We start from the raw sequence: 110,889 nt of genomic DNA, 5'->3' as shown, positions 1-110,889 counted from the left end.
CCCGCCGGCACCCAGGTCGATTTCCAGACCGCACGCCAGTCACTCATCGAAGGATATTCTGCATGACCGCCCGCACCGCACGCCGCAAACGTATCATTCGCGTGCGCACCGTCGAACATCAGATGGCGGAGGCCAATCTGGCGCGCGCCAATGGCGAGCTTGCAAGCCTCGTCGAGCTGTCGCGCCGCCTCGAGGCGCTGCGCGCCGACCTCGCGGTCGCCCGCGGCGTCGTCGCGGGCCGCGCGCTCAATACGGTCGGCGAACTTGGCATGCGGCTCGACATGGCGAAGGAAAATCTTGCAACCCCGCTGGTCAACGCCAGCGCGCGCCGCGACGAAATGGGCGTGCTTGCGCAGAGCGCGCTGATGAAGGAAGAATCGGCGGTGCGCCTCTATGAACGCAGCCGCAAGTCGGCCGAAGTCGAGATGGAACGCCGCGCCGACGCTAACCGCCCGCACCGCCGCCGCACGATGAGCCTGCGCCTGGTCGAAGGCGGCCCGCAATGATGCCCGGCCTGCCCCAGAGCGCGAGCCAGCCCGGCTTCGCGGCCTTTCTGTCCAATATCGGCCAGGCGCCCGCCAGCGGCGCCGGCGAGGACGGCGGCTTCAGCCAGCTCCTCGCCGCGCTTCCCGGAGCCGCGACGATTGGCAAGACCGGCACGCCCGGCGCTGCGCCGACCGGCGATACTCAGGCGACGGCGACGGCCGCGAGCGTGATCGCGCTCGCAGGCGCCGAAGCGGCGGGCGCGGTAGCGCCGACAGCGGATGCCCTGCCGCCTACGGCCACCAACCCCGACGGCACCACCGCGGCCGGGACGCCGCACGTCGTGACACCCGATTTCGCCGCCATCGTCGGCGGCAAAAAGCCCGCTACCGAGGCCAAGACGGCACCCGCCGCCGATACCGAAGCCGCGCCCGCGATCCCGGCCGACGACACGTCGCCCAAGGCCGCGCCCAAGCGCGGTGGCCCGGAGGTCCCGCAACCCGATGCGCAGGATGCCGCGGCACATGCCGCCAGCCTGCTCGCCGCCCTGACCGGCAAGCCCGCCAAGCCAGCCGTCGATCCGGCGAAGACCGGCACCGACGACGCCGATGCCGAAGCGACCGACGCCGCGCCTACGGCCGACGCTGCCGCGACGGCGAGAACGACGCCTCCCGCCGTGACCCTGCCTCTCAATCCGGCGCCTGCCGCCGCGAATGGCGTGGTGCCCGAAGCCTCCGCGCCGGTTGCCGACAAGCCCGCGAAGGCTGCCAAGCCTGTGCTGGCCCCGGCCGCGCCGCAAGGCCGCGACGCCCCCACCGCACCCGCGGTAACGCCTGCGAAGGCCGAGAGCGCCACCGCTACGCCGGCGCCCGCCGCCGAACCCGCGGCCAAGCCGATCCGTGCCGAAGGCGGCGCTTCCATGACCGTGCTGTTCAATCAGCCCGCCACGCCCGGCGCCACAAGCAACGGCGCCCCGGCACAAGCGGCGCCGCTCGCCGAACGCACGCTCGACTTGACGAGCGATGATCGCTGGATCGCGCAGCTCGCCGCCGATATCGCCGCGACCAAATCGGACAAGGGCGACCTCAGCTTCCGCCTGATGCCGCGCCACCTCGGCCGGCTCGACGTCGCGATGAAACTCGACGGCGACAGCGTGTCGATGAAGCTCGACACCCAGCATGAAAGCACCGCCGCGATCGTCGCCGCCGCACAGCCGCGACTGGTCGAGGATCTCCGCCAGCAGGGCGTCCGCGTTGCCGGCGCCGAAGTGACCTGCACCCCCGATCAGGCCGGGCGCCCGTCGCTTGCCCAGGGTCAGGGACAGGGCCAGAACCAGGGACGCGGCGCTGCGCCCGACGCGAGCCATTTGATCGAAACCGCCAATGATCGCGCCGACGCGCGCGACGACGACAGCGCCGCGAACCGCCGCGGCCGCTTTGCCTGATATCGAAAGGAACCGACGAGATGAGCAAGGACAAGGCCCCCGAAGCAGCGCCCAAGAAGGGCGGCAAGATGAAGAAGCTGCTGGTGGTCGGCGTCGGCGGAACCGCGCTGATCGGCGCCGGCGCGGGCGCGGGCATCTATCTGGGTGGCGGCCTCGGCGAGCATAAGGCGACGCCGCAGGACAATTACCCCAAGTTGGTCGAGCGCAGCGAAAAGGAAGAAGCGGCCTCGGGCGAGGGCGGCGAAGGCGGCGGCGCGCCGCCGCTGAAGGTCGGCACCGTCTCCGTTCCCAACGATCATTACAAGGTCGATCCCCGCAAATATGAGATCACCTATTATCCGATCGAACAGCCCTTCACGACCAATCTGGCCGACGGATCGGGCTTTCTTCAGGTCGGGATCAGCCTGTCGACCTATTATGACGGCAAGCTGATCACCAACATCAAGCGGCAGGAGGTGCCGATCCGGTCGGCCGTCCTGATGACGCTTGCCGAACAGGATCCGGCGCTGCTTTCGACGTCGCAGGGCAAACAGCGGCTTCAACGCCAGTTGACCAATGCGATTAACCAAGTACTGCGCGACAAGGAGGGGTTCGGGGGCATCGACAATGTCTATTTCACAAGCTTGGTGATTCAGTGACGCTAAACGCCAAACCCGTAGCGGCCGCAGACGCCGCGGCGCGGCAGGAGGCCGACGCGCAGGCGTCGCTGCTGCTCCGCCGGTCGGAGGGCAGCTATGCCTTTCCGCTGCTCGACGCCGTGAGCAACCAGTTCGCGCGCAGCCTGCGCGATCTGGTGCGCGCTCTCGGCGCGCCGCTCGTGCAGATCGAGCGCGCGCCCGCCGAAGCGATGCGCTTTGCCGACTGGTGCGCCGTCGTCGAACCGGCGATTTTCTGGCGCTATCACGCGCCGCCGCTCAAGGGGCCGGTGCTGATCACCGGCGGCCGCGCGCTTGTCCTCCAGCTCGTCGACATCTTTTACGGCGGCAAGGGTCAGCCCGCGGGCGAGCGCGAGGATCTGACCGACGCCGAAGAACGCTTTGCCGCGCGCCTCGGCCGCGACATGGGGTTGCAGCTCGCCGCCGCGTGGCGCGACAAGCACCCGATCGATCCCGAACTCGATTTCGTCACCACCGAAAGCGCCAAGCTCGCCGCGGTGCGCGCCGACGACGAACTGCTCGTCCAGCGCTTCACGCTGCGCGGCGCGCCTTTCGATGGCAAGACCGTAATGTGCGCTTATCCGCAGGCGGCGCTGCGCGGAATCGCGGGGGCCGAACCGGTGCCCGAAATGCGCGACCTGCCGCAGACCGATCCCGTCTGGTCGAACGCGCTCAACAAGGCACTCAAGGACGTCCGCCTGCCCGTGCGTTCGGTCCTCGCGCGTCCCGAGATCAGCCTTGTCAAACTTCTGTCGCTCGAAGTCGGCGACATCATCCCCATCACCATGCCGCGCCAGGTGCCGGTGACCGTCGCCGGACGCAAATTCGCGCTCGGCAGCATCGGCGAAGCCAATGGCAACGCCGCCATCATGATCGATCAAATCGAAAAAGGACCGGACAATGACTGACCTCAGCGACGCGCCCGCAGCGCCGCAGCGCGACCGCCGCGAAGGCAAGACGATTGCCGCCGCCCCCAATTTCGACCTGCTCGCCGGCGTTTCGCTGCGTGTCTCGGTCGAGGTCGGATCGACTTCGATGACGCTCGCCGAGCTGCTCACGATGACCGAAGGCAGCGTGATCGAACTCGACCGCGCGGCGACCGACCTGCTGGACATCTATGCCAATGGCACGCTGATCGCGAAGGGCGAGATCGTCAGCGTCGAGGGCCGCTACGGTATCCAGGTCGCCGAAGTCGTCGCGCCCGACCGCGGCATCGCCGGCTTCGACCGGAGGGCCTGATGCTCGAATATATCCTGCGCCTGCTGATCCTGCTGCCGATCGTCGGCGGCATGGCCTGGGGCAGCCTGTGGCTGTGGAAGCGCGTCCAGATGGGCGTGCCGCTGGGCGGCGGCGCGAAACAGGATCGGCCGGTCGACCTTGTCGGCGTGCTCCCCCTCGGTCCGGGGTCGAAGCTCGCGGTGGTCGAATTTGCCGGGCAACAGATTTTGATCGCGGTATCGCGCAACGGCATCACGCGCCTTGCCGACAACAGCCAGGGCGATTTTCATGTCGACTGACGCCGCCCCGGCGCGCAGCCGCTGGCTGCGCCGCGCGGCGGTTGCCGGCGGCATCGCGCTGTTCGTCGCCGCGGCGCCCGCGGCGCATGCGCAGGCGGCGGACGGACTGACCCGCGCGGTCGGCGAAATCGGCGGCGACGGCCGCCCATTGAGCCTGTCGCTGCAGATCCTCCTGCTGATGAGCCTGCTGACGGTGCTGCCGTCGCTGCTCCTGATGATGACCAGCTTCACCCGCATCATCATCGTGCTGTCGATCCTGCGCCACGCACTCGGCCTGCAACAGACGCCGCCCAACCAGGTACTCGTCGGGCTCAGCCTCTTCCTGTCGCTATTCGTGATGCAGCCGGTGCTCAGCGAGGTGAACCGCGTCGCGATCACCCCTTATGGTCAGGAACAGATCGACATCGGCGAGGCGGTCGTCCGGTCGGGCGACGCGCTCCACGGCTTCATGATGAAGCAGACGCGCAAGACCGACCTGATGATGTTCGCCAAGATCGCCAAGGCGCCCGAATATGCGAGCCCGAAGGACGTCCCCTTTTCGATCCTGCTGCCCGCCTTCGTCACCAGCGAACTCAAGACCGCCTTCCAGATCGGCTTCCTGATCTTTCTGCCCTTTCTCGTCATCGACCTGATCGTCGCCTCGGCGCTCATGTCGCTCGGCATGATGATGCTGTCGCCGACGGTCATATCGATGCCGTTCAAGCTGCTGCTCTTCGTCCTCGTCGACGGCTGGGCGCTGACGATGGGGTCGCTCGCCTCATCGTTCGGGACATAGGGCGATGGAGGCCGATTATTTCATCGGTGTCGCACAGCAGGCGCTTTGGATTCTCGCGCTCGCCTCGGCGCCCATCCTGATTCCGGTGCTCGTCATCGGCGTGCTGCTTGGCATGGTCCAGGCGGCGACCTCGATCAACGAACAGACGCTCAGCTTCGTACCAAAGCTCATCATCACCGCCATCTGTCTGGCGATCTTCGGCAGCAGTATCCTGGTCCTGCTTACCGATTTCACCCGCGACCTGTTCGCCCAGATACCCAATCTGGTCCGATAGGGCCGCGATGAACCCGGCCGATATCCCGAATATCGAGGCGATGCTCCAGCTCTGGATGCTGGGGATGATCCGCCCCGGCGCCGCCTTTTTGGCCGCGCCGGTGTTCGGGGCGACCAACGTGCCGGTGCAGCTGCGCCTCGTTATCGCGCTCGCGGTCGGCGTTCCCGCGGTCGCGGCGTCGGGGCTCCATCTGCCGCCCGAAGGGCTCGTGTCCTTCACCGGCCTGCTTCTCGTCGCGGGCGAGGTCGTGATCGGCCTCGCGATCGGCTTCGTGCTCCAAATGGGTCTCGCCGCGGCACTGCTCGCGGGCGAGGCGATCAGCAACGCGATGGGCCTCGGCTTTGCGGCGATGGTCGATCCGATGAGCGGACAGATGAGCTCGGCGGTCGGCCAGTTCCTCTCGATGCTGGCCACCGCGCTGTTTTTGGCGGCGAACGGCCATCTGCTGCTCATCGAGATCATCGTGCAGAGCTATAATGCGCTGCCGCCGGGCAACGCCTTTCCCTCCTATGGCGCGATCGAAGGCATCTTGCGCTTCGGCAGCCTGATGTTCGCGGCGGGGCTGACCATCGCCCTGCCTGTCGGCTTCGTGCTGATCATGGTCCAGATGGTGATGGGCGTCATCGGGCGCTCGGCTCCGGCGATGAACCTGTTCGCCGTCGGCCTGCCGGCGACGCTGCTTGCCGGGGTCATCCTGCTCGGCATCGCGACCCCCGCAATGGCCGAGGCGATCGCCCGCTTCCTCTCCGACGCGCTCGACATGGCGCGCCTGCTCGCGGGGGGCTGACGATGGCCGAACAGTCGGACAAGGACCAGAAAACCGAACAGCCAACCCCGAAAAAGCGCGCCGATGCCGCACGCGAGGGCGATGTGCTGATGTCGCGCGAACTTGCGACCGCGCTGATGATGCTCGCGGGTGCCGGCTGGCTTTTTGCTGCGGGCGGCTGGCTCGTTCAGTCAGCGGGCGACCTCATGAAACGCGGCCTGACGCTCAACGCCGACGATGTCGCGCATTTTGCGCCGGGCGAAGCAGTGATGCGCAACGGGGTCGAGATTCTGCTGCCGCTCGGCAGCCTGTTCGCGCTCGCCTTCGTCGCCGCGATCGCCGCGCCCGCGATGCTCGGTTCGCTCGGCTGGCGCGGCAAGGCGCTCAATTTCAAGGGTAACCGCATCAATCCGCTGAACGGCCTCAAGCGCATCTTCGGGCCGCAGGGGTTGATCGAACTGGTCAAGTCGATCGCCAAGGTTCTGCTGCTGGGAACGATCGGCTATTGGCTGATCGCGGTCAATCTGCCCGCGATCATGACCATGGCGTCGACCGACCTCAATGCGGCGATCGGGCTCGCAGGCAGCGCCATCGGCCATTCGATGCTCGCTATGGCGGGCGGGCTGGTGGTGATCGCGCTGATCGACGTTCCCGCCCAATGGTATCAGCGCAACCGGCGGCTGATGATGACCAAGCAGGAAGTCAAAGAGGAGATGCGCCAGTCGGACGGCGCTCCCGAGCTCAAGCAGGCGCAGCGCCAGCGGGCGCATGAAATATTGAGCGGGTCGGCACGCAAGGCGGTGACCGACGCGACGGTCGTGCTCACCAACCCGACGCATTTCTCGGTCGCGCTGCGCTATCGCCCGGGCGTCGATGCGGCGCCGGTCGTCGTCGCCCGCGGGCGGGGCGATGTCGCGCTGGCAATCCGCGAGCTTGCCCGCGGCGCCGACATCCCGATCCTGGAATATCCGCAACTCGCCCGCGCCATCTATTTCACCGTGCGCGCCGGGCGGACGATCCCCGAAGAATTGTTCATCGCGGTCGCCACGATCCTGGCCTTCGTGTTCCAGCTCGAACGCGCGGTTGCCGAAGGACGCAGCCAGCCCGATGTCGAGATTCCGGTATCGCACCAATTCGATCCCGACGGGCGCCGGCAGGGCTGATTTCGCGCTTAATGTCGCGCGCGTGCGGCCGTTAAGAAGAGCGAAGGATATTTGCCATGGCTCTCACTTCCATTGCCAGTTCGCTCGGCGCCGGGTCGGGGATCGACATTCCCAAGCTTGTCGATGATCTTGCGGCTGCCTCGCGCGAGCCCAAGGTTACGCGGCTCTCGACGCTGGCGCAGCAGAATCAGGCGCGGATCAGCGCCGTATCGCAGGCGCGATCGAACCTTGAAGGCTTTGCCGATTCGCTGGCGCAGATGGTGTCCGACGGCACCTTGCGCAGTACGCCGACGGTTTCGGACGAAAGCGTGATTTCGGCAACGACGCGCGCCGGTATCAACGCCGACAGCTTCTCGGCGACGGTGGTCGTCGACCAGCTTGCCCGGGCGCAGACCGCCTATTCGGCGGTGGTCGCCGACAAGACGGCGGCGATCGGGACCGGCACGATGACGCTCAGCGTCGGCGGCACCGACCATGTGATTACAATCGACGGCACGAACAACAGCCTCGAAGGGCTGGCAAAAGCGATCAACGCCAGCGGCAGCGGCGTATCGGCCTCGATCGTGTCCGACACTGGCGGCAGCCGGATCGTGCTCAAGGGCGCGACGGGAGCGGCGAACAGCTTCACGCTGACTGCCGACGCGGGCGCCGATCCGGCGCTCGCGGCGTTCGGCTATGGTGCGGGCGGCGGCATGACGCTGGGCCAATCGGCGACCGATGCCCAATTCACGATCGACGGCGTGGCCTATAGCCGCAGTTCCAATATCGTCGACGACGTGATTCCCGGCATGTCGCTCACGCTTAAAAAGGCATCGCCAGGCCAGGAGGTGGATGTAGGGGCAAGTCGCCCGCTCGATATGATCCGGCAGACGGTGAAGGATTTTGTCGACGTCTACAACCAGCTCAAGAAGAGCATCACCGATGCCGCCGCGATGTCGGGTGACACGCGCGGCCTGCGCGAGCTCGAGGGCCAGCTGCGCGGCATGATGTCGCAAACACTGACCAGCAGCGGCACCTATACGACGCTCGCCGACATCGGCATCTACACGAACAAGGACGGCCTGCTTGCCGTCGATCAAACCCGGCTGGAAACCGCCCTGACGACCGACGCCGGCGCGGTCGAAGCATTGTTCAATCCGCCGCGCGATGGCGCGCATACCGACGTCAGCGATCCGGGCATCGCCGGTGTGCTTGACGCTCTGCGCGACAAGGCCGTGGGGACAGGCGGTGTGATCGATCGCGTCACCAGGACGCTCGATGCCAAGAGCAAGGATCTTGCCGACGAGCTCGACAAGGTCAACGAGCGCGAAGACGCCTATCGCGCGCGGCTGGAGAAAAAATACAGCACGCTCGACGCAAAGCTGGCAGCCTTCAAGGCGACCCAGGCCTATCTGGAACAGCAGATCCAGATGTGGAACAACCAGAACAGCAATAACTAAGGGTTTTCGCCGTGCCTGCCACCGCCTCGATCGTCCGCGCCACCGGCACCTACCGCCGGCTGCAGCAGGAAAGCCGTGCCGAGGGCGCCGACCCGGTCGAGCTCGTCGCCATGCTCTATGACGAGCTCGAAACGGCCGTTGGCGTGCTCGGATCGATGGCGCGGCAGGGACAGCGCGTCTCCGCCACCGACCCCGCGCACCGCGCGCGCGCGATCCTGATCGGACTCGACGCCAATCTCGATCATAGCGCGGGCGGCGATGTCGCCGCGGCGCTGTCGCGCGTCTATCGCAGTATGCGCCGCAAGCTCGATGAGGCGATCGCCGCCAATCGCGAAGACGGTTTTGCCGAGGTACTCGACGGCATCCGTACGATTGCCGAGGCTTGGCGCCAGCTTCGCTGACGCGCCCGCGTCGTCTCTTCATTATCGATCGGTAAAAAAGGGTTCGGCACCGGCCGCGGCCCGCGCCGTCGCTATAAGTGGGGACAAGCGACGACTGGGGTGGGGTGCGACCGGTGCCGAATTCAGCGGCGCCGAAACTGGTGGGGTAGTTTTCAGGCGGCCTGCTGCTGAACTCCATATTTGCGCATCTTTTCGATCAGCGTCGTGCGCTTGAGCGACAGGAGGCGGGCAGCCTCCGAAATGATGCCGTCGGCAAGGTCGAGCGCGACGTGAATCTGTTCCAGTTCGATCGTCTCGATCTCGCGCTTGAGGTCGATCGGCTGACCCGGCGCGGGCTTTTTCGCCTGCGCGCCGGCGGCCGCCGGGATGTCCAGCCCGCCGGCTGGTACCGCGACCGTACCCGTGGGGAGGATCGGCCGCGGTGCCAGCGCTGCGGTGGGGTTCAAAAGCATCGCGACATCGTCGCAGCCGAGCGTTTCTCCGCCGAACAGGACGCTGGCACGCTCGACGAAGTTACGCAGTTCGCGGACATTGCCCGGCCAGCGATGCTGCATCAGCATCGCGATCGCAGCGTCATCATAGCGGCACTTGGCGTCGGCCGGCATCTTGCGCTGGAAATGGCGGATCAGCGCGGGAATATCCTCGACGCGGCTTGCGAGACTCGGCACCTGCAGGACGACGACGCCCAGGCGGAAGAAAAGATCTTCGCGGAATTTGCCCTCGGCGATCGCCGCGCCCAGATCCTGGTGCGTGGCCGAAATGACGCGGACATCGACCGGGCGGACCTCGCTGCTGCCGACGCGAACGATGGTGCGTTCCTCGAGCACGCGGAGCAGCTTGACCTGCATGTCGAAGCGCATGTCGCCGATTTCGTCGAGGAAGAGCGTACCGCCGCTGGCGACTTCGAAATGACCGATACGGCGCGCCGTGGCGCCAGTGAACGAGCCCTTTTCGTGACCGAAAAGTTCGGATTCGATGAGTTCGCTGGGGATAGCACCGCAGTTGATTGCGGCGAAGGCCTTGCCAGCGCGGACGCCTTCGTCGTGGATGGCGCGGGCAACCAGTTCCTTGCCCGATCCCGATGGACCGCACAGCATGACCGAGGCGTTCGATCGCGCCACCCGGCGGATCATCTCGCGCAGCTGGCTGACCGCCGGGCTGTTGCCGATGATCAGCGCTTCGAGCGCTGCGTTATTGCCCTTGTTCTGCCCCACCTCAGTCATTTTCGTCTCCATGGCGCCCCCCATGGCGCCTTTCCGATGAGCCGAGAGATTGAGGAAAATGGTAAACGAAAGATTATCCAGACTATTACAACCCATTGAAAATAAAGCGTTATTGCCAATATGGTAGCAATGGTGGCGCAATTGCGCTGTTAAGGATTTATCTTACTGCCAATCTGGCACTAATATTTGGCCGCGCTGCCCCAGCCGAGCGTGATCGAAATGCGCCGGTTGCGCGGGTCGAAGCGATTCGACGGGACATAGGGTTCGCGATCGGCGACCCCTTCAATGCGCGAGAAGCGGTTTGAATCGATCCCGCGGAACTGGAGATAGTTGCGCACCACCTCCGCCCGGTCGACCGACAGCCGCCAGTTGTTGGTGCCCGCGCCTGCCGACCAGGGTGCCGCATCAGTGTGACCGCGGATCATCAGCTGGTTCGGCACGCCCCCGATCGCCTCGGCCACTTCCTGGAACAGCCGCACGCCTTCAGGGGTGAGCTGGCTCGTTCCCATCGTGAACATCGAGAAGTCGGCATCGTCGACGACGTCGATGCGCATGCCGTCGATGGTCTGGGTAAAGCGCAGGTTGCGCGCGAGGCGGCGCAGATCACCCTTGCGCTGGACGCGCTCGGCGAGCGATTTCGCGACCTGCTGGAACTTCTTGGTTTCCTGTTCGCGGCCCGAAGCCTCTTTGGGTCCGCCGACAACGTCGCGCGGGATCGTGATCGACCGCGTTCCCGTCTGCCCGGCGCGATGCGGATAATTGTCGGCCGAAACGATCGAATCGCCGCCGAACATGCCGTTGGACCCGGCGCTTTCCTGCTTGGTCTGGACGATCGTCGGCGCGAAATAGTCGGCAAGCGCCTTGCGCTGCTTTTCGGTGGTGGCGCCGAGCAGCCACATGAGCAGGAAGAAGGCCATCATCGCGGTCACGAAGTCGGCATAGGCGACCTTCCACGCACCGCCATGGTGGCCGCCATGGCCCCCCTCGATCACCTTTTTGACGATGATCGGCCGCGGCGGCGTGTTGGGACGCGCGGCCATCAGCGGCCCCGCATTCCGTCAAAGACCTCGGCGAAGCTCGGCTGGTTCGAATGTTCGACACCCGAACGCGCTGCTTCGATGACGAGCGGCTGCGGGTGGCCGTGGAGCGATGCGATGATGAGCTGCTTCACCGTGTGATAGATGGCGCCGTCGCTTTCGATCACGCTTTTCGCGCGCGTCGCGAACGGGCCGACGAGCCCGTAGGCGAGCAACACGCCGAGGAAGGTGCCGACGAGCGCCGAACCGATCATTCCGCCCAGAATTTCCGGCGGCTTGTCGATCGAGCCCATCGTCTTCACCACGCCAAGCACCGCCGCGACGATGCCGAGCGCGGGGAGCGCGTCGGCGAGATTCTGCAAGCCGTCGGCCGGCTTCATCGCGTGGTGGTGGTGGTTCTTCACCGCATTGTCCATCACGTCCTCGACCGCGTGCGGATCGAGCGTTCCCGACGACACGACGACCAGGCGCAACGTATCGCAGATCAGGTGGACGAGCGTGCTGTCCTTGAGCAGCCTGGGATATTGCTGGAAGATGGGGGAGCTTTTGGGGTCTTCGATATGCGGTTCGACCGCGACCGGGCCTTCGGTGCGCATCATCTTCATCAGCGAGGACACGAGCAGGATGACGTCGAGATAATCCTGCTTCTTGTACTGCGGCCCCTTGAACACCTTGCCGAGCCCGCCGGCGAGCGCCTTCAGGTCGGCGCCCGAATTGCCGATGATCAGCGATCCGACTGCGGCGCCGCCGATGATGAGCATTTCGTGCGGCAGCGCGTGCATGACGGGACCAAGATTGCCGCCCGTCAGCGCAAAACCCCCGAACACCAGCAGGATCAGTACGACGATGCCGATTACGGGAAACATGCGCGCTCAACTCCATCCGGACCCGCCCGGGGTCCGCCTAAACAGGGACGTCTCTTATGCTTAACGGCAGCGGCGCCGGAAACTTGAGGCCGCTCAGCTCAAAAGATCGAACAAACTCTGCCGGTTGATCTTGGCAAAGGCCGCCTGCGCGGCGCCGAGCGTCAAATCGGCAGCGTTGAGCTGCGCGATCGCAACCGAAAGATCGGTATCCTCGACCGACGAGCGTTCATCGGCCAGCGTCACGCCGCGCGCCGCAAGACTGTCGCCGATCCGCTCGAGGCGGCCGGCGCCGAGGCCTATGGCCGCGTTCTGGTCTGCGGTGTGGTTGATTGCGGTGTCGAGAGCGGTCATCGCCCCACCCATCGCCGTCTTGTCGCCTGCCGCCACCGCGGCCGCGGCATCGCGGACGAAAGTCGACAGGCTCGTCCCGCTGACGGCCAGGGCATCGGCCGCAGATGGCACCGGGACGAATACCGTGTCCGAATCGAACCGCATTGCGCGCGCATTGCCGGTTGCGAAAAGCGGTTCGCCGTTCGCATCGCGCGTCGCGGCCAGCCCGTCGATCTGGTCGGCAATCGCGCTCAATTCCGCGGCGATCGTCGCGCGATCCGCCGGACTCGCGGTGCCGCTCGCCGCATTGAGCGTGAGTTCCCGAGCGCGGGTGAGCAGATCGCTCGTCGATTGCAGAACACCGTCGGCCTGCGCAGCGAGCGCCTTGCCGGTGTTGATGTTGGTCGCCCAGGTGTCCATCGCCGCCTGGGTCTTGCCGATCGTCGCGATCCGTTTCGACGCCACGACATCGTCGGACATGCGCTGGAGCCGCTTGCCGGTCGAAACCTGGATCTGCAGCTTTTCGATCTGTTCGGCGAGCTTTGACTGGCGCGCGATCTCGCGCGTCATGCGGTTGCCGGTGGCGTTAATCATCGTTCTGCCCCTTGTGGCTCATGGCCCCAAATCCTTCGCCTACACCGCGTTCAGCAGCGCCTGCATCGTGTCGCGCGCGACCTGGATCGTGCGCGCCGCCGCCGAATAGGCTTGCTGGAAACGCAGCAGATCGGCCGCCTCGCGGTCGAGATCGATTTCGCTGACCGCGCTGCGTGCCGCCGAGGCGGCGTCGCGGCGGGTCGTCGCAGCGGCGTCCTGCGCGCGCGCCGATGCGGTCGCCTGCGCCTGCGTCGCCATATGCGCCGCCCAGGCGCTTTCGGGATCGTTCGACCCGCGCATCCCGCCGATCGCAAGCATATTGCCGTTGCTGCTCGTCGCATCGGCCGCCGCGACCTGTGCGGTCGTCAACGGCGCCGCGGCCAGTGTCGCAGCGCTGCCGACGCCAGCGAACAGCGGCTGGCCCGGATTGCCATTGGCATCGACGCCCGCCTGGTGCGCGGCATTGACCTGGTTCGCGAACTGCGCCGACATGGTGTCGAGCCCTGCGCGCTGGTCAGCGACATGGTTCGCCGCCTCAGCCAGTCCGGCGAGCGAGCCCGTCGCGGTCGTGAACGGCGATCCGCCGATACTGTAGGACAGCCGGCCGTCGGCCGCAGCGCTGACCGAAATCGGCGTCACGACGCCGCCGCCGACCAGCGTATCGCCGGTCGCCGTTGCGGTCAGCGTCACCGCGCCATGGCTGTCGAAACTCGCGGTGACGCCGGCCTGCGTCGAAAGCTCGTCGAGCAACCGGTCGCGCTCGTCGAGCAGCGATGCCTCGTTGGTCGATCCCGGGCGCGCCTTGCGCAGCCCGATGTTGATCTGTTCGAGGGCGTTCAAATTGGTGTTGAAGCTATCGACTTCGCCCGCCGCGGCGCTCGAAATCCCGTCGGCCATGCTCGAAAGCTGGCCCGCCGCGGTGCGGAAGCCCGACGCGACATCGTCGACCGATTGCAGAAACTGCGCCCGCAGCGTCGGGTTCGACGGATCGGCGGTGAGCAGATCGGCAGTGTTGAACAGCTTGCCCAGCCCGGTCGCGATCCCGTTCGAATCGTCGCTCATTGCGGCCTCGACCTTGTTCATCCAGTCGAGTTTGGTCGCCGAGCGCTCGGCGTCGCCCGACGAAATGCGCGAATCCTGAATGAGCCACTGGTCGACCGAGCGCGTCACGCCCTGGATCGCCACGCCGCCCGGCTTGATCGAACTGCGATAGAGCGGCATGTTGCTCGCCGCCTGATTCTCGACCAGTTCAAGTGTACGCCGCGCATAGCCGGGCGTCTGCGCGTTGGCGATATTGTCGCCGATCGTCGACAGCGCGCGCGAATAGGCGCGCAGGCCGCTGGCGCCGATATTGAGAAGGTCGCTCACTGCGCGCCTCCGACCCGGGCGCGGAACTGCGCCTCGACCATGTCGGCGATGCCGAACTGGCGCATTGAGGCAATGCTGTCCGCGGTCTTGGCGTCGGCCATTTCGCGGAAATTGTCAGTCGCACTCGATCCGAAGATGTCGTCGCCCAGCTTGGCCTGCCGCATCGACGAGAGGAGTTGACGCAGGATGACTGCCTCGAAGGATTCGGCCGCCTTGCGCAGTCCGCCGTCGCCGCTGCCGGGGGCGGCGCTGGCGGCGGGGGCGCCGATCGAAGAAAGAGGTGTCGTCATATGATCACCAGTTCCGCAGTGAGCGCGCCGGCCTGGCTCAGCGCCTCGAGGATGGCGACAAGGTCGCCGGGAGGAACGCCCATGCGATTGATCGCATCGACGAGCTCGGAAAGCGATGCGGTGGGCTTCACCATCATCACCGGACGATATTCCTGGTCGACGCCGATCTCGCTCGACTGTTCGACCGTCGTTTCCCCGCGGCTGAACGGTGCAGGCTGCACCACCGTGGGCGATTCCTTGACCGAGACGGAGAGCTTGCCCTGCGTCACCGCCGCGGTGCCGACCCGAACCGCACCGTTGATAACGACCGTTCCGGTGCGCGCATTAACAATGACTCTGGCGGGCGGTTCGGCGCGGATAACCTCGAGATTCTCGATTCGGGACATCAGGCGCATGCGATCGTCGCCGCTGCCGCCGGCGCGAATCGAGATGCTCGCACCATCGAGCATCGTCGCCGCACCCGGCCCGACCGCACGGTTGATCGCATCGGTTACGCGCTGCGCGTTGGTCGCATCGAACTGGTGGAGGTTGAAGGTCAGCTGGTCGCCATAGGCAAATCCCGTATCGACCGCGCGCTCGACTGTCGCGCCGCCGGCGATCCGTCCGCTCGACGGCACATTGACCGTCAGCTTGGAACCGTCGGCGGCGTCGACCCCCAGACCGCCGATGACGAGGTTGCCCTGCGCCATCGCGTAAATCTGTCCGTCCGCGCCATAGAGCGGCGCAAGCACCAGCGTGCCGCCGCGCAGGCTCTTGGCCTTGCCGATCGCCGACACGGTGATGTCGAGCCGTTGACCAGGCTTGGAAAAGGGCGGAAGTTCGGCGGTGACCATCACCGCAGCCGCATTTTTGAGCGCCGGGTTAACCCCTGCAGGAAGCGTCATGCCAAAGCGCGACATTGCGCCCTTCATCCCTAGCGTCGAATAATCGAGGCTGTCGTCGCCCGTTCCGGCGAGGCCCACGACGATGCCATAGCCGGTAAGCTGGTTGGCGCGCAGGCCCTGGAACTGGCCCATGTCCTTGATCCGCTCGGCCGACGCCGGCGCCGCGAAGGCGAAGCCCGCGATCAGCAGGAGGAAGAGGGCGAGAAGGGTGGGACGCTTGGTCACGGCACTATCCTTTAAAAAGGCGTTCAGAAGGGGCTGATGATCGAGAAGAAACGCTGCAGCCAGCCCTGCTTGCTGGCGCGGGCGATCTCGCCCTTGCCGACGTAGCGGATCGTCGCGTTGGCGACGCGGGTCGACAGGACGCGGTTGTCGGGGCCGATGTCGATCGGCCGCACGAGGCCAGAGATCTGGACGCGCTCGTCGCCGCGATTGAGCGTCAGCAGCTTTTCGCCGCGCACCAGCATCATCCCGTTGGGATAGACTTCGGCGACGGTGACGCTGATCTCGCCCGACAGCGCGTTCGACTGGGCGGCATCGCCCTTGCCCTTGAACTGCTGGTCGCCGCTCGCGCCGATGTCGCTGGGCGAAAAGAGCGACAGGGGACCGGTCGATGGCGGGGTCAGGCCGATGCTGCCGCCGCGCTGCGTCGTCGCGCTGTTGCTCTTGGTCGCCGCGGTGCGTTCGACGAGCTGGATCGTGACGATGTCGCCGACCCGGCCGGCGCGGCCACCCGAGGTGAGCGGCGTATAGCCCCCTTGGAAGATTGCACCGTTGGGCGTCGGCGGCGGCGCGGGATCGACGGGCATCGCGACGGCAAAGGCGTCGGGTGCAAGCTTGTCCTTCGCCTGCGCAGCGCCCGGTGCCAGCGTGCCGAAGGGCAGCAGCAGCGCCGATGCGAGGAGCAGGGCCTTAGAGCGTTTGCGTGGCATTTTTCATCATCTCGTCGGTGGCCTGGATCATCTTCGAATTGACTTCGTAGGCGCGCTGCGTCTCGATCATGTCGACCAGTTCCTCGACGACATTGACGTTCGATCCTTCGAGCATGCCCGACCGCAGGATGCCGCGGCCCTCCTCGCCTGCAGCGCCGACCTGCGGTGCGCCCGAAGCGGCGGTTTCGACGAGCATATTGTCGCCGATCGCCTGCAGGCCCGACGGATTGACGAAGCGCGCGATTTCGATGCGGCCGAGCTCGGTTGCCTCGGCCTGGCCGGGAACGGTCGCCGAGACGGTGCCGTCGGCTCCGACCGACACGCCGGTCGCGCCTTCAGGAACCTGGATGTTGGGCTGCAGCGGCTTGCCGTCGGGCGTGACGATCGTGCCATCGGCCGACATGGTGAAATTGCCGGCGCGGGTATAGCCGGTGCGGCCGTCGGGCAGCAGCACCTGAAAGAAGCCGGCGCCTTCGATCGCCATGTCGAGCCCGTTGCCCGTGGCGTTGAGCGAACCCTGCGTATCGATGCGCGCGGTGCCACCCAGTTCGACGCCGGTGCCGAGGTTGAGGCCGGTCGCGTAGCGGTTTTCCGACGACGACGGCGCACCCGGCTGGGTCATCATCTGATAGCCCAGCGTTTCGAAATTGGCGCGGTCGCGCTTGAAGCCCGTGGTGTTCACGTTGGCGAGGTTGTTCGCGATCACCTGCATCCGGAAGCCCTGGGCATCCAGACCGGTCCGCGCGACGTGCAAGGCACCGAAGCTCATTGTCTATTCTCCTTAACGGGGGAGCTGCATCAGGTTCGCGGTCGCGCTGTCCATGTCGCGCGCGTCGCTGATGAGCTTGAGTTGCGAATCCCAGCTGCGGCTCGCCTCGATCATCTCGACGAGAGCGCTGGTGGCGGCGACGTTCGATCCCTCGAGCGACCGCGTGACGACGCGCGCTTCGGGATCGTCGGGCAGGATGCCGCCGCCCTTGACGCGGAAAAGATTGTCGAGCCCCTTGACGATGTCCGATCCCGCGGGGGTCGTCAGACGCAGTCGGTCGACTTCCTGCGGGTTCTGCGGATCGCCGCCCGTGGGCACGACCCAGATGCGCCCTTCGCTGTCGATGCTGACCTTGTCGGCGGGCGGAATGGTCACCGGGCCCTGCGCCCCCTGGACGGGGTGGCCGTCGCCGGTGGTGAGCAGCCCGCTCGCCGAAACCTGCAGATCGCCGCGGCGCGTATAGGCTTCTTCGCCATTTTCGGCCTGCACGACGAGAAGCGCGTCGCCGGTCACCGCGACGTCGAGGTCGCGGCCGGTGGCGAATACCGCACCGGCGCGCATGTCGGCGCCGATCACTTCCTCCGACGACATGGCACGGGCATTGACGCCGCTGCCCTGAAGCCAGAGCGACTGCGCCTCCGCCATGTCGCCGCGAAAGCCGGGCGTCTGAGCATTGGCAAGATTGTTGGCGATCGCCGTCTGCCGGGCCTGGCTGCCCCGCATCGCGGTGAGGCTGGTGTAGATGAGACGGTCCATCTTCTGGCTCCCGGCAGACGGCTAATCGGAAATTACGAACGCATGTTGATCAGGGTCTGCGTCAGCGTCGACGCGCCCTCGATCGCTTTCGCGTTCGCCTGGAAGTTGCGCTGGGCGGCGATCAGCAGCACCAGCTCTTCGGTGATGTCGACGTTCGAGCGTTCGAGCGCGCCCGAGCGGATCGTACCCATCGGGCCGTTGGTCGCGGCGTCGATCGTCGGCTGGCCGCTTTCGCCCGTCGACTGGTAATGCGCGTCGCCGACGGGGCGCAGCCCTTCCATCGAGGGGAAGCTCGCCATCGCGACCTTGCCGAGCACCTGGCCCTCGCCATTGGCGAAGGTCGCGGTCACAAGGCCGTCGAGGCCGACCGACACATTGACCAGCGCCGAGGTCGGATCCGACGGCGCGCCCGCGGGGAGCACGAAGTCGGTCATGCCGGCAAGCGTGCGGTCGGTGACATTGCCCGACGCATCTACCGGGAGCAGCTGCAGCTTCTGGCCGGTGGTGTCCACGATATGGCCGTCATCAGTCGGGGTGAAGGCGCCGTTGCGGGTGTAGGTCACCTGCTCGCGCGGCGGCTCGCCCTTGACGACGAACATGCCTTCGCCCGCGATCGCGAGATCGAGCGTCTTTTCGCTCGCCTCGAGCGTACCCTGCGTGAACTGCTGGATGATGCCGTTCAGGCGCTGGCCCTGACCTGCGACCATGCGCGTCGACTGGGTCGGCGACGAGGCGAACAGATCGCCGAACTGGGCGCGGCTGCGCTTGAAGCCCGTCGAGCTGGCGTTGGCGATATTGTTCGAGATGACCGACATGTCGGTCTGGGCACCCTTGAGGCCCGAAAGCGAAGTATAGAATGACATGGACTTATCCTTCCTGCGTGGTCGATTGAGTGGCTGCGGCGGCCGCCGCGGCGGCGTCCTGAGCGGTCTTGATGTCCTGAAGCAGCGCGGTCTGCGCCGTGAGCTGGTCCGAGATCGTCTTCAGCGTCGTGTTGGTTTCGGTGACGCCGGCCAGGCTCGAGAATTGCGCCATCTGCGCAACCATCTGCTGGTTGTCGACGGGGTTGAACGGGTCCTGCTGCGACAGCTGAGCGGTCATCAGCCGCAGGAAATCCTGCTGGCCGAGCTGGGTGCCGCTGTTCTTCGGCACCACCGTGATATTGCTTCCGTTAACGGCAGAGGTGGTCGTCATGGCTTATTGTCCCAACCGCAGCGTTTCGTTGATCAGGCCCTTTGCGGTTTCGAGGACCTGGACGTTGTTCTGATACTGGCGAGCCGTCTCGACCATCTCGACCAGTTCGGCGGCGCTATCGACCGCGGCCTCCCAGACGTTGCCGTCCTTGTCGGCGAGCGGGTTCGACGGGTCGTGCCGTTTCGACGGGGCCATTTTGCTGACCGTCACCTGGTCGACCGCGACGGTCGCGCGCCCCGCGCCGTCCATGACGGTGCGGAACACGGGCTTCAGCGAACGGAAGGCTTCCTTTTCGCTGCCCGCGACCGTGCCGGCGTTGGCCAGGTTCGATGCCGTTGTGTTGAGGCGGACTAGCTGCGCCGACATGGCGCGGCCGCTGATGTCGAAGATCGAGAGCGCGCTCATCGTCATTCGCCCTTCAGCGCGCGCGTCAACGTGCCGATCCGGCCCTGCAGAAAGGACAGGCTCGAGCGGTAGGCGAGCGCGTTTTCGGCAAAGGCGGTCTGTTCAGTCGCCATTTCGACGGTGTTTCCGTCGAGCGAGGCCTGCACCGGCACGCGGTAGGCGATGGCGCCTTCGATCGCGCCGTCGGTCGATGCGCCCTGCTGGGCCAGATCGAGCGCCTTGGTAAAATCAAGGTCGCGCGCCTTGTAATTGGGGGTCGCGGCGTTGGCGATGTTCGACGCGAGCATCATCATGCGCTGGCTGCGCAGCTGGAGCGCTGTCGCATGCAGGCCAAAGAGCTTCTCGGATGCCATCATCACTTTCCTTCGCAAGCCACCTTTCGGTAGCGGGCCTTCGCTTGCCGCCATCAAGTGGCGGGCTTCGATCCGTCGCCCCGCCTCGCTGCCGGCGGTCCGGCGCAGGGGCGCGATGAATCACCAAGGCATGATGCAATCGCCGTGCCAAATTGCATTATCGCTTGTTTTTCAGTGCTCTGGGGCAACGTGGCGGCGGGAGCAGGCCAGGCCCGCCAGGCGCTCGTCAAAAGATTGACGGCAATGGGTGCGCAGGCCGCAAATTCGGCGGTTGCCCGCGATTGGCACGCATCCTGCACCGTGACCGGCGACAAAGGACCAGCAAAGGAGATTGGGTCATGTATCGCAGGACGATCGCTGCCCTCGCCGCCGGCATCGCGATGGCGCCCGCCGCAACCGCGCAGCAGGCGACCGAGGATTGGCAGACCATCGACACGCTGACCGCGATGGTCGCAAATGCGATGGGGCGTACCGCGACACCGATCGACCGGCGCATCAAGCTGGCGCGCTGCCCCGAACAGGCATCGATCACCGCGATCGACAGCCAGACGCTCGCTGTGCGCTGCGAATCGCTTGGCTGGCGCTTGCGGGTGCCGATGGCGGCGCAGGCGGGCGCGGCGACCTCCGCCGTCTTCGCCCGCTCCGCCCCGGCCGCCGCGCCGGTCATCCGCCGCGGCGACAATGTCCGCGTCTCGATCGACACCGACAGCTTTTCGGTAAGCTACAACGCCATCGCGACCGAAGACGGCCGCGTCGGCGAAACGATTGCCCTGCGCGGCAATGACGCGAAAAACATGATCAGCGCCACCGTCACCGGTCCGGGCCGCGCGAGCCTTCAGGACTGATTTTCAATCAGTTAAGCCCCACTGGCCCGGTGGTTGTCGATTTTTCGACGCCGCCGGGCCTCTTTTTTTAATTTTTTGGCAACCCGCCCCTTAAAGCGCCGCCCCACCCGCCGTTAAAGGCTCTGAAGCAGTGCCGTCGATTTTCCGACGGTGCATGATGGAGGCTAAGATGGCAGGTGACGACAAACTCGTCCTGCAGGTCGGCGGTGTCACGCGAGCGACACCCGTGCGCAGGACGGCAAGCGGTTCCATCGCTTCGGCGAATCCGCGCACGACGGCCCAGCCCGCTCCGACGGCGGTGCCCGTCGCGCGGCTGATCAGCCTTGCCAACGAAATGGCCGCGCAGGAGCCGCCGGTGGACTATGCCCGTATCGCATCGCTGCGCGCCGCCATTGCGAGCGGCGAATATAGCGTCGATCCCGTCGCGATCGCCAAGTCGATGGCGCTTTTCCACAGCACGGGCGGCAATTCGTGATGATCGAACAGATGCACGAAGTTCAGGCCAAGCTCGATTTGCTCGTCGGCGCGCTCGACGGGCATGATGCCGGGGCGATCGTGTCGGCGACCGAGGATCTGGCGACGGCGGTCATCCTGTTTCGCGGCGCCGGCGTTCCGGCGGGCAGCGAAATGCAGGCACGGGCGCTGATCGGCAAGACGCTGGGCCAGCTCGAAGCGGCCGCGATCCGTATCAATGTCCTGAAGAACTGGACGCGTCAGAGGATTGACATGAACCATGCAATCCGCGGCACGCAACCCAGAGGCCCCGCTTTAACCTATTGATAAGCAAGATTTTCGGGGGCTTTCCCGGAAATGGCACGATGATTGCTTCTCTCCTGCTGAAACAGCGGAACAGAGGCAATGAACGCAATCAACAACCCCCAGGCAGCGAACCGGATCGCCGCACCCGTCATGGATGCGGTGCAGACGGCGTCGGCGCGCACGGGGGTCGATTTCGACTATCTGGTCGATGTCGCCCGCGTCGAAAGCCGCTTCAATCCCGGCGCCAAGGCCGCAACCTCGTCGGCGCGCGGCCTCTATCAGTTCACCAATCAGACCTGGCTCGCAACGCTCGAACGCCACGGCGCCAATCACGGGCTCGCCTGGGCGGCCGACGCGATCCGCCGCGATGGCGCGGGCCGCCTGTCGGTCAGCGATCCGGCGCTGCGCAACCAGATCATGGCGCTGCGCGACGATCCCTTTGCCGCATCGAACATGGCGGCGGCGCTGACCGCCGATAATCGCGAGTTCCTCGAAAGCCGGATGGGCCGCACCGCCGAACCGGTCGATCTCTACCTCGCGCATTTCCTTGGCAGCGCGGGGGCCGCGCGCTTTCTGACCGCGCTCGACGCGAACCCCGACCAGCCGGGCGCCACGCTGTTGCCCGAAGCCGCTGCGGCAAACCGTCCGATCTTTTATGCGCCCGACGGCAGCATGCGCAGCGTCGGCGAGATCCGCCATCTGTTCCGCGCCAAGCTCGACGCCGGCGGCGGGGCACCGCTGCCCGCCGCGGCAGCGCCCGTTTCGACATGGCGCAGCGCCGCAACCAGTTTTTCGGGCGAAGCCGCCGGACGGCCGCCGCTACCGATGATGGATATTCAACCCATGCCCAGGAAATTGTCGATGGACTTTGCCGCCAGTGCCTATCAGCGGCTCGCTTCGCTGTCGGGAGACACCGCATGACCGGGCTCGACGTCCGCAATGCGGCGCGCTTCGCGACTGCCGCGGCACTGCCCGCGGCGATGCTGATTCTCGTCGCGTTGATGGTGATCCCGGTCACGCCGATCATCCTCGACATCAGCTTCATCGGCAATATCATGATCAGCCTCGCGATCCTGATGGTCGCGCTGTCTGCGTCGAAGCCGCTCGATTTTTCCGCCTTTCCGACCGTCTTGCTGCTCGCGACGCTGTTCCGTCTCGCCCTCAACGTCGCCTCGACGCGCGTCGTGCTGGTCCACGGCCACGAAGGCACGTCAGCGGCGGGCCATGTGATCGAAGCGTTCGGCCAGGTGCTGATCGGCGGCGACTATGTCGTCGGCCTGTTCGTCTTCGGCGTGCTGATGATCATCAACCTTGTCGTCATCACCAAGGGCGCAGGGCGCGTGTCCGAAGTGTCGGCGCGCTTCACCCTCGACGCCCTGCCTGGCAAGCAGATGGCGATCGACGCCGATCTCAACGCCGGCCTGCTGACCCCCGACGAAGCCAAGGCGCGGCGTCAGGAAGTCGCTACCGAGGCCGATTTCTACGGCTCGATGGACGGTGCGTCGAAATTCGTGAAGGGCGACGCGGTCGCCGGCCTGCTCATCCTGTTCGTCAATATCGTCGGCGGCCTGATCCTGGGCATGTTCAGCCACGGCCTGTCCTTCTCGCAGGCGGGCAGCACCTATGTCACGCTGGCGATCGGCGACGCGCTCGTCGCCCAGATTCCGGCGTTGCTGCTCTCGATCGCGGCCGCCGCCATCGTCACGCGCGTGTCGTCGCCCCACAACCTGTCGGGCCAGATCGGCAGCCAGTTCGCTTCCCCCCATGTATGGATGGCGGTCGGCGGTATCCTGTTCATCCTCGGCCTTGTCCCCGCAATGCCGCAGATGCTGATCCTGCCTGCTGCGGCGCTGGCCTTCACCATCGGCTGGCAACTCCGGCGCGCAGCGGCCGAAGTCGCTGCCCAGTCCGAACCCGCGGCCCCGGCGCCCGACCCTCATCATATCGAGTGGGCGGATGTCAGCGACATCGGCCCGTGCCAGCTCGAAATCGGCTATGCACTCGTCAGCTTGGTCGACGAACGCAAGGGCGCGCCGCTGATGACGCGGATCACCGGTATCCGGCGCCAGTTGTCGAAGGAACTCGGCTTCGTCGTGCCGCCGGTTAAGGTCGCCGACGACCTGTCGCTGCCCGGCAACGTCTATCGCATCTCGATCGCCGGGGTGATCGTCGGCGAGGACGAGGTCTTCCCGAACGAAATGCTCGCGCTCGATTCGGGCGAACTGGTGACCAAGGTGACGGGCCGCCCCTGCAAGGATCCGACCTTCGGCCTCGACGCGCTGTGGATTCCCAAAAGCGCGCAGAATGACGCGATCGCGGCGGGCTATACCGTCGTCGATCCCGCCACGGTCGTCGCGACGCACCTCAACAACAGCATCATCGCTTCGGCCGCCGAACTGTTCGGCATCGACGATGCCCAGTCGCTGATCGACAATCTCAAGACCCATTATCCGCAGCTTGCGGCGAACCTCAGCCCCCAGGGCTATGCGCTGCCGCGCGTCGCCGCGCTGTGCAAGGCGCTGCTCATCGAGCGCGTGCCGCTGCGCGACTTCCGCAAGATTGCGGAGGCTATGGTCGCGCTCGTCGGCCAGCAGCTCGGCGATGGCGACCTGATCGAAGCGGTGCGCCAGCGCATCGGCGCGCTGATCGTCCAGACGATCGTGCCGAGCCGCATGCCGCTGCCTGTCGTGACCTTCACCCCCGATATCGAAGTGCTGCTCAATCAGGCGGTGCGCGCAAATCCGGGCGCCGAATGGCCGTTCGAACATGGCATGGCGATGAAGATCGTCGAACAGATCGGCCAGGCGGTCGAGCCGCTGCTGCTCCAGACGCGTAGCTTCGCGCTCGTCGCCTCCCCCATCTGTCGCCCGGCGCTGTCGCGGCTGGTGCGCGCGACATTCCCCGATGTTGCGGTGATCTCCTACCTCGAAATCCCGGCGACCAAGGCAACCGAAATCGTCGCGACGATCGGTGCCGATCAACCGCGGCTGACCAGCGGCGAAGAAGCCTATCAGAAGGACGAGCCCCATGAAAATTGAGCCCGCCGAGCAATTTGCGGGAAAGACCGCGCACGCCCTGCGGCCGCAAGGCTATGGCGAGAATGTCGAGGCGCTGATCGCCGAACATGCGCCGCTCGTGCGCAAGATCGCCTGGCAGGTTCATTCGCGCGTGTCGCGGACGAGCGATCTTGAGGATCTGATCCAAGTCGGGCTGATCGCGCTGATCGAAGCGAGCCGTACCTATGAAGAGCGCGGCTTCGCCTTCACCACCTATGCATCCACGCGGATTCGCGGCGCAATGATCGACCAGCAGCGGCGCGAGGCCGATGTCGGGCGCGCCGCGATGGCGGCCGCCAAGCGGCTCGCGGCGACGCGCGCCGCGCTCGAACAACAGCTGATGCGGGCGCCGGGCGCCGCCGAAATGGCCAAAGCGATGGGGATGGGTGCCGAGGAATATTTCGAGTTCGAACGCAGCGCGACGCACGGCCGCTCGACCTCGCTCGACGAAATGATGAACGAAGGCGATTTCCTGTTCGCCGACGACCGGCTCGGCGCCGGCGAGCTGCTCGAACAGGAAGGAATGCTCGACGCGCTGCGCGCCTGCATCGGGCGCCTGTCGGACCGCGAACAGATGGTCCTGCAGCTCTATTTCTTCGAAGAGCTCAATCTGCAGGAAATCGGGCTGACGCTCGACGTCAGCGCGGCGCGGGTCTGCCAGATCAAGCGCGACGCGATGGCCAGGATCGACCGCATGATGCGCGAAATGACCGAATGACGCGAACGGCCGGATGCGGCGGCGACCAGCAGAAGCCGCATCCGGCCGCGCCGGTCAACCTGCGCGATTGCTCCGCAACGCCAGGCCGACTTTCTCGAAATAGCTGGCCATCCGCTCGGTCCCCGCATCGGTCAGGCGGACGATGGTCCGGCGGCGGTCGCGTTCGTCGATCGACCGTTTGACGAGCCCCATCGCCTCGAGCGAGGCGATCATCCGCAGCCCCGACGACAACGGCACGCCGGCCCCCGTCGCGAGGTCACTCGCGCTCAGGATACGGCCATTGGCATTGGCCAGCATCAGGTCGAGCATCATGTCCCACGTCGGGCCCGACATCTGCGCGCTGCCGAAATGATGGCGCCGCATACGGCGGGCCTGGATACTGAACGACAATTGGTCGACCAGCCGCGGCGCCGCCACGTCGCTGCGCGGTTCGAGCTCGACGCGGACCGGCGCCGCCGACTCGTCGCCGCCGCGCGCGGCGAGCAGCTCGTGAATTTCGTCGATACGCGATTTCAGATCGGCAATTTCTTGGTTGGAAAATTGCTGCATGTGATGGGACCCCTGGTGCGCCTTCAGGCGCTACACTCCGACACCACCCCTCCGCCTGGTCGAACCCGATGCGTACAGAATGACGAACAAGATCGGGTAAGAGATATACATTGAAAGCAGCGCGTAGGGACGCGCCAATATCTCCGAAAACATCAGCTTCTGGACATGGCCGAAAATGGCGATCAACTGCCATCCCGTGATCCAATAGGGCCAGAAACGCTGCGTTTTCAATGCGATGAACCAAAAGCTCGCGAGCGCGACCAGGTCTATCGCAAAGATATTATATTCAATATGCGACCAATCCGGATTGGGTGCGAGGAGGGTGGTGCACACCGACGCGAGCAGGGCCGTATAGGCGGCCCAGCGCTCGAGGGGACCGCCGCGCCACATCGCGACGGCCACCGTGGTCAGCAGAACCGCATAATAGCCCGCTACGGTCCACATGTGGTTCGTCCACCCCCGCTCTTGAACTTACGACGCTTTGGCGAGCGGCAGATGCGCCACCGCGGGATCGCCGTGATCGTTGCTGCCATCCTCGACCAGCGTTGCCGCCGGCGGCTTGACGCCTGCACCGAACATGCGCGTGCCGAGACCGACCTGCTTTTGCGTGACGCTGAGCGCGAGATGCGCGTCGGTCAGCAGCTGACGGACTTCGCCGGCCGCGGCAAGCGCCTGCGCAACCTTGGCCATCGCTTCCTGGCCGACGATCGCCGACATATTGGTATCGCGCCGTGCGGTGGGCAGCGTCGCGGCGAGACGCGCGATGCTGATCATCGTATCGTCGATCGCATCTTCGGCCTGATGGAGGTCCGAGGCGATCTTCTTGGCGGCAGACATGCGTTCATTCAGCATAATCCTGGTCCTTGTATACGAATGCCGACGGAATCCCCCCCGCAGCATTCAGGTCAACACACGACCAAGACCGACAAGGATCGAATAGAGGGCGGAAAAAGCCAAAATGGTCGCAAATGCGATCAGGATTGGCCAGATAATCCTTTCCATCAACCCGTGCCGGTTGGCCGGCTGGGACGCGGTAGGAAATGGCGAACCGATATCGAAAAGCCGCCGGATCGAACTGCGCCCCACACCGGCTTCATCGGCGGGCGCCTCGTCGCCTAGGCTGATCAATTGATATCTCAATGGCTGATAGGGAGTAACTTGGTCGAATACACCGTTACGTGCCAAAATCGTCGCAGCCTCTATCCTGTTGGATGCATTGAGTTTTTTCAAAGCGCGCCGCACACGCTCATCAACCGTGTGCGGGGATACATCCATAATGCGAGCAATCTCTTTGGAATTTTTGTGCTCAAAAACCAGCCGCAGCGTTTCGATTTGCGCGGCCGAAAGGAGACTGATGTAATTGTCTGGGTCACCCTGCACACAAAAGGGCATAGAGGATCATGATTCGAAATCAAGTTACGAGGGGCGCGATAGGCGTATCATCCTGCGTCACCGGCACGCCCGAGGCGCGAATTTCCGGGATTCCGCGACGGCGCCTCATCCCGCCAGAGCGGAAGCTCTCGCTATTTCCAAATGCCGCGCATTCGGCTAGGCGAACGGCGTGACCGACTGTGCATCCTGCGTCGTGCGAAACCGCGCGATCTGTGCGAGCCTCAATCCCGAGGAGCTGTTGCTGCTCGGCAAGATGGGGCGCAAGCAGCGCGTCAAGGCGGGCCAGACGCTGCTCTGGGAAGGCGACGACGCACCGGTGGTCGCCAATGTCCTCGAAGGCGTACTTAAACTGGTCGTCGCGACCGCCGACGGGCGCGAGCAGATCGTCGGCATCGTTTTTCCGTCGGATTTCATCGGCCGCCCGTTCGGCAAGGAAAGCCCGTACAGCGTCACCGCGATGACCGATGCCGAAGTCTGCATTTTCAACCGCAACGCCTTCGACGAATTTGCAGGCAACCATCCCGACCTGCAACAGAAGCTCTTGCGCCGCACGCTCGACGAACTCGACCGGGCGCGGCACTGGATGATGCTGCTCGGTCGCAAATCGGCGTCGGAAAAGGTCGCCTCCTTCCTCCTCGAAATGTCCGAACGGCTTTCGGGGCAGGGATGCCAGGTCGGCGGCACGCGTAACGGTTTCGAGTTACCCTTCGGACGCCAGCAAATCGCCGACATATTGGGGCTGACGATCGAAACGACGAGCCGTCAGCTCACCCGGATGCGCTCCGACGGTCTTCTGGACCTCCCCTCGCGCCGCGAGATCGTGATTACCGATCGCGACGCGATGGAAGCGATGGCGGGATAGCCGGCGGCGTCGGCGACACACCCCCACCACCCGGCGGGGACATGTCGCCGATCAGCGCCGCGCGCCGCTTCAGAAGCGGAACGCCACCCCCGCGCTGATCACCCACGGGTCGAGCTTGTGCTTGGTTTGCAGCACTTCGGTCGTACCCGCATACCAGGTCGCGGTCGGACGCAGGAAATAGCGCTTCGCATCGAACGAGACCGCCAGCCCCTTGTCATTCACGGGAATATCGATCCCGGCCTGCACCGCGGCGCCGAACTTGTCGTTGATCTTCTGCCGCGTCGCGCCCAGTCCGCGCGTCGTCACGCCCGGCTTTTCGTCGATGAAGAAGAAATAGCTCGGGCCGGCGCCGACATAGGGCTGAATCCCGCCGTCGCGGCCGAAATGATATTTCAGCGTCAGCGTCGCCGGGATGATCTTGACGTCGGACACCAGCTCGGCACCCGCCAGCGCCCCGGCGCCATCGACGTCGTGCTGGGTCACGCCGGCAATGGTTTCGAGCGAGACATTGTCGGTGACGAAATATTCGACCGCGATCGTCGGCGTGACATTGTCGTTCGCCTTGCTCTGCGTCCCGGCGGGCAGGCTGAGGCCGTCATATTTAACGTCGGTGATCTTGCCGTCGGGCGCGACGAGGGTCGCGAGCAGCTTCACCTGAACGTCCCCGGCCTTGGCCTGGGCCTGGCCCGGAACCACCATCGCGGCGGCCAGAGCGGCGAGGGAGAGATAATGCGTCTTCATGTCGTGACTCCTTGCGTTGACGAGCGCCTCCCTGCGCTTGCCCGCCGCACCGCGCATTGATGGAACGCAAAAAATTGCTTGATCCTGGTCAATGTTTTGGCCACCGTCCCCGTCCATGAGCGGTTCCCAGCCGTGCGGTCGAAGGGACCGCGCCAAGCAGGGACAAGCATTATGGACGGTGTGGTATTGAAAGCGGGCGGCTGGCTGGGCCTCGCCCTTCTCGCGCTCGTGATGGCGGCGCTCGCGGTCGATGCGCCCTTTGCGGTGCATATGGGGATCGTCGCGGTCGCCTGCCTCGCCGTCCTGTGGGCCACCGTCTCGCGCGCCGATTTCGACGGCATCGCGCGCGGCATATTGAAAATGCCCGCGGACGAAGGCGTCTATGACGACGACCCGATCCGCTGGGGGGTGATCGCGACGATCTTCTGGGGCGCCGCGGGTCTTATCGCGGGCCTTTATATCGCGCTCCAGCTTGCCTATCCCGCGCTTAACCTGGGGTTTGAATATACGACCTTCGGACGGCTGCGCCCGCTGCACACCTCGGGCGTGGTTTTTGCTTTCGGCGGCAATGCGCTGATCGCGACCAGCTTCTATGTCGTCCAGCGCACCTGCCGCGCGCGGCTCGCCTTTCCGGGCGCCGCCCGCTTCGTCTTCTGGGGCTATCAGCTTTTTCTGGTGCTCGCAGCCACCGGCTATCTGATGGGCGTCACCGAAGCGCGCGAATATGCCGAACCCGAATGGTATGTCGATCTGTGGCTGACCATCGTATGGGTCGTCTATTTTGTCGTGTTCGTCGGCACGATCGTCAAACGCCGCGAGCCGCATATCTATGTCGCCAACTGGTTTTACCTCAGCTTCATCATCACCATCGCGATGCTCCACATCGTCAACAATCTGTCGGTGCCGGCAACGATCTTCGGGTCAAAAAGCTATTCGGCTTTCGCGGGGGTGCAGGATGCGCTGACGCAATGGTGGTACGGGCACAATGCGGTCGCCTTCTTCCTGACCGTACCCTTCCTTGCGATGATGTATTATTTCGTCCCCAAGCAGGCCGAACGGCCGATCTACAGCTATCGCCTGTCGATCATCCACTTCTGGTCGCTGATCTTCCTCTATATCTGGGCGGGTCCGCACCATCTGCACTATACCGCGCTGCCCGATTGGGCGCAGACGCTGGGCATGGTCTTTTCGGTTGTGCTGTGGATGCCGAGTTGGGGCGGCATGATCAACGGGCTGATGACGCTGAACGGCGCATGGGACAAGATCCGCACCGATCCGATCATCCGCATGATGGTGATCGCCCTCGCCTTCTATGGCATGGCGACCTTCGAGGGGCCGATGCTCTCGATCAAGGCGGTCAACTCGCTCAGCCATTATACAGAATGGACGATCGCGCACGTCCATGCCGGCGCGCTGGGCTGGAACGGCATGATCACCTTTGCCGCAGTCTATTATCTGGTGCCGCGCCTGTGGGGACGGCCGCGCCTCTATTCGCTGCGCATGGTCAACTGGCACTTCTGGCTCGCGACACTGGGGATCGTCTTCTACGCCGCCTCGATGTGGGTCGCCGGGATCATGCAGGGTCTGATGTGGCGCGAATATGGCGCCGACGGCTACCTCGTCTACAGCTTTGCCGAAACCGTCGCGGCGATGCACCCGATGTATCTGATCCGCGCTGCCGGCGGGGCGATGTATCTCGCCGGCTTTGTCCTGCTGATCGTCAACGTCTGGGCGACGATTGCTGGCAAGGTCCGCGAAGAGAAGCCGATGACCGAGACCCCCTATAACGCCGCCGCGGACCGCCCGCTGGCGCCCGTTCCCGCCGAATAAGGAGCCTCCAGGCCATGGCCACCCAATCCACCGAAAAGCGCTTCAGCCACAAGAAGCTCGAACGCAATATCACCCTGCTTGGCTTTTTTTCGCTCGTCGCCGTGGCGATCGGCGGCATCGTCGAGATCGCGCCGCTGTTCTGGATCGACAATACCGTCGAAAAGGTCGACGGCATGCGGCCCTATACTCCGCTCGAACTCGCCGGCCGCAACATCTATATCCGCGAGGGCTGCTACCTTTGTCACAGCCAGATGATCCGACCCTTCCGCGACGAGGTCGAACGCTATGGCCACTACAGCCTGGCGGCGGAAAGCATGTACGACCATCCCTTCCAATGGGGGTCGAAACGCACCGGCCCCGACCTGGCGCGCGTCGGCGGCCGCTATTCGGACGAATGGCATCGCGCGCACTTGATCGATCCGCGCAGCGTCGTGCCCGAATCGATCATGCCGCCCTATGCCTTCCTTGCCGAAAACGACCTTCGGACCGACGATCTGCGCAACGACCTGACCGCGCTCTATCGCGTCGGCGTTCCCTATACCAAGGAGGATATCGCCAAGGCCAACGAGGATTTGAAGGCACAGGTCGATCCCGCGTCGGCCGCCGATCTCCAGAAACGCTATCCCAAGGCACAGGTCCGCGATTTCGACGGCGATCCCGCGCGTCTTACCGAAATGGACGCGCTGATCGCCTACCTCCAGATGCTCGGAACGCTCGTCGACGTCGACAAGGCGGCGCCGCAGGAACAGGCGCACGCCGCCGACATCGCGCAGGAGAAAGCGCGATGACCTATGACGAGATACGGCATTTCGCCGATAGCTGGGGCTTGATCGTCATGGTGGCGATGTTCCTCCTCTTCATCGCCTGGCCGTTCCGCAAGGGAGCCGCCCGCCACCATGACGAAGCAGCGAACATGATCTTCAAGGAAGACGACAATGGCCGAAGATAAGCGCATCGACGAAGTGACGGGCACAGCCACCTCCGGTCACGAATGGGATGGCATCGAGGAACTCGATACGCCGATGCCGCGGTGGTGGCTGTGGTCACTCTTTGCGACGATCATCTGGGGGATCGTCTATGTGATCCTCTATCCCGCCTGGCCGATGATCCGCAGCGCGACCGAGGGCACACTCGGCTGGAGCAGCCGCGGCCAGCTCGAAAAGGAACTCGCCGCCGAAACCCGGCGGCGCGCTCCGATCGTCGACGCAATCGCCGCGACGCCGATCGCCGAACTGCCCGCCAGACCCGACCTGATGCAGGCGGCCACCCAGGGTGGCGGCGCGGCATTTCGCGTCCATTGCGTCCAATGTCATGGTGCCGGCGGCGCCGGGGTCAAAAACCTCTATCCCAGCCTGACCGACGATGATTGGCTGTGGGGCGGCGACCTTGCCGCTATCCATTATACGATCACCAACGGCATCCGGAATCCCGACGTCGCAGCGACGCGGACCAGTCAGATGCCCGCCTTCGGCCGCGACGGCATCCTCGACGCCCGACAGATTGCCGATGTCGTCAGCCATGTCCGCGTGATCAGCCGCCAGGAAAAACCCAGCGCCTCGTCGGCGCGCGGCGCCGCGCTCTTCTCGGCCAATTGCGCGGTCTGTCACGGCGTGGGGGGCGAAGGCGGCCGCAGCGTCGGCGCCCCCAGGCTGACCGACGCCATCTGGCTCTATGGCGGCGATCGCGCCAGCCTGACCGCGACGATCAACCATCCGCGCAACGGCGTGATGCCGCACTGGGGCGAACGGCTCGATCCGGTGACGATCAAGATGCTGGCCGCCTATGTCTATTCGCTGGGCGGCGGCGAAAAGGCGCCCGCCCCCGCAGCGGTCGCCGCAGCCGCCCCGAAAGGACAGGGAGCCGATGGCCAGCCCTGACGATCCGACCGGCGGCACGGCATCGCTCTACGCGGCGCGCAAGGGCGTCTATCCCAAGCGGGTGGACGGCCCTTTTCGCCGCCTGAAATGGGCGATCATGGCGGTGACGCTGGCGATCTATTACGCGACGCCATGGATTCGCTGGGACCGTGGCCCCTATGCGCCCGATCAGGCGGTGCTGGTCGACCTCGCGCACCGGCGCTTCTACATGTTCCAGATCGAAATCTGGCCGCACGAATTCTATTATGTCGCCGGCCTGCTGATCATGGCGGGCATCGGCCTGTTTCTGGTGACGAGCGCGGTCGGCCGCGCCTGGTGCGGCTATGCCTGTCCGCAGACAGTGTGGACCGACCTGTTCCAGCATGTCGACCGGCTGGTCGATGGCGACCGCAACGCGCAGATCCGCCTCGCGCAGGGGCCGTGGACGGCCGAAAAGATCGCCAGGCGCGCGCTCAAATATGCGATCTACCTGACCGTCGCCTTCTGGACCGGCGGCGCGTGGATCATGTATTTCGCCGATGCGCCGACGCTGACGCACGATTTCTGGACCGGCCAGGCGGCGCCCGTCGCCTATGGCACCGTCGCGGTGCTGACCGCGACAACCTTCGTCCTCGGCGGCTTCATGCGCGAACAGGTGTGCATCTACATGTGCCCCTGGCCGCGCATCCAGACCGCGATGATGGACGAAAAGTCGCTGCTCGTGACCTACAAGGACTGGCGCGGCGAACCGCGCGGCAGCACCAAGAAGGCGATGGCGCACCCCGGCGCCTTCGGCGACTGCATCGATTGCAACCAATGCGTCGCGGTCTGCCCCACCGGCATCGACATTCGCGAAGGGCCGCAGATCGGCTGCATCACCTGTGCGCTGTGCATCGACGCCTGCGACGGGGTGATGGCGCAGGTCGGCCGTCCGCGCGGCCTGATCGACTATTGCACGCTGGAGGATGCCGCCGCGGAAAAGGCCGGGGGCACCGCGCGGCCGGTGCGCAAGACGCTGTTCCGTCCGCGCACGATCATCTATTTTTCGATCTGGTGCGCGATCGGCGCCGCGATGCTGTTCACGCTGGGCCAGCGCACGCGGCTCGACCTGGCCGTCCAGCACGAGCGCAGTCCGCTCTACGTCCAGCTTTCGGACGGGTATATCCGCAACAATTACACGCTCAAGCTGCGCAATATGGAAACGCGCCCGCGCGGCGTCGAGGTGACGGTCAGCGGGCTCAAGGACGCGGCGCTGTGGACCGAGGAGGGCTCGCGCGACAAGGCGGCGCAGCGGATCACGCTGACGCTCGCACCCGACAGCGTCACCCGCGTCAAGCTGTTCGTCGCCGCCCCCGCCGCGGGCGCGGCGCGACAGGATTTCACCATCGCGACGCGCGGCCTCGACGGCGATCCGCGCGGCGACAGCGAGACCATCCAGTTCGACCGGCCGCCGGCCGACAATCAGGAGCCCGGACAATGAGCAAGGCGCGCCGCTTCACCGGTTGGCACATGACGACGATCCTCGTCGCCTTCTTTGCGGTCGTCATCACCGTGAACATCGTCATGGCGCGCTTTGCCCTCTCGACTTTCGGCGGCACGGTGGTCGAAAACAGCTATATCGCGAGCCAGCACTACAACGAATGGCTCGCCCGCGCCGCCGCGCAGGACCGGCTGGGCTGGGACAAGAGCGCCACGCTCGATGCCGACCGCCACATCGAACTCGCCGTCCGCAGTCAGGGCAAGCCGCTCGGCGGGCTGGCGACGACCGCGACGCTCAGCCACCCGCTCGGCCAGTTGCCGGCGCGCGCGGTGCATTTCGCGCCGGCAGCGGACGGCCGCCTGATCTCGCGCGAAACGGTGCCGGCAGGCCGCTGGCGGCTCGACCTTTCGGTCCGGCACGGCGCCGACGAGGCCCGCTACCAGATCGATCTGCAATGAGCGTTGCCACCGCCTCGCCACTGGTCGAGCGCGACTTCGCGGTTCCCGATATCCGCTGCGCGGGCTGCATCTCGAAGCTTGAACAAGGGCTGGTCCGCGACCGGCGCATCGCTTCGGCGCGCGTCAACTTCACCGAAAAGCGCGTCCATATCGCCTGCACCCCCGACGCCGAGACGCCCGATCTGGTCGGCGCCTTCGCGCTGCTGGGGTTCGAGGCGCATCCGATCGGCGACGCCCCCGGCGAAGGCGATCCCGAAGCGGCGAGCAGCCGCGAATTGCTGCGTGCGGTGGCCGTCGCGGGCTTCGCGATGATGAACGTCATGCTGCTGTCGGTATCGGTCTGGTCGGGCGCCGAGGGCGCGACACGCGACCTGTTCCACTGGCTGTCGGCGGCGATCGCGCTGCCGACCGTCGCCTATTCGGGGCGCCCCTTCTTCCGCTCGGCATGGCGCGCGCTGCGCCACGGCGGGACCAATATGGACGTGCCGATCAGCATCGGCGTCGTCATCACCAGCGCGCTCAGCGTCTACGAAACCGCGACGCACGGCCAGCACGCCTATTTCGACGGCGTCGTCATGCTCCTCTTCTTCCTGCTCTGCGGACGTTGGCTCGACAGCGTGATGCGCGACCGCGCCCGCGGCGGCGTTACCGCCCTGCTCCGCAACATGGGCACCGGCGCGACGGTGCTGCGCGGTGAAGACAGCGGCCATTGGGTCGATGCGACCGCGCTTCAGCCGGGCATGGTGATGCTGGTCGCCGCCGGCGAACGGCTCGCCGCCGACGGGGTGATCGTCGCGGGGTCGACCCAGATCGACCTGTCGCTGCTCACCGGCGAAAGCGCGCCGCAGGCGGTGCATGTCGACGACCATGTCCACGCGGGCACGCTCAATCTCGGCGCGCCGATCCGCGTCCGGATCACCGCCGCGGGCGCCGACACCGCCATCGCGGATATCGCACGACTGATGGGCGAGGCGGCGCAGGGCAAGTCGCGCTATGTCCGCATCGCCGATCGCGCCGCACGCTTCTATGCGCCCGCGGTCCACACGCTCGCGCTGCTCGCATTCACGGGCTGGATGATCGCGGGCGCAGGCTGGCATCATAGCCTCCTGATCGCGGTCGCGGTGCTCATCATCACCTGCCCCTGCGCACTCGGCCTTGCGGTTCCGGCGGCGCAGATCGTCGCAGCGGGGGCGCTGATGCGGGTCGGTGTGCTGATCAAGGACGGCTCGGCGCTCGAACGCATGGCCGAGGTCGACCGGGCGCTGATCGACAAGACGGGGACGCTGACGCTCGGCCGGCCGGTCGCCACCGATCTCGACGCCGTCGATCCCGCCCATCGCCCGCTGCTCCTCGCGTTGGCGCAGGCCAGTCGCCACCCGCTCAGCGAAGCGCTGACGCGCGGTCTGTCGGCGCTCGGCGTGGTACCCGAAGCGGTCCAGACTATACGCGAAACGCCGGGTTTCGGGATCGAGGCGGACTGGCATGGTCACAAGGTCACGCTCGGGCGCCCGCAAAGCCCCGCGGCGGGCACCGCGCTGGCCACCGAACTCGCCATCGACGGCGATCCGCTCGCGACGATCCGCTTCGCCGACCAGCTTCGCCCCGACGCACGCGCCGCAATCGACGCGCTGGCGGCCGAGGGAATCGACGCGACGATCCTGTCGGGCGATCGGGCCGAGGCGGTGGCACCCGTCGCCCGCGAACTCGGCATCACCGCCCAGACCGGCATGACGCCGCAGGACAAGCTCGCCGCGATCGCCCGTCATGCGGGCGCCGGACACCGGGTGCTTATGATCGGCGACGGCCTCAACGACGGCCCGGCGCTGGCCGCCGGCTATGCCTCTATGGCGCCGGGATCGGCAAGCGACGCGGGCAAGAATGCCGCCGACTGCATCTTCCTCGGCGACCGGCTGATGCCGGTGGTGCAGACGGTGCGCATGGCGCGCCGGACGCAGCGGATCGTGAAGCAGAATTTCGCGCTCGCCATCGGCTATAATATCATCGCGGTGCCGCTCGCCATCTTCGGCCACGTAACCCCGTTGATCGCGGCCATCGCGATGTCGGGTTCGTCGCTGATCGTGGTGGGCAACGCGCTGCGCCTGAAGGCGGCGATCCGGTGAACGGCCTGCTTTTCCTGATCCCGATCGCGCTCGGGCTGGGACTGCTCGGTCTTGCGGCCTTCTTCTGGTCGCTGCGCCACGGCCAGTTCGACGATCTCGACGGCGCCGCATTGCGCATCTTCGTCGAGGATGGAGAGGATGCCGTGCCATGATCCTGCGCCCGCTCGCCTCGCTCGCCGCCGCCACCGGACTCGCCTTCGCGCCGCTTGCCAGCGATGCGCAGATCTTGCTGCTTCCCGCATGCGGCGGCGGGACGCATCTGCTCGTCATTCCCGGCGCCCCGGACAAGCCCGGCGACCACCCCTGTTCGAAGCCCTGCCATGCCGTGACCGAGCGGCGCAGCAAGCCGACCGACGACAAAAAGGGTTGTTGCTGACATGGCCGCCGCCGCTTTGACCTTGGTCAATGCGGCAAAGACCGCCCGCCCGTAGGACCATGGCCATGTGGACCTATTATCCTGAGCTGCTCGCAAAGCCCGTGCCGCGCTACACCAGCTATCCCACCGCGGTGGAATTCGGCGACGCGGTGGGCGAAGCCGATTATGCGCGGGCGCTTGATGCGATCGAGCCGGCCACGCCGCTTTCGCTCTATGCCCATATCCCCTTTTGCGAACAGATTTGCTGGTATTGCGGCTGCAATACCGGGGCCGCGGGCCGCAAGCAGCGGCTCGCCGACTATCTCGTCGCGCTACGCGCCGAAATCGCGATGGTGGCGAAACGGATCGGCGGCCGCGCGCGCGTCCAGCATATCGCTTTTGGCGGCGGCAGCCCCAATGCGGTCGCGCCCGTTGAATTCGTCCGCATCCTCGACCGCCTGCTGACCGTCTTCGACGTCAGCCGGCCCGAAATATCGATCGAGATCGATCCGCGCGGCTTCACGACCGAATGGGCGCTTGTCTTCGCCGCGTCGAACGTCACGCGCGTCAGCCTGGGCGTTCAGACCTTTGCCCCGCACATCCAGCAGGCGATCGGCCGCGTCCAGCCGCTCCGCGATATCGAGGCGACGGTCGCGGCGCTGCGCCTGCGCGGGATCGACGCGATCAATTTCGATCTGATGTACGGGCTGCCGGGGCAGAGCATCGCCGATCTCGACGCGACGCTCGACGAAACGATCCGCCTCGCTCCCAGCCGGATCGCGCTGTTCGGCTATGCCCATCTGCCCGCGATGTTGCCGCGGCAACGACGCATCGACGCGACCGACCTGCCCGACGACCGGTTGCGCTTCGAACAGGCGGCGCACGGTTTCGAACGGCTGACCGCGGCGGGCTACATTCCCGTCGGCTTCGATCATTTCGTGCTGCCGGGCGATCCGCTTGCCGCGGCGGCCAAGGCGGGGCGCGTCAACCGCAATTTCCAGGGCTTCACCGAAGACGACGCCCCCGTCCTCCTCGGCTTCGGGGCGAGCGCGATCAGCCGTTTTCGAGGGTTGATCGTCCAGAATGAAAAGCGCGCCGGCCCCTATCGCGACCTGATCGGCGAAGGGCGGCTTGCCGCCGTGCGCGGCGTCGCGGTAGCCGATGAAGACCGCCTGCGCGGCGCGATCATCAAGGCGATCCTGTGTCAGGGGCGCGCCGCGCTGCCCGCGGCATGGGCCGATGCCGCGCGCCCGGCGCTCGCGGACGTCGCGCAGCGCGGACTGATCCGCTGGGATGGCGACGAACTGGTGCTGGAAGAGGGATCGCAGCCTTATGCCCGCACCATTGCGGCGCGCTTCGACCGCTTCCGCGGCACCATCGCCCCTGCCGATACCGCCGCCATCGCGCGCTGATCGCGCGCCGCGCTTCGCCGGAACAAGAAAGGCCAGCTCTCGGGGCGCGAGAGCTGGCCAGCAGCAGGTTGTTCGGGGCTTCGGGTGCCGGGGTCAGCCCTTGCAAGCCTGCTTGTTCTTGTTGCCGGGAAGGCTGCAATTATAGGTCACGGTCTTGCCGTTCGCTTGCTTCGCCTTGACCATATGGCCGGTGGGGCGGGCTGCGGCGACGCGCTGCGGTGCGGCCTTCGGCTTGGCGGCAGCCTGCTTGAAAGGCTTCGCGGCGGGCTTGACCGCGGCCGTCGCGGGCTTCGCCGTCGTGGTTGCTGCAAAACTCGGGGCGGCGATCATCATCGTCGCGGCCAGGCCGACGCCGATCAGGGAACCAAAACGTGCCATCTCTATTACTCCGGATGTTCCTCTCGCACGGCCCTGGTCAACGCGACGGGGTCGGCGGGGAAGCAGGACGTCCAGGGCGGGGTCTGGGTGGACAGGGAATGATCCCGCCTTGGACAAACCCCTGTTAGACCGGCGAGGCCGACGGGGTGATGGCCGCGACATGACAATATGGTAATTTGCGCGCCAGCATCCGGACGGCCGGTCGGGTGCATATCGGGACCATGCTCGATGGGAGAATCCCCGTGACTGCGCACGCCGACACGGCACCGATCGCAGAACCCGCCGCGCCGGCCGCGCGCCGCCGCAGCATCCCGCGCGGCGTCCGGCTGGCGCTCGCCGGCCTGCTGCTTGCGCTGCTCGCGCTCGGCGATTTCTATGTCTGGGCGGGCTATTATCACGGACCGCTCTATCGCGATCTGGCATCGGCTGCGGCCGGGCCGGATCGGCCCGCGATCGTGATGTTGTCGGGCGATATGGGGAACAAGATCGGCATGACCCCGCCGGTGTCGCGGCGGATCAATCGCCGCGGCTATGCGGTGGTGACGGTCAATTCGCTCGCCTATTTCTCGCCGCGCCGCACGCCGCAGGAAGCGGCGACGCTGATCGAGAATGCGATGGCGCGGGCGATGCGGCTCGGCCGCACGCGCCGCGTTGTCCTGATCGGACAATCCTTCGGTGCCGACATGTTGCACGCCGGCCTCGCTGCGATGCCCGCGGCCGACCGGACACCGATCGGCGCCGTCATCCTGATCGTTCCCGGTCATGACATCATCTTCCGCGCCTCGCCGATCGAACTCGCCGGTCTCGAAATCCCCGACCAGCTCGCCTTGCCGACCGCATCGCAGCTCGACTGGGTGCCGCTCACCTGCATCTGGGGCACCAAGGAAAGTGACAGCCTGTGCCCCGAACTGACCTTGCCCGGCGTACGCAAGATCGCCTTGCCAGGCGGCCACAAGCTGCAATCCGCCGACGCGGCGCTCGAAGCCGCAATCTATCCTGCCATTGCGCACGCGACCGACCGGATGCGCGCACCGTCCCCCCGGAGGAACTGATATGAAGGCTCTGGCGATCGCCCTGCTGCTCGGCGCCGCGACCGGCATTCCTGCCGCGCAGCCCGCGGCCAGCCCCCTCGGCGTCTGGCAAAATCCCAAAGGCACCATTTTGGTGCGCACGCGCAATTGCGGTGCAATGCTGTGCGGCAATATTGTCTGGGCGAGCCCCACCGCGCTCTCCGACGCGCGCGACGCCGGTGTCACCGCATTGATCGGCACCGAATTGCTCAGCGACTATCGCGCGACGGGTGCGGGGCGCTGGACCGGGCAGGTCTATGTGCCCGACCAGGGTCGTCGCTTTTATTCGACGATCGAGGTAAGGACCCCGAACAGCTTGCGAATTTCGGGTTGCATCCTGGGCGGGCTGATCTGCAAGCATCAGGAGTGGACGCGTCGATGACGGTTTTCGGGGGCGTACAATCCTGGACCTCGCGGCATCGCCGGACGCTGTCGATCGCAGCGGCGCTGATCGTCGCGGCGCTCGGTTTCACCGCGCTCTATCATTTGCTGCATTCGGTGCGCCCGCACGCGATTCGAGAGGCCTTTCGCGCGGTGTCCAACGCGCAGATCGGATTCGCGCTGCTGCTGACCGCGACCAGCTATCTGCTTCTCACCTTTTACGATACCGGCGCATTGCGCGTCATCGGCCGCAAATTGCCCTGGCGCACGGCCGCCCTCGCCTCCTTCACAAGCTACACGCTCAGTCACAATCTGGGCCTGGCCCTCCTGACCGGCGGCTCGGCGCGCTACCGCGTCTACCGCGCCGCGGGTCTCAGCGGCGGAGAGGTCGGGAGCGTGATCGCGCTTGCCAGCCTGAGCTTCTGGAACGGCGTCGTTCTGCTCGCGGGTCTGGCGGCCATGGCGAGTACCCAGTTGCTGCCGATTTTCGACATCGGCCTGTCGCTGCACTGGCTGCATCTCGGCGGGATGGTCGTCGCGACCCTGTGCCTCATCCCGCTGCTGCTCCGCCATTTCGGGCTGACCGCGCTCGACATCGGCGGATGGCGCACCCCGATCCCGGACCTGAAGACAAGTGCGTCGATGACGCTCGTCGCCGCGCTCGATCTGGCTGCGGCCAGCGCGGCGCTGTTCGTGCTGCTGCCAGCGCCCGACCCCGCCGCCTACCCCGCCTTTTTCCTTGGCTATGCCTTCGCGATCATCGCGGCGCTGATCAGCCATGTGCCCGGCGGGCTCGGCGTGTTCGAGGCGGTAGTGATCGCGATGGTCCCTGGCGACAAGGCGCAGCTCCTTGCCGCGCTGCTCGCCTATCGCGTCATTTATTATCTGCTGCCGCTGCTGGTCGCAGCGCTGCTGCTTGCCTGGCACGAAAGCAAGGCGTGGCACGCCCCGGCGCGCCAGTTCGCCGCGGCGGGCGAATCGCTGCTCCGCGAACTGGCACCCCCGCTGTTCGCCGCACTCGTCTTCGCCGGTGGCCTGATCCTGCTCCTGTCGGGGTCGACCCCCGCCGAAGCGGGGCGGATGCACGATTTGCGGCATATCCTGCCGCTGCCCTTCGTCGAAGCATCGCATATCGCAGCCAGCCTGTCGGGCACGCTGCTGCTCTTTCTCGCGCCCGGTCTTCTGCGCCGCCTCAACGGGGCCTTCGTCGCGACGCGCGCGCTGCTGCTCGCCGCGGCGATCTTTTCGCTGACCAAGGGGTTCGATTATGAGGAGGCAGCGATCCTCCTTGCCATCTGCGCCGCGCTGCAATGGAGCCGCCCCGCCTTTTACCGCAAGACTTCGCTGATCGACGCACCGCTGTCGACCGGCTGGATCGTGGCGGCGCTGATCGCGATCCTGGGGTCGGCCTTCGTCGGTTTCTTTGCTTACAAGCATGTCGATTATACCAGCAGCCTGTGGTGGCAATTCAGCTTGCGCGGCGACGCGCCGCGCTTTCTGCGCGCGAGTTTCGGGATCGCAGTCCTGATCACCGGCCTCGCGCTGTGGCGGCTATTCGCGCCGTCGGCCCGCACGGTGCGCGATACGCCGGTGGGGTTCGATGCGCTCCAAACGGCGCTGGCGCTCAGCGACAGCACCGATGCCTTTCTGGCCTATACCGGCGACAAGCGCTTCCTGCTCGCCGATGAGGGCGACGCCTTCCTGATGTACCGGGTGCAGGGCGGCAACTGGATCGTGATGGGCGATCCGGTGGGCAAAGAGGATCGCTGGGCCGATCTCTTGTGGAAGCTGCGCGAGATGGCCGACGCAGCGCAGGGACGCATCCTGCTCTATCAGATCAGCGCGGCGTGTCTGCCCCAGGCAATCGACCTAGGGCTGTCGATCGTCAAATATGGCGAAGAAGCACGCGTCGAGCTTGCCCGCTTCACCCTTGCCGGACCGCAGGCAAAGACGCTGCGACACGCCGAGCGCCGCGCAGTGCAGGAGGGCGCCGAATTCGCCGTAATCGCCGCCGCCGAGGTTCCAGCGCATCTTGCCGAACTCAAGGCCGTGTCGGACGATTGGCTGCACGCGAAAAAGCAGCGCGAAAAGGCGTTCAGCCTCGGCAGCTTCGATCCCGCCTATATAGCGCGCTTTCCCTGCGCGGTGGTACGGATAGACGGGCGGATCGTCGCTTTCGCCAATATATTGGCGACCCCCAATGGCGCCGAAATGTCGGTCGACCTGATGCGCCATGTGAACGACGTCCCCTATGGCGTTATGGATTTCCTGTTCATTCGCCTGATGCAGCATGCGCAGCAAGCGGGCTATCGCTGGTTCACGCTCGGCATCGCGCCCTTGTCGGGCATCGAGGGACGCAAGCTTGCGCCCGCATGGGCGAAGGGGGCCGCCTTCGTCTTTCGCCATGGCGAGATGCTCTATGGTTTTGAAGGCTTGCGCAGCTACAAGGCAAAATTCGCGACCGATTGGCAGCCGCGTTACATCGCAGGACCCCGCGGCATGGCCTTTGCGCAGGCGATGGCGGCGGTGCACCAGATCGTCTCGCGCGCGCCGGTCCGCAAGGATACCCGCGCGCCCATTGCAGCGACGGCTTGATCGGGGGCAAGATTACCGCAGTTTCATCTACTCGCCATCGGGCGGTGGGACGCGGCCTGCTACGCCGGTCCAATGGACCCGCCGCGCATCCGATCCATGCCGCCGACGGCCTTGTTGATCCTGCTGCTGGCGGGGATCGTTTTCCTGTCAGCGCGGCTCTATGCCTCGCCGCATTCGCGTGGCGGGGGACAGGTGGGGGGATTGACCTTCGAAGCGGAGCCTGTCCGGCGCCACCAGCCGATCGCGCTCGTCGTCACCAGCGTCGAGGACGGCGGGCCGGCCGCGAAAGCCGACATCGCGGCCGGCGACCGGATCGACCGGATCGATGGCCGCCCCATCGCGTCGGCGGCCGATGCCGCCGCACGGCTACGCCGCGACGCGCGCAAGGGGGTGACGCTGCGAATTCGCCGTGGCATCCGGACAAGCTATAAGCATCTTCCCGCGACGCGCGGGCCACAGCCGGGGACAGTGCATGTCGCAGAAAATATTGCTCGTCGAAGATGACCGGACGACCGCCGAATTCATCAGCAAGAGCCTGACCGGCGAAGGCTTCGTTGTCGATCATGCCGCCGACGGCCGCGACGGCCTGTTTCATGCAACCGATGGCAGTTACGACGCGATCATCCTCGACCGCATGCTGCCCAGCATGGACGGCATGGCCCTGCTCGCGGCGATGCGCGCCGCGCAGATCGCGACGCCGGTTATCATCCTGTCGTCGCTAGGCGCGGTCGATGCGCGGGTCGAAGGGCTGACGTCGGGCGCCAATGATTATCTGGTCAAGCCTTTTGCCTTCTCCGAATTGCTGGCCCGGCTCAAGCTGCTCCTCGCCAAGCCCGGCAACGGCCCCCAGGTCGAAACGGCACTGTACTGCGAGGATCTGGAAATGAACCTGCTCAACCGCCGCGTGACGCGCGCTGGCAAGCGGATCGAACTGCAGCCGCGCGAGTTTCGCCTGCTCGAATATCTGCTCCGCCACAAGGAGCAGGTGGTGACGCGCACGATGATGCTGGAGGGGGTCTGGGAATATCATTTCGACCCCGGCACCAATGTCGTCGATGTTCATGTCAGCCGGCTGCGCCGCAAGATCGACGACGGGTTCGCAACGCCGCTGGTCCATACGATCCGCGGCGCGGGCTATATGCTCGGTGACGCGAGCTGACGGCCTGATGCGCGCAGGCTTCTTTCAATCGACGATCGTCCGCCTGACGCTGGCGCTGGTGATCGCGCAGGTCGCGGCGCTGGCGCTCGGTCTGACGATCATCCACCGCTTCACCCAGGCGACGATCATCGACGACGCGCGCATCGCCGCCGAAGTCGCGCGCGACGATTTTGCCGAGACCCAGCGCCAGCAAGGGCCCGAAGCGCTGGTTCAGGCGATCCGCGACCGGCTGACCCGGCGCGACGACCGCAACTTCGTCGTACTGTTGAAGGCGCCCGACGGCACACGCGTCGTCGGCAATCTCAGCCAATGGCCGGCGACAGTGTCCGACCATGAAGCGTGGCGCGAAATCCGCCTGTTCCGGCAGGATGCGGCCGAGGCCGAACCGATCGGGTTGATTACCACGCCGCTTCCCGGCGGCTATGCCCTGCTGACGGGCGAAGTGCTCGAGGCGCAGGTTCAGCTCGCGCGCGCCAGTCAGGCCGCCTTTCTGTTCGCCCTCGCGGTCGGCATCACGATCGCCGGAATCGTCGCCGCGTTCGTCGCCTGGCTGCTCGGGCGGCGCATCGACGTCTTTTCGCGCGCCGCCTCCGCAATTGTCAGCGGCCGGCTCGACGCGCGGGTGGAGCGCGACCGGACCGGTGACGCCTTCGACCGGCTCGGCGTATCGATCAACGCGATGCTCGACCGGATCGAAACGCTGGTCGGCGAGCTGCGGATGCTCACCGATTCGATGGCGCACGATCTGCGTTCGCCGGTCGCGCGGATGAAGGCGAAGCTGGAACAGGCGCTGGGCCGCGCGCGCGACCCCGAAACGACGGCCGCGCTCGCCGGTGCGATCGACGAGGCCGACAGCCTGCATCGCCTGCTCGACACCGCGCTGGAGATCAGCCGCGCAGAGGCCGGGATCGGCCGCGACCAGTTCACGCGCTTCGCACTCGCGCCGCTGCTCGAAGACATGGCCGAAGTCTATGGCCCGCTCGCCGAGGACGAGGGTTTTGCGATCGCGGTGACGGCACCCGTCGATCTCGACGTGGTCGCGCACCGTGAAATGCTGGTCCGCGCGCTGTCGAACCTGATCGACAATGCCCTGAAATATGCGGCCGGCGGCACCCAGATCCGGCTGACCGCAGTCCGGGAAGCTGGCGATGCAATCGACCTCGCGGTAATCGACGACGGTCCCGGCATCCCCTCCGACCGCATCGCCGAGGCGGCGCGACGCTTCGTCCGGCTCGACCCCGCACGCGGCGGATCGGGTGCCGGGCTGGGATTGTCGCTGGTCGAAACGATCGCGCATATGCACGGCGGCCGAATGACGATTGCCCCGGCCGAGCCCCACGGTACCGTCGTCACGCTTCGTCTGCCGGTCATCGCGCCGGCCGCCTGATCGCCGCCGCCCCGAAGACTTCGAATTGACGCCGGAGCCGAGGCCGAGGCAGCCCTGCTCGGCGGCGGCGGGCACCTCTGGCACCATAGCGGCGGGGCTCGGCAACAAGGCGATCGCGCGGCAGCTCGACGTCAGTCCGAGCACCGTCGAGGTGCACCGCGCCAATGTCATGCGCCAGTCGGGCGCGGCGAGCGTCGCCGAGCTGCTACGGCTGCGCTTTTCGGTCTAATTCGCGCGGGGGCCGGATCGCCAATCCCGTCCATTTCGGAGCTTGAAGTCCGCCCGCCTCCGGACAGCGCGACAGATTGGCCCCTATAAGAGATTCGAACGGTCCGTCGCCCTTGTGTTGGTCCCCAAGGGCGATCCGTTCGACCGCGCGTGCCATCCCCACCTGGCCGCGCATCCCAGCCGGGCCGGCGGAGGATATTCCACTTCCGTCGGCTCGGCCCCTTCGCCGGACCTCCACAGACAGATGGGCTAGCCCGTGACGAGCGCGCGCTGTTCCGGGCGGCCCATCGACAGCAGGATCGGGTCCGCCGCCTGACGCGACATGAAGTCGGCCTTGCCTGCGATCCCCTGCCATTCGATGCCGATCAATGCCTGCGCGATCGCGCCGCCCAGCGTATCGCCGGGGCCGGGCAGGATAATCACGTCGGGCGCATATTCCTTGACCGCAACCTGCACCGACAGCGCAAAATCATAGGGCGCAAGGATCTGATGCCCGAAGGTATAGTCCCACATGCCCCAGGGATTGCTGGAAAAGCGCCGCCAGATATGACCACGGCCGTCGACCATCGGCAGGTCGGGCATGCCGAACAGTGCCGGGGGCAATTCGACCTTCGCCTTGTCCGAGCTGCCGACCATCAGCGGCGTATGAAAGGGGCCATGTCCTGCCAGCCGCAGCGGATCGCGGCCCGGCGTCGGCGGCGCCTCGGCAAGCAAGGCGGCCAGCCCCTCTTCATTGCCCGCCAAGACAAGCATGCCGGCAAGGTCGATCGAAAGCGCGAGCGCATGACCCGGGCGCGCGGCGATGTCGGCGACGAGCGCCAGCAGGCTGGCGCGCAGCCCCGGCACCGGGCGCCAGTCTTCATCGACGATCTGCACCAATATCTGTCCGCCCGGCCCGTGCGTCTGGCTGTTGAGACCCATGGCGTTGGCGATGCGAAAACCGTCCTCGACCGACACCGCGCCGCCAAGCGCGAGCGCGCTGTACCAGCCCATCGAATTGCCCGCGACCGCGACAATGTCGTATCGGTCGCGGTCGATGCTGAGCCAGTCGAGCAGGGTCGCGGTGTAGATCAGCGGGGCCGCGACATCGCCGCGCATGTGCGTCGCGACGCTGAAGCGATCGGCGCCGTCGAGTTCGCTGACCGTCGGCTGGCCACGCTCGCGGCGCTGGGCGTCGAAACCAGCGATGATATCGCCGAAGCGCGCGCCGTGCAGCCGTGCGATGCTGCCAAGCTCGCCCTTGCCATAGGTGCCGCGGCCGGGGGCGACGACAAGCGCAGTCTTCTTCGCCGCCGTCATGCCAGCAGCTCCTTCGCGGCGGCGTAAATCGAATCGCGGCTCGGCAGCGTCACCGTTGCCGCCTTGCCCAGTGGGATGAAGCTGTCCTCGGCGGCAATGCGCGCCAGCTTCTTCTCCGGCGTGCGCTCGGTTAACAGCGCCATCAGCGCCTCGCTTTGCGAACCGGTGATGCGGCATTCGTCGACGATCAGGACGCGTTTCGCCTCGCCGACCGCGGCAACGAGCTTGTCGGCATCGACCGGACCGAGCCAGCGCAGGTCGATCACGCGCGCCTTGACGCCGTCGGCGGCGAGCAGCTTTTCGGCCTGCCGCGAGAGATAAGTGCCATTGCCATAGGTCACGATCGCCAGATCGGTCCCATCGCCATGCACGCCGACGTCGCCCAGCCGGATCGGCGTCCCTTCGCCGGGCGCTTCATAGGCGCTCGTCCACAGGCCATCGCCCTCTTCGTGCAGGTCGCGCGTCATATAGAGCGCGATCGGTTCGACGAAGACGACGACGCGCTGCTCCTCGCGCGCCAGCCGCACGCATTCGCGCAGCATCTGCACGGCGTCGCGCCCGTTCGACGGCACCGCCAGGATTACGCCGGGAATGTCGCGGAACACCGCCAGGCTGTTGTCGTTGTGGAAGTGGCCGCCGAACCCCTTCTGATAGCCGAGCCCGGCGATCCGGATCACCATCGGGTTGGTATACTGGCCGTTCGAAAAGAAGCTCAGGGTCGCCGCCTCGCCGCGGATCTGATCCTCGGCATTGTGGACATAGGCGAGGAACTGGATTTCGGGCATCGGCACGAAGCCGTTGTGCGCCATGCCGATCGCGAGGCCGAGGATCGCCTGTTCGTCGAGCAGCGTGTTGATCACGCGCGCCGAACCGAAGCGCTGATGCAGCTTGGCGGTTACATTGTAGACGCCGCCCTTCGGCCCGACATCCTCGCCCGCGACGACGATCTCGGGATAAGCGAGCATCAGATCGGCGAGCGCCCAGGAGAGCAGCCGCGCCATATGCATCGGCTTGTCCATCTGGTTCGCGTCGCCGGCGAACAGCGCCGCGCGCTCGTCGGTCGAGGGGCGATTGGCCGGCGGGCGGTCGATCTTCGGCGGAACCAGGCTCTCCATTACTGCCGCCGCGGTGGTCAGCTTGGGGCGGCGGATCGCGGCTTCGGCCTGCCGCGCCAGCGTTGCGCCGATCTCTTCATAGGCATCGGCGACTTCGGCGGCGGACATCCATCCCTGTTCGACCATCAGCGCCGCCCCCGCGAGCAGGGGATCGCGCGCCTCGTCGGCTTCGATCAGCGCCTTGGGCAGATAGGCACCCTGCACGTCCGACCCGGCATGTCCGTAGAGCCGCACCGTTCCCATATGGAGAAACACCGGCTTGCGCGTGCGGCGCGCGAAGTCGGCGGCCTGTTTTGCGCCCGCGTAGGCCGCGACAAGGTCGGTGCCGTCGCACTGGATATAATGAAGCCCCGCGCGGTGGCGGAACTGCGCCTCGATCCACCCCGTCGGGGTGCGTGTCGAGATGCCGATGCCATTGTCTTCGCACAGGAAGATAAGTGGCAAAGGCGTGCCCTGAAAGGCCGACCAGCCCGCGGTATTGAACGCGCCCTGCGCGGTCGAATGATTGGCCGACGCATCGCCGAAACTCGCCAGCACCACCGCGTCTTCGGGCAGCGGGAGGCCGCACATGCCCAGTCGCCGCGCGATACCGATCGAAAAGGCGGCGCCCACTGCCTTGGGCAGGTGCGACGCGATCGTCGATGTCTGCGGCGGAATCGCGAGCGGCTTCGACCCGATGACCTTGTGCCGCCCGCCCGAAATCGGGTCCTCGGCCGAAGCGGCGAAGCTCAGCAGCATGTCCCAGTCGGGGGTCTGTCCGGGGAGCTGGCGCGCGCGGTGGAGCTGAAAGGCGTTCGAGCGATAGTGGAGGAACGCCATGTCGGTGACGCGCAGCGCCGCCGCGACCGCGGCATTGCCCTCGTGCCCCGACGATCCGATGGTATAAAAGCCCTCGCCGCGTGCCTGCAGCGTCCGCGACAGCCGGTCCATCTGGCGACTGGTGAGCTGCGACAGGAAAATATCGCTGGCATCCGACCGCGTCAGCCCGGCATGCGCGGGATCGGGCGCATCGGCGCGGCGAGCGAGCGTTCCGCTCGCCAGCGCGCCGAGAAATTTTTCATGTACCGCCTGTGCCGCGTCCACGCTGTCCTCCTGCCGGTGTTCCGGTTGCCCGTGCAACCATTTGCCGCCGCCTCGCGCAGCTAGAACGCGGGCTGCGGGCGCGCAAGCATCCTCTTGCGTCGGTGTTGCGCCTCGCGCTACCACCGCAGCGCGATGGTGCAGCGGGGCGAGGCCACAATTTCAATATGATGTCGATCTGGATCGCCCAGGCGTCGGCCGCCGCCGCCGCACCCGATCAGGGCTGGCTGCTCGATCCTGAACTCGTCGATCCGGCTTATGGTCAGACGGTTGCCCGCGGCGATATCCAGACGGCCTTTCCCGCGCCGCCGCCGCCGCCCGAGGTTCCCGACTGGCTGAAATCGCTGTTCGAAGCGATCGGCCGCTTCTTCGAATGGAGCGCGCCGGCGCTGAAGCCGATGCTGTGGGGCGGCGCAATCTTGCTCGTCCTGCTTATCCTCTATTTCACGGTCCCCGCCTTTGCGCGCTGGGTCAACGCGTTACCCTTCCTGCGCAAGACCGGAGCGGGCGCCGAGGCGGAGGAGGCGGGCGCGGTCGAAGCGGGTGCGGCGCGCGCGCTGCTGGCCGAAGCCGACGCGCTCGCCGCCGAGGGGCGCTTTGCCGAGGCGGTTCATCTGCTGCTCTATCGCAGCGTCGAGGATATCAGCGCGCGGCGGCCGGGGCTGGTGCGGCCGGCGATGACGTCGCGCGAGCTGGCGGAGGCGCAGGATTTGCCGGGGGTCGCTCGCAAGGCTTTCAGCCGCATCGCGCGCTCGGTCGAAATCAGCCTGTTCGGCGGCCGCTCGATCGACGCGGCGGCGTGGGACGCGTGCCGCGGCGCCTATTCGGAGCTGACGGTACCGAAGAATTGGGCGCGGGCATGACGGGGCGAAGCGATCACGACAATCCCTTCGACCCGCGACTGATTGCGGCGGTGGTCGCCGTGGGTGTCGTCGCCTTCATCGCGCTGTGGGCGCTGGTTGCGCTTGGCCCGCAGCTGTCGAGCGGCAATGACGGCGGCGGTCACGCGCTGTCGAAGGCGGCGCCGGGCTTTGCTGGCATCGTCGACCTCGCCGAACGCGCCCGCGCCGATGTCGAGCTGCGCCGCAGCGTCGAGACGGCAACCTATGAGGACGACAAGCCGTTGCTCGTCCTGACCCCCGCAGCCAACACAAATGCCGAAGATGTAGCTGATTTGCTGGCAAGACAGGGCAATGGTCCGGTTCTGCTCGTCCTGCCCAAGTGGCGGACGATGCCCGGCACCGGCGAGGGCCATAAACCCGGCTGGGTCGGCTTCGGCGTGCCGCTGCCCGCGCCCAGCCGCCTGTTGCCGCAAAACTATTTCGGGACGGTCGAGATCGCGATGCCGCAGGCGAAGGCGCAGAGCGTCACCGCCGATGTGGCGCGGCGTCGCTTTGCCGTGCCGCTGCCGGCCGGTGCCCAGACGGTCAGCGGCGCCGGTCTCGAGACGCTGATCCCCGGCGCGAACGGCGGCGCGGTGCTGGCGCGGACGACCAACCGCGAATTCTATGTTCTCGCCGAGCCCGACCTCCTCAACAATCTAGCCTTTGCGTCGCGCGACAAGGCGCATGCCGCGGCCATGCTGATCGACGCGGTCGGCGAGGATGCGGAAGCGGCAGGGCTCGCCTTCGACCTGACGCTCAACGGCTTCGGCGGCGGTCGGTCGCTGCTGCGCTTCGCCTTCGTGCCGCCCTTCATCGGGATCGCGTTGTGCCTGATCGCCGCCGGCCTGCTCGCGCTGTGGCAGGCGTGGGCGCGCTTCGGCCCCGCGCTGCGTCCGGCGCGCGCGATTCCGATTTCCAAACAGGCGCTGATCGCCAACAGCGCCGATCTGATCCGGCAGGCGCGCCGCGAACTCGATGGTGCCGATGCCTATGTGCGCAGCCAGCGCGGCGCGATCGCACGCCGGTTGCACGCCCCCGGCGGTCTGAGCGCCGAGGAAACCGACGCGTGGATCGATCGCCATCTGAAGGCGGATAGCGCCTCTTTCGCCACTCTCGCGCGCCGTCTCCCGCTGGCGCGCAACACCCATGAATTTCTGGCAGACGCGCAGGCGCTGCACGACATCAGGAAGGAATTATTGCGTGACGGCTGACACTATCGAGGGCGTCCAGGCGCTCGGCGCCGCGATCGAGGGCGAAGTCGCCAAGGTCGTGTTCGGGCAGCAGGATCTGACCCGCATGGTCACGATCGCGTTGCTTGCTGGTGGCCATGTTCTGCTCGAAGGCCCGCCCGGAACCGCCAAGACGCTGCTCGCGCAGGCTTTCGCCCGCGCCGTCGGGCTCGATTTCGGGCGCATCCAGTTCACCCCCGACCTGATGCCCGGCGACATATTGGGATCGAACCTGTTCAACTTCCAGACGTCGAGCTTCACCCTGACCAAGGGTCCGATCTTCACCGAGTTGCTGCTTGCCGACGAGATCAACCGCACCCCGCCCAAGACGCAGGCGGCGCTGCTCGAGGCGATGCAGGAACGGCGCGTGACGATCAACGGCGAGCCGCACCCGATGAGCCCGCGCTTCACCGTACTGGCGACGCAAAATCCGATCGAGCAGCAGGGCGTCTATCCGCTGCCCGAGGCGCAGCTCGACCGCTTCCTGTTCAAGCTGGTCGTCGATTATCCCGACGCCGACGAGGAGCGGCGCATCGTGGCCGAACATGGCGGGCGCTTCAAAAGCCCCGTGGTCTCCGATTTCGGCGTTGGGCAGGTTGCCGACGCCGCGACGATCGGTACCGCGATCGACACGATCGCGACCGTCCGCCTGGCCGACGAGATCGTCGACTATATCGTCCGGCTGGTGCGCGCGACCCGCGAAAGCGCCGACCTCGAATGCGGCGCGAGTCCGCGCGCGGCGAGCCTGCTTGCCCGCGCCGCCTGCGCAGCCGCCGCGCTCGACGGCCGCGACTATGTGATCCCCGACGACGTGCAGCGGCTCGCCGGCGGCGTATTGCGCCACCGCGTGATCCTGTCGGCCGCGGCGGAGATCGAGGGGCGCGGCGTCGAACAGGTCGTCGCTGCGCTGCTCGACCGGGTGGACGTGCCGCGGTGATCTACCCGACGCGGCGCGCGATCTATCTGCTGCTGCTCGGCGCCCCCGTGGCGCTGGCGCTCGGCCTGCTGCGCCCGGACCTTTGGCTCTTCGCGCTCGGCTGGATCGCGCTCGTCGCCCTGGGGCTGCTCCTCGATACGCTGACCGGCGCGGCGCCGCGCAGGCTCGCGCTCGACGCCCGGTTCCCGCTGCAGATCGGGGTCGGCGAGCCGTTCGAAATGATGCTTGCGGCGCGCGCGCCAGCCCTTCCGCGCCGCGCCGAGTTCGCGCTGTCGCTCGACGACCGACTGGCACCCGGTGGCCGCATCGCGGCGGCTTTCGAAACGGTGGGCGAAGGCGAAGATGCCGCGCTCGCCCATCGGCTAGCGCTCACCGCCTCGCGACGCGGACAGGCGGCGGTCGATGCGCTTTGGGTGCGCTGGGCAGGACCGTTCGGCCTGGTCTGGAAACAGCGTCGCTTCGCGATCGACCGCGCGATCAGCGTCGTGCCCAACATGCGCCTGGTTACTGACGAAGGCCGCCGCCTGTTCCAGCGCAACAGCTGGTTCGGGCTCCGCCAGCAGAAGCTGCGCGGCGAAGGCCATGAATATGAGGCGCTGGCCGAATATCAGCCGGGCATGGATCGGCGCGCGATCGACTGGAATGCATCGGCGCGGCACGTCAAGCTGCTTGCCAAGGAATATCGGGTCGAGCGCGACAACCGCGTCGTGCTGGCGATCGACGCCGGTCGCACGATGGCCGAGCCCGTCGGCGCGATGCCGCGCGTCGATCGCGCGGTATCCGCGGCGCTGCTGCTGGCCTATGCAGGGCTGAAGCTCGGCGACCGGATCAGCCTCTTTTCCTTTGCCGCCAAGCCGATCGGCATGACCCCCGCCTATGTGCACACGCAGGATTTTCCGGCGCTGCAACGCGCGGCGAGCCGCATCGATTATGCGCCGGTCGAGAGCAATTTCACCCTCGCGCTGTCGACTCTCGGCGCCGAACTCAACCGCCGGTCGCTGATTATCCTGTTCACTGAATTCACCGATGCGACGAGCGCCGACCTGATGATCCGTGCGGCGGGCCGGCTGGTCAAGAAGCACCGACTGCTGTTCGTCGTCATCAAGGACGAGGAATTGGAGGACGAGGAACGCCGCCGTCCCGAAAGCGGATCGGACGTCACGCGCGCCAATGTCGCCGCGGCGATGCTGCGCGATCGTCAGCTGGTTATCGCGCGGCTCCAGCGGCTGGGCGCCGACGTCATCGAAGTCCCCGCCGATGCGATGGGCGCACATGTCGTCGAAGCCTATCTGGGCATCAAGCGGCAGGGGAGCCTGTGATGGAAACCGCGCGCGCGAGCGACGCCCCCGGCTTCTCGACCAGTCGTTTTCGCGCTGAGCGCGAGGCCGACTGGATCGCCTTCGACACGCTGCTCGGCCGTCTCGAGACGCGCGGCGCCAAGGCGCTGTCGAGCGACGAACTGCTGCAGCTCCCGATCCTCTATCGCGCGACGCTGTCGTCGTTATCGATCGCGCGCGCGACGATGCTCGACAAGGCCCTGCTCGACCACCTCGAAGGGTTGGCGATGCGCGGCTATTTCCTGATTTACGGCGTCCGCGAAACGCGGCTCAGCCGCCTGCGCCGCTTCTTCCTTTACGACTGGCCGGCGGCGGTCCGCGCGGTGTGGAAGGAAACGTTGATCATCGCGCTGATCATCACGCTCGGGGCGCTGACAAGCTGGTCGCTCGTCGCGCATAATCCCGAATGGTATTATAATTTCGTCCCCGACGAGATGGCCGGCGGGCGCGACCCGCGCGCGACAGTGGAGTTTCTGCGCTCGACGCTGGGTCACGGCAAGGCGGGGGGCGAGGATGAGGGCGCGCTGCACGTCTTTGCGACCTTCCTGTTTACCCACAACAGCCGCGTTTCGATCATGTCCTTTGCGCTCGGCTTTGCCTTCGGTGTGCCGACGATGATGCTGGAATTTTATCAGGGGATCGGGCTGGGCGCTATGCTCGCGGTTTTTTCCGCCAAGGGGCTGGGCGTCGATTTCGGCGGCTGGCTGTTCATCCACGGCACGACCGAATTGTTCGCCGCAGCCCTGTCCGGAGCGGCGGGGCTGCGGATCGGCAGCGCGGTCGTCTTTCCCGGCGCCCGCTCGCGCCTCCAGGCCGCCGCCGAGGCAGGCCGCACCGCGGGCAAGGTGATGGTCGGCGTCATCCTGATGCTGCTCGCCGCCGGCCTGCTCGAAGGGTTCGGGCGCCAGCTCATCACCGATACCGTGATGCGCTATGCGATCGGATCGCTGATGCTTGCCTTCTGGCTCGCCTATTTCTACATCCCGCGCCGCGAGAATGTCGCTTGAGCGCGGCGGGTAATCTGCGGATGCGCGCGGCGCAGGAAAAGAAGCTGCGCGAATTCGTGACGCCCGAAGGAGTCGATCTGCAATTGCGCATCGCAAGCGCGGCGCTCCGGCTCGGCGCGCTGCTGATCGACCTGATCCTTATCGTCCTGACGCTCATTTTGTTCACTCTGCTGATCCTCTGGGCCGGGCTGGCGTCCAATTCGTCGATCGCAGTGACGGTCTGGCTGCTCGGCGCCTTTGTTCTGCGGACCTTCTGGTTCATCGGCTTCGAACTTGGCACGCGTGCGGCGACGCCCGGCAAGCGGCTGATGGGCATTCGCGTCGTTGCGCGCGACGGCGGCCGGCTCACCGCCGATGCAGTGGTCGCGCGCAACCTGATCCGCGAGCTTGAGCTCTTCCTCCCCCTCACCATGATGGGCGTCGGCGCGGCCGAGGATATGGTATCGGGCTGGACCGCGCTCGCTGGGGTCGCCTGGTCGCTGACGCTCAGCCTGTTCCTGCTTTTCAACCGCGACCGGATGCGGATGGGCGACCTGATCGCCGGAACCTGGGTCGTGATGGCGAAGCGCGCGAAGCTTGACCGCGACATCACCGCCGATGGCGGCGGGGTCGACGCGATCCGCTTTACCGACGCCGAACTCGCCGTCTATGGCATCTATGAATTGCAGGAACTGGAGCGCGTGCTGCGCGGCGCCGATCCGCGCGCGATGCGCGATGTCGCCGACACGATCCGCGGCAAAATCGGCCGCCCCGTCGCCGAAGAGGATGACGTGTTCCTGACGAGCTATTATCGGCAGCTCAAGGCCCGGCTCGAACGCGGCTTGCTATTCGGGAAACGCCGAGAGGATAAATATGCCAGCGAATGATGCCCTGTCCGTTGCCGAAGCGTTGCACCGCCGCCGTTCGGTGCGCGCCTTTTCGGACCGCCCGATCGACCGGGCGGTACTGGCACGGATTTTTGCCGACGCGCAGCGCGCACCATCGGGCGGCAATCTGCAGCCGTGGCAGGTGACGGTCGTTACCGGTGAGCGCTGGGAGCGCGTGAAGGCGGCGGTGGCGGCGCGGATCGCGATGGGGCGCGACGGCCAGCAACCCGAATATGACATCTACCCGCGCGGACTGACCGACCCGTGGGAAAGCCGGCGCTTCGGCGTCGGCGAGGCACTCTACGCCTCGCTCGGCATCCCGCGCGAGGACAAACCGGGCCGGCTCGCTCGGTTCATGGAGAATTACCGGGGTTTCGGCGCACCGGTGATGCTTTTCCTTCATTGTTCACGCATCATGGGACCGCCGCAATGGGCCGACATGGGCATGTGGCTCCAGTCGGTGATGCTGTTGCTCGTCGAACATGGCCTTGCAAGCTGTCCGCAGGAATGCTGGGCGATGTACGGCGCGACGATCCGGCACGAACTGGAACTGGGCGACGACCAGATCTTGTTCACCGGGCTGGCGATCGGTCATGCCGATGCGGCGGCACCGGTGAATCAATGGCCGGTTCCGCGCGCCGAACTGGATGAGGTGATCGATTGGCAGGGGTTTTGAGGATGGTTTTGCGCGGCAAGACGGCGGAACTGACGGCTGTGACGGCGACGGGGCTGCTGCTCGCCGGCTGCGCCGCGATTCCGAAAGCGGCGGCACCACCGCCCGCCCCCGCGCCGCAACCGCCCGCCGCAACACCGCCGCCGCCGGCCCCCGCGCCGACGCAAGGGTGGGACGACCGCGCGCTCGATCGCGGCGCTTGGCGCTATGATGCCGGCAGCCGCAGCGCGATCTTCGCACCGACCGCCGGCGCGGCGCCGCTGTTGACCATGGCGTGCAGCGGCGGCGCTATCCGGCTGACCGCCGCGCTCGACGGCACCGTCGCACTGCGCACCAGCGCGGCCACCGACCAGGTGCGCTTCGACGGCGGTACGGCGATCGTACCGAGCCGCGATATCCGGCTCGACCGCATCGCCTTCAGTCGCGGCCGCTTTGCGCTCGAAGCCGCGAACGGCCGGGCGCTGACGCTGCCCGTCCAGTCCGAAATCGGCCGCGTGATCGAGGATTGCCGTTAGGCAGCCGCGCTAGGCGCCGAGCCGCACCGTTCCGCCGCGGATCCAGCCCCAGCGGCACGGTCCCTGATATTCGCGCGCGCTGCTGATCGAACGGCCGACGCCGCACATATCCTCGTCGGTGCCGGGGGCCGCGAAGACGATGCCGAACCAAGCGTCGTCATCGGTTGCCTCGCACACCGACACCTTCATCGCGCCGGGCAGCCTGGCCTTCACGGCGCGCGTTTCGCCCGGCGCCCAATAGACGTCGGTGCCGCCGTCCTTGACGCGGCTGATGCTGGAGCAGGCGGGAAGCGTCGGGCCTTCGGTGCCGGTCATGACCGCGCGCGTCGCGAGCGGCGGGCCGGCGACCGCAGGGGCATTGTCAGCGGGCGGTGCGGGCTGCGAGCAGCCGGCGAGCGGCAGCGCGGCAAGCGCGAGGGCGGCAAGGATCGAACGGAGGTTCAGAGGGCTTTTCATCCTTCGAAACTAGCCGCCGCCGCCGCCGTGCGCAACGCCCGTCGGCAGCGTGCCGAGCGGCGCATTTTTGCTTGGGTTTTGCGGCCGCCGACCCTATATAATCGGCATGACAGACACCCCCGCGAGCGGCGCGAGCGAAAGCGCCCCCAAGCAGCCCAATCAGAACAGCTACGGCGCCGATTCGATCAAGGTGCTGAAAGGCCTCGACGCGGTGCGCAAGCGGCCTGGCATGTATATCGGCGACACCGACGACGGGTCGGGTCTGCATCACATGGTGTTCGAAGTCAGCGACAATGCGATCGACGAGGCACTCGCCGGCCACTGCGATCTGGTACTCATCACGCTCAACAGCGACGGATCGGTCAGCGTCGAGGACAATGGACGCGGCATCCCGACCGGCATCCATGCCGAGGAAGGCATTTCGGCGGCCGAGGTCATCATGACCCAGCTTCACGCGGGCGGTAAGTTCGAGAACACGAGCGACGACAATGCCTATAAGGTGTCGGGCGGTCTGCACGGCGTCGGCGTATCGGTCGTCAATGCGCTCAGCGAATGGCTCGAACTGACGATCTGGCGCGATGGCGAGGAGCATTGGATGCGCTTCGAGCATGGCGATTCGGTTGCGCCGCTCAAGGTCAACGGGCCGGCGCCTGCGGGCAAGAAGGGCACCCGTGTCACCTTCATGGCATCGACAGATACCTTCAAGAATGTCACCGAGTTCGATTTCGAAAAGCTGGAACATCGCTATCGCGAGCTCGCCTTTCTCAATTCCGGCGTAAGGATCAAGCTGGTCGATGCCCGCCATGCCGAACATGTCGTCCACGACCTGTTCTACGAGGGCGGGATTGCGGCCTTCGTCAAATATCTCGACCGCAACAAGAATCCGCTGCTGCCCGATCCGATCGCGATCAGCAGCGAGCGCGACGGCATCGGCATCGACGTCGCGCTCGAGTGGAACGACAGCTATTATGAAAATGTCCTCTGCTTCACGAACAATATCCCGCAGCGCGACGGCGGCACCCACCTCGCCGCTTTCCGCGCGGCGCTGACGCGCACGCTCAACGGTTATGGCGAAAAATCGGGCCTGCTGAAGAAGGAAAAGGTCAGCCTGACCGGCGAGGATATGCGCGAAGGCTTGACCGCGATCGTCTCGGTCAAGCTGCCCGATCCGAAATTTTCCTCGCAGACCAAGGACAAGCTTGTCTCGTCGGAAGTGCGCCAGCCGCTCGAAAGCCTGATGGCCGACCGGATGACCGAATGGCTCGAGGAAAATCCCGCCTACGCCAAAGCGGTGATCCAGAAGGTGATCGACGCCGCCGCGGCGCGCGAGGCCGCGAAGAAGGCGCGCGAATTGACCCGGCGCAAGGGCGCGATGGATATCGCGAGCCTGCCCGGCAAGCTTGCCGACTGTCAGGAACGCGACCCCAGCAAGTGCGAACTCTTCCTCGTCGAAGGGGATTCGGCAGGCGGCAGCGCCAAGCAGGGCCGCGACCGGCATGTGCAGGCCATTCTGCCGCTGAAGGGCAAGATCTTGAACGTCGAGCGGGCGCGCTTCGACCGCATCATTTCGTCGAAGGAAGTCGGCACGCTGATTCAGGCGCTCGGCACCGGGATCCGCGACGAATTCAACATCGAAAAGCTGCGCTATCACAAGATCGTGATCATGACCGACGCCGACGTCGACGGCGCGCATATCCGCACGCTGCTGCTCACCTTCTTCTACCGCCAGATGCCCGAGATCATCGAGAACGGCCATCTCTACATCGCCCAGCCGCCGCTCTACAAAGTCGCAAAGGGGCGCAGCGAGGTGTATCTGAAGGATGACACCGCGCTTGAAAATTACCTCGTCGATGCCGGGATCGACGCGCTGATGCTCGAGACGTCTGGCGGCGCACGGTCGGGTAACGATCTGCGCGGCCTGATCGAGCATGGCCGACGGCTCCGCGCGCTGATGCGTTACGTCCCCCGCACGCTCGATCATGGGCTGGTCGAGGCACTGGCGCTGGTCGGCGCCCTCGATCCCGCGCTCGATACGGCAGGACGCCACAGCGCTGCGGCAACTGCCGCGAGCTGGCTCAATGCCGCCGAGCGCGCGCTGACCGGCGGCGCCGAAGCGGTGTGGACCGTCGAGGCGGTCGAAGGGGGCGGCTATACGCTCGAACGCCGCTGGCGCGGGGTGAGCGATCATCACGCGATCGACGCCGGTTTCCTCGCGAGCCAGGAGGCGCGCCGCCTTCACAAACTCGCCGCCGAACAGGCCGAAACCTATGGTGGCCCCGGACGGCTGGTGAAAGCCAGCGCCGCTGCGGTCGTCGAGTCCGACAGCGATGCCGAGGGCGAGGATGGCGAGGCACCGACCGCCGCGAGCGCCGCCAAGGCCGCGCCGGTGACGCGCCCGTCCGAATTGCTCGATGCCATCTTCACGCACAGCCGCCGCGGCCTGTCGATCAGCCGGTACAAGGGACTGGGCGAGATGAATGCCGAGCAATTGTGGGAAACCACACTCGATCCCGCCAACCGCTCGCTGCTGCGCGTCGAGGCCGAACAGGCCGATGTCGCGCATGAAATCTTCGAGCGGCTGATGGGCGACGAGGTCGAGCCGCGGCGCGATTTCATCCAGACCAACGCGCTGTCGGTTGCTAATCTGGACGTCTGAGGCACCAAACCACTAGGCGCAGAATCAAACCGGCACGGCGCGGGCAGCTTGCAAGCCGCCCGCGCCGCTGCTTTGAGCGCTCCACCTGAAACGGGGGAGGCTGCGCATGCGGCGCGTGATGGCGATGAGTTTGGCGTTGATGCTGGCGATGCCGGCGGTGGCGCAGGATCAGTTCGGCGGCGGCGAAACCGAAATCGGCAACGGCACGGCAAGCTATTACGGCCGCGAACTAGCGGGCAATCGCACCGCGAGCGGCGAGCGCTTCGACCCCGATCAGATGACCGCAGCGCACCCCACGCTCGCCTTCGGCAGCAAGGTCCGCGTTACCAACCTGTCCAACGGCCAGAGCGTGATCGTCCGCGTCAACGACCGCGGCCCCTTCGGTGGCCGCCGCGTCATCGATATTTCGCAGGCCGCGGCAAAGGAAATCGGCATGCACCGCAGCGGCACCGCCAAGGTCAGCCTGACGCTCGTCGCCGACCAGGATTAATCGAACACCGACCAACCCGCCGCATAGGCGAAATGTTCGAGCGCGAGCGCGCCGACGAGCGATGTTCCGGCTTCGTTGAGGCCCGGCGACCAGACCGCGATCGATCCCTGCCCCGGTGCGATGCACAGGATGCCCCCGCCCACCCCGCTCTTGCCGGGCAGGCCAACGCGAAAGGCGAATTCGCCCGAATTGTCATAATGGCCGCACAGCATCATGATCGCGTTGATGCGCCGCGCGCGGTGCGGGTCGAGAAGCTGTTCGCCGGTGCGCGGGTCGCGGCCCTCGAAGGCCAGGAACAGGCCGGCCTGCGCCAGCTGGCGGCAGCTCATCGACAGCGCGCATTGGCGGAAATAGACCGACAGCACCGTCTCCACCGGATGGCGCAGCGTCCCGAAGGCGTCCATGAAATAGGAAAGGCTGCGGTTGCGCGCGCCCGTGTCATTTTCCGATCCCGCAACGCCGGTGTCGATCACCACACTTGCGTCGCCCGCTCTGGCCCGCATGAAGGCGACGATCTCATCGACCGCCTCGTCGGCCGAGCGACCGTCGATCAGCCGGTCGGTGGTCGCGATCGCCCCGGCGTTGATGAAGGGATTGCGCGGCACTCCCTGCTCGCTTTCGAGCTGGACGATCGAGTTGAAGGCACTGCCCGACGGCTCGCGGCCGACGCTGTCCCATAGCGAGCTGCCGACCCGGCGCAGCGCAAGGGCGAGCGTGAACACCTTCGACACCGACTGGATCGAAAAAGCCTCGTCGGCGTCGCCCGCGGTGTGGACCGTTCCGTCAGGGAGCGCGAGGGCAAAGCCGAAGCGGTCGGGATCGGCCCCGGCGAGGGCGGGGATATAGTCGGCGACCTTGCCCTGGCCGCGGTGCGGCAGCGCAGTCTGATAGGCTTCGGCGACGCAGCGGGCGAGATCGGGCATGCCATTTTCCTAGCGACTTCAGACGGAATTGCACTTAGTTTCGTTTTTTGATAAATATTCGCCATTCTGGAAATAATGAGTCACAAGGAGAGAGACATGACCGAAGCGCACCGCCCCAAGGGGCTATCGAGCGCGATCAGCTATCGCGACAGCAAGGCGGCGTTCCGCTGGCTGGAAGAGGCATTCGGGTTCGAACCGCTGTTCGTGCTGCTCGATGCCGACGGCAAACTCGCGCACAGCGAAATGGGCTATGGCGCCTCGATGGTGATGATCGGCAATGAATGGTCGGACGATCACAAGAGCCCGCAGTCGATCGGCGGCAAGAACACCCAGAGCGTCCATGTCCAGCTCGCCCCCGGCGAGGATATCGACGCACATTGCGCAGCCGCGCGCGCGGCGGGCGCCGCGATCATCGCCGAGCCCGAGACGCAATTTTATGGCGACCGCACCTATCGCGCCAAGGATCCCGAGGGACATATCTGGACCTTCGGCGTCACGGTCGCGGCCAAGACCGCCGCCGAATGGGACGCCGAGGGCGGCTTCACCACCCAGACGCGGCTCGACGATTGAGCGCGGCCGCGGTCGATGCCGTGTTTGCGGCGCTCGCCGACCCGCGGCGGCGGCGCGCGGTCGAACTGCTCGGTCGGCGCCCCTATAGCGCCGGCGAGCTGGCCGACACGCTGGGCCTCGCGCCGCCCGCGATGAGCCGGCACCTCAAGGCGCTGAAGGATGGCGGGCTGGTCGAGGATCATTATCTGCCCTTCGACGCCCGCGTCCGCATCTATCGCCTGAAGGACGGCGCGACCGACGCGCTCAAGGGCTGGCTCGCCGAAACCGAAAGCCTGTGGAGCGAGCAGCTCGCCGCCTTCAAGGCGCATGTCGAGCGCGGCGCGCCATGAGCCGCTCGCCATGAGCGGTGCGGCGGTGATCGTCGCCCTGCGCGTCGCGGCCACCCCGGCGCGCGCCTTCGAGGTGTTCACCCGCGACATCGGCAGCTGGTGGCAAAGCCATCCGCTGTTCGAGCTGGCGCGCGGAGACGACGGCGTGCCGCGCTTCGACCCCGCGGGGCCCGGCGGGCGGCTGGTGACGCGCTTCGCCGACGGCCGCGAATGGGAGATCGGCCGCATCCGTGCGTGGGAGCCGGGCAAGCGGCTTGCCTTCGGCTGGCGCGTTCCCGGCTTTGCCGCCGACCAGACCACCGAAGTCGAGGTGCGCTTCGACGCCGTCGGCCCCGAAACGCGCGTCACCGTCGAGCATCGCGGCTGGGACCATATCCCGCAAAGCCATGCCGCGCGCCACGGATTCGACCTGATGCCGTTCCAGCGCCGCCTCGGCGAACATTGGAGCGCGTTACTAGCTGCGATGGGCCGCAATTTGTAAGGCGGGCCGCAGGCTCCTGCGGGTTTAGGCCCTAGTCGCGCTCGCCGAACAGGGCGGTGCCGACGCGGACGTGGGTCGCGCCGAGCATGACCGCTTTTTCATAATCGCCGCTCATTCCCATCGAGCGTAGCGGCAGGCCGTGGCGCTCGGCCAGTTCGTCGAGCAGCGCGAAATAGGGCGCCGGGTCCACATCGGCGGGCGGGATCGCCATCAGGCCGTCGATCGCCAGCCCCGCCGCCTTTGCCTCGGCGAGCAGCGCTGCGAGATCGGCGACGGCGCAGCCGCCCTTCTGGTCCTCGTCGCCGATATTGACCTGAACGAAAAGCTGCGGCCGCTTGCCGAGCTTGTCGCACGCCTTGGCGAGCGCCTGGACGAGCGAACTGCGATCGACCGAGTGAATGGCGTCGAACAGCGCGACCGCCTCTTCGGCCTTGTTCGACTGGAGCTGACCGATCAGGTGCAGCGTCAGATCGGGAGTTTCCCCGCGCAGCGCGGGCCATTTGGCCGCCGCCTCCTGCACGCGATTCTCGCCGAAATGGCGCTGGCCGGCGGCGATCAGCGGGCGGATCGCATCGGCATCATGCGTTTTCGTCACCGCGATCAGGCAGACGTCGCCCGCCTTGCGCCCGGCGCGGCGCGCCGCCTCTGCAATGTTCGTCCCTACCTCGGCCAGCCGGCTTGCCGCATTGCTCATATCGTCATCCTCGAAGGGCGCGTTGCGTGCGCCCGCGACGCGCCTATAGGAAGGGCGATGGTCCGACGCCACCCCCTGCCCGCATGCTGGCTGATGAGCGACGCACGCAGCGCGGCCGGGACGGTGGCGCTCGCCGCGCTGTTGCCGCCGGGAAGCGGCATCGTCCTGCGGCACGACGCGCTGCCGCAAGGCGCGCGCTGGCGCCTCGCGCGCCGCCTCGCGCGTATCGCAAAAGCGCGCGGGCTGACGCTGCTGATCGCGGGATTGCCCGCCGAGGCGCGGCGCTTGGGGGCCGATGGCGTCCATCTGCGGCAGCATGCCGCGCGCCGGGCGGCGCAGGCGCGCGCGAACGGCCTGATCGTCACCATGCCGGTCCATGACCATCGCGAGGCGCACCGCGCCCGGCGGGCGGGCGCCGACGCCGCACTCGTCTCGCCGCTTCACCCGACGCGGTCGCACATCGATGCCGCGCCGCTAAGCCGCGAGGCGTGGCTGCGGCTCGCACGCGCGGCCGGCGGCCAAGCGATCGCGCTGGGCGGGATGACCCCGGCGCGCGCCCGCGCGCTGATCCGCGCCAGCGCCGCAAGCGGCGTCCGGCCCGGCTGGGCCGCCATCGACGCATGGGAGAAAAAGGCAGCGACGCGCAAAGCGCGGCGCGGTCGGGCGCGTTAGTAGCCGACGCTGGGGGCATGATCGTCTATGGGCGGCCTGGCCCGACGATCGGTACAGCTCTTAGAAGCGGAAGGCGGTTCCGACATAGACCGCCTGACTGTCGCGGCGCGCGTCGGTCAGCGGCTGGAAGCGGTCGTCGGCCTTGTAACGGACGCCCGCGGTCACATCGAGGTTCTTGGTCAGGCGATAGCTGCTGACGACATCGACGGTCTGCTCTTCGCCCGGCGCGGTGATGCGGTCGGTTGCGCCGGCCGGATCGGTCGGACGGCTGACCATCTTGGTCGCGAAGCGCGATTTCTTGTTGTCGGCCTGTTCGGGCGCGCGCGCGACCGGCAGGTTGCGCAGGTCAGTGCCGCTGGGCAGCGCCGGGGTCACGAATTTTTCGAACCCGACCGACGCGCCCAGATTATAGGTCACAGGGGCGATCGAGATCGGCGATTTGGTGCGGCCGGCGGCAAGCGCGGCTGTGCGTGCGCTCGACGAATCGTCGCGGGCGCGAATCACGACGGTGATCGCGCGATTCTTATGTCCGTCATCGGGCAACGCGGGCGTGAAGCTGAAGCCGCGGCGCGCCTCTTCCGAGATTTTGATATAGCGGGCGATCAGGCGCGGGTCGCCCGACGCCGGGGTGAATTGGCCAAGCACCGAATTCGAAAGCTGGGTGTCGCGAATCCGGTCGGCGCGTGTCATCGACGCGAGCGCAGGCGGAAGCGCAACGGTAACCGCTGCTACCGCGAACAGGCCTGCTTTCCAAAAATGTCGCGAATTCCGCGCCATTGCTCTGCGACTCCAACCCCAATCGAATCCTGAGATAGGACGACGGGGGCGACAATTCCAGTGATTCCCGACCGATTGATCGCGCGTCGCCGGCTTTTCGCCGAACATGTTGCGCGAACAGCACAGTGGCGGGCAGAGATGAGCCGGGGATGAACGGTCGAAACACCGGAAATGGCGCGCTTGCCGGACGGCGGCAAGGGCGATAGAGACGCTTGCAAATTTCCGCATGCGCGCCCGCCATTTGCTGCCCGCGCGCCCAGAATAAGGTGTTACGGCATGTCCAAGCTTACCCTTCTTGCCTCGCTCGGTCGTCGTCCGGCCGCGCTCGCCCTGATCGGGGTCGCGGCGCTCGGCCTGTCGGCCTGCGGCGGGAAGGACCGGCCGCGCGCCGACCTGGCGGCGAGCCAGGTGACGACGATCGGCGTCAATTCCTATCTGTGGCGCGCGTCGCTCGACGCCCTGTCGTTCATGCCGCTGCTGCAGGCCGACAGCTCGGGCGGGGTCATCATCACCGACTGGTATGCCAACCCCGGCAATCCGAACGAGCGCATGAAGGTGACCGTGTCGATCCTCGACCGCGACCTGCGCGCCGATGCGCTGCGCGTCGCCGCGCTGCGTCAGGTCGCCCAGAACGGCACCTGGGTCGACGCGCCGGTTCAGGCTGCGACGGTGCAGAAGCTGGAAGAAATCATCCTCACCCGCGCTCGCGACCTGCGCCGCAGCGCGATCGAGGGCTGAGTTTCGGATTTCGGTGTTTCCCCGCGAAGGCGGGGATCCATCTCCGGTTGTTCCGGATTTGAACGGCAGGTGATGGGCCCCCGCCTCCAGCCTTTGGCTGAAGTTTATCCTGAGCGCCCGTCCTGCGGGCAGTCGAAGGGTGGGGGCACGCTATTTTGATCGATGGTATTTTGACAAACGGGGTAGCCGAACAAATGACCCGCGAAACGCGCTTTGGCGCCCTCGCCGCCGACGCCCGCTGGCAGGCGGCATGGGACGCCGCGAACAGCTTTGCGACGACCGACAGTTCGAATAAGCCAAAGGCCTATATCCTCGAGATGTTCCCCTATCCCTCGGGGCGCATCCACATGGGGCATGTCCGCAACTATGCGATGGGCGACGTGCTGGCGCGCTTCAAGCGGATGACCGGGCATGACGTGCTGCATCCGATGGGCTGGGACGCCTTTGGCATGCCGGCCGAAAATGCCGCGATGGAAAAGGGCGTCCACCCCGGCGGCTGGACGCGCGACAATATCATCGCGATGCGCGCGCAATTGAAGCGCCTCGGCCTTGCGATCGACTGGAGCCGCGAACTCGCGACATGCGAGCCCGATTATTACGGGCAGGAACAGGCGCTGTTCCTCGACCTGTTCGCGCACGGGCTGGTCACGCGTAAGGAAAGCTACGTCAACTGGGACCCCGTCGACATGACCGTGCTCGCCAACGAGCAGGTCATCGACGGGCGCGGCTGGCGTTCGGGCGCGCTGGTCGAAAAGAAGAAATTGTCGCAGTGGTTCCTGAAGATCACCGACTTCGCAGACGAACTGCTCGATGGCCTCAAGGGCCTCGACCATTGGCCCGACAAGGTGCGGCTGATGCAGGAAAACTGGATCGGCAAGTCGCAGGGCCTGGAATTCAGCTTCAAGCTCGCGGGCGGCGCGCCAGGCTTCGACGTCTTCACGACGCGGCCCGACACGCTGTACGGGGCCAGCTTTGCAGCGATTTCGCCCGACCATCCGCTGGCCGAGTCGCTGGCCAAGGATGCGCCGCGCCTTGCCGCGTTCATCGAGGAGTGTCGCCGTCAGGGGACGTCGGCCGAACAGCTCGAAACCGCGGAGAAGATGGGCTTCGACACCGGCCTGTCGGTGCAACATCCGCTCGACCCCGACTGGCATCTGCCGATCTGGGTCGTGAATTATGTGCTGATGGATTACGGTACCGGCGCGATCTTCGGTTGTCCCGCGCACGATCAGCGCGACCTCGACTTCGCGCGCAAATATGATCTGCCCGTACACCGCGTGATTGCGGACGGCGACGAAACCGGCCAGACCTTCCGCGGCGACGAAGCCTATACCGGCCCCGGCCGCCTCGTGAACAGCCACTTCCTCGACGGGATGAGCATCGACGAAGCGAAGGCCGCGATCATCGCGCGCGCCGAGCATGAAGGCTGGGGCAAGGGCACTACCGTCTGGCGCCTGCGCGACTGGGGCGTCTCGCGCCAGCGTTACTGGGGGACGCCGATCCCCTTCATCCATTGCCCGGCCTGTGGCCTCGTGCCGGTGCCGAAGGACCAATTGCCCGTCGTACTGCCCGACGATGCCGATTTCTCGGTCCCCGGCAATCCGCTCGACCGCCATCCGACGTGGAAGCATGTCGCCTGCCCGACATGCGGCGGCGAAGCGGTGCGCGAGACCGATACGCTCGATACCTTCGTCGATTCGTCGTGGTATTTCCTGCGCTTCGCCTCGGCACCGGCCGACCGGCCGTTCGATCCCGATGTCATCCGTCGCTGGCTGCCCGTCGACCAATATATCGGCGGCATCGAGCATGCGATCCTTCACCTGCTCTACGCGCGCTTCTGGACGCGCGCGCTCAACAAGCTGGGGATGATCGACATCAAGGAGCCCTTCGCCAGCCTGTTCACGCAGGGGATGGTGACGCACGAAACCTACAGCCGTGCGCAGGGCGAGGGCCTCCCTCCCCTCTTCTTCACCCCCGACGAAGTGATGCGCACCGCCGACGGCGCCACGCTCGAGGCCGATGGCGCACCGGTCGAGGTCGGCCGGGTCATCAAGATGTCGAAGTCGAAGAAGAATGTCGTCGATCCCGACGCCATCCTCGACCAATATGGCGCCGACGCCGCGCGCTGGTTCATGCTCTCCGACAGCCCGCCCGAGCGCGATCTGCCGTGGAGCGAGGCGGGGATCGAGGGTGCGTGGCGTTTCGTCCAGCGCTTGTGGCGCCTGTTCGGCGACACCGACAATGTCGGCGACGGCGGCGAAGACAAGGTGCTGGCGCGCAAGCTGCACCAGGCAATCGCCGGCGTTGCCGTCGACATCGAATCGCTCGGCTTCAACAAGGCGGTGGCCAAGATCCACGCGCTCGCCAACGATATCGAAAAGGCGAAGCCCTCGGCGACCCGCGCCGAAGCGTGCCGGACGCTGATCCTGCTCGTCGCGCCGATGATGCCGCATCTGGCCGAAGAGGCCTGGGCGGCGCTGCCCGCGGCGCAGCGGACGACCCCGATGATCGCCGACGCCGCCTGGCCCGCCGCCGACCCGGCGCTTCTCGTCGATGATGAGGTGACGATCGCGATCCAGATCGCCGGCAAGCTGCGCGACACGATGACCGCCGCGAAGGGCGCCGACAAGGCCGCGCTCGAAACCGCGGCGCTCGCCCGCCCGCGCATCGCCGAGCTGCTCGGCGGCGCCGCACCCAAAAAGGTGATTGTCGTTCCCGACCGTCTGGTGAATATCGTTCCCTGACATGAAACGCCTGCTCACCTCTTCGCTCGTCGCCGCTTCGCTGCTTCTTGGCGGCTGCGGGCTCCGGCCGCTCTATGCGAACGGCAGCAAGGGCGCGGTGGCGCAGGTGCTGGCCGACGTCGATGTCGCGCCGATCGAGGGGCATAATGGCTGGCTCGTCCGCAACGCGCTGCGCGACCGGTTGCAGGCGACGCAAGGCGGACATGGTGCGGGCCAGCGGCTGCGGCTCGACGTGCGGCTCGAGGATTCGATCACCGGCCTCGGCGTCCGCTCCGACGATGCCGTGACGCGCGAGCGGCGGACGCTGCGCGCCCGCTATCAGCTCGTCGATGCGGCAAGCGGCGAAGTGCTACTCGACGCGACCGCGGCGCAGGACGGCGGGATCGACGTCGTCGGCAGCGAATATTCGACGATCGCCGCCGAATCGACGACGCTCGAACGGCTCGCATCGGGAATCGCCGACCAGATCGTCGCGCGGCTTGCGGTCTTCGCCGATCGTGGCGGCGGCCAGCCGGCGCCGTCCGCCCCGGCGCCCTGACCGGCATGAAGTCGGTCAAGCCCGGCGAACTCGAACGCCTCAGCCGCCTCGATCCCGCGGTCCGCTTCATCCTGCTGACCGGCCCCGACGACGCGACAATGGAAAGCGTCGCCGCGCATCTTATCGCGCTGGCCGGCAAGGAGGCCGAGCGGGTCGATCTGACATCGGGCCAGATGGCACAGGACGGCGCGCTGCTTGCCGCCGAAGCGGCGTCGATGTCGCTCTTTTCGCCCGCGCGCGTGATCCGGCTCGAGATTTCGGGCGGCGGCGACGATTGCCTCGCCGCCGTCGAGGCGCTGCTCGGCGCGGACAGCGTGCTCAACCCAGTGATCGCGACCGGCGCCTCGGTCACCGCGCGATCGAAACTCGTCAAGCTTGTCGAGGGCGCTGATAATGCCGTCGCCGCCATCTGTTATCAGCCCGACCGCCGTGCGCTCGTAGGCATCGCGATGGAAGCCGCGACGGCGCAAGGATTGCGGGTTGCCAATGCCGAGGCGCAATTGCTCGTCGATCTCGTCTCGGGCGATCAGGCGCTGATGCGTCGCGAGATTGAGAAGATCGCACTCTACCTCGACGCCGGTCCCGACCGGCAGCGGCAGGTCACGCCCGCCGACATCGCCGCGCTGGGCGCCGCGACGCACGAAGAGGATGTCAGCGCGTGCATCAACGTCGCGCTCGGCGGCAAGCTGCGCGACCTGCCCGACATGCTCGCGCAAGCGGCGGCGGTCGGCGTCGCCGAGATCCGCATCATCCGCGCGCTGGCGATCCGCGCGATGCAGCTCGCCAAGCTGCGCGCCGAGGTCGATGCGGGCGCGCACCCGGCGACGGTGGTCGCGGCGAAAAGCAGCGGCGTATTCTGGAAAGAGCGCGATGCGGTGACGGCGCAGCTCCACATCTGGGATTCGGTACGCGTCGCGCGGCTGATGACGCGGCTGCTGGAATGCGAGCGTGCGCTAAAAGCATCGGGCACCGCGGGCGCGGTGCTGTTCCGCAAGCTGATGACCGACATCGCGCATCAGGCCGCGCGCGCGCGCTGACGCCGGACCGTCAGGCTGCCGCGGTCGCCTCCTTCGCCTCGCGGCGCGCCTTCGGGTCGTCGGGCGGAACGAAGGTCCACACCGTATCGCCGGCCTCCACCGTCGGGCGGTGGCGCGTCGAAAAGATCGCGAGGTCGCCCGACGCCTTGACCACCATCAGGCTGTCGCCCCCCGACGCCTTCATCCGCGCGACAAAGTCGGCGTAAGGGAATTTTTCGGTGATTCGCGTGCGGCCGAAGGTCCATCCTGCGTGCAGGCGGTCGAGCTGCGTGTCGATTGTGGTGCCGCCGATGGTGAACACGCGACCGAGCCGCTGGCTCGCGCCGGTCGCCTCGCCCGCCACGCGGCTGACGCGGTCGTGGCCGATCTCGGGCGCCAGCTCGCCGCACACCAGCGCGTTATAGCTGTCATTGTCGGTCGCAGCGATGAGCTGCTGATACTGGCCCATGTCGATCGCGTCCTCGTGCACCTCGTCCAATATGTCGCCGTGATAGACGCGAATGTCGGCGCGCCGCGCGCGGCGTAGCGCGAACTTGCTGGCGTCGGCGATCATCGCGCCGCGATCCTGTTCCTTGACGAACTGCGCGAAGGCAATCGTCCAGCTGTTCGCCCCGACGAGCAGAACGCCGTCACCCTTGCCCTGATCGAGGCCAAGCCAGCGCGCGAAGGTTCCAGCGGTAAAGCCATGCGCAAAGATCGTCGCGATGACGACGCCGAAGCCCAAGGGTACCAGCGCCTCCGCCCCCGGCACGCCATAGTCGGTGAGGCGCAGCGCGAAGAGGCCCGTCACCGCGACCGCGACGATCCCGCGCGGCGCGATCCAGGCGACGAACAGCCGCTCCTTCAGCGGGATACGCGTGAACAGCAGCGCCGTCATGATCGTCAGCGGGCGCACGACGAAAAGCAGCAGAAGGAGGAAGATCAGGAATCGGAACTGGAAATTCTTGACCACGTCCCAGTTGAGCGTCGCCGACAGGATTATGAAGACGCCCGACACCAGAACGACGGTCAGATCCTCCTTGAAGCGCTGCAGCGAGCGGGTCGAATAGGTTTCGCGGTTCGCCATCACGACGCCCATGACGGTGACGGTGATCAGACCAGTTTCGTGCATGATGAGGTCCGAAAGCACGAAGACCGCGATCACCGTCGTCAGCAGCACCGGCGCCTTCAGATATTCGGGCACCCAGCCGCGCGGAAAGGCCCAGGTCAGCAGAAAACCGGCCGCACCACCGATCAGGATCGCGAGCACGCTCGCCGCGACGACGTCGGTGACGATGCTCACGCTATTCGCATCTGCACCGCCGTGGGTGATGTAGCTGTAGATGCCGACCGCGAGCAGCGCGCCGATCGGATCGTTCACAATACCTTCCCACTTGAGCATATTCTTGACGCGCGGCGCGATGTTGAGCGAGCGGAGCATCGGCGCGATCACCGTCGGCCCCGTCACCACCATTACCCCGCCGAACAGCGCCGCGAGCTCGAACGGCAGGCCCGCGCCATAATAGGCCGCCGCGGTGCCGAGCGCCCAGCCGACGGGCACCCCGATGAAGACGAGCATGAAGACCGCGGTTCCCGCCTGGCGCAGTTCGCGGAACTTGAGGCTCAGGCCGCCTTCGAACAGGATCACCGCGACGGCGAGCTTGATCATCGGTTCGCGCAGGGCGCCGAAATCGCGCACCGGATCGATCAGCCCGAGCACCGGCCCCGCCAATATGCCGGCGACGAGCATCAACGCGATCGCGGGTTTGTTGGTCCGCCACGCCACCCATTGGGCGCCGATGCCGATCACGCCGATCAGCGCGATTTTTACGAGCAGGGAGTCGATTGCGAACATGCCCCCAGCCTATGCAGGGTCGGCGCAAAGGTTCCACAAAAAAGAGCCGCCCGCCTGCCTTTCGGCAAACGGGCGGTCCCTTATTCGGCCGGACAAGCCGGCCGCATGTTACGCGATCAGAACTTGCCGCGCAGCGTCACGCCATAGGTGCGCGGTTCGGCAAGGAACTGCGAGAAGATCTGGCGCCCACCCGGATACTGGGGATCCGAGAATGCGCTGCTCACGCCGCCTTCCTGGAAGGGTGAGTTGAAGGCAACCTGCGCATATTGCTTGTTGAACAGGTTCTGCGCCCAGAATTCGATGCCCCACTTTTCGTCAGGGCCGCGAACGCCGACGCGGGCATTGAAGATCGCATACCCGTCCTGTTCCTTTTGCGGTAAGAGGTCCGAACCCGTGTTGTAATCGCTAGTCATGCGACCATCGATATAGACGAGGCCGGTCAGACCGCTGCTGCCGATTTCGGGCGTCCAGGTCACGCTGCCGGTCGCGACCAGTTCGGGCGCATTCGACAGATTGTTTCCGGGGAGCTGGCGCAGTGCCTGATCGAGCGGAGCGCCCGAAGCATTGCCGACAAGGTTATTGCGATATTTTGTCCGCGCATACGTCAGACCGGCAGTCATACGGAAGTCGCGAGCAGGAACCAGTGAAGCTTCGAGTTCGAAACCCTGCGTACGAACGCCCCAGCCCACATTGTCGGCTGCACACGCACCGGTTGTAGCGGCCGCAGCATTATAGTTCGGCGAACCGGTGAACTTGCTCTGATCGCGATCGGCTCCGTTGAGATCAGCCGAACAGCCGTTGACGTTCTGCACGAGGAACACGCTGCCGTTAAACGTGTTGAGCTGGAAGCTGCTGAAATCCGAACGGAAGAAGGTCAGACCTGCGCTGAACGGCCCGGTCGAATATTTGGCGCCTAGTTCGTAGCTGTCGACCGTTTCCGGGTCGAACTGCAGATTGCCCACGAGCGACTGCGCCCCGCCCGCCTGGGCAAAGGACCAGGTCGGAACGCCGCCAACGATCTGGATCGGATTTTTCAGCGCCGATCGGTCGAGATTGAAGCCGCCGGCTTTGTAACCGCGGGCATAGCTGGCGTAGACCAACAGATCGTCGACCGGCTTGTACGAAAGGATCGCGGTGCCGGTCCACTTGTCTTCGCTGCGCTGATCGTTGATCGAAACACCGTTCAATTCGGCAGTCGAGTTGCCTTGACAGGCAAGCCCGATCAGCCCCGCAGAAACCGGCTGCAACGCAGCGACACCAAGAAAACCGCCGACCAGATTCTGGACGTTGACGCACGCCTGATTGTCGTTGGTAAACGTCGCCGCGAACTTCTTCTTATCGTGGGTATAACGCACGCCCAGCGTCAGATCGAGCTTGTCGGTGATGTGGAAGATATTGTGGGTGAAAAGCGCCCAGTTGGTATCATCCTGGCGGTAGCGATCATTGATGCTGCCCTTGTCGCTGATGCCATCAAGTTGATCGAGTGCCGCATAAATCGCCGGCGAAGCCGCGCCGAAAGCGGCCGGTCGGGCAGCGACACAGCCGGCTGACGTCGGCGAATAGAGACCCGCAAGCGCCCCGCCCGAGATAAGGCGGCACGCGGCGAAGCGGCCATATTGTGTGCCGAAGCGCAGATTGTCGCGAACAGTCAGCTTTTCATTGGCATAGAAACCACCGACGAGCCAGTCGAGTTTGCCATCGAATGCTTCACCCTGCAGACGCACTTCCTGGGTGAACGTGTGGAACTGGCGATAGGCATCGTCGCTCGGCGCGCGATAGAGAATGTCGACAGCGCCATAGTCGAGGTCACCCGCCTGGCCCGAGCGATATTCGCGATAGCCGGTGATCGAAGTCAGCGTAGCGCCACCGAGATCCCAGTCGACCTGGCCCGAGAAGCCATAATCCTTGGTCTTGCCAGCGAAGCTGCGGCCCGCGCTGACCGACAGATCGCGGCTGTAACCTTGGCTGAAGGCGCCGAGCGGCTGACCAAGGTCGCGCAGAACGTTAATAATATTATTGCCATCGGGCTGCGGCACGTTTGGCGGCGTTCCTGTCGCTCCGGTCGACAGCGGCGTCGACGGATTGTTGAGATTGCCGATGTACGGGTTAACGCTGTTGTCGACATAGATCGCGCCGCAGCATTTTTCGTTGCGATAGGTGTAGTCGGCGATCAACCGGATCGACAGCGCGTCGGTCGGTTCGAACAAAAGCTGGCCGCGCAGGAAATAGCGGTCGCGGTTGTTGACGTCGGTATTGTTCGTCGTGTCGCGCAAAAAGCCGTCGCGCTTCACCCAGACGCCGTCGAGGCGCGCCGCGACCTTGTCGGTGATCGGGCCGGTAACGCTGCCGCTCAGGCGCCAATAGTCATAGTTGCCATAGGTTATTTCGCCGCTGGCGCCGAAGTTGAAGTCGGGCTTTTTCGAATAGATGCTGATCAGGCCCGCCGACGAGTTGCGTCCGCCGAGCGTGCCCTGGGGGCCGCGCTGGACTTCGACGCGGTCAATCTCACCCAGTTCGTTGAGGCCGATGCCCGAACGCGAGCGATAGACGCCGTCGATGAAGACCGGAACCGAACTTTCGAGACCCGGGTTGTCGCCGACGGTGCCGATGCCGCGGATACGCGCCGAACCATTGGCTTCCGAGCCCGTCGACGAGACGAGCAGCGACGGCGCGACCTGGTTGAGCTGGCGAATGTCGTTGGCGCCGCTGTTCTGCAGCGTTTCGGCGCTGACCGCCGAAATGGCGACCGGCACGTCCGACAGCAGCTGCGAACGGCCCTGCGCGGTCACGACGATCGCATTGGCGGTGTCTTCGGCGTTATCGGTGGTGGCATCCTGCGCAAAGGCGGGCGCCGAGACGGCCGCGACGGCAATCGACACGCCGAGCGCGGTCGTGCGAAGCAGACGGGCATTCAGTAGGGAAGATGATGTCACTTTGGGCACTCCTCTCAGATAATTTCTTTTTTCGTTGCCCTTATGTCATACCGCAAATGGCGGCCCATTCCAGCGAGACCCCTGCTTTTTCGACGTTTTTGGACAGGTGATGCTTTTTGGCCACAGCCCGGTCAAGGCGCTATACGGCTCCGCAGGCCGCTATCGCGTCGCCGCCCTTTTGCTTGCCGTAGCGTCATCGCGGGTTGCCGCGGTCGAGGGAAAGGCAAGCAACCGCCCCTGCGCATTTAGCGCCGCATGATAGGAACCGGCAAAATTGGCAGCGATCGCCGGGTCGAATACGTCGAGGCCGCCGGTCAGACTGCCAAAAGCAGGCAGGATCAAGCGCTTGGCGTCATGCGCAAAGCAGGGGCGCGACACCGGGCGGCCGCGAAGCTGCAGCCGCAGCTTGGGGTGAAAATGTCCCGATATCTCGGGCCACGCCTCTTTCGGGCAGCATTGGTGGCGCAGCATGATGCCGTCGACGCACAGCGCGTCGGCGATCTTCCCGCCCCACGCCCCGGCGGTCAGCCCGTCGTGATTGCCGGCGACCCAGACAAGTTCGGTCATCGCCCCCAGCGCGCGCAGCCGGTCGGCCGTCGCCGGCGCGATGCGCTCGTCCGCGGTCCGATCATGAAAACTGTCGCCCAGACACCAGACGGCGCGCGCGCCCGTCCGCCGCGCAAGATCGGTCAGCCGGTCGAGCGTATCCTGACTGTCGTAGGGCGGCAGCGGCTGGCCGCGCGCGGCGTACCAGCTCGCCTTTTCGAGATGCAGGTCGGCGACGATCAGCGCCCCGTGCCGGGGCCAGAACAGCGCCCGTTCGGCATGCAGGTGAAAGGTCTGGCCGGCAAAGTCGAAGGCGGGCGCGGGCGGCATCGCGCCGCTATGGCGCGCTACCGCGCCGCGGGCAAGCGCCACGAACCGATCGCTTTGCTAGCTCCCGCTCCTCGCATTGTTGAGCGCGAAACGCTGGCCGGTCTCGCGGTTCGCACCGCTCGGCAAATCGAAGACGACGCGGCGGTTGGGGAAATCGATCTCGATCCGGTCAAACAGTGACATGCTGTCCATCCCCAGCAGCAAGGCCGGCCGATCATCGAGACCCAGCGCGCGAAAGGCTTGGCTGTCAGCGAAGCTAACGGGCAAGTCGTTGAGGTCCAGACCCTTGACCGTAATCCGCTTGATCGCCGTCCGCGTCGCAGAAACCGCCTCGCCGGTCACGGCGCTCAGCATAGTCTCGACAAAGGGCACGCGGTTGGCGCGCTTCGCCGCAACCAGTCGCTGCAACGCCAGATTTCCGACGCTCGTCTGCGCGCCCGTATCGACGATGAGGTCGATGCGCTTTCCATCGAGCCGGGCGTCGGACAGGATAAGGCGGCCCGCGGCATTGCGCGCGGTGACGACGATGGCGTCGTCGTCGCGGATAATCGGTGTAGCACGCTTTCGCGTTGCCAGTATCTCCATGTGCTGCTTGCGAAAGTCGATCAGCACGCGCCGGTCTTCGAGCATATCGACGCCGATCAGGCCTGCGGCCCCGATATGGCGGCCGTAGAAGGCGGGCGCAACCAAGCCGGTCATCTCAAGGTCGGTCATCTGCAGGGCGGCGACCCGAAAGCTGGGGACGGTCGCAGAGCCGCCGATGGTCGCCAGCCGGAGCTGTTCGCCCGGCGCCAGCTTCAGCCGATCCGCCAGTTCGCGCGCGATTACCGTCCGCTCAGCTCCGGTATCGACGAGGAAGGAGAATGGGCCTTGCCCACCAATCATGACATCGACCGCCATGCGCCGCGTCGCATCGAGATCGAAGGGTTGAATGAAGGGAATGAGCGCGCCGGTTGCGGGATCGACAACCATATCGGGAGTTGGCTCCGCGGCGGCCGGGGGAGCAGCAGGTGCTGCGGGCGCTGCCGGCGCGCCGGCAGGCTGGGCCGATCCGATCAACAGCGGTGCGGCGAGCAACAACGCCATCAGCGCGGGGCGATGCACATTATGCTTCATGGCGGCATCCTCTCTTTATTGTTATACGCTTATAATACGCCCCTTCGCGATTTTCAGCAATCGTGCGACCAACCCCGTCATTCGCTCCCCATCGCGGTTGCCGCGAGTGTATCGGCGAGCTCGCCAAGCAGCGCGTCGTCGAGGTCCGAGGCCGCGACATTTTCGCGCCCGATCAGCACCAGCACCGGGATCGCGAGCGGGCTGATGCGATCGAGCCTTTGATGCACCATCGTCCCCGCCGCGCGGTCGAGCAGGTCGCCGAGCCGCGCGACGTCGGTGAGCCGCTCGCGCGCGTCGGCCCAGGCGGCTTCGATCAGCAGATGATCGGGTTCATATTTGCGCAGGACGTCGAAGATGAGGTCGGTCGAAAAGGTCACCTGCTTGCCCGTCTTGCGCTTGCCCGGATGCTGGCGTTCGATCAGCCCGCCGATCACCGCAACCTCGCGGAAGGCGCGCTTCAGGAGGTGCGAATTTTCGACCCATTCGACGAACTCGCCTTCCAATATGGTCGCGTCGAACAGCGCCTCGGGATGCGCGACCGGTTTCAGCGACCAGAGCGCGAGCGCATAGTCGGAGGCGACGAAGCCGAGCGGCTGGAGCCCCGCGCGCTCCATCCGTTTCGACAGCAGCATGCCGAGCGACTGGTGCGCGTTCCACCCCTCGAACGGATAGCAGACAAGATAATGCGCGCCCTCGTGCGGGAAGGTTTCGACGAGCAGCTCGCCGGGGCGCGGCAGCACCGAGCGCAGCGCCTGCATCTCGAGCCAGAAGCGCACATCCTCTGGAAATCGCCGCCAGCTCGCCGGATCGGCCAGGAAAGCGCGCACCCGGTCGGCAAGGCGCGTCGACAGCGCCATCCGCGCCCCGACATAGGAGGGAATACGCGCCGGACGCGTCGTTGCGCGCACGATGAGGTCAGTGTCGCGGATCGTCTCGACCTCGAGGCTGAGGCCGGCGAAGGCGAAGGTGTCGCCCGCGGTCAGCGTGCTCGCGAAATATTCCTCGACGCTGCCGAGGCGCCGTCCGTTCTTGAAGCGCACGTCGAGTGTGGGGGCGTCGACGATGATCCCGGCGTTTAGCCGGTGCTGCGCCGCGAGCCGGGGGTGCGCGATGCGCCAGCCGCCCTGCCCGTCGGGCGCCAGGCGGCGGAAGCGATCATAGCTTTTGAGCGCATAGCCGCCGTCGCGCACAAAACCGAGCAGGCGCGCAAAGAGCGCGGCGTTGATCCAGCGATACGGCTGCGCACCGCGGATTTCGGCGAACAGATCCTCCTCGCGGAAGGGTGCGGCGCACGCGAGGGCCATGACATGCTGCGCCAGCACGTCGAGCGCGCCGGGGCGGAAGCGATCGGCATCGCGCTCGCCCGCCTCCACCGCGTCGAGTGCGGCGCGCGCCTCAAGATATTCGAAGCGATTGCCCGGCACGATCAGCGCCCGGCTCGGTTCGTCGAGCCGGTGGTTGGCGCGGCCGATGCGCTGGAGCAGCCGCGACGAACCCTTGGGCGCCCCCATCTGGATCACGCAGTCGACATCGCCCCAGTCGAGCCCGAGATCGAGGCTGGAGGTCGCGACGAGCGCCCGCAATCTCCCCTCGGCCATGGCATTTTCCGCGCGCTGGCGCGCCTCGCGGTCGAGGCTGCCGTGATGGATCGCGATCGGCAGCGACAGGTCGTTGACCTTCCACAATTCCTGGAAAATCAGCTCGGCCAGCCCGCGGGTGTTGCAGAAGATGATCGTCGTGCGGTTCTTCGCGATTTCGCCCATCACCTGATGCACCGCATAGCGTCCCGAATGCCCCGCCCACGGCACCGCCCCTTCAGGCAGCAGGATCGAAATGTCGGGATCGGCGCCGCGCTCGCCCTCGACCAGCGTCACGCGCGCCGGATTGCCCTCGGGCGCGAGCCAGGCGCGATAGGCGTCCGCATCAGCAATCGTCGCCGACAGGCCGACGCGCCGCAGCCCCGGCGCGACGCGTTCGAGGCGCGCGAGCGCGAGGCTGAGCAGATCGCCGCGCTTGCCGGTCGCGAAGGCGTGGATTTCATCGATGGCCACCGTCTTCAGATCGGCGAACATCGCGAAGCTGTCGGGGTAGGAGAGCAGCAGCGACAGCGATTCGGGGGTGGTCAGCAGGATATTGGGCGGCCGACTGCGCTGGCGCGCCTTTTTGTCCGAACTGGTATCGCCGCTCCGGCTCTCAACGCTGATGTCGAGATCCATGTCGGCGATCGGACCGAGCAGGTTGCGCTCGACATCGGCGGCCAGCGCCTTGAGCGGCGAGACATAGAGGGTGTGCAACCGGTCGGACGGGTTGGCCGCAAGGTCGATCAGACTGGGGAGAAAGCCGGCCAATGTCTTGCCGGCGCCGGTCGCCGCCACGAGGAGCGCGCTTTCGCCGCGCTGCGCCGCCGTGAGCATGTCGGCCTGGTGCCGCCGCAGCCGCCACCCGCGGTGCGCGAACCAGCCGGCGAAGGGAGCGGGAAGCGACATGCGCAAGATGTGGCGCCGACGCCGCGCCGCGGCAACCCCTTCGCGCCCGCCCATGGGGCGGGGCGGGCGTGAACCCGCCCCGCGTGCGTCTGGCTTAGAGGCCGTCGAGCCCCTTGCTGACGAGGATATTTACGGCCACGCGGCGATTCTGCGCCTTGCCTTCGACCGTGTCGTTGCTCGCTGCCGGATCGGCTTCCGCCATTCCGGTCGGCGTGAGCATGCGATAGGGCTTCCAGCCGCACGCCTGCTGCAGATAATTCACCACGCGCCCGGCGCGCTTTTCGCTGAGCTGCTGATTGAGTTCCTCGCTGCCGGTCGAATCGGTGTAGCCGACGACGAGCAGCAGGGCATTGTCCATGCTTTCCGCCTGCTGCGCGACCGCGCAGAGATCGGATTTCGCCTGCGGCGACAGGACCGACTGGCCGGTGTCGAAATTCACCGTCGTCGTGGCTTTCACATTATACTGGTCAATGTCGCCCATCCGGCCGCGCAGCGCTTCGGTGGCCGCGGTCTGTTCGGCGAACCGCTGATCGGTCCCGTTGCGGATCATCGAGGCGGTGCGCAGATCCTTACTCTTGAGATCGATCTGGCTGGCGACCAGCCCGCCTTCCCACTGGCGCGTCTCGACCGACACGGGAAGGCCGTTGAGCAGCGCTTCGGCACCGAGCTTGTCGCGGTTCAGGCCCAGGAAGCCGCCGCTCGACTTGATCGTCGTGGCGTCGGCGATGGTGATCACGGTGTTGCTGCCGTCGGCGGTCGTCACCTGCATCCGGTCGCCGCTGCGCGCCGAGATGATGCCTTCGACCTTCGGGCCTTCGGCCATCTGCGCCATATCTGGCGGCGCGGCGCCGGTTACGAGCAAAGACCCGTCGCTTTCGGGTGCATCCTGCGCCTGCACCGCCACTGCGGTGCTGACCGAGCCGGCAAGCATCGCCAGCAACAACAATCGCTTCGATTTCATGGAAACTGCACGCATTACGCTACTCCTTCATTCCGAGCCGCCCCCGCGAGTTCCCGCCGTCCTTTTCTGCACCTGAAATCGTCCGGCAAGGCCGTTGAGCGATCGTGCCGTCCATATGAGCAGATTGTGCGGCGAACCGTTGGTGAGGGCGCACTTTCGCGCAATTCGGGCAGTCAGCGGCCTGCGGTCAGCGCAAACCATATCGCCACCCCGACGATCGCGAGCGCGAGGATACGGCGGACGGTGCGGGTGCGCGCCGGGTCTGAAATCCAGCCGCCGACCCGGCTCCCTGCCACGACGATCGTCAGATGCACCGTAGTCGCGATCGCGATGCTGACGAGCGCGAGCGCGAAAGCGACGCCGAAGCCCGGCACCTGCCCGCCATTGAAGCGCGGGATGACGACGACGTAAAAGAGCATCGCCTTCGGATTGAGCAGATTGACCACCAGCCCCGACAGGAAATGGTGCCGCGACCGGCCCGGCGCGGCGATCAACGCCGGGGAGTTTTCGCCCGCGTCCCGCCAACTTTCCCAGGCAAGCCAGAGGAGGAAGGCAGCGCCGCCCCAGCGCAAGACCTGCCATAGCAGCGGACTGGCCGACACGATGAAGGCGATACCGAGCGCGGCGGCGAACGCATTGACGAACAGGCCGATCGCCACCCCGGCGGTCGCGGCCAGCCCCGCGCGGCGCCCCTCGCCCATCGCCAGCGCGGCGAGCCACGCCATGTTCGGGCCCGGCGTCAGTTCGATCAGCAGCACCGCCAGGCCAAAGCCGATCCAGTCGGCGTCGGTCACGGCAGGCGTTTCGTCGGATAGGGCGTGCCGTCCTTGTGGAAATAGCCGTCGGGCGTGAACAGCATGTCGATATCCGAATAGCCGCCGCCGGTATCGTGCAGCTTGCCGCCGCCCAAGGCGACGAAGACGCAGTCGGCGTCCGTTTCATTGACCAGATGATGGCCGTTGGTGCTGCCCTTCGGCCATACCGCAATGTCGCCCGCGCGCATCGGCCAGCGCCCCGCGTCCTCGACGAGCGTGGCTTCGCCCGAAATCATCACGAGCATCTCGTCCTCGCCGTCGTGCCAGTGGCGCTGCGACGACCAGGCGCCGGGTTTCAGCACGACATGGCTCGCGGCGAAATCGGCAAGGCCGGTGGCGGGCGCGAGGCGGCGGTACCAGCGCCCCTGTACCGGCGCGTCATAGGGGGCGGGATAGCCGGTGACGTTGGTCTGGGGGATGGTGTCGAGATCGAGCTTGGGCATGGCGGTCCTCCGATCTCCCTTTTGCCTTTCGCATCGAGCGAAGTCGAGATGCCCCTCGGCGCAGCGCACGGACGAATGGTGTCTCGACTTCGCTCGACACGAACGGATAAAGGATGCTCATGACCATGACCATCGACCCCGTCGACCTTGCCCGGGCGCTGATCGCCGCGCCGAGCGTCACGCCCGCGACCGGCGCCGTCTTCGACTTGCTGGAGGCGGCGCTCGCCCCGCTCGGGTTCACGGTCGAGCGCTTCATCGATGGGATCGAACCCGACGGGCCGGTCGAAAATCTGCTCGCGGTACGAGCGGGCAGCGGCCCGGTGCATTTCGGCTTTGCCGGGCATCTTGACGTCGTACCCCCGGGCGTCGGCTGGACCGGCGATGCTTTCGCGCCCGAAATTCGCGGCGATCTGCTCTACGGCCGCGGCGCGGTCGACATGAAGGGTTCGATCGCCGCCTTCGTCGCCGCGGCGGCGGCAACCCCCGCCGAGGCGGGAACGATCAGCCTGATCATCACCGGCGACGAGGAAGGCCCGGCGATCTTCGGCACCCGCGCGCTGATGGAGCATATGGATGCGCGCGGGGTGAAGCCCGACATGATCATCGTCGGCGAACCGACATCGGTGAACCGGCTCGGCGACATGGTGAAGATCGGTCGGCGCGGATCGGTCAATATCTGGATCGACGTGCCGGGAACGCAGGGCCATGTCGCCTATCCGCACCTGGCCGACAATCCGATCCCCAAGCTGGTGCGCATCCTGGCGGCGATCGACACGGTGACGCTCGACGAGGGGACCGCCTGGTTCCAGCCGTCGAACATCGAGTTCACCGACCTTGAGGTCGGCAATGGCGCGACCAACGTGATTCCGGCATCGGCGCGCGCGCGGCTGTCGATCCGCTTCAACGACCAGCAGAAGGGCGCCGATCTGGTCGCGATGGTCGAGCGCATCGCGCAGGACGTCGAGCCCGCGGCCAAGGTGATCGGCAAGATTTCGGGCGAGGCCTTTCTGACCCCGCCGGGCGCGCTGTCGTCGCTCGTCGCGGACGCGATCCGGGCCGAGACGGGCATCGAAGCCGACATGTCGACGACCGGCGGCACCTCTGACGCGCGCTTCCTCCATGCGCTGTGCCCGGTGGTCGAATTCGGGCTGACCAATGCGACGATGCACAAGCTCGACGAGGCGGTCGCGGTCGAAGACCTGCACACGCTGACGGCCATCTATCGCGGAATATTGGACCGTGCCCTTCGCTGACGCCTAATCCTCGCGGCTGCGCCGCAGGATGACATAGACCGCGCCCGCGCCGCCATGGCTGATGTGCGCCGGGCGCAGCGCGACGATGCGGTCGGCATGGGGCGACACCGCCAGCCAGTCGGCGAGCGAAGCGCGGATTGCGCCGCGCGGACGCGGTTCGTGCGGCTGCGGCAAGCGGTCGGCGCCCGGCCGCAGGCGCCCCGCGACGACGAGCAGCACGCGCGCGCCGCGCAGCAGCGCCCGCCCGATCGCATCGTCGAGCAGCGCCTGCGCCGAGGCAAGGCTGTGGCCGTGGAGATCGATGCTGAGGTCGGGGCGGACGTGCCCCTTGCGCAGCCGCCGGTCCCAATGGCTGTCGAGCGTTGCCTGCCCATGGATACGGCGCGGCGGGGGGAGCGCGGCGGGCCGGGCCCGCGCCGCGGCGGCAACGGCGATGCCGCGCGGCTCCGGCTTGGGTGGCCGCACCGTCGGCGGCGCCGCCGGTTCGAGCGGCGACGGTGCGCGATGGAGCGGCTTCACCGTGGCCGCGACCCGTTTCCACAGCGCATTTTCTTCGGGAGCGAGGCGGCGCGCCATCGCCAGTCAGCGCGCGGCGGCTGTGAGCCGCGCGACCGCGGCGCGCGGCAGCAGGATCAGCGCCGAACCGCGCGCCGCCATGCCACCCGCAATCGCACGTGCCTTTTCCCCGGCGCCCCAGAAGCTGTCGAACCGGTTCGCGCCCTTGATTGCGCCGCCGGTGTCCTGCGCCACCCACAGCCCATTGGGTTCGGCGCGGTCGAGCGAGAGGAAGACCGGGGCGCCGAGCGGCACATATTTGGGATCGGCGGCGACGCTCGCGCGGCCCGTGACCGGCACGCCGAGCGCGCCCAGCGGCCCGGGTCCGGTGAGTTCGCGGAAGAAGACCCAGCTCGGATTTTCATTCATCACTGCGGCGCCGCGAACTGGATCGGCGCGCAGATAATCGAGGATGCCCTGCATCGAGGCCTGCCCCGGCTGGAGCGCGCCGCGGTCGAGCAGCAGCTTGCCGATGCCGACATAATCGCGGCCGTTCTGGCTGTCGTAACCGATCCGCATGACGTCGCCGTCAGGCAAACGCAGCCGCCCCGACCCCTGCACCTGCAGGAAAAAGAATTCGGCCGCATCGGCCGCCCAGGCGATTTCGAGGCCGCGCCCGGCGAGCGCGCCGCGTTCGATCGCGAGACGATCATAATAGGGGATGAAATTGCTGCCATCGACGCGGCCGCGGATCTTCCTGCCCTGCAAATCCTTCGAAAACAGACCAAGGTCTACATCGACCAGATCGGCAGGGCGCCGGTAGATCGGCACGTCATAGCCCGGCCGCCGCGTCCGCGAGGCGGCGATTTCGGGTTCGTAATAGCCGGTGACGAAGGCGGTGCCTGCACCGATCTGCACCGTACCGAAATAGCGGCTGAAGAAATTGCCGGCATCGCGGTCGGCCCAGCCGCTCGCGGCGCTGCAGGCCTCGGCCCATTCGCCGGGCTGCGTCAGCCCGCTTGCATCGGTTCGGCGCTGCACCGAAGGGCAGCTCAGCCGGAAGGCGATCAGCGCGGCGGTCGCCTGTTCGGGAGCAACGCCCAGCGCATTATATTCGGGACCGGCAACGACGCCGCTTTCGACCGCGCTGGTCGCGGTCGCAGGAACCGGCGGCGCGGCAAGCGGCGGATTGGGGGTTGCAGGAATCGGCTTCGCGGCGGCACCCGGCGGCACCGAGGGGCGCGGCTGATAAGGGCGCGGGGCGGCGGTCGTGGGGGCCGGAGTCGGTGTCGGGTTAGTCGCAGGGGCGGGGCGCGGTCCGGCGGCCGCCGGGATCACCGAGGCACAGCCCGACAGCAGCGGAACGGTCAAGAGAAGCGCGAGGCCGACGCAGCGAAGGCGCGGCCTGCGATCCGGCACGGCGTCCCCCCGGAACGTCATGCTGCCGCTCAGGCGACGTCGGCTTCGTCGAGCAGCCAGTTGGGATCGCTGCTGCCGACCTTGCGGCGGAAGGTCCACAGATCGTCGGTCTGCACCCCGTCGGTCATCGATCCGGCGATCAGCTTGCCGTCGGCATCGCGCGTCACCGCGCTGATATCCGCCTGGTAGCGCACGGTGATGCGCGCTTCATTGCGGCCGAGTTCCACTGCGGTGATCTTGGCCGAATCGATCCCGATCAGACGGTTTTCCAGCTTTTCGCCGCGCGCTTCGCGATCCTCGATCGCCGCGATGAAACCTTCGTAGCTGTCGTCGTCGCACAGGTCGCGCAGCGTGTCGCGGTCGCCTTTCCAGAAGGCCTCGAGGATCATGCGATAGGCCGCCTGCGCGCCGTCCATGAAGCGGCCGGCATCGAAGTGGCGGTCGCTCGCCAGCAACTGGCGCAGACCGGCTTCGGCAGAGGGTTCATAGACCAGTCCGCTGTTCACCGGTGCCTGATCACGCGACGAGCCCGCGGCGTCGGCTTCGTCGAGCCGCACCGGCGCCGGCGCGGCGCGGTCGTCGCGGCGCGGCATCACGGGTTCCTGCTCATGCCCCGTCCGCTTGCCGAGCACCGAATAGAGCCGCATGCCGAGGAAGGCGGCAATCATGGCGAGCAGGATGATCGAGAAAGCGGTCACAAGCAAATCCGATACGGACAAAGGGTAAAGACGTCGCCTTTACATAGGCGATGCCGGCACATGTTTCAAATCTCCATGACCGCACCATCGCGGCGGGTCAACGATTCGTCCCTTCGCCGGGCGCCCGGCCGCGGCTCTTGCAGCCATTGTGCTGGCGCGCCGCCGCTGCTAAGCGCCGCCGCAACCATTTGACGCGGGCCTTGCACGGCCTGCGGACGGTGACCCACAGTTCATCCATCGTTTCAACGAAAGCGCATCTGACATGGCCGACGAGACCAGCATCGACATCAATCCCGCACCGCAGGCGAATGGCGAAGACACCAGCCCCGCGATCGGCCTGATTTCGCAATATGTGAAGGATCTGTCGTTCGAAAACCCCAATGCTCCGGCGGTTTTCCAGTGGCAGTCGGCGCCGCAGATGGACGTCCAGTTCAACATCGCCGCCGACGGCGTCGGTGACAATCTGTTCGAAGTGACGCTGAAGATCGACGTCACCGCCAAGCATGACGAAGGCACGGCCTTTGTCATCGAGCTCAAATATGCGGGCCTGTTCGGCGTGCGCAACGTCCCCGACGATCAGCTTCAGCCCTTCTTCCTCGCCGAAGCGCCGCGCATCCTGTTCCCCTTCGCACGCCGCGTCGTTGCCGACGTCGTGCGCGATGGCGGTTTCCAGCCGCTGCTGCTCGACCCGATCGATTTCCACGGCCTGTTCATGCAGCAGGTGCAGGCGCAGGCCGAACAGGCGGGCGACGCCGCGCCGGTCGGCCAGGCCTGATCCCGACAGCGGCGGCCGGCTGATCCGATGAGCAGCCTGGTCAAGAGCGTCGGGACGATCGGCGGGCTGACGCTGCTCAGCCGGATCTTCGGCTTCGCGCGCGACATGCTGCTTGCGCGCGTGCTCGGAGCCGGGCTGGCGGCCGACGCCTTTCAGCTCGCCTTCACCCTGCCCAACACCTTTCGGCGGCTGTTTGCCGAGGGCGCTTTCTCGGTCGCCTTCGTGCCGATGTACAGTCGCGCGCTGCACAGCAGCGAAGGCGACGGCGAAGCGGCGGCGGCGCGCTTCGCCGACGATGTGCTGTCGGTCTTTCTGTGGACGCTGCTCGTCTTTTCGGGCGTCATGATGGCCGTAATGCCGGGAATCGTGTGGATTCTCGCGCGTGATTTTGGCAGCGTTCCCGGCAAGTTCGAGCTGGCGGTCTTCCTCAGCCGCGTCACCTTTCCCTATCTGGCGCTGATCAGCCTCGTCGCGATGCTGTCGGGCCTGCTGAACGCGCGGTCGCGCTTTGCGCCCGGCGCCTTTGCGCCCGTGATCCTCAACATCGTGCTGATCGGCGGGATCATCACCGGCTGGTGGCTGCGCGGCGACAGTCACGACGACCGGATCGTCGCGATCGCGCTCGCGGCAGCGGTCAGCCTCGCGGGGGTTGCCCAGCTTGCCTATCTGTGGTGGGCGGTGCGACGCGCCGGGCTGCGCCTGCATCTGCGGCTGCCGCGGCTGACGCCCGAGGTCCGGCGGCTGGGCATGCTGATCCTTCCCGCGACGTTCGGCGCGGGCATCTACCAGATCAGCCAGTTCGTCGACACCTTCTTCGCCACCTCGCTGCCGCAGGGGTCGCTAACCTTGCTCAAGCTCGCTGACCGGCTCAACCAGTTGCCTCTCGGCATTGTCGGCATTGCGCTCGGCACAGCGATCCTGCCGATGCTGTCGCGCCATATTCACAGCGGCGACGCCGCCGAGGCGCAGCGGTTGCAGAGCAATGCCTTTGAAATGGCGACGCTGCTCACCCTGCCCGCCGCCGCGGCGCTTGCCATTTGCGCGCCCGCCTTCGTCACCGCCTTTTTCGTCGGCGGCAAATTCACCGCGGCCGACGGCGCAATCATGGCCCATATCGTCGTGGCACTGGTCGCGGGGCTGCCGGCCTATGTGATCGTCAAGATATTGAACCCCGGCTTCTTCGCGCGCGAAGACACACGGACGCCGGTGTGGACCGCGCTCGCCGCGCTCACCCTCAATATTGCGATCAACCTCTATGTCGTGGAACGCTATGGCATCGTCGGACTCGCCGGGGCGACCGCAGCGTCGGCAAGCTTCAACTGCCTGCTGCTCTATGCCGTGCTCCACCGCCGCGGCTGGTTCCATTTTACCGCCCGGCTGGCAAGCCGGATCGCACGGCAGATCGTCGCGGTCGCGGCAATGTCGGCGCTGCTCGTCTGGCTGATGCCCGTCATCGCCCCCTATTATGGCGGCAATGTCGCCGAACGGGTCGGCGCGCTCGCCGCGCTCGTGCTGGCGGGCGGCGCGACCTTTTTCGCCATGGGTTTCCTTGTCGGTGCGCTTGACAAGGATCTGGTCGCCATGCTGACGCGGCGCCGCGGCAAGCCCGCGCCAACACAGGAGTAAGACATGCGGATCGTTTCGGGCATCCAGCCCACCGGAAATTTGCACCTAGGCAATTATCTGGGCGCGATCCGCAACTGGGTGCGGATGCAGGATCAGGTGGCGAGCGAAGGCGGCGACTGCCTGTTCTTTCTGGCCGACCTGCACGCAATCTCGATGCCGCACGTCCCGGCCGATCTGACCGCAAACACCCGCGCGATGACTGCGGCGCTCGTCGCCTGCGGCATCGACCCCGACCGTTCGACCCTGTTCAACCAGGCGCGCGTCCCCGCGCATGCCGAGCTGCAATGGCTGCTCAACGGCACCGCGCGGATCGGCTGGCTGAACCGGATGACGCAGTTCAAGGACAAGTCGGGCAAGAATCGCGAGGGCGCCTCGGCGGCGCTCTACACCTATCCGGTGCTGCAGGCGGCCGACGTGCTGCTCTATCAGGCGACGCACGTTCCCGTCGGCGAGGACCAGAAGCAGCATCTGGAGCTGGCGCGCGACATCGCGCAGAAGTTCAACAATGACTATGCGAGCGCGGAAGACCCGGTCTTCACCCTGCCCGAACCGATCATCCCGCCCGACGCGGCACGGATCATGAGCCTGCGCGACGGGTCGGCCAAGATGTCCAAATCCGATCCGTCGGACATGAGCCGCATCAACCTGACCGACGATGCTGACACGATGATGCAGAAGGTGAAGAAGGCGAAGACCGATCCCGAACCGCTGCCGTCCGAGGCCGCAGGGCTGGAAGGGCGGCCCGAGGCGCGCAATCTGGTGGGGATTTACGCCACGCTTGCCGACTCGAGCACCGACGCGGTGCTGCAACAGTTCGGCGGGCAGGGCTTCGGCGCGTTCAAGCCCGCGCTCGGCGAGCTGCTGGTCGAGCGGCTGGCGCCGATCAACGCGCGCTTCGTCGCGCTCAAGGACGACCAGACGGCGCTCGACGCGATCCTCGACAAGGGCGCCGACAAGGCACGCGCGCTTGCAAAGCCGACGCTCGACACCACATATAAGGTCTTGGGGCTTTGCCGCTAAGTCATTGTCTGTGTGGAACGGAGCTGCGACGAAGCGGGTTAAACCAAGGTTCAGCCGCGCCGGCGTAGTCATGCTATAAACGGTGTGTGCTGTGCGCGCACCGAATCACGGAGCATGATGATGAGCAAGACAATCTTTCGGCGTCTGGGACTCGCCGCCATGACGGGCGCGGCGCTGGTGATGGCCGGCTGTGCCGCCACGCCCTTCCGCGCCGATGTCGCGCGCTTCCAGACCCAGCTTCCTGCACCGCAGGGGCAGAGCTTCGCGATCGAGGCGAATGACCCGGCGCTGCAGGGCGGGATCGAGTTCAATCAATATGCGACGCTCGTCGCGGGTGAACTGACGCGCTATGGCTATCGTCCCGCCGCCCCCGGCGAAAAGGCCGACATGGTCGTGCGCATGGATTATGGCATCGACAAGGGGCGCGAACGCGTCGTCTCCTCGCCCGGCTTCGGCAATCCCTGGTACGGCGGCTATTACGGCCGCGGCTTCTATTCGCCGCCCGTGATAGTGCGCGGCCCCCGCGGGCGCCGCTATATCTACGGCTGGCGCGACCCCTTCATGTGGGGCGGCTTCGGCCCGAGCTGGGGCTATAATGACGTCGAAAGCTTCACCGTCTACACCAGCGACCTCAATCTGCAGATCAGCCGCGCCGCCGACGGCTATCGACTGTTCGAAGGCCATGCACAGGCGCAGTCACGCGATAATGACCTGACGCAGATCGTTCCCAATCTTGTCGAGGCGATGTTCACCAACTTCCCCGGCAATTCGGGCGAACGGGTGCGCATCACCGTGGCGCCGCCCGAAAAGAAGTAACCGCCAAAGGTGGTTTTGTAAAAGCCCGCCTTCAGGCCGAAGGCGGGCTTTTTCGTGCGCGACCTATCGATCAGGCCCCGCCGCTGCGATCGCGGCGAGCGCGCTTTCGAGGCGGGCGTCGCCATCGCCTTCGACCCAGGCCCAGGGCAGGCGGCGGCGGTCGAGTTCAGCGATCGCGACATCCATGAACTGCCGCCGTGCAAGGTCGCTTCCGAACAGCCGTGTGCCGTCCTCGCGCCACGGCAGGTCGAGCGCGGGGACGAGGTAGAAGTCGGCGACATCACTCCAGGCGTCGATTTCGGGCAGGCGCCGGCCGAGCAGCATGATCGCCCACGCCTGCGTCATCAGCGGATCGGTGTCCGAGATCACCCACGCCGGGACTTGCGCGAGGGCAAGCTTCGTCGCGGCGACATGGCCGTGAAAGATGGCGAGCAGGTCGCCGGCATCGAGATCGGTGCCGTTCGCCTCGCAATAGGTGCGACCATATTCGGGGATGACCACGCCGCCCAGACGCGCGGCAAGACGCGGCGCCAGCTTCGACTTGCCGGTCGATTCGGCGCCGTGGAGGCCGATATGGCGCGTCATGCAGGCATCGCTGCGGGCGCTGCGGCGGCGCGGCGCCACTGGATCAGCCCGTCGATCGACAGTCCCAGCAGGACGACATAGACCGCGCTGGTCGCATAAAGGCCGCGCCAAGCGAACAGCGGCACCGCGATCAGATCGACGAGAATCCACAGCCACCAGCTTTCGACCCGGCGCCGCGCGAGCAGCCATTGCGCCGCGATGCTGAGCATCGCGATGCCGCCGTCGATCCACGGCGCCGCGGCGTCGGTGTAGCGGTGCATCGCCGAGCTCCACGCGACCCATGCTACCCCAACAGCGGCGCCCCATCGCCAGCGATCGCGGCCGGGCATCCATCCGACGGGCACGCCGCTGTCGTCGCGCGCGCGAACCCAGCTGAGCCAGCCGTAAAGATTGAGGACGAAGAAAAATCCCTGGAGCAGCATGTCGCTGTACAGCTTCGCTTCGTAGAAGACGAAGGCATAGAGGGTGACGGCAGCGAGCGCGAAAGGATAGTTCCACACCTTGCGCATCGCGACCAGCGCGACGTTGATCAGGACGAGCGCGGCGGCCAGCCACTCGAGCTGGCTCACTGCGCCGTCTCCGCGCCGCCGGCTATCCGCGGGCGGGTCCACAACCCGTCGCGGGCAATGCGCCGCAGCGGCGGGCGGCGCAGCACCGACCAGCCGGCGCGCGCCACCCAGCCGAATTTCGCGGCGGGCGTCGTCGCGGTGCGATGGTCCCACGCATGATCGCCGCGGCGCCGCACCGCCCGCGCGATGTCGCCATAGATGCCCGCGGCCGCAAGCACCGCCCAGCGGCTGCGCGGCGGCAGCTTGCGCGCCCCCCAGCGCGCCGACGCTTCATATTCTCCGGCCATTTCCGCGAGCCATTTCGCCATCACGGCAAGACGCGGACGAAAGGCGGGATGCATATGCTGACCCGGCGGAATGTCCAGCTCGACCAGCCAGTCGACCGGCAGATAGCAGCGGTCGGCCGCCGCATCTTCGGCAATGTCGCGCGCAATATTGGCGAGCTGGAATGCTATGCCGAGGTCGGACGCACGGTCGAGCGTCGTTTCGTCCGTCGGATCGACCCCCATGACGAGCGCCATCGCGATGCCGACCGCGCCCGCGACATGATAGCAATAGCGCAACAGATCGGCCTCGCTGCGCGGGCGCCAGTCGGCGGCGTCGAGTTCGAAGCCCGCGACGATGTCGTCGATCACCGCGCGCGGGATCGCGACCTCGGTCAGCAACAGGCCAAGCGCGTCGAAGGCGGGGTCACCTGTGGGGTCGCCGGCAAAGGCGCGATCGGTCAGGTCGCGGATGCGCGCGACCGCCGCCACCGGGTCGTGCCCCGCGCGCATGGTGCCGCCATGATCCTGCCCGTCGGTCAGATCGTCGGCGGCGCGGCACCAGGCATAGAGCAGCAGCACCCGTTCGCGTGTCCGCCGGTCGAACAGCCGGCTGGCGAGCGCAAAGCTTTTCGACCCGCGCGCGATGCTGTCGTGCGCAAAGCGGTGCAGGGCCGCCGCATCATAGCCCCCGGCCGCGGTCATTACAGATCGTCGGCCTTCATCGCGAAGATCGGCTCGTGCGGCTGGTAAGCGGCCATCTTGTCGAGCAGTTCGCCGATTCCCGCATCGACAATCATGATCCCGGCGTGCGCGGGCCGGATGAAGCCGACGTCGATCATCCGGCGATTGAAGGCGATCAGATCGTTATAGAAACCCGCCGCGTTGAGCAGCCCGACCGGCTTGGCATGATAGCCGAGTTGCGCCCAGCTGATCGCTTCCCACAATTCGTCCATCGTCCCGACGCCGCCGGGGATGGTCAGAAAGCCGTCCGACAGGTCGGTGAACATCTTCTTGCGTTCGTGCATACCCGAAACGACGTGCAGTTTGGTGCAGCCGCGATGCGCGACCTCGGTCCCGACGAGCGCATCCGGGATCACCCCGATCACCTCGCCGCCCGCTTCGAGGGCGCTGTCGGCGACCGCACCCATCAGCCCGAGCCGGCCCCCGCCATAGACGACCCCGATTCCGCGGCTCGCCAGCGTCCGGCCGACGTGGCGCGCGGTTTCCATATAGATCGGGTCTTCGGGGGTTGCGGACCCACAATAGACGGCAATGCGTTTCATCATTCTTCCAACATCAATTGGGCGGTCGCCTTCGCGCTGCCGACGACACCTGGAATACCGGCGCCCGGATGCGTCCCGGCGCCGACGAAGTAAAGGTTCGAAATCATATCGTCGCGATTATGGGCGCGAAACCACGCGCTCTGCCATAGCACGGGTTCGAGGCTGAAGGCGCTGCCAAGATGCGCCGACAGATCGCGGCCGAAATCGGCGGGCGTATAGTGAAAGCGCGTGACAAGATTGGCGCGGAGTCCGGGCGCGACGCGGCGCTCGACCTCTTCGAGGATCGCGTCGGCAAAACGCGCGCCGAAATCGCCGTCCCAGTCGGCCTTCGCCTTGCCGAGATGCGCGACCGGGGCGAGTGCGTAGAAGGTCGAATGGCCGGGCGGCGCCATGCCGGGATCGGTGATGCTGGGATGATGGAGGTAGAGCGAGAAATCGTCGGGCACCCTCCCGCCATAGATGTCGTCGAGCAGCCCCTTGTAGCGCGGGCCGAAGAGGATGCTGTGGTGCGCGACGTCCGGATAGTCGCCCTTCGCGCCGAAATGGATGACGAAGAGCGATGGCGACCAGCGCTTGCGCGCCAGGCTTTTGGCGACCTTTGCCCCGCGCGAATGGTCGAGAAGATCTCTATAGCTGTGCATCAGGTCGCCGTTGCACGCGACCATATCGGCCGCACCCTGCCAGCCGCCGACGGTCACCACCCCGGTCGCGCGATCGCCCTGCGTCTCGATCCGCGCCACTGGATCGTCCAGCCGCAGCACCCCGCCCAGCCGCTCGAACAATCGCACCATCGCCGCGACCAGCGCGTTGGTGCCGGCGCGCGCGAACCACACGCCGCCGTCCTTTTCGATGGTGTGGATCAGCGCATAGATGCTGCTGGTCGTCATCGGATTACCGCCGACAAGCAGCGTGTGGAACGACAGCGCCTGCCGCAGCCGTTCGTCCTTCACATAAGAGGATACGATCGAATAGACGCTGCGCCATGCCTGATATTTCGCAAGCGCAGGCGCCGCGCGAAGCATCGCGGCGAAATCGAGGAAGGCGACCGAGCCGAGCTTCACATAGCCTTCTTCATAAACCCCGCGCGAATAATCGAGAAAACGCTCGTACCCCGCGACATCGGCGGGATCGAGCTTCGCGATTTCGGCGCGCAGCGCCGCCTCGTCGTTCGAATAGTCGAAGTTGGTGCCGTCGGGCCAGTTCAGCCGATAAAAGGGGGTGACGGGCACAAGATCGACGTCGGCCGCCATGTCCTGACCACTGAGCGCCCACAGTTCATTGAGGCAGGGCGGGTCGGTGATGACGGTCGGCCCCGCGTCGAACGTGAACCCTTCGCGCTTCCAATGATAGGCGCGCCCGCCGGGCTTGTCGCGCGCTTCGACGACCGTGGTCGCGATGCCCGCCGACTGGAGCCGGATCGCGAGCGCAAGCCCGCCGAACCCCGCACCGATAACGATGGCCCTTCGCGTCATAGCCAGTCGAAACTCCCGATCGCCCTGATCGCCCGCCCGATAGGCACCGGCGGGCGGCCCGACAAGAGACGCAGCCGGTCGGCACCGCTCGACGCGCCGGCGTAGAAGCGCGCGATGAGTGCCGGCGACAGGCGATAGAAGCGCTGGAAGATGCGATAGCGCTCGGCCGGTTCCGCCGCGCGGAACAGCATCGCGCCGAGCATGCGGTAAAAGCGCTGACGCCGCCACGCGGTCGCCGCATCGGCGCGCAGCCGCGCGCCCAGATCGGCGCGATCGACGAGCGCGGGAAGCGCCGCCGCGGCGCGCACCGCGTCGGGCAGCGAATAGCCGGTCGTGGCGTGAAAGCGACCCGCGCGCACGCCAGTACGCGCCACGGCGTCGTCCCGCGGCCAGATCGCGTCGAAATCGCCCGCCATGACGACGGGCAGCCATCCGGTTTCCTCGCGCGCGACTGCACTGACCGTCCACCCGCGCGCCGCCGCATAATCGGCGATCCGCGCGCGAACCGCGCCGACGTCAAGGTCGGCATCGTCGCCATAATAGGTGTCCTCGACGAAGACGGTCTCGGCATCGAAAGGCAGACAGTAGACAAAGCGATAACCGCCAATCTGATCGACCGTCGCATCCATCACCACGGGCTGAGTGAGGCCGTGTCCACCCGCCACGCGCAGAGCCTGCCCGACGAATTTCTGCCAGCCGCAATCGACCCCCGTGAGGTCGCCGATCCCGCGCGCGTCGATGACGTGGCGCGCGGCGAGCCGGTCGCCGCCCTCCAGCAGCACCGATTGCGGCGCGAGCCGCGTCGCCGCCTTAGCGATCAGCCGTTCGGGCGGCAGCAGCGCGGCGACCGCCTCCGCCAGCGTTTCGCTGTCGATGCTGTTGTAGGGCATGGCAATCGCCCGGCGATAGGCGGGAAAGGCAATGTCATAGCCGCTCCAGCGATGCGCGATCAGCGGCTCGATCAGCCAGCGGTCGCGCGCCGCGACGTCGCCGTCGAAAAAGGACCACAGATGATTGCCGCCGACCGGCCCCGGCTCGATTAGCCGCACGTCGAGATCGGGGCGCCGCCGCGCCAGCGCGAGCGTTGCCAACCCGCCGGCGAGCCCGCCGCCGACGATGGCAATGTCGCAAGAGTCGGAATCGGCGCGGTTCATCCAGCAGCCCTAGCGAGGCTGGCGGCGAGCGGCTATCGCTTTCGCATGGCAGCGCTAGTTCCCGTCATCCGCTCCGCGACCCCTGACGATGCCAGGGCCATCGCCGCAATCTATGCGCACCACGTCGCGCACGGAACCGCCAGCTACGACACCGAACCGCGCAGCACGCTCGCCACCGCGGCGTTGATTTCGGAGCATCGCGCAAAGGGCTGGCCCTTTCTGGTCGCCGAGGCGGCCGACGGCGGGCCCCTGGGCTATGCCTATGCCAGCCAGTTCCGCCCGCGCGCCGCCTATGCCTGGGCGTGCGAGGACAGCATTTATGTGGCCCCGGCGCAGCAGGGACGCGGGGTCGGCCGAGCCTTGCTCGCCGCGCTGCTCGACGCCGCCGAAGTATCTGGCTTCCGCACGATGGTCGCGGTGATCGGCGGCGCCGAGCCTGCCTCGATCGCGCTCCACGCGGCGGCGGGTTTTGTCCATGCGGGGCGCCTCGCCGGCATGGGCTGGAAGCATGGGCGCTGGCTCGACACCGTCTATATGCAGCGCCCGCTCGGCGACGGCACCGCGAGCGCGCCCGCATGAGCGCCGCGCTCGCTATCGCGCTCTCGGCGCTTGCGATGACCTTGATCGTCGGCGGACGCTATCTGCTGAGCAGCGGAGGATTTGCACTCGCAACGCGGCTCAAGCATCCCGGTCTCTATCGCGGGCTCGAGACGCAGATGCGGCGAGAAATCGGCTGGAGCCTTGCCAGCGCAGCGATTTACGGCATTCCGGCGGGCATCGTCGCCTGGGGATGGCAGGCGCGAGGCTGGACGCGCATCTACACCGACGTCCACGCCTTTCCCCTCTGGTATCTGCCGGTCAGCCTCTTCGTCTATCTGCTGCTTCACGACACATGGTTCTATTGGACGCATCGCTGGATGCACCAGCCGCGACTGTTCCGCATCGCGCATGCCGTGCATCACCAGAGCCGGCCGCCGACCGCATGGGCGGCGATGAGCTTTCACCCGTGGGAAGCTATCACCGGCGCGATCGTCATTCCGGCGCTGGTCTTTGTCGTTCCTGCCCATGTCGCGGTGCTGGGTCTCGTGCTCGCGATCATGACGCTGATGGGGGTCGGCAATCATATGGGGTGGGAGATGTTCCCGCGCGCACTCGTTCATGGACCAGCAGGGCGCTGGCTGATAACCGCGACGCACCATGAGCAGCATCACGCTGCCTATCGGGGGAATTATGGTCTTTACTTCCGCTTCTGGGATAAGGCATGCGGCACCGATATCGGGCTGGGCAGCTTTGGCGGCGCTCGTGCCGCTGCCGGTCGCGGCGACCGCGCCGCCTCACGCTCCGATGACCGGCCCGACGGTTGAAGTCAGCATCACCGGCCTGCGCAACGTCAAGGGACAGATTCTTGTCTGCCTGACCGCCAACCCAAAGGCCTTTCCCGACTGCAGCAAGGACAAGGCGTCGGTGCAGATGGCGGTAAAGGCGGCCGACGCCGGCGATTTCAAAATTCGCGGGGTCGCCGCCGGAACCTATGCCATCGCGGTGGTCCATGACGAGAATGGCAACAACAAGATGGACATGGCGCTGTTCCTGCCAAAAGAAGGCTTCGGCTTTTCGCGCGACCCGGCGATCCGCATGGGGCCACCGAAGTTCAAATCGGCGAGCTTTGCCGTCACCGGCGACATGCGCCAGTCGATCAAGATGAAATATATGCTGTGACGATTGTGGGCGACGCGGCCGCCCGCTAAAGCAGCGCGCGTGACCGGCCTCCCCACCCGCATCGCTTCGATCGCCGACCGCTGGCCCAAAGGGCTCGCGCTGTTGCTCGGTCTGATTTCCGCAACCGGTTTTGCGCCGCTGAATCTCTGGCCGCTGACGCTGCTTGCGCTCGCGGGATGGATGCTGCTCGTCGCGCGGAGTCCGCGGGGCGCGCGTGCCTTCGGGATCGGCTGGGGCTTCGGGGTCGGCCATTTCGCGCTAGGGCTCAACTGGATTGCGACCGCCTTCACCTATCAGGCGGCGATGCCCGCATGGCTGGGGTGGATCGCGGTGGCACTGCTGTCGCTGTATCTTGCGATTTACCCAGCGCTGGCGGCTTGGGGGGCGTGGACCATCCAATGGTTCGCCGCCCCCGCCAAGCCTGCCCTGAGCGCCGGCAAGGCAGCCGAAGGGGCGGGGACGACGCTCTCCTTCATCTTCGCCTTCGCGGGGCTGTGGACGCTGGCCGAGTGGCTGCGGAGCTGGGTTTTCACAGGCTTTGCGTGGAATCCGCTGAGCGTCATCCTGGTGCCAGTTATCCCGCTTCTGTCGCCGGTGCGGTTTATCGGAACTTATGGCGTGTCGGCCATCGTCATTTTGCTGGCCGGCTTTCTATTACTCCAAGCAGTTCAGTGGTTGCCGCGCTGGTGGCGAGCCCTGATGCCGTCCTTTCGCGACGGCACCTTCCCGTCGGTCATATTGGGCGGGGCAATTTTCGCCCTGTTTGCGCTCACGATACCGTTAACGCACATGGCGCAGCTAGACGACTTGGGAAGAGCGCCAGCCAAAGCGGGGCAAGCAATTCCCATCACCGTCGTCCAGCCCAATGTCGGACAGCAGGACAAGTGGGAAGGCGACAAGGCCGACGCCAATTTCGCCAAGCTCGCGCGGCTGACGACGCCCCGGTCGGACGCGCCGCGGCTGATCCTTTGGCCCGAAGCGGCGATCCCCGACTATCTCGAGACCGGTTATCCCGCGGTCTATTACGACCGCTCGCCCGCCGAGGCGCGTGGGCGGCTGACCGCGCTGATGAACCCCGGCGACTTGATGCTGCTCGGCGCGCTCAAGCTGGAGTTCGACCGCACGGGGCAGGCCGTGGGCGCGCGCAACGCGGTGATGACGGTCCATGCCGATGGGACGCTCGGCCCGCGGTATGACAAGGCGCATCTGGTGCCCTATGGCGAATATCTGCCGATGCGGCCGCTGCTTTCGGCGATCGGCCTGTCGCGCCTCGCCCCTGGCGATCTCGATTTCTGGCCCGGTCCCGGACCTCACACGCTCGACCTGGGCGCCTTCGGCAAGGCGGGGCTGCAAATCTGTTACGAAATCATCTTCTCGGGCGAGGTCGTCGACCGCGCCCACCGCCCCGATTACATCTTCAATCCGTCGAACGATGCCTGGTTCGGTGCCTGGGGTCCGCCGCAGCATCTGGCGCAGGCGCGGCTGCGCGCGATCGAGGAAGGGCTGCCGGTGATCCGCGCAACGCCGACGGGGATCAGCGCGGTGATCGACGCCGACGGCCGGATCGTCGAAGCGCTGCCGATGCACGCCGCCGGCCGCATCGATGCCTTCATTCCAAAGGCGCAAGCGCCAACCCTGTTCGCGCGTTATGGCAACATGCTGCCCGTCGGCTTTGCCCTGCTGCTGCTCGCACTCGCCATTGCCTTTCGGCGGCGCGGGCGCTAACAGCGGGGCGACATAAAGTTTCCTTTATATTCGATTCCAAAAGGCTCCCCATGCGCAACAGCTTCCTCTTCACCTCCGAAAGCGTGTCCGAAGGACATCCCGACAAGGTGGCCGATCAGATCAGCGATTCGATCGTCGACCTGTTCCTGGCGAAGGACCCCGAAGCGCGTGTTGCGTGCGAAACGCTGACGACGACGCAGCTCGTCGTGCTGGCGGGTGAAATCCGCTGCAAGGGCGTGTTCGAAGATGGTGAGTGGGCACCGGGCGCGCTCGACGAGATTGAAGCCACCGTCCGCAACACGGTCAAGGACATCGGCTACGAACAGGCCGGCTTCCACTGGAACCAGTTCCGCTTCGAGAATAATCTGCACGGCCAGTCGGCGCATATCGCGCAGGGCGTTGACGAAAGCGCCGACAAGGATGAAGGTGCGGGCGACCAGGGGATCATGTTCGGCTATGCGTCCGACGAAACCCCCGACCTGATGCCCGCGACGCTCGACTATGCACACAAGATTCTCGAACGCATGGCGGCCGACCGCAAGGCGGGCATCGCCCCCTTCCTCGAACCCGATGCGAAGAGCCAGGTCACGCTGCGCTATGCCAACGAACGCCCGGTCGAGGCGACCGCGATCGTCGTTTCGACGCAGCATGCGCCGGGCTATTTCTTCCACGGCGGCGAAGGCGACGAGGCGAAATATCAGGAACTGCGCAAATATGTGCTCGGCGTGATCGCCGACGTGCTGCCGGCCGAATTGCTGACCGCGAACACCGTCTATCACATCAACCCGACGGGACGTTTCGAGATTGGCGGGCCAGACGGCGACGCCGGCCTGACCGGCCGCAAGATCATCGTCGACACCTATGGCGGCGCAAGCCCGCACGGTGGCGGCGCGTTCAGCGGCAAGGACCCGACCAAAGTCGACCGCTCGGCGGCCTATGTCACGCGCTACCTCGCCAAGAATATCGTCGCCGCGGGCCTTGCCCGCCGCTGCACGATCCAGCTTAGCTACGCGATCGGCGTCGCCGAGCCACTGTCGGTCTATGTCGATCTGCACGGCACGGCGGCGGAAGGCGTGACCGAGGCGGCGCTCGAGCAGCTGCTGCCGCAGCTCGTCCGCCTGACGCCGAAGGGCATCCGCACCCACCTCGGCCTCAACAAGCCGATCTATCGCCAGACCGCCGCCTATGGCCATTTCGGTCGCCAGGCGTCGGGCGATGCCTTCCCGTGGGAACGCACCGACCTCACCGACAAGCTGAAAGCTGCGTTCGCTGGCTGATGCCGCCGCGGCGCTTGCCGCCTCGGCCCGAGGCGGCTAACGCGCGCGGCATGACGGCTTATAAATCCGGCGATCCGACAACGCTCAACCGCCTTTACGGGCGCGCGAAGGGCAAAGCCCTGCGCGCGGGGCAACAGGATCTGATCGACACGCTGCTGCCGCAGATCGCGGTTCCGGCCGAAGGGCCGGTCACCGCGTCATTGCTGTTCGGCGACGCCGAAGGAGCCGGGCGTCCGCTGCACTTCGAGATCGGTTTCGGCGGCGGCGAACATATGGCGGGGCGCGCCGACATGTTGCCTGACCACGGCTTCATCGGCGCCGAGCCCTTCCTCAACGGCGTCGCGCAGGCGCTGGTGCATGTGTCGGGCGACCATGGCCGGAGCCTGCCGCTCGCCAATGTCCGTATCCACCATGGCGACGCGCTCGAGGTGCTGCGCCGCATCCCCGACGGGGCGCTGAGCTTCGCCTATTTGCTCCACCCCGACCCGTGGCCCAAGGCGCGCCATGCCAAACGGCGGATGATGAACGACGGCCCGCTCGACCTGATCGCCGCCAAGCTGAAACCCGGCGGCGAATTTCGCTTCGGCACCGACCATCCGGTCTACCTTGCCCACGCGCTGATGGTGATGCGGCGCCACCGCCACCAGTTCGAATGGCTGGCGCAAAGCGCACAGGATTTTCTGGTGCGCCCCGGCGGCTGGCCCGAAACCCGCTACGAAGCCAAGGCGCGCGCGCAGGGGCACGAGGTCTGGTATTTTCGCTATCGGCGCATCTAGATCGTCCGGTCGATTGCCCGCGGCCCTTACATCAACGCGCGATATAGTCCGAAGCAGCTCGTCGCGGTCAGGACGATGCCGACGAGTACGAGCATCAGCTTGGGGGCGATGCGCTTGGCCATGAAGGCGCCGATCGGGGCGGCGCAGACGCCGCCGATCAGCAGCCCGAGCGTCGCGCCTGCGACATCGTCGAGGCCGAGGTGCCAGATGAAGGTTGCCGACACCGCGAGCGTCAGGAAAAATTCGACGCTGTTGACCGTGCCGATCACCTTGCGCGGTTCGGCGCCCTGGACGAGCAGGTTGGAGGTCACGACAGGCCCCCAGCCGCCCCCGCCCGCCGCATCGAGGAAGCCGCCGACGAGGCCGAGCGGCGCAATCACCGTCGGCTTGCGAATTTTCGGCGGATAGAGCAGCCCGCGGATCAGCAGCCACACGCCGACGGCGACGAGATAGGCGAGGACGATCGGCTTGACGATCGCACCGTCGATCGAGGTCAGCAGATAGGCGCCGGACACCCCGCCGATCAGGCCCGGGATGAGCAGGCGGAAGAAGAGGCCCCATTCGATATTGCGGTGGAACAGATGGCTGATCCCCGACACTGCGGTCGTGAATACCTCGACGACATGGATGCGCGCCGATGCAGTGGCAGGCGGCACGCCCATCACGGCGACGAGCAAGGTATTGCAGATCACCCCGAACGCCATGCCGAGCGCGCCGTCGACGAGCTGCGCGGCGAAGCCGATCAGGATGAAGGGCAACAGCGCCGCGAAATCGAAGGTCGACAGATCGAGCATGATTCTTCCCAACTTTTTTAGTTGAGAACTAGCTGCCGCGATTTGCACGGCTTGACCAGCATAAATTTTCTGCGCGCAGCGAAGGATATTATTTGTGCGTCCAGCGGCCGATCAGGCGCCTATCTGGTCGGGCAGATATTCGCGGACATAGTCGATGAAGGCGCGCAGCTTGGGCATCACTTGCTTGCGGCTGGGGTAATAGAGGAACAGCCCGCTGGTCGCGTCGGCATAGTCGGTGAGCACCAGTTCGAGCTCGCCCGTTTCGACCATCTTCTTCGCCATCGGCTCGGCCATCATCCCGATCGCGACGCCGGTACGCATCGCGACCAGCGCGGCGATCCAGTCGTTGACGATCACCGGCCCGGTCACCCCGACCTCGAATTCGCGGTTCCCCTGCGCAAAGGTCCACGGCATCAGCGCCCCCGTCGCCAAGCGGAAGCGGATGCAGCGATGATCTTTCAGATCTTCGGGCCTTTCGGGACGCCCGAAGCGGTCGAGATAGGCAGGCGAAGCGGCCGCGACGAAGCGAAACGGGCCGGTGAGGCGAATAGCGATCACATCGGCATCGAGCGATTCACCCATCCGGACGCCGGCGTCGAAGCCCCCGGCGCTCAGGTCGGCGAGCGCGTCGTCGGCATAGATTTCCAGCTCGATCTCGGGATAGGCGTCGACGAAACCCGCGATGATCGGCTCGAACATCGGCTGCACCGCGCCGCGCATCAGGTTGATGCGCAGCCGCCCCGCCGGACGGTTGCCCAGGTTGCGCGCCGCTTCATAGGCGTCGGCCAGCCCGGCAAAGGCAGGCGCGGCGCGTTCGAGGAACATTTCGCCCGCCTGCGTCAGCCCGACGCTACGCGTCGTCCGCATGAACAAAGGCGCGCCGACGCGCGCTTCCAGCGTCTTGATCGTCTGGCTGATCGCCGAGGGAGATACGCCCAGATCAGCTGCCGCGGCGGAAAAGCTCCGCCTTTCCGCGACACGCAGGAAAGCTTCGATCCCGTCGAGCGCCCCATGGGGGATTGTTAAATCCTGCTTCAAGGCACTTGCAGATTATAGAGGATTATCTAAGTGCGCAAGCGCGCCTAAAAAGGTTGCACAACGAAACGAAAGGAAACCTCTCCCATGACCAATCAGCTCTCCTCTTTTCGCCGCTTTCCCACCGCTTTCGCGATCGTCGCCGGTTCGGCGCTCGCCTTCGGCGGCCTGATCGCTTCGACGTCGCCGGCCTATGCGCAGGGCAGCGCCGATTATCGCTGCACCGGCCTTGCCGACCAGGCGAACACCGCCGCCGACAGCGCCCAGGGTGGCAAGCAGGCCAGCGCGAAGCGCTTCGTCGCCACCGGCAAGAAGCTGTGCGAAGCGGGCAACGAACGCGCCGCCGCCAAGCAGTTCCGCGCCGCGCTCAAGGTTGCTGGCGTCGATGAAGCGACCGACAGCCAGGTTGCATCGCGCTGATCGAATAAGCCACGACACCATCTCCGGTCCGTCCTCTCTCCCTCTCCCCGGACGGACGCACAACTGGGGCGGCACCGAAACGGGCCGCCCCATTTTGTTTCAGCGATCGGCAAGCCCGATCCGGTCGCGCAGATACCATAAGGGCAGATGCGGCCGCGCAAGCGCCTTGTTGATCGCATAGGGCCACCAGCCGGGACCGAGCGGGACGTAGAGGCGCGTGCCGACCCCGCGCGTCCGCGCGGCGACGAGGGTGCGGCGCCCGGGCAGCCCGCGCAATTGTTCAAGCTCGCACGGGGTTCCCGCCGCAAGCAACCGGTCGAGCGCGGCAGCAGCCAGCGCAGGCTTGTGCGTCGCCACCGCTACGGGTGCCGCGCGCCCGGCGAGAGCGTCGATCAGCGTCCGATAGGCGGCATCGCCATCCGCCGCATCGCAAAGCGGATCGGCCCATTCGCCCTTCACCACCCGGATACGCGCCGATGTCCCGGACAGGCGCGCGGCATCTGCAGCGCTGCGCCGCCAGCGCGCGGGCAAGGCGATGCCGCTGTCCGGAAAGTCGGGCAGCAGGGCGGCAAGCGCATCCAATGTCGCGTCGGCATCGGCGGGGGCATGGGCATCAAGCAGCACCGGCAGCCCCGCGGCCGCGCCCACCTCGGCAATCCGGCGCAGCCGCTGCGGACAAAAGCCCAGCGGCGGCGCCTTGACCGACAAATAGCTTCCCGGCGGCAGCGGAGTGGCGGCGATCCGGCCGTAAGCAGCCACGATGGCGTCGGCGTCATCGGCATCGCCCTGAAAATAGCCGATCGTCACCGCGATACCGCCGCGCGACAGCCGCCGGGCGACCCGTGAGCCCGCCGCGGCGTCGGGAACCGGAAGCCAGCTGCCCGCCTGCTGCGGCAGTGCATAGCGCCGCGCGCGCAGCCAGCGCCAGAGCGGCCTATCCTTCATGTGCTGCGCCGGACCAGGCGTTGCCACACCCAATGGGCGCCGTCGGCGGCGAGCGCCAGCGCCCCCGACACGCTTGCCGGATAGGTGCGCACGCGCACGCACGCGCGCTGTTCCTGCGTCCAGAAGCGGGTGATCCAGCCCTCGGCCTCGCCGAGCAGTTCGTAGCTGCGCAGGCCCTCGCCCGCCGCCCAGCGCAGCGTGTGGAGCATCAGCAGCGTCCCCGGCGAGCATTTGCCGAAGCGGTCGTCGTGGCCAATCTTGAACAGCCAGTATCGATCGTCGCTGACCAGCGCCAATTGCATCGCCACCGCTTCGCCGCCGATCCGCATGAAGGACAGCCGGAACCGGCCCTCGGCGGCGGCATCGCGAAAAAAGCGGCGGAAGAAGGTCTCGCGGCGGCGGTCGACCGCGATCGCGCTTCCCGCCTCCAGCTTCCAGCTCTTCGCCTCGACCCCGATCGCTTCGTCGAACAGCGCGTCGAAATCCTGCAGGCCCGGCGCCAGCGTCTCGAACGTGACCGGCCCCAGCGCCTCGGCGCGCCGGGCCGCGCGCCGGAAATCGGACCGGCGGCCCGAATTGAAGTGGCTTTCGGGATCGCGCCAGCTTTCGTCGAGCACGATCAGCGGGCAGGGCATCGCCGGGCGCACCGACAGCAGGCCGCGCCCGTGCATCGCGCGGCGCAGCGCCGGCAGCAGCGGCGAGTCGGCGGAAATCCGGTCGAAGGAGAGCGGCTGGTGCAACCGCGCGAGCGCGCCCGCGATCGGGGCGGCATCATCGGGCCGCGCCGCAAGCAGATCGCCCGGCTCGAACAGTTGGCGCGATCCCGCGATGCGCCAGCGGCCGATCGCGCCCGCGTCGCGGCACAGCGGCAGGAGCGCCGAAATCGTGCGGCCGGCGCGCAGTCCGAGCAGCTTGCGGCGCTGCCCTTCGATCAACGGGGTCAGCGCGGCGGCGAAGGCGTGACTCTGGGTTGGCCAGCGGCCATGGGGTTCGAGCGCGCGCCATTCTTCGGCCAGCCAGGCGCTGCCGTCCCAGCGCGCAAGATCGATCGCGCGCGCCGAATGCGGCGGCGCCATTTGCGCGTGTCGGTCGGCGCGCTTGAAGAGATGCGCATGCAGCAAATTCTGCCCCTCTCGCCTGCGCGAATAGCGCGGAAAGGCTAATAAATGTCTGCGCGGCGCGGATCATCGCTTGACGCCGCGCGGGGCTTGCGGGAGGCAGGCGCGATCGATGCGACGGGAGGCGGCGATGACGGGCGACAAGACATCGGTGTTCGCGGACGACTGGTCGGGCGAGATGGGGCAGCGCTGGTTGCGCAATGTCGACCATTTCGAAGCGATGCTGGAACCGATCGGCACCGCGCTGCTCGATCGCGCAGCGATCGCGGCGGGCGAGCGCATCGTCGATCTGGGGTGCGGGGGCGGCGCGACGAGCCGCGCGATCGCGGCGCGCGTCGGACCGCGGGGAGCAGTGCTCGGGCTCGACATCTCGCCCGACCTGATCGTCGCGGCGCGCGCGCGGGCCGGCGCCGATTTTCCCGCGCTGCGCTTTTTCTGCGGCGATGCGGCGAGCGCGGTGCTGCCGGCAGCACCTTATGACCGGCTCGTCTCGCGTTTCGGCAGCATGTTTTTCACCGATCCCGTCGCCGCCTTTCGCCACTTGCGGACGCAGCTCGTGCCCGGCGCGCGCTTCGACCTCGCGGTCTGGGGACCGCCACGCGACAATGTCTGGATGATGGCGGTGATGGGGGTGATCCGCGCGCACGTCGACGTACCGCCCGCGACGCCGCGCGCTCCGGGGCCCTTCGCCTTCGAGGATATCGACTATCTGCGCGGCCTGCTCGCCGATGCCGGCTTTGCCCAGGTCGACATCGACGACTGGCGCGGCGATCAGGCGATCGGCGGGCCGGGGCGCACCCCTGCGGAGGCCGCCGACTTTGCGCTCGGATCGATGTCCGCTGCGCGCGTGCTGAGCGAGGCGGGCGCCGATGTGATGGCAGCGGCGCGCGCCGATCTGGAGCGCGTCTATGGCGAGCATCATGATCCCGAAGCGGGGGTTCGCCTCGGCGCGCGCGCCTGGCTGGTGACCGCCGCCTGAGCCTTAGCGCCGCGCGATCAGCGCCAGCCCGTCGGCGAGTGCGGCGCGCGATATTTCGCCGCTGTGACGGCGGACAATCCGGCCCTTGGCATCGACGAACAGGGTCGTCGGCAGCACTAGCCCGCCCGCGGCATCGCCCGTCCGCCCGCTATGGTCGAGATAGACGTGCGTGCCCGTCACCTTGCGCTCGGCCAGATAGGCGGCGACGGTCGCGCTGTCCTGCCCCTGATTGACCAGCAGGATGGGCACGCGCGATGTCGCCGCAACCTCGGCGAGCATCGGCAGTTCGCGCTGGCACGGCGGGCACCATGTCGCCCACAGGTTGATGACCATCGGCTTCCCGCGCAGCGTATCGAGCGCGATCGCGCCCCCCTCCATGTCGGTGAGCATCAGCCCCCGCGCGAGCGGGCGCGGCGCGGGTTCGAGCGCCGGCGCCGCGACCGCATGAACCGCCGCCAGCCCGGCGAGCACGCCAAGCAACAGCGCTGTCGAGCGCGAGCGGCGGAGCCAGACGGCCACCGCCATCCCCGCCGCAGCGATCCCGGCCCAGGGCAGGAAACCACCCTGCCAGACCGCAAGGATCGACCAGGGTTCGGGTGCATAGGCATCGGCGTGGCGCACCACATAGGCGGCGCGCGCCACGAGCAGCCCCACGATGACGGCGATCCAGCTCGCTGTCGCCGCGCGCATATCGCCGCGCGCCGCGATCAGGCTGCCGCCCGCCAGAAACAGCCAGACCAGCGCGACCGCGAGCAGGCGGTCGGCGGCAAGCGCGAGCGGCCCGAGCGAAATCGTCATCGGCGTGGCCGCCGGGCTGCGCGATATGGTCGCGGCGATTTGGTCACATCCAAGTCAATTTCCTTTTGGCTCCCGAAGCGCCCCCTCCGCGCAATCTGATCGGCGAAACGGCGGCGAAAGAAAAGGGACGGCCGCCGGACAGTCGTTCGTTACATGTCGCCCCCGGGCCAATCGCCGATGCGGAGCGTAGCGACCGTGCCGCCCGACGGTGCGCGATCGAGCGCTACATCGCCCCCATAGTCGCGCGCCACATCGCGCGCGATGGCAAGGCCAAGGCCCGATCCGGCGCCGGGGCCAGCGCCGCGCGCGCCGATGCCGAACATAGCATCGCGCTGATCGGGCGGAACGCCCGGCCCGTCGTCGGTAATGGCAATGCGGCGCGCGGCGCCGGCGAAACGATAGTCGATCGTGATGCCCGATCGCGCCCATTTTCCGGCATTGTCGAGCAGGTTCGACAATATCTCGCTCAGATCCTCGGCATCCATGGGAAGCGAAGGGGCAGCGGGATCGAGCGCCGCGGCGGTCGCCGCGAAGCGCTTGCCCGGATGGCAGCGTTCCATCGCGGCGATCAGCGGCGGCAGGATCGCGGCGAGCCGCACGCCGCCGACCACCCCCGCATGCGACCCGCCCGACCGGACGCGCGACAGATGATAGTCGATCTGGCGCTGCATTGTCTCGCTTTCGGACAGGAAGACGTCGGCCGCAGCGCTTTCGGTGCCGCGCTGTTGAAGCCGTTCGGCCTCGTCGGTGACGACGGCGAGCGGGGTGCGCAGCGAGTGCGCCAGCGCGCCCGCGGCGACACGCCCGCGTTCCACGATCTCGGCGTTGCGCGCCAGATAGCTGTTCAACGGATCGACGAGCTGGCGGATTTCGTCGGGAAACAACCCCTCGATGTGATCGGCCTGCCCGCGGCGCAGCGCCGCGATCCGCGCGGCCAGCCGGTTGAACGGCCGGAAGCCGAGCGTGATGATCGCAAGGCCGCTTGCCAGAAGCGCGAGCGCGAGCAGGCTGAGCCACAGACTGAGCTCGCGGGTGAAGCTCGCGATTACGGCGCGCAGCAGGCGCTCGTCGGTGGCGATGACGAAACGCAGCGGGGCGCCGCCCGGCACGGCGCGCTCGAAGCCATAGGTGATCGTGGGCCCCGTTGGGCCGTTTTCGACGCGGTGCAGGATGTCCGGGCTGTGCGCGACATCCTCGTCGAGCGCGCCGCGCGTCATAGAGGGCGACTTCAGCGAGCGATAGCCGGGGCGCCCGATCTGCCAGTAAAATCCGGACAGCGGCACCGCATAGCGCGGATCGGACAGCGGCCGCGACAGGCGGGGGTTGCCCGCCGCATCGAGCACGGTCAGCTCGGCGAGCTCGCGGACATGAACCTCCAGCTCTTCATGATATTGCTGTTCGACATGGCTGCTGAACAGCCGCACCGACGAAAACCACAACGCGCCGATGCCCAGCGCCACCCAGATCAGGATGGCGGCCAGAAAGCGCGCGCGCAGGCTGGAAAAGAGTCGGGTCACAATTCGAGCCGATATCCCAGGCCGCGCACGGTGCGAATAGCGTCGCGTCCGATCTTGCGGCGCAGCCGGCTGATATGCGCCTCCACCGCGTTGCGGTCGCGCTCGGCTTCGAGTGCGTAAAGCTGATCGAGGATGTCGGCTTGCGACAAGATATGTTCGGGACGCCGCATGAAGAGGTGCAGCAGCGCGAACTCCTTGCGACTGAGCGTCAGCGCTTCGCCGTGCAGCGTCGCGGTGGACGCGACGGGGTCGAGCGAAAGCGGGCCGACCGTCAGCGCGTTGCTGCCGCGCCCGCGTCCACGCCGCCACAGCGCATGCAGCCGCGCCAGCAGCTCTTCGAACCGCACCGGCTTGACGATGAAATCATCGGCGCCGCTGTTCAGCCCCTCGACCTTTTCACGCCAGTTGCCCCGCGCGGTCAGGATCAGGATCGGCACCGTCCGCGCGGCGCCGCGCCAGTAGCGCAGCACATCGATCCCGTCGCCGTCGGGCAGTCCCAGATCGAGGATCACCGCGCCCAGCATGTCGATGTCGGGCCAGTCGCGGGCGTCGCCCGCCGACGCGGCGCTGTCGACGGCAATCCCCGCCGCCACCAGCCGCTCGGTCAGGCGGCGGCGCAGTTCGGGATCGTCTTCGACCAGCAATACGCGCATCGGCATCTTGTCCTTGTAGGGATGATCTCATCGTCTTCATCCCGGTGTGATGGTCCTAGCGCAATTGCCTGACGCGACACTGACAAAATGTCAGGCTGGCGTCAGACTCGCTTGGCAGAGGGCAGCCATGGACAGGAAAGCCCTTATCGCCGCATCGACCGCGCTCGCCCTTGCGGCGGGTGCCGCAACCCTCTGGTGGTCGAAGGAGGCGCCCCCGCCTGCGCCCGACGGCGGCGAAACGGCCATCGCGCCGGGCAAGCTGACCGCCCGACAGATCGAGAAGCTCGGCATCGCGACCGCAGTCGCGGCGGCCGCCAGCAGTGCCGAGCTTGGCGCGGTCCCTGCGACCGTATCGCTGCCCCCCGATGCGCGGGTCGCGGTGACCGCGCCATTCGACGGGATCGCAGTACGGCTGTTTGTTGTCGAGGGCGAGGCGGTAACGGCCGGTCAGCCGCTCGCCAGCATCCGCGCCGCCGAGCCTGTCCAATATGGCGCGGCGCTGGCGCGCGCGCAGGCGCAGCTGGAAGTTGCGCGCGCCGCCGCGGGCCGCACCGGCCAGCTCGCCAAAGAAGGCATTGTCGCGGGCGCCCGCGCCGACGAGGCGCGCGCCGCGCTGCGCGAGGCTGAGGTCAATGTCGCCGAAAACCGCCGCATTCTCGCGCAGGCCAATGCCGACGGCAGCGGTATGATGACGCTGCGCGCGCCGATCGGCGGCCGGATCGCAGCCGTCAATGTGCAGGCGGGCGGTCCGGTGGGTGGCCTCAGCGCGCCGTTCATCGTCGAAAACACGGCGCGGCTGATGCTCGATCTGCAAATCCCCGAACGGCTCGCGGGCGCCGTTCATCCGGGCACCCCCGTCGAAGTCCGAATGCCCGGCACCGCGCCCGCCACGGGCCGCGTCATCGCGGTCGGCGGCTCGATCGACCCTACGACGCGCGCGCTGACGGCAAAGGCGCGCCTCGACGCCGCGCCCGCACTGGTGAGCGGCAAGTCGGTCGTCGCGATCCTCGGCGGCGTTCAGCCCGTCGCCGGTGCGAGCATCCCTTCCGCCGCGCTGACACGGGTCGGCGACAGGGATGCGGTTTTCGTGAAGGGGGCGGACGGATTCGCGCTGCGCCCCGTCACCGTCGCCAGCCGCGTCGGCGCCAGCGTGACGATAACCGCCGGACTGAAGCCCGGCGAACGCGTCGCAACCTCGGCAATCGCCGAACTCAAGGCCGTGCTGGGCGGCGAATAGGATGCTCGGCAAACTCGTCGAAAAGGCGCTCGCGCTGCGCCTTGCCGTCATCGGTGCCGCGCTGCTGCTGGGCGGCATCGGGGCCTGGTCCTTCGCCAATCTGCCGATCGATGCCTTTCCGGACATCAGCTCGACGCAGGTCAAGATCATCCTGAAGGCGCCGGGAATGACCCCCGAGGAGGTCGAGAGCCGCGTCATCACGCCGATCGAGATGGAGATGCTGGGCATCCCCGATCAGGCGAACCTGCGCTCGGTAGCCAAATATGCGATCGCCGACATCACGATCGATTTCAAGGACGGCACCGACATCTATTGGGCGCGCAGCCAGGTCGCCGAGCGGCTGTCGAATGTCGCGGGCGACCTGCCGGCGACGGTCGAGGGCGGGATGGCGCCGATCTCTACCCCGCTGTCCGACATGTATATGTTCACGCTCGAAGGGCCACAGGATCTGACCGAAAAGCGGCGGGTACTCGACTGGATCATCCGCCCGGCGCTGCGCACCGTTCCCGGCGTTGCCGATGTCAACGCGCTCGGCGGCTTCGCCGAAACCTTCGAGGTGCGCCCGGACAATGGCGCGCTGGCGGCGGCGGGGCTGAGCGTCGAAGATCTGCGGGCGACGATCGAGGCGAGCAATCGCAACGACGGAGCCGGTCGGCTCAAGATCGGCGACGAAGCGCTGATCGTGCGCTCGGTCGGCGCTATCCGCACGCTCGACGATCTCGCCTCGGTCGTGGTGCGCTCGCGGGATGGCGGTATCGTGCGCGTCGGCGACGTCGCGGCGGTGCGCGCCGGGCATCTGACGCGCTATGGCGCCGTCACGAAGGACGGCAAGGGCGAGGCGGTCGAGGGGCTGGTCATCGCGCTGCGCGGCGCCGACGCGTCGAAGGTCGTCGACGGGGTCAAGGCGCGGCTCGCGGAAATCCAGCCCAGCCTGCCGCGCGGGATGCGCGTCGACGTCTTCTACGACCGGTCCGACCTCATCGAACGCGCGGTCGGGACGGTCGAGAAGGCGCTGATCGAAGCGACGATCCTCGTCGTCATCCTGCTACTCCTGTTTCTGGGCGATGTCCGCGCGTCGGTCATCGTCGCACTCGCTCTGCCGATGGCGGCGCTGCTGACCTTCATCTTCATGCGGGCGATCGGACTCACCGCCAATCTGATGAGCCTCGGCGGGCTTGCCATCGCGGTCGGCATATTGGTCGACGGCGCCGTTGTCGTCGTCGAAAATGTCGTCGAGCGCCTGTCCGATCCCAGGCATCGCCGGATGGGCAAGTTGCATGCTGTGTTCGTCGCCGCGTCCGAAGTCGCGATGCCGGTCGCCTCGGGGCTCCTCATCATCGCGCTCGTGTTCCTGCCGCTGCTCACGCTCGAGGGGCTGGAGGGCAAGCTGTTCGCGCCCGTCGC

120 protein-coding genes (2 of these 120 running past the window's edge) are annotated in these 110,889 nt (G+C 66.6%); 70 read left to right on the top strand and 50 right to left on the bottom strand.

Translation table 11 applies throughout. The features are described from left to right. The 13 genes in view from L0963_RS00845 to L0963_RS00785 are tightly spaced (at most 56 nt apart) and all read left to right on the top strand, a layout consistent with a single transcriptional unit that may run on beyond the window. On the top strand, positions 1–66 hold the 3' end of the coding sequence (locus L0963_RS00845) for a FliI/YscN family ATPase (protein ID WP_062901635.1). The gene continues 1,266 nt to the left of window position 1, outside the view; 66 of the gene's 1,332 nt are visible here — the last part of the coding sequence; its start codon lies beyond the left edge, outside the window; it ends in the stop codon at positions 64–66. Then, entirely contained in the window at positions 63–506 is a 444-nt protein-coding gene (locus tag L0963_RS00840; RefSeq protein WP_062901634.1) for a hypothetical protein, read from the top strand. Before L0963_RS00845 ends, L0963_RS00840 begins: the two co-directional genes overlap by 4 nt. Next, positions 503–1,927, top strand: a complete 1,425-nt coding sequence (locus tag L0963_RS00835) for a flagellar hook-length control protein FliK (protein ID WP_202988220.1) — start codon at positions 503–505, stop codon at positions 1,925–1,927. Before L0963_RS00840 ends, L0963_RS00835 begins: the two co-directional genes overlap by 4 nt. A gap of 20 nt (positions 1,928–1,947) precedes the next feature. Beyond that, on the top strand, positions 1,948–2,565 hold the full coding sequence (locus L0963_RS00830) for a flagellar basal body-associated FliL family protein (RefSeq protein ID WP_062901632.1): 618 nt from the start codon (positions 1,948–1,950) through the stop codon (positions 2,563–2,565). Beyond that, positions 2,562–3,491, top strand: a complete 930-nt coding sequence (locus L0963_RS00825) for a flagellar motor switch protein FliM (protein WP_062901631.1) — start codon at positions 2,562–2,564, stop codon at positions 3,489–3,491. Before L0963_RS00830 ends, L0963_RS00825 begins: the two co-directional genes overlap by 4 nt. Further along, on the top strand, positions 3,484–3,822 hold the full coding sequence (fliN, locus tag L0963_RS00820; RefSeq protein ID WP_003041437.1) for a flagellar motor switch protein FliN: 339 nt from the start codon (positions 3,484–3,486) through the stop codon (positions 3,820–3,822). Before L0963_RS00825 ends, fliN begins: the two co-directional genes overlap by 8 nt. Further along, a complete protein-coding gene (locus tag L0963_RS00815) occupies positions 3,822–4,100 on the top strand; it encodes a flagellar biosynthetic protein FliO (RefSeq protein WP_003041439.1) in 279 nt (92 codons plus the stop codon). Before fliN ends, L0963_RS00815 begins: the two co-directional genes overlap by 1 nt. Further along, on the top strand, positions 4,090–4,875 hold the full coding sequence (gene fliP / locus L0963_RS00810) for a flagellar type III secretion system pore protein FliP (protein WP_062766124.1): 786 nt from the start codon (positions 4,090–4,092) through the stop codon (positions 4,873–4,875). Before L0963_RS00815 ends, fliP begins: the two co-directional genes overlap by 11 nt. A 4-nt stretch (positions 4,876–4,879) precedes the next feature. Further along, positions 4,880–5,149, top strand: coding sequence for a flagellar biosynthetic protein FliQ (locus L0963_RS00805; protein WP_058812234.1), 270 nt, complete (start codon positions 4,880–4,882; stop codon positions 5,147–5,149). Between the two features lie 7 nt (positions 5,150–5,156). After that, positions 5,157–5,936: a flagellar biosynthetic protein FliR gene (gene fliR / locus L0963_RS00800; protein WP_003041447.1), complete on the top strand. Its 780-nt coding sequence runs from the start codon at positions 5,157–5,159 to the stop codon at positions 5,934–5,936. A 2-nt stretch (positions 5,937–5,938) separates the two neighbouring features. Next, positions 5,939–7,078, top strand: a complete 1,140-nt coding sequence (flhB, locus tag L0963_RS00795) for a flagellar type III secretion system protein FlhB (RefSeq protein ID WP_062901630.1) — start codon at positions 5,939–5,941, stop codon at positions 7,076–7,078. 56 nt (positions 7,079–7,134) lie between these two features. Then, positions 7,135–8,517, top strand: a complete 1,383-nt coding sequence (fliD, locus tag L0963_RS00790; RefSeq protein WP_062901629.1) for a flagellar filament capping protein FliD — start codon at positions 7,135–7,137, stop codon at positions 8,515–8,517. Between the two features lie 11 nt (positions 8,518–8,528). Further along, positions 8,529–8,918: a flagellar export chaperone FliS gene (locus tag L0963_RS00785; protein ID WP_062766132.1), complete on the top strand. Its 390-nt coding sequence runs from the start codon at positions 8,529–8,531 to the stop codon at positions 8,916–8,918. A 152-nt stretch (positions 8,919–9,070) separates the two neighbouring features. Here L0963_RS00785 and L0963_RS00780 read toward each other — a convergent pair whose 3' ends face one another. From L0963_RS00780 to flgB, 14 genes are all read right to left on the bottom strand, one after another. Then, positions 9,071–10,141 (bottom strand): sigma-54 interaction domain-containing protein, encoded by a 1,071-nt coding sequence (locus L0963_RS00780; protein WP_120694154.1) that lies wholly within the window; start codon positions 10,139–10,141, stop codon positions 9,071–9,073. Positions 10,142–10,320: 179 nt separating this feature from the next. Next, positions 10,321–11,181 (bottom strand): flagellar motor protein MotB, encoded by an 861-nt coding sequence (locus L0963_RS00775; protein WP_062901628.1) that lies wholly within the window; start codon positions 11,179–11,181, stop codon positions 10,321–10,323. Continuing rightward, positions 11,181–12,044 (bottom strand): flagellar motor stator protein MotA, encoded by an 864-nt coding sequence (motA, locus tag L0963_RS00770; RefSeq protein ID WP_003041465.1) that lies wholly within the window; start codon positions 12,042–12,044, stop codon positions 11,181–11,183. The genes L0963_RS00775 and motA overlap by 1 nt, the downstream gene beginning before the upstream one ends. Before the next feature lie 93 nt (positions 12,045–12,137). Further along, positions 12,138–12,968 carry a flagellin N-terminal helical domain-containing protein gene (locus L0963_RS00765; protein ID WP_062901627.1) on the bottom strand — a complete coding sequence of 277 codons (831 nt, stop codon included), beginning with the start codon at positions 12,966–12,968 and terminating at the stop codon, positions 12,138–12,140. Positions 12,969–13,007: 39 nt separating this feature from the next. Next, a complete protein-coding gene (gene flgK, locus L0963_RS00760) occupies positions 13,008–14,336 on the bottom strand; it encodes a flagellar hook-associated protein FlgK (protein WP_062766134.1) in 1,329 nt (442 codons plus the stop codon). Continuing rightward, positions 14,333–14,626, bottom strand: coding sequence for a rod-binding protein (locus L0963_RS00755; RefSeq protein WP_082819888.1), 294 nt, complete (start codon positions 14,624–14,626; stop codon positions 14,333–14,335). Before L0963_RS00755 ends, flgK begins: the two co-directional genes overlap by 4 nt. Then, entirely contained in the window at positions 14,623–15,735 is a 1,113-nt protein-coding gene (locus tag L0963_RS00750) for a flagellar basal body P-ring protein FlgI (protein ID WP_062901626.1), read from the bottom strand. Before L0963_RS00750 ends, L0963_RS00755 begins: the two co-directional genes overlap by 4 nt. A gap of 23 nt (positions 15,736–15,758) precedes the next feature. Next, positions 15,759–16,442 carry a flagellar basal body L-ring protein FlgH gene (locus L0963_RS00745; RefSeq protein WP_062901625.1) on the bottom strand — a complete coding sequence of 228 codons (684 nt, stop codon included), beginning with the start codon at positions 16,440–16,442 and terminating at the stop codon, positions 15,759–15,761. Then, positions 16,423–17,211 (bottom strand): flagellar basal-body rod protein FlgG, encoded by a 789-nt coding sequence (gene flgG / locus L0963_RS00740; protein WP_062901624.1) that lies wholly within the window; start codon positions 17,209–17,211, stop codon positions 16,423–16,425. The genes L0963_RS00745 and flgG overlap by 20 nt, the downstream gene beginning before the upstream one ends. A gap of 12 nt (positions 17,212–17,223) precedes the next feature. Then, positions 17,224–17,967, bottom strand: coding sequence for a flagellar basal-body rod protein FlgF (flgF, locus tag L0963_RS00735; protein ID WP_062901623.1), 744 nt, complete (start codon positions 17,965–17,967; stop codon positions 17,224–17,226). Positions 17,968–17,999: 32 nt separating this feature from the next. Further along, positions 18,000–18,830: a flagellar hook-basal body complex protein gene (locus L0963_RS00730; protein ID WP_003041489.1), complete on the bottom strand. Its 831-nt coding sequence runs from the start codon at positions 18,828–18,830 to the stop codon at positions 18,000–18,002. Between the two features lie 4 nt (positions 18,831–18,834). After that, a complete protein-coding gene (locus L0963_RS00725; protein ID WP_003041492.1) occupies positions 18,835–19,161 on the bottom strand; it encodes a flagellar hook assembly protein FlgD in 327 nt (108 codons plus the stop codon). 3 nt (positions 19,162–19,164) lie between these two features. Next, the gene (gene flgC / locus L0963_RS00720; protein WP_003041494.1) at positions 19,165–19,572 is read right to left on the bottom strand and encodes a flagellar basal body rod protein FlgC; all 408 of its coding nucleotides are present in this window, start codon (positions 19,570–19,572) and stop codon (positions 19,165–19,167) included. Beyond that, on the bottom strand, positions 19,569–19,922 hold the full coding sequence (flgB, locus tag L0963_RS00715) for a flagellar basal body rod protein FlgB (RefSeq protein WP_062766137.1): 354 nt from the start codon (positions 19,920–19,922) through the stop codon (positions 19,569–19,571). Before flgB ends, flgC begins: the two co-directional genes overlap by 4 nt. Before the next feature lie 335 nt (positions 19,923–20,257). Between flgB and L0963_RS00710 the strand changes: the two genes are divergently transcribed. From L0963_RS00710 to L0963_RS00685, 6 genes are all read left to right on the top strand, one after another. Beyond that, positions 20,258–20,764 (top strand): flagella basal body P-ring formation protein FlgA, encoded by a 507-nt coding sequence (locus L0963_RS00710; protein ID WP_062901622.1) that lies wholly within the window; start codon positions 20,258–20,260, stop codon positions 20,762–20,764. Positions 20,765–20,933: 169 nt separating this feature from the next. After that, complete coding sequence (gene flgM / locus L0963_RS00705) at positions 20,934–21,239, top strand: flagellar biosynthesis anti-sigma factor FlgM (RefSeq protein WP_062901621.1); 306 nt, start codon at positions 20,934–20,936, stop codon at positions 21,237–21,239. Beyond that, positions 21,239–21,544, top strand: coding sequence for a hypothetical protein (locus L0963_RS00700; protein WP_058812243.1), 306 nt, complete (start codon positions 21,239–21,241; stop codon positions 21,542–21,544). The genes flgM and L0963_RS00700 overlap by 1 nt, the downstream gene beginning before the upstream one ends. A gap of 78 nt (positions 21,545–21,622) precedes the next feature. Further along, positions 21,623–22,444 carry a transglycosylase SLT domain-containing protein gene (locus L0963_RS00695; RefSeq protein ID WP_062901620.1) on the top strand — a complete coding sequence of 274 codons (822 nt, stop codon included), beginning with the start codon at positions 21,623–21,625 and terminating at the stop codon, positions 22,442–22,444. Next, positions 22,441–24,561, top strand: coding sequence for a flagellar biosynthesis protein FlhA (gene flhA / locus L0963_RS00690; protein ID WP_234178472.1), 2,121 nt, complete (start codon positions 22,441–22,443; stop codon positions 24,559–24,561). The genes L0963_RS00695 and flhA overlap by 4 nt, the downstream gene beginning before the upstream one ends. Next, entirely contained in the window at positions 24,551–25,297 is a 747-nt protein-coding gene (locus L0963_RS00685) for a sigma-70 family RNA polymerase sigma factor (RefSeq protein WP_062901619.1), read from the top strand. The genes flhA and L0963_RS00685 overlap by 11 nt, the downstream gene beginning before the upstream one ends. 54 nt (positions 25,298–25,351) lie before the next feature. On the opposite strand, the gene L0963_RS00680 is transcribed toward L0963_RS00685, so the two are convergent. The 4 genes from L0963_RS00680 to L0963_RS00665 are packed head-to-tail and all read right to left on the bottom strand — an operon-like array spanning position 25,352 to position 27,226. Then, positions 25,352–25,846: a MarR family winged helix-turn-helix transcriptional regulator gene (locus L0963_RS00680; RefSeq protein WP_003041520.1), complete on the bottom strand. Its 495-nt coding sequence runs from the start codon at positions 25,844–25,846 to the stop codon at positions 25,352–25,354. A 30-nt stretch (positions 25,847–25,876) separates the two neighbouring features. Further along, on the bottom strand, positions 25,877–26,290 hold the full coding sequence (locus L0963_RS00675) for a hypothetical protein (RefSeq protein ID WP_003041525.1): 414 nt from the start codon (positions 26,288–26,290) through the stop codon (positions 25,877–25,879). A 27-nt stretch (positions 26,291–26,317) separates the two neighbouring features. After that, positions 26,318–26,698, bottom strand: coding sequence for a hypothetical protein (locus L0963_RS00670; RefSeq protein ID WP_062901618.1), 381 nt, complete (start codon positions 26,696–26,698; stop codon positions 26,318–26,320). 48 nt (positions 26,699–26,746) lie between these two features. Further along, on the bottom strand, positions 26,747–27,226 hold the full coding sequence (locus tag L0963_RS00665) for a response regulator transcription factor (RefSeq protein WP_231292865.1): 480 nt from the start codon (positions 27,224–27,226) through the stop codon (positions 26,747–26,749). A gap of 181 nt (positions 27,227–27,407) precedes the next feature. On the opposite strand from L0963_RS00665, the gene L0963_RS00660 reads away from it, so the two are divergent. Then, positions 27,408–28,100 carry a Crp/Fnr family transcriptional regulator gene (locus L0963_RS00660; RefSeq protein WP_003041534.1) on the top strand — a complete coding sequence of 231 codons (693 nt, stop codon included), beginning with the start codon at positions 27,408–27,410 and terminating at the stop codon, positions 28,098–28,100. Between the two features lie 69 nt (positions 28,101–28,169). Here L0963_RS00660 and L0963_RS00655 read toward each other — a convergent pair whose 3' ends face one another. Beyond that, positions 28,170–28,841 (bottom strand): OmpW/AlkL family protein, encoded by a 672-nt coding sequence (locus L0963_RS00655; protein ID WP_003041537.1) that lies wholly within the window; start codon positions 28,839–28,841, stop codon positions 28,170–28,172. Positions 28,842–29,012: 171 nt separating this feature from the next. Here L0963_RS00655 and ccoN point away from each other — a divergent pair, with 171 nt between their 5' ends. The 10 genes from ccoN to hemN all read left to right on the top strand — a co-directional run bounded on the left by ccoN (position 29,013) and on the right by hemN (position 38,352). Next, on the top strand, positions 29,013–30,671 hold the full coding sequence (ccoN, locus tag L0963_RS00650; RefSeq protein WP_003041542.1) for a cytochrome-c oxidase, cbb3-type subunit I: 1,659 nt from the start codon (positions 29,013–29,015) through the stop codon (positions 30,669–30,671). Between the two features lie 14 nt (positions 30,672–30,685). Then, the gene (gene ccoO / locus L0963_RS00645; RefSeq protein WP_003041545.1) at positions 30,686–31,459 is read left to right on the top strand and encodes a cytochrome-c oxidase, cbb3-type subunit II; all 774 of its coding nucleotides are present in this window, start codon (positions 30,686–30,688) and stop codon (positions 31,457–31,459) included. After that, positions 31,456–31,620 carry a cbb3-type cytochrome c oxidase subunit 3 gene (locus tag L0963_RS00640; RefSeq protein WP_003041548.1) on the top strand — a complete coding sequence of 55 codons (165 nt, stop codon included), beginning with the start codon at positions 31,456–31,458 and terminating at the stop codon, positions 31,618–31,620. Before ccoO ends, L0963_RS00640 begins: the two co-directional genes overlap by 4 nt. Next, complete coding sequence (ccoP, locus tag L0963_RS00635; protein ID WP_234178471.1) at positions 31,607–32,548, top strand: cytochrome-c oxidase, cbb3-type subunit III; 942 nt, start codon at positions 31,607–31,609, stop codon at positions 32,546–32,548. Before L0963_RS00640 ends, ccoP begins: the two co-directional genes overlap by 14 nt. Further along, on the top strand, positions 32,535–34,007 hold the full coding sequence (ccoG, locus tag L0963_RS00630; RefSeq protein ID WP_062901616.1) for a cytochrome c oxidase accessory protein CcoG: 1,473 nt from the start codon (positions 32,535–32,537) through the stop codon (positions 34,005–34,007). Before ccoP ends, ccoG begins: the two co-directional genes overlap by 14 nt. Further along, the gene (locus tag L0963_RS00625) at positions 34,004–34,465 is read left to right on the top strand and encodes a FixH family protein (protein WP_062901615.1); all 462 of its coding nucleotides are present in this window, start codon (positions 34,004–34,006) and stop codon (positions 34,463–34,465) included. Before ccoG ends, L0963_RS00625 begins: the two co-directional genes overlap by 4 nt. Beyond that, the gene (locus L0963_RS00620; protein WP_234178470.1) at positions 34,462–36,585 is read left to right on the top strand and encodes a heavy metal translocating P-type ATPase; all 2,124 of its coding nucleotides are present in this window, start codon (positions 34,462–34,464) and stop codon (positions 36,583–36,585) included. Before L0963_RS00625 ends, L0963_RS00620 begins: the two co-directional genes overlap by 4 nt. Further along, a complete protein-coding gene (gene ccoS, locus L0963_RS00615) occupies positions 36,582–36,737 on the top strand; it encodes a cbb3-type cytochrome oxidase assembly protein CcoS (RefSeq protein WP_234178469.1) in 156 nt (51 codons plus the stop codon). Before L0963_RS00620 ends, ccoS begins: the two co-directional genes overlap by 4 nt. After that, positions 36,734–36,961, top strand: coding sequence for a hypothetical protein (locus L0963_RS00610; RefSeq protein ID WP_003041565.1), 228 nt, complete (start codon positions 36,734–36,736; stop codon positions 36,959–36,961). Before ccoS ends, L0963_RS00610 begins: the two co-directional genes overlap by 4 nt. A gap of 65 nt (positions 36,962–37,026) precedes the next feature. Beyond that, complete coding sequence (hemN, locus tag L0963_RS00605) at positions 37,027–38,352, top strand: oxygen-independent coproporphyrinogen III oxidase (RefSeq protein ID WP_234178598.1); 1,326 nt, start codon at positions 37,027–37,029, stop codon at positions 38,350–38,352. Between the two features lie 93 nt (positions 38,353–38,445). Here hemN and L0963_RS00600 read toward each other — a convergent pair whose 3' ends face one another. Beyond that, a complete protein-coding gene (locus tag L0963_RS00600) occupies positions 38,446–38,730 on the bottom strand; it encodes a hypothetical protein (protein ID WP_234178468.1) in 285 nt (94 codons plus the stop codon). Between the two features lie 242 nt (positions 38,731–38,972). Here L0963_RS00600 and L0963_RS00595 point away from each other — a divergent pair, with 242 nt between their 5' ends. The 7 genes from L0963_RS00595 to L0963_RS00565 all read left to right on the top strand — a co-directional run bounded on the left by L0963_RS00595 (position 38,973) and on the right by L0963_RS00565 (position 45,551). After that, complete coding sequence (locus tag L0963_RS00595; RefSeq protein ID WP_234178467.1) at positions 38,973–39,782, top strand: virulence factor; 810 nt, start codon at positions 38,973–38,975, stop codon at positions 39,780–39,782. 1 nt (position 39,783) lies between these two features. Beyond that, the gene (locus tag L0963_RS00590; RefSeq protein ID WP_234178466.1) at positions 39,784–40,182 is read left to right on the top strand and encodes a DUF2147 domain-containing protein; all 399 of its coding nucleotides are present in this window, start codon (positions 39,784–39,786) and stop codon (positions 40,180–40,182) included. Further along, on the top strand, positions 40,179–42,776 hold the full coding sequence (gene mprF / locus L0963_RS00585) for a bifunctional lysylphosphatidylglycerol flippase/synthetase MprF (RefSeq protein ID WP_234178465.1): 2,598 nt from the start codon (positions 40,179–40,181) through the stop codon (positions 42,774–42,776). The genes L0963_RS00590 and mprF overlap by 4 nt, the downstream gene beginning before the upstream one ends. 96 nt (positions 42,777–42,872) lie before the next feature. Continuing rightward, positions 42,873–43,280 (top strand): PDZ domain-containing protein, encoded by a 408-nt coding sequence (locus L0963_RS00580; protein ID WP_186402803.1) that lies wholly within the window; start codon positions 42,873–42,875, stop codon positions 43,278–43,280. Then, the gene (locus tag L0963_RS00575) at positions 43,249–43,935 is read left to right on the top strand and encodes a response regulator transcription factor (RefSeq protein ID WP_234178464.1); all 687 of its coding nucleotides are present in this window, start codon (positions 43,249–43,251) and stop codon (positions 43,933–43,935) included. Before L0963_RS00580 ends, L0963_RS00575 begins: the two co-directional genes overlap by 32 nt. Then, on the top strand, positions 43,922–45,322 hold the full coding sequence (locus tag L0963_RS00570; protein ID WP_234178463.1) for a sensor histidine kinase: 1,401 nt from the start codon (positions 43,922–43,924) through the stop codon (positions 45,320–45,322). The genes L0963_RS00575 and L0963_RS00570 overlap by 14 nt, the downstream gene beginning before the upstream one ends. Before the next feature lie 25 nt (positions 45,323–45,347). Next, positions 45,348–45,551, top strand: coding sequence for a LuxR C-terminal-related transcriptional regulator (locus L0963_RS00565; RefSeq protein WP_234178462.1), 204 nt, complete (start codon positions 45,348–45,350; stop codon positions 45,549–45,551). A 248-nt stretch (positions 45,552–45,799) separates the two neighbouring features. Here L0963_RS00565 and L0963_RS00560 read toward each other — a convergent pair whose 3' ends face one another. Together L0963_RS00560 and L0963_RS00555 are read right to left on the bottom strand one after the other, a co-directional pair. Next, on the bottom strand, positions 45,800–46,849 hold the full coding sequence (locus tag L0963_RS00560; protein ID WP_186402800.1) for an ACP S-malonyltransferase: 1,050 nt from the start codon (positions 46,847–46,849) through the stop codon (positions 45,800–45,802). After that, complete coding sequence (locus tag L0963_RS00555) at positions 46,846–49,047, bottom strand: thiamine pyrophosphate-dependent enzyme (protein ID WP_234178461.1); 2,202 nt, start codon at positions 49,045–49,047, stop codon at positions 46,846–46,848. Before L0963_RS00555 ends, L0963_RS00560 begins: the two co-directional genes overlap by 4 nt. Before the next feature lie 167 nt (positions 49,048–49,214). Between L0963_RS00555 and L0963_RS00550 the strand changes: the two genes are divergently transcribed. Genes L0963_RS00550 through L0963_RS00515 form a run of 8 tightly spaced genes read left to right on the top strand, consistent with a single transcriptional unit; the run spans position 49,215 to position 56,492 of the window. Continuing rightward, a complete protein-coding gene (locus L0963_RS00550; RefSeq protein ID WP_234178460.1) occupies positions 49,215–49,907 on the top strand; it encodes a DUF4129 domain-containing protein in 693 nt (230 codons plus the stop codon). Further along, the gene (locus L0963_RS00545; RefSeq protein WP_234178459.1) at positions 49,904–51,139 is read left to right on the top strand and encodes a DUF4350 domain-containing protein; all 1,236 of its coding nucleotides are present in this window, start codon (positions 49,904–49,906) and stop codon (positions 51,137–51,139) included. The genes L0963_RS00550 and L0963_RS00545 overlap by 4 nt, the downstream gene beginning before the upstream one ends. Next, positions 51,129–52,094: an AAA family ATPase gene (locus L0963_RS00540; RefSeq protein ID WP_062901604.1), complete on the top strand. Its 966-nt coding sequence runs from the start codon at positions 51,129–51,131 to the stop codon at positions 52,092–52,094. Before L0963_RS00545 ends, L0963_RS00540 begins: the two co-directional genes overlap by 11 nt. Then, positions 52,091–53,413: a DUF58 domain-containing protein gene (locus tag L0963_RS00535; RefSeq protein ID WP_234178458.1), complete on the top strand. Its 1,323-nt coding sequence runs from the start codon at positions 52,091–52,093 to the stop codon at positions 53,411–53,413. The genes L0963_RS00540 and L0963_RS00535 overlap by 4 nt, the downstream gene beginning before the upstream one ends. Then, entirely contained in the window at positions 53,413–54,438 is a 1,026-nt protein-coding gene (locus tag L0963_RS00530; RefSeq protein ID WP_234178457.1) for a stage II sporulation protein M, read from the top strand. Before L0963_RS00535 ends, L0963_RS00530 begins: the two co-directional genes overlap by 1 nt. Next, positions 54,435–55,304 carry an RDD family protein gene (locus L0963_RS00525; protein ID WP_186402793.1) on the top strand — a complete coding sequence of 290 codons (870 nt, stop codon included), beginning with the start codon at positions 54,435–54,437 and terminating at the stop codon, positions 55,302–55,304. The genes L0963_RS00530 and L0963_RS00525 overlap by 4 nt, the downstream gene beginning before the upstream one ends. Beyond that, positions 55,291–55,980, top strand: coding sequence for a nitroreductase (locus tag L0963_RS00520; RefSeq protein ID WP_186402792.1), 690 nt, complete (start codon positions 55,291–55,293; stop codon positions 55,978–55,980). The genes L0963_RS00525 and L0963_RS00520 overlap by 14 nt, the downstream gene beginning before the upstream one ends. A gap of 2 nt (positions 55,981–55,982) precedes the next feature. Next, positions 55,983–56,492, top strand: a complete 510-nt coding sequence (locus L0963_RS00515; RefSeq protein ID WP_234178456.1) for a hypothetical protein — start codon at positions 55,983–55,985, stop codon at positions 56,490–56,492. Between the two features lie 9 nt (positions 56,493–56,501). Here L0963_RS00515 and L0963_RS00510 read toward each other — a convergent pair whose 3' ends face one another. Then, positions 56,502–56,948, bottom strand: a complete 447-nt coding sequence (locus L0963_RS00510; protein WP_186402790.1) for a hypothetical protein — start codon at positions 56,946–56,948, stop codon at positions 56,502–56,504. A gap of 106 nt (positions 56,949–57,054) precedes the next feature. On the opposite strand from L0963_RS00510, the gene gyrB reads away from it, so the two are divergent. Further along, positions 57,055–59,604, top strand: coding sequence for a DNA topoisomerase (ATP-hydrolyzing) subunit B (gene gyrB / locus L0963_RS00505; protein ID WP_234178455.1), 2,550 nt, complete (start codon positions 57,055–57,057; stop codon positions 59,602–59,604). Positions 59,605–59,710: 106 nt separating this feature from the next. Then, a complete protein-coding gene (locus tag L0963_RS00500; RefSeq protein ID WP_062901597.1) occupies positions 59,711–60,094 on the top strand; it encodes a septal ring lytic transglycosylase RlpA family protein in 384 nt (127 codons plus the stop codon). Here L0963_RS00500 and L0963_RS00495 read toward each other — a convergent pair. Beyond that, the gene (locus L0963_RS00495; protein WP_234178454.1) at positions 60,091–61,017 is read right to left on the bottom strand and encodes a glutaminase; all 927 of its coding nucleotides are present in this window, start codon (positions 61,015–61,017) and stop codon (positions 60,091–60,093) included. The two genes, L0963_RS00500 and L0963_RS00495, sit on opposite strands and share 4 nt — an antisense overlap. Positions 61,018–61,113: 96 nt before the next feature. Between L0963_RS00495 and L0963_RS00490 the strand changes: the two genes are divergently transcribed. The 3 genes from L0963_RS00490 to L0963_RS00480 are packed head-to-tail and all read left to right on the top strand — an operon-like array spanning position 61,114 to position 62,397. Next, on the top strand, positions 61,114–61,587 hold the full coding sequence (locus L0963_RS00490; RefSeq protein ID WP_234178453.1) for a VOC family protein: 474 nt from the start codon (positions 61,114–61,116) through the stop codon (positions 61,585–61,587). Beyond that, positions 61,584–61,916, top strand: a complete 333-nt coding sequence (locus L0963_RS00485; RefSeq protein ID WP_234178452.1) for an ArsR/SmtB family transcription factor — start codon at positions 61,584–61,586, stop codon at positions 61,914–61,916. The genes L0963_RS00490 and L0963_RS00485 overlap by 4 nt, the downstream gene beginning before the upstream one ends. Then, on the top strand, positions 61,894–62,397 hold the full coding sequence (locus L0963_RS00480; protein ID WP_234178450.1) for an SRPBCC domain-containing protein: 504 nt from the start codon (positions 61,894–61,896) through the stop codon (positions 62,395–62,397). Before L0963_RS00485 ends, L0963_RS00480 begins: the two co-directional genes overlap by 23 nt. A 31-nt stretch (positions 62,398–62,428) precedes the next feature. On the opposite strand, the gene L0963_RS00475 is transcribed toward L0963_RS00480, so the two are convergent. Continuing rightward, positions 62,429–63,091: a YggS family pyridoxal phosphate-dependent enzyme gene (locus L0963_RS00475; protein WP_234178448.1), complete on the bottom strand. Its 663-nt coding sequence runs from the start codon at positions 63,089–63,091 to the stop codon at positions 62,429–62,431. Between the two features lie 93 nt (positions 63,092–63,184). Between L0963_RS00475 and L0963_RS00470 the strand changes: the two genes are divergently transcribed. Continuing rightward, positions 63,185–63,763: a thiamine phosphate synthase gene (locus tag L0963_RS00470; RefSeq protein WP_234178446.1), complete on the top strand. Its 579-nt coding sequence runs from the start codon at positions 63,185–63,187 to the stop codon at positions 63,761–63,763. Positions 63,764–63,823: 60 nt separating this feature from the next. On the opposite strand, the gene L0963_RS00465 is transcribed toward L0963_RS00470, so the two are convergent. Continuing rightward, positions 63,824–64,453 carry a hypothetical protein gene (locus tag L0963_RS00465; RefSeq protein ID WP_231292868.1) on the bottom strand — a complete coding sequence of 210 codons (630 nt, stop codon included), beginning with the start codon at positions 64,451–64,453 and terminating at the stop codon, positions 63,824–63,826. 363 nt (positions 64,454–64,816) lie between these two features. Here L0963_RS00465 and L0963_RS00460 point away from each other — a divergent pair, with 363 nt between their 5' ends. The 4 genes from L0963_RS00460 to holA all read left to right on the top strand — a co-directional run bounded on the left by L0963_RS00460 (position 64,817) and on the right by holA (position 69,597). Next, positions 64,817–65,278 carry a DUF3576 domain-containing protein gene (locus tag L0963_RS00460; RefSeq protein WP_058812276.1) on the top strand — a complete coding sequence of 154 codons (462 nt, stop codon included), beginning with the start codon at positions 64,817–64,819 and terminating at the stop codon, positions 65,276–65,278. A 194-nt stretch (positions 65,279–65,472) separates the two neighbouring features. Beyond that, positions 65,473–68,022 carry a leucine--tRNA ligase gene (gene leuS, locus L0963_RS00455; protein ID WP_234178444.1) on the top strand — a complete coding sequence of 850 codons (2,550 nt, stop codon included), beginning with the start codon at positions 65,473–65,475 and terminating at the stop codon, positions 68,020–68,022. A gap of 1 nt (position 68,023) precedes the next feature. Continuing rightward, entirely contained in the window at positions 68,024–68,560 is a 537-nt protein-coding gene (gene lptE, locus L0963_RS00450) for an LPS assembly lipoprotein LptE (RefSeq protein ID WP_003041627.1), read from the top strand. A 5-nt stretch (positions 68,561–68,565) separates the two neighbouring features. Further along, a complete protein-coding gene (holA, locus tag L0963_RS00445; RefSeq protein ID WP_186401797.1) occupies positions 68,566–69,597 on the top strand; it encodes a DNA polymerase III subunit delta in 1,032 nt (343 codons plus the stop codon). Between the two features lie 10 nt (positions 69,598–69,607). Here holA and L0963_RS00440 read toward each other — a convergent pair whose 3' ends face one another. The 8 genes from L0963_RS00440 to L0963_RS00405 form a co-directional block, all read right to left on the bottom strand. Further along, positions 69,608–71,431, bottom strand: coding sequence for a cation:proton antiporter (locus tag L0963_RS00440; RefSeq protein WP_062901588.1), 1,824 nt, complete (start codon positions 71,429–71,431; stop codon positions 69,608–69,610). Positions 71,432–71,547: 116 nt separating this feature from the next. Next, the gene (locus tag L0963_RS00435; protein WP_234178442.1) at positions 71,548–74,364 is read right to left on the bottom strand and encodes a TonB-dependent receptor; all 2,817 of its coding nucleotides are present in this window, start codon (positions 74,362–74,364) and stop codon (positions 71,548–71,550) included. A 159-nt stretch (positions 74,365–74,523) separates the two neighbouring features. After that, positions 74,524–75,240 carry a ligase-associated DNA damage response endonuclease PdeM gene (gene pdeM / locus L0963_RS00430; protein ID WP_267960474.1) on the bottom strand — a complete coding sequence of 239 codons (717 nt, stop codon included), beginning with the start codon at positions 75,238–75,240 and terminating at the stop codon, positions 74,524–74,526. Positions 75,241–75,297: 57 nt separating this feature from the next. After that, positions 75,298–76,356 carry an aspartyl protease family protein gene (locus L0963_RS00425; RefSeq protein ID WP_062901587.1) on the bottom strand — a complete coding sequence of 353 codons (1,059 nt, stop codon included), beginning with the start codon at positions 76,354–76,356 and terminating at the stop codon, positions 75,298–75,300. Positions 76,357–76,433: 77 nt separating this feature from the next. Next, the gene (locus L0963_RS00420) at positions 76,434–78,842 is read right to left on the bottom strand and encodes a ligase-associated DNA damage response DEXH box helicase (RefSeq protein ID WP_234178438.1); all 2,409 of its coding nucleotides are present in this window, start codon (positions 78,840–78,842) and stop codon (positions 76,434–76,436) included. Between the two features lie 94 nt (positions 78,843–78,936). After that, complete coding sequence (locus tag L0963_RS00415) at positions 78,937–79,818, bottom strand: OmpA family protein (protein ID WP_062901586.1); 882 nt, start codon at positions 79,816–79,818, stop codon at positions 78,937–78,939. Between the two features lie 158 nt (positions 79,819–79,976). After that, positions 79,977–80,597, bottom strand: a complete 621-nt coding sequence (locus tag L0963_RS00410) for a LysE family translocator (RefSeq protein WP_186401801.1) — start codon at positions 80,595–80,597, stop codon at positions 79,977–79,979. Further along, on the bottom strand, positions 80,594–81,061 hold the full coding sequence (locus L0963_RS00405) for a cupin domain-containing protein (RefSeq protein WP_234178436.1): 468 nt from the start codon (positions 81,059–81,061) through the stop codon (positions 80,594–80,596). The genes L0963_RS00410 and L0963_RS00405 overlap by 4 nt, the downstream gene beginning before the upstream one ends. Before the next feature lie 119 nt (positions 81,062–81,180). Between L0963_RS00405 and dapE the strand changes: the two genes are divergently transcribed. Next, positions 81,181–82,314 carry a succinyl-diaminopimelate desuccinylase gene (gene dapE / locus L0963_RS00400; protein WP_186401803.1) on the top strand — a complete coding sequence of 378 codons (1,134 nt, stop codon included), beginning with the start codon at positions 81,181–81,183 and terminating at the stop codon, positions 82,312–82,314. A 3-nt stretch (positions 82,315–82,317) separates the two neighbouring features. Here the strand turns inward: dapE and L0963_RS00395 are convergent, their stop codons facing one another. Genes L0963_RS00395 through L0963_RS00385 form a run of 3 tightly spaced genes read right to left on the bottom strand, consistent with a single transcriptional unit; the run spans position 82,318 to position 84,926 of the window. Next, positions 82,318–82,890, bottom strand: coding sequence for a Smr/MutS family protein (locus tag L0963_RS00395; protein ID WP_234178435.1), 573 nt, complete (start codon positions 82,888–82,890; stop codon positions 82,318–82,320). 6 nt (positions 82,891–82,896) lie between these two features. Further along, positions 82,897–84,249: a murein transglycosylase A gene (mltA, locus tag L0963_RS00390; protein ID WP_234178434.1), complete on the bottom strand. Its 1,353-nt coding sequence runs from the start codon at positions 84,247–84,249 to the stop codon at positions 82,897–82,899. Positions 84,250–84,257: 8 nt separating this feature from the next. Beyond that, positions 84,258–84,926 carry a Tim44/TimA family putative adaptor protein gene (locus L0963_RS00385; RefSeq protein WP_234178433.1) on the bottom strand — a complete coding sequence of 223 codons (669 nt, stop codon included), beginning with the start codon at positions 84,924–84,926 and terminating at the stop codon, positions 84,258–84,260. Between the two features lie 262 nt (positions 84,927–85,188). Between L0963_RS00385 and secB the strand changes: the two genes are divergently transcribed. The 4 genes from secB (at position 85,189) to L0963_RS00365 (ending at position 89,163) form a co-directional block, all read left to right on the top strand. Then, positions 85,189–85,701 carry a protein-export chaperone SecB gene (gene secB / locus L0963_RS00380; protein WP_003041665.1) on the top strand — a complete coding sequence of 171 codons (513 nt, stop codon included), beginning with the start codon at positions 85,189–85,191 and terminating at the stop codon, positions 85,699–85,701. Between the two features lie 27 nt (positions 85,702–85,728). Continuing rightward, positions 85,729–87,327 (top strand): murein biosynthesis integral membrane protein MurJ, encoded by a 1,599-nt coding sequence (murJ, locus tag L0963_RS00375; protein WP_234178432.1) that lies wholly within the window; start codon positions 85,729–85,731, stop codon positions 87,325–87,327. Between the two features lie 3 nt (positions 87,328–87,330). Continuing rightward, entirely contained in the window at positions 87,331–88,347 is a 1,017-nt protein-coding gene (gene trpS, locus L0963_RS00370) for a tryptophan--tRNA ligase (RefSeq protein WP_186401618.1), read from the top strand. Positions 88,348–88,461: 114 nt separating this feature from the next. Further along, positions 88,462–89,163 carry a DUF4136 domain-containing protein gene (locus L0963_RS00365; protein WP_082813247.1) on the top strand — a complete coding sequence of 234 codons (702 nt, stop codon included), beginning with the start codon at positions 88,462–88,464 and terminating at the stop codon, positions 89,161–89,163. A 63-nt stretch (positions 89,164–89,226) separates the two neighbouring features. Here L0963_RS00365 and L0963_RS00360 read toward each other — a convergent pair whose 3' ends face one another. Genes L0963_RS00360 through crtY form a run of 6 tightly spaced genes read right to left on the bottom strand, consistent with a single transcriptional unit; the run spans position 89,227 to position 94,492 of the window. Beyond that, a complete protein-coding gene (locus L0963_RS00360; RefSeq protein ID WP_234178431.1) occupies positions 89,227–89,748 on the bottom strand; it encodes an AAA family ATPase in 522 nt (173 codons plus the stop codon). Continuing rightward, entirely contained in the window at positions 89,745–90,317 is a 573-nt protein-coding gene (gene pnuC / locus L0963_RS00355; RefSeq protein ID WP_234178430.1) for a nicotinamide riboside transporter PnuC, read from the bottom strand. Before pnuC ends, L0963_RS00360 begins: the two co-directional genes overlap by 4 nt. Continuing rightward, the gene (locus tag L0963_RS00350) at positions 90,314–91,285 is read right to left on the bottom strand and encodes a phytoene/squalene synthase family protein (RefSeq protein ID WP_234178429.1); all 972 of its coding nucleotides are present in this window, start codon (positions 91,283–91,285) and stop codon (positions 90,314–90,316) included. The genes pnuC and L0963_RS00350 overlap by 4 nt, the downstream gene beginning before the upstream one ends. Then, the gene (locus L0963_RS00345; RefSeq protein ID WP_234178596.1) at positions 91,285–91,866 is read right to left on the bottom strand and encodes a TIGR00730 family Rossman fold protein; all 582 of its coding nucleotides are present in this window, start codon (positions 91,864–91,866) and stop codon (positions 91,285–91,287) included. The genes L0963_RS00350 and L0963_RS00345 overlap by 1 nt, the downstream gene beginning before the upstream one ends. Further along, positions 91,866–93,338: a phytoene desaturase gene (locus tag L0963_RS00340; protein ID WP_234178427.1), complete on the bottom strand. Its 1,473-nt coding sequence runs from the start codon at positions 93,336–93,338 to the stop codon at positions 91,866–91,868. Before L0963_RS00340 ends, L0963_RS00345 begins: the two co-directional genes overlap by 1 nt. Beyond that, the gene (crtY, locus tag L0963_RS00335; RefSeq protein WP_234178425.1) at positions 93,335–94,492 is read right to left on the bottom strand and encodes a lycopene beta-cyclase CrtY; all 1,158 of its coding nucleotides are present in this window, start codon (positions 94,490–94,492) and stop codon (positions 93,335–93,337) included. The genes L0963_RS00340 and crtY overlap by 4 nt, the downstream gene beginning before the upstream one ends. A 45-nt stretch (positions 94,493–94,537) precedes the next feature. On the opposite strand from crtY, the gene L0963_RS00330 reads away from it, so the two are divergent. Genes L0963_RS00330 through trmB form a run of 6 tightly spaced genes read left to right on the top strand, consistent with a single transcriptional unit; the run spans position 94,538 to position 99,989 of the window. Next, positions 94,538–95,071, top strand: coding sequence for a GNAT family N-acetyltransferase (locus L0963_RS00330; RefSeq protein ID WP_234178424.1), 534 nt, complete (start codon positions 94,538–94,540; stop codon positions 95,069–95,071). Then, a complete protein-coding gene (locus L0963_RS00325; protein ID WP_234178423.1) occupies positions 95,068–95,856 on the top strand; it encodes a sterol desaturase family protein in 789 nt (262 codons plus the stop codon). Before L0963_RS00330 ends, L0963_RS00325 begins: the two co-directional genes overlap by 4 nt. Next, entirely contained in the window at positions 95,837–96,211 is a 375-nt protein-coding gene (locus tag L0963_RS00320; protein WP_234178422.1) for a DUF2141 domain-containing protein, read from the top strand. The genes L0963_RS00325 and L0963_RS00320 overlap by 20 nt, the downstream gene beginning before the upstream one ends. A 39-nt stretch (positions 96,212–96,250) precedes the next feature. Beyond that, the gene (gene lnt / locus L0963_RS00315; protein ID WP_234178421.1) at positions 96,251–97,936 is read left to right on the top strand and encodes an apolipoprotein N-acyltransferase; all 1,686 of its coding nucleotides are present in this window, start codon (positions 96,251–96,253) and stop codon (positions 97,934–97,936) included. 50 nt (positions 97,937–97,986) lie between these two features. Continuing rightward, positions 97,987–99,213 carry a methionine adenosyltransferase gene (gene metK / locus L0963_RS00310; protein WP_186401608.1) on the top strand — a complete coding sequence of 409 codons (1,227 nt, stop codon included), beginning with the start codon at positions 97,987–97,989 and terminating at the stop codon, positions 99,211–99,213. Between the two features lie 50 nt (positions 99,214–99,263). Next, positions 99,264–99,989, top strand: a complete 726-nt coding sequence (trmB, locus tag L0963_RS00305) for a tRNA (guanine(46)-N(7))-methyltransferase TrmB (protein WP_062903090.1) — start codon at positions 99,264–99,266, stop codon at positions 99,987–99,989. A gap of 26 nt (positions 99,990–100,015) precedes the next feature. Here trmB and L0963_RS00300 read toward each other — a convergent pair whose 3' ends face one another. Then, positions 100,016–100,783 (bottom strand): sulfite exporter TauE/SafE family protein, encoded by a 768-nt coding sequence (locus L0963_RS00300; protein ID WP_062901573.1) that lies wholly within the window; start codon positions 100,781–100,783, stop codon positions 100,016–100,018. 111 nt (positions 100,784–100,894) lie between these two features. After that, positions 100,895–101,821, bottom strand: coding sequence for a LysR family transcriptional regulator (locus tag L0963_RS00295; protein WP_003041844.1), 927 nt, complete (start codon positions 101,819–101,821; stop codon positions 100,895–100,897). 84 nt (positions 101,822–101,905) lie between these two features. Between L0963_RS00295 and L0963_RS00290 the strand changes: the two genes are divergently transcribed. Then, positions 101,906–102,238: a hypothetical protein gene (locus L0963_RS00290; protein ID WP_062901571.1), complete on the top strand. Its 333-nt coding sequence runs from the start codon at positions 101,906–101,908 to the stop codon at positions 102,236–102,238. Positions 102,239–102,337: 99 nt separating this feature from the next. Here the strand turns inward: L0963_RS00290 and L0963_RS00285 are convergent, their stop codons facing one another. Further along, a complete protein-coding gene (locus L0963_RS00285) occupies positions 102,338–103,183 on the bottom strand; it encodes a proline dehydrogenase (protein ID WP_186401606.1) in 846 nt (281 codons plus the stop codon). Further along, positions 103,180–104,304, bottom strand: a complete 1,125-nt coding sequence (locus tag L0963_RS00280) for a GNAT family N-acetyltransferase (protein WP_234178420.1) — start codon at positions 104,302–104,304, stop codon at positions 103,180–103,182. The genes L0963_RS00285 and L0963_RS00280 overlap by 4 nt, the downstream gene beginning before the upstream one ends. 127 nt (positions 104,305–104,431) lie before the next feature. Here L0963_RS00280 and L0963_RS00275 point away from each other — a divergent pair, with 127 nt between their 5' ends. Next, positions 104,432–105,280 carry a class I SAM-dependent methyltransferase gene (locus L0963_RS00275; protein WP_234178419.1) on the top strand — a complete coding sequence of 283 codons (849 nt, stop codon included), beginning with the start codon at positions 104,432–104,434 and terminating at the stop codon, positions 105,278–105,280. A 3-nt stretch (positions 105,281–105,283) separates the two neighbouring features. Here L0963_RS00275 and L0963_RS00270 read toward each other — a convergent pair whose 3' ends face one another. From L0963_RS00270 to L0963_RS00260, 3 genes are all read right to left on the bottom strand, one after another. Beyond that, positions 105,284–106,078, bottom strand: a complete 795-nt coding sequence (locus L0963_RS00270; protein ID WP_234178418.1) for a TlpA disulfide reductase family protein — start codon at positions 106,076–106,078, stop codon at positions 105,284–105,286. A 149-nt stretch (positions 106,079–106,227) separates the two neighbouring features. Further along, the gene (locus tag L0963_RS19765; protein WP_234178417.1) at positions 106,228–107,595 is read right to left on the bottom strand and encodes an ATP-binding protein; all 1,368 of its coding nucleotides are present in this window, start codon (positions 107,593–107,595) and stop codon (positions 106,228–106,230) included. Then, positions 107,592–108,248, bottom strand: coding sequence for a response regulator transcription factor (locus tag L0963_RS00260; protein WP_062903088.1), 657 nt, complete (start codon positions 108,246–108,248; stop codon positions 107,592–107,594). The genes L0963_RS19765 and L0963_RS00260 overlap by 4 nt, the downstream gene beginning before the upstream one ends. 127 nt (positions 108,249–108,375) lie before the next feature. Here L0963_RS00260 and L0963_RS00255 point away from each other — a divergent pair, with 127 nt between their 5' ends. Beyond that, entirely contained in the window at positions 108,376–109,485 is a 1,110-nt protein-coding gene (locus tag L0963_RS00255) for an efflux RND transporter periplasmic adaptor subunit (RefSeq protein WP_186401601.1), read from the top strand. Between the two features lies 1 nt (position 109,486). After that, positions 109,487–110,889, top strand: the 5' portion of a protein-coding gene (locus L0963_RS00250; protein WP_234178415.1) for an efflux RND transporter permease subunit. It continues 1,708 nt past the right edge of the window; the window shows 1,403 of its 3,111 coding nt (coding positions 1–1,403); its start codon is at positions 109,487–109,489; the stop codon falls past the right edge of the window.

This window comes from Sphingopyxis sp. NFH-91, from assembly GCF_021401285.1.
Taxonomy (GTDB): Bacteria; Pseudomonadota; Alphaproteobacteria; order Sphingomonadales; family Sphingomonadaceae; genus Sphingopyxis; species Sphingopyxis terrae_A.
This window is presented reverse-complemented; position numbering and strand designations above follow the sequence as displayed.

Excerpts from the sequence above, each read along its gene's own strand:
- L0963_RS00695 (WP_062901620.1), top strand. The coding sequence starts at position 21,623 with ATGAACGCAATCAACAACCCCCAGGCAGCGAACCGGATCGCCGCACCC.
- L0963_RS00590 (WP_234178466.1), top strand. The coding sequence starts at position 39,784 with ATGAAGGCTCTGGCGATCGCCCTGCTGCTCGGCGCCGCGACCGGCATT.
- L0963_RS00550 (WP_234178460.1), top strand. The coding sequence starts at position 49,215 with ATGTCGATCTGGATCGCCCAGGCGTCGGCCGCCGCCGCCGCACCCGAT.
- L0963_RS00490 (WP_234178453.1), top strand. The coding sequence starts at position 61,114 with ATGACCGAAGCGCACCGCCCCAAGGGGCTATCGAGCGCGATCAGCTAT.
- L0963_RS00290 (WP_062901571.1), top strand. The coding sequence starts at position 101,906 with ATGACCAATCAGCTCTCCTCTTTTCGCCGCTTTCCCACCGCTTTCGCG.
- L0963_RS00530 (WP_234178457.1), top strand. The coding sequence starts at position 53,413 with ATGGAAACCGCGCGCGCGAGCGACGCCCCCGGCTTCTCGACCAGTCGT.
- hemN (WP_234178598.1), top strand. The coding sequence starts at position 37,027 with ATGTGGACCTATTATCCTGAGCTGCTCGCAAAGCCCGTGCCGCGCTAC.
- ccoG (WP_062901616.1), top strand. The coding sequence starts at position 32,535 with ATGGCCAGCCCTGACGATCCGACCGGCGGCACGGCATCGCTCTACGCG.
- mltA (WP_234178434.1), bottom strand. The coding sequence starts at position 84,249 with ATGACGTTCCGGGGGGACGCCGTGCCGGATCGCAGGCCGCGCCTTCGC.
- flhA (WP_234178472.1), top strand. The coding sequence starts at position 22,441 with ATGACCGGGCTCGACGTCCGCAATGCGGCGCGCTTCGCGACTGCCGCG.
- L0963_RS00425 (WP_062901587.1), bottom strand. The coding sequence starts at position 76,356 with ATGAAGCATAATGTGCATCGCCCCGCGCTGATGGCGTTGTTGCTCGCC.
- L0963_RS00255 (WP_186401601.1), top strand. The coding sequence starts at position 108,376 with ATGGACAGGAAAGCCCTTATCGCCGCATCGACCGCGCTCGCCCTTGCG.
- fliN (WP_003041437.1), top strand. The coding sequence starts at position 3,484 with ATGACTGACCTCAGCGACGCGCCCGCAGCGCCGCAGCGCGACCGCCGC.
- flhB (WP_062901630.1), top strand. The coding sequence starts at position 5,939 with ATGGCCGAACAGTCGGACAAGGACCAGAAAACCGAACAGCCAACCCCG.
- pdeM (WP_267960474.1), bottom strand. The coding sequence starts at position 75,240 with ATGCCGCCCGCGCCCGCCTTCGACTTTGCCGGCCAGACCTTTCACCTG.
- L0963_RS00620 (WP_234178470.1), top strand. The coding sequence starts at position 34,462 with ATGAGCGTTGCCACCGCCTCGCCACTGGTCGAGCGCGACTTCGCGGTT.
- L0963_RS00805 (WP_058812234.1), top strand. The coding sequence starts at position 4,880 with ATGGAGGCCGATTATTTCATCGGTGTCGCACAGCAGGCGCTTTGGATT.
- L0963_RS00415 (WP_062901586.1), bottom strand. The coding sequence starts at position 79,818 with ATGCGTGCAGTTTCCATGAAATCGAAGCGATTGTTGTTGCTGGCGATG.
- fliD (WP_062901629.1), top strand. The coding sequence starts at position 7,135 with ATGGCTCTCACTTCCATTGCCAGTTCGCTCGGCGCCGGGTCGGGGATC.
- secB (WP_003041665.1), top strand. The coding sequence starts at position 85,189 with ATGGCCGACGAGACCAGCATCGACATCAATCCCGCACCGCAGGCGAAT.
- L0963_RS00765 (WP_062901627.1), bottom strand. The coding sequence starts at position 12,968 with ATGATTAACGCCACCGGCAACCGCATGACGCGCGAGATCGCGCGCCAG.
- L0963_RS00285 (WP_186401606.1), bottom strand. The coding sequence starts at position 103,183 with ATGAAGGATAGGCCGCTCTGGCGCTGGCTGCGCGCGCGGCGCTATGCA.
- ccoP (WP_234178471.1), top strand. The coding sequence starts at position 31,607 with ATGGCCGAAGATAAGCGCATCGACGAAGTGACGGGCACAGCCACCTCC.
- fliR (WP_003041447.1), top strand. The coding sequence starts at position 5,157 with ATGAACCCGGCCGATATCCCGAATATCGAGGCGATGCTCCAGCTCTGG.
- ccoN (WP_003041542.1), top strand. The coding sequence starts at position 29,013 with ATGGACGGTGTGGTATTGAAAGCGGGCGGCTGGCTGGGCCTCGCCCTT.
- L0963_RS00275 (WP_234178419.1), top strand. The coding sequence starts at position 104,432 with ATGACGGGCGACAAGACATCGGTGTTCGCGGACGACTGGTCGGGCGAG.
- L0963_RS00395 (WP_234178435.1), bottom strand. The coding sequence starts at position 82,890 with ATGGCGCGCCGCCTCGCTCCCGAAGAAAATGCGCTGTGGAAACGGGTC.
- L0963_RS00725 (WP_003041492.1), bottom strand. The coding sequence starts at position 19,161 with ATGACGACCACCTCTGCCGTTAACGGAAGCAATATCACGGTGGTGCCG.
- leuS (WP_234178444.1), top strand. The coding sequence starts at position 65,473 with ATGACCCGCGAAACGCGCTTTGGCGCCCTCGCCGCCGACGCCCGCTGG.
- L0963_RS00670 (WP_062901618.1), bottom strand. The coding sequence starts at position 26,698 with ATGCTGAATGAACGCATGTCTGCCGCCAAGAAGATCGCCTCGGACCTC.
- flgG (WP_062901624.1), bottom strand. The coding sequence starts at position 17,211 with ATGAGCTTCGGTGCCTTGCACGTCGCGCGGACCGGTCTGGATGCCCAG.
- L0963_RS00340 (WP_234178427.1), bottom strand. The coding sequence starts at position 93,338 with ATGACGCGAAGGGCCATCGTTATCGGTGCGGGGTTCGGCGGGCTTGCG.
- L0963_RS00755 (WP_082819888.1), bottom strand. The coding sequence starts at position 14,626 with ATGACGACACCTCTTTCTTCGATCGGCGCCCCCGCCGCCAGCGCCGCC.
- L0963_RS00680 (WP_003041520.1), bottom strand. The coding sequence starts at position 25,846 with ATGCAGCAATTTTCCAACCAAGAAATTGCCGATCTGAAATCGCGTATC.
- L0963_RS00515 (WP_234178456.1), top strand. The coding sequence starts at position 55,983 with ATGGTTTTGCGCGGCAAGACGGCGGAACTGACGGCTGTGACGGCGACG.
- L0963_RS00465 (WP_231292868.1), bottom strand. The coding sequence starts at position 64,453 with ATGACACGCGCCGACCGGATTCGCGACACCCAGCTTTCGAATTCGGTG.
- L0963_RS00640 (WP_003041548.1), top strand. The coding sequence starts at position 31,456 with ATGACCTATGACGAGATACGGCATTTCGCCGATAGCTGGGGCTTGATC.
- L0963_RS00655 (WP_003041537.1), bottom strand. The coding sequence starts at position 28,841 with ATGAAGACGCATTATCTCTCCCTCGCCGCTCTGGCCGCCGCGATGGTG.
- flgF (WP_062901623.1), bottom strand. The coding sequence starts at position 17,967 with ATGGACCGTCTCATCTACACCAGCCTCACCGCGATGCGGGGCAGCCAG.
- L0963_RS00580 (WP_186402803.1), top strand. The coding sequence starts at position 42,873 with ATGCCGCCGACGGCCTTGTTGATCCTGCTGCTGGCGGGGATCGTTTTC.
- L0963_RS00835 (WP_202988220.1), top strand. The coding sequence starts at position 503 with ATGATGCCCGGCCTGCCCCAGAGCGCGAGCCAGCCCGGCTTCGCGGCC.
- ccoO (WP_003041545.1), top strand. The coding sequence starts at position 30,686 with ATGGCCACCCAATCCACCGAAAAGCGCTTCAGCCACAAGAAGCTCGAA.
- L0963_RS00710 (WP_062901622.1), top strand. The coding sequence starts at position 20,258 with ATGTATCGCAGGACGATCGCTGCCCTCGCCGCCGGCATCGCGATGGCG.
- flgM (WP_062901621.1), top strand. The coding sequence starts at position 20,934 with ATGGCAGGTGACGACAAACTCGTCCTGCAGGTCGGCGGTGTCACGCGA.
- crtY (WP_234178425.1), bottom strand. The coding sequence starts at position 94,492 with ATGAACCGCGCCGATTCCGACTCTTGCGACATTGCCATCGTCGGCGGC.
- L0963_RS00675 (WP_003041525.1), bottom strand. The coding sequence starts at position 26,290 with ATGTGGACCGTAGCGGGCTATTATGCGGTTCTGCTGACCACGGTGGCC.
- lptE (WP_003041627.1), top strand. The coding sequence starts at position 68,024 with ATGAAACGCCTGCTCACCTCTTCGCTCGTCGCCGCTTCGCTGCTTCTT.
- L0963_RS00440 (WP_062901588.1), bottom strand. The coding sequence starts at position 71,431 with ATGTTCGCAATCGACTCCCTGCTCGTAAAAATCGCGCTGATCGGCGTG.
- flgC (WP_003041494.1), bottom strand. The coding sequence starts at position 19,572 with ATGACGATGAGCGCGCTCTCGATCTTCGACATCAGCGGCCGCGCCATG.
- L0963_RS00730 (WP_003041489.1), bottom strand. The coding sequence starts at position 18,830 with ATGTCATTCTATACTTCGCTTTCGGGCCTCAAGGGTGCCCAGACCGAC.
- L0963_RS00600 (WP_234178468.1), bottom strand. The coding sequence starts at position 38,730 with ATGGCACGTTTTGGTTCCCTGATCGGCGTCGGCCTGGCCGCGACGATG.
- L0963_RS00575 (WP_234178464.1), top strand. The coding sequence starts at position 43,249 with ATGTCGCAGAAAATATTGCTCGTCGAAGATGACCGGACGACCGCCGAA.
- L0963_RS00260 (WP_062903088.1), bottom strand. The coding sequence starts at position 108,248 with ATGCGCGTATTGCTGGTCGAAGACGATCCCGAACTGCGCCGCCGCCTG.
- L0963_RS00475 (WP_234178448.1), bottom strand. The coding sequence starts at position 63,091 with ATGAGCAATGCGGCAAGCCGGCTGGCCGAGGTAGGGACGAACATTGCA.
- mprF (WP_234178465.1), top strand. The coding sequence starts at position 40,179 with ATGACGGTTTTCGGGGGCGTACAATCCTGGACCTCGCGGCATCGCCGG.
- L0963_RS00320 (WP_234178422.1), top strand. The coding sequence starts at position 95,837 with ATGACCGGCCCGACGGTTGAAGTCAGCATCACCGGCCTGCGCAACGTC.
- L0963_RS00420 (WP_234178438.1), bottom strand. The coding sequence starts at position 78,842 with ATGTCGCTTCCCGCTCCCTTCGCCGGCTGGTTCGCGCACCGCGGGTGG.
- L0963_RS00460 (WP_058812276.1), top strand. The coding sequence starts at position 64,817 with ATGTCCAAGCTTACCCTTCTTGCCTCGCTCGGTCGTCGTCCGGCCGCG.
- gyrB (WP_234178455.1), top strand. The coding sequence starts at position 57,055 with ATGACAGACACCCCCGCGAGCGGCGCGAGCGAAAGCGCCCCCAAGCAG.
- L0963_RS00545 (WP_234178459.1), top strand. The coding sequence starts at position 49,904 with ATGACGGGGCGAAGCGATCACGACAATCCCTTCGACCCGCGACTGATT.
- L0963_RS00480 (WP_234178450.1), top strand. The coding sequence starts at position 61,894 with ATGTCGAGCGCGGCGCGCCATGAGCCGCTCGCCATGAGCGGTGCGGCG.
- metK (WP_186401608.1), top strand. The coding sequence starts at position 97,987 with ATGCGCAACAGCTTCCTCTTCACCTCCGAAAGCGTGTCCGAAGGACAT.
- L0963_RS00560 (WP_186402800.1), bottom strand. The coding sequence starts at position 46,849 with ATGACGGCGGCGAAGAAGACTGCGCTTGTCGTCGCCCCCGGCCGCGGC.
- L0963_RS00745 (WP_062901625.1), bottom strand. The coding sequence starts at position 16,442 with ATGCCACGCAAACGCTCTAAGGCCCTGCTCCTCGCATCGGCGCTGCTG.
- motA (WP_003041465.1), bottom strand. The coding sequence starts at position 12,044 with ATGTTTCCCGTAATCGGCATCGTCGTACTGATCCTGCTGGTGTTCGGG.
- L0963_RS00405 (WP_234178436.1), bottom strand. The coding sequence starts at position 81,061 with ATGCCCAAGCTCGATCTCGACACCATCCCCCAGACCAACGTCACCGGC.
- L0963_RS00625 (WP_062901615.1), top strand. The coding sequence starts at position 34,004 with ATGAGCAAGGCGCGCCGCTTCACCGGTTGGCACATGACGACGATCCTC.
- L0963_RS00270 (WP_234178418.1), bottom strand. The coding sequence starts at position 106,078 with ATGACGATTTCGCTCGGGCCGCTCGCGCTTGCCGCCGACCGCCTGCTC.
- L0963_RS00500 (WP_062901597.1), top strand. The coding sequence starts at position 59,711 with ATGCGGCGCGTGATGGCGATGAGTTTGGCGTTGATGCTGGCGATGCCG.
- L0963_RS00520 (WP_186402792.1), top strand. The coding sequence starts at position 55,291 with ATGCCAGCGAATGATGCCCTGTCCGTTGCCGAAGCGTTGCACCGCCGC.
- fliP (WP_062766124.1), top strand. The coding sequence starts at position 4,090 with ATGTCGACTGACGCCGCCCCGGCGCGCAGCCGCTGGCTGCGCCGCGCG.
- L0963_RS00330 (WP_234178424.1), top strand. The coding sequence starts at position 94,538 with ATGGCAGCGCTAGTTCCCGTCATCCGCTCCGCGACCCCTGACGATGCC.
- flgB (WP_062766137.1), bottom strand. The coding sequence starts at position 19,922 with ATGATGGCATCCGAGAAGCTCTTTGGCCTGCATGCGACAGCGCTCCAG.
- L0963_RS00775 (WP_062901628.1), bottom strand. The coding sequence starts at position 11,181 with ATGGCCGCGCGTCCCAACACGCCGCCGCGGCCGATCATCGTCAAAAAG.
- dapE (WP_186401803.1), top strand. The coding sequence starts at position 81,181 with ATGACCATGACCATCGACCCCGTCGACCTTGCCCGGGCGCTGATCGCC.
- L0963_RS00345 (WP_234178596.1), bottom strand. The coding sequence starts at position 91,866 with ATGAAACGCATTGCCGTCTATTGTGGGTCCGCAACCCCCGAAGACCCG.
- L0963_RS00815 (WP_003041439.1), top strand. The coding sequence starts at position 3,822 with ATGCTCGAATATATCCTGCGCCTGCTGATCCTGCTGCCGATCGTCGGC.
- trpS (WP_186401618.1), top strand. The coding sequence starts at position 87,331 with ATGCGGATCGTTTCGGGCATCCAGCCCACCGGAAATTTGCACCTAGGC.
- L0963_RS00470 (WP_234178446.1), top strand. The coding sequence starts at position 63,185 with ATGAGCGACGCACGCAGCGCGGCCGGGACGGTGGCGCTCGCCGCGCTG.
- L0963_RS00780 (WP_120694154.1), bottom strand. The coding sequence starts at position 10,141 with ATGACTGAGGTGGGGCAGAACAAGGGCAATAACGCAGCGCTCGAAGCG.
- holA (WP_186401797.1), top strand. The coding sequence starts at position 68,566 with ATGAAGTCGGTCAAGCCCGGCGAACTCGAACGCCTCAGCCGCCTCGAT.
- L0963_RS00510 (WP_186402790.1), bottom strand. The coding sequence starts at position 56,948 with ATGAAAAGCCCTCTGAACCTCCGTTCGATCCTTGCCGCCCTCGCGCTT.
- L0963_RS00365 (WP_082813247.1), top strand. The coding sequence starts at position 88,462 with ATGATGATGAGCAAGACAATCTTTCGGCGTCTGGGACTCGCCGCCATG.
- trmB (WP_062903090.1), top strand. The coding sequence starts at position 99,264 with ATGACGGCTTATAAATCCGGCGATCCGACAACGCTCAACCGCCTTTAC.
- L0963_RS00700 (WP_058812243.1), top strand. The coding sequence starts at position 21,239 with ATGATCGAACAGATGCACGAAGTTCAGGCCAAGCTCGATTTGCTCGTC.
- L0963_RS00300 (WP_062901573.1), bottom strand. The coding sequence starts at position 100,783 with ATGCTCGATCTGTCGACCTTCGATTTCGCGGCGCTGTTGCCCTTCATC.
- murJ (WP_234178432.1), top strand. The coding sequence starts at position 85,729 with ATGAGCAGCCTGGTCAAGAGCGTCGGGACGATCGGCGGGCTGACGCTG.
- L0963_RS00325 (WP_234178423.1), top strand. The coding sequence starts at position 95,068 with ATGAGCGCCGCGCTCGCTATCGCGCTCTCGGCGCTTGCGATGACCTTG.
- L0963_RS00495 (WP_234178454.1), bottom strand. The coding sequence starts at position 61,017 with ATGCCCGATCTCGCCCGCTGCGTCGCCGAAGCCTATCAGACTGCGCTG.
- L0963_RS00685 (WP_062901619.1), top strand. The coding sequence starts at position 24,551 with ATGAAAATTGAGCCCGCCGAGCAATTTGCGGGAAAGACCGCGCACGCC.
- L0963_RS00830 (WP_062901632.1), top strand. The coding sequence starts at position 1,948 with ATGAGCAAGGACAAGGCCCCCGAAGCAGCGCCCAAGAAGGGCGGCAAG.
- L0963_RS00360 (WP_234178431.1), bottom strand. The coding sequence starts at position 89,748 with ATGACGCGCCATATCGGCCTCCACGGCGCCGAATCGACCGGCAAGTCG.
- L0963_RS00840 (WP_062901634.1), top strand. The coding sequence starts at position 63 with ATGACCGCCCGCACCGCACGCCGCAAACGTATCATTCGCGTGCGCACC.
- L0963_RS00610 (WP_003041565.1), top strand. The coding sequence starts at position 36,734 with ATGATCCTGCGCCCGCTCGCCTCGCTCGCCGCCGCCACCGGACTCGCC.
- L0963_RS00350 (WP_234178429.1), bottom strand. The coding sequence starts at position 91,285 with ATGACCGCGGCCGGGGGCTATGATGCGGCGGCCCTGCACCGCTTTGCG.